Origin of the sequence: Pseudomonas sp. NFXW11 (genome assembly GCF_049887815.1) — a bacterium.
Taxonomy (GTDB): Bacteria; Pseudomonadota; Gammaproteobacteria; order Pseudomonadales; family Pseudomonadaceae; genus Aquipseudomonas.
Map to the genome: position 1 here is coordinate 229807 of NZ_JAGEKI010000005.1, position 102348 is coordinate 332154.

Annotated in this window: 87 protein-coding genes, 1 tRNA gene, 1 other RNA gene and 2 pseudogenes (1 of these 91 only partly in view); 37 read left to right on the plus strand and 54 right to left on the minus strand. The window is 62.6% G+C overall.

Translation table 11 applies throughout. The features are described from left to right. Positions 1–496 carry the 5' portion of a DMT family transporter gene (locus J4P02_RS10555; protein WP_426189818.1) on the minus strand. 434 nt of this gene lie to the left of the window's left edge, so the window shows 496 of its 930 coding nt (coding positions 1–496); its start codon is at positions 494–496; the stop codon falls past the left edge of the window. 101 nt (positions 497–597) lie between these two features. Here J4P02_RS10555 and J4P02_RS10560 point away from each other — a divergent pair, with 101 nt between their 5' ends. Beyond that, positions 598–1464, plus strand: a complete 867-nt coding sequence (locus tag J4P02_RS10560; RefSeq protein ID WP_426189820.1) for a LysR family transcriptional regulator — start codon at positions 598–600, stop codon at positions 1462–1464. 14 nt (positions 1465–1478) lie between these two features. On the opposite strand, the gene J4P02_RS10565 is transcribed toward J4P02_RS10560, so the two are convergent. Together J4P02_RS10565 and J4P02_RS10570 are read right to left on the minus strand one after the other, a co-directional pair. Next, entirely contained in the window at positions 1479–1982 is a 504-nt protein-coding gene (locus J4P02_RS10565) for a GrpB family protein (RefSeq protein WP_426189822.1), read from the minus strand. Positions 1983–2465: 483 nt separating this feature from the next. Beyond that, positions 2466–2669 (minus strand): annotated as a pseudogene (locus J4P02_RS10570) (ATP-binding protein); the annotation flags it as partial. A 9-nt stretch (positions 2670–2678) separates the two neighbouring features. Here J4P02_RS10570 and J4P02_RS10575 point away from each other — a divergent pair. From J4P02_RS10575 to J4P02_RS10590, 4 genes and pseudogenes are all read left to right on the plus strand, one after another. Beyond that, the gene (locus J4P02_RS10575; protein WP_426190000.1) at positions 2679–3053 is read left to right on the plus strand and encodes a hypothetical protein; all 375 of its coding nucleotides are present in this window, start codon (positions 2679–2681) and stop codon (positions 3051–3053) included. Continuing rightward, positions 3050–3511, plus strand: a complete 462-nt coding sequence (locus J4P02_RS10580) for a hypothetical protein (RefSeq protein ID WP_426189824.1) — start codon at positions 3050–3052, stop codon at positions 3509–3511. The genes J4P02_RS10575 and J4P02_RS10580 overlap by 4 nt, the downstream gene beginning before the upstream one ends. 43 nt (positions 3512–3554) lie before the next feature. Continuing rightward, positions 3555–4172, plus strand: a pseudogene (locus tag J4P02_RS10585) (IS3 family transposase); the annotation flags it as partial. An 836-nt stretch (positions 4173–5008) separates the two neighbouring features. Continuing rightward, positions 5009–5722 (plus strand): hypothetical protein, encoded by a 714-nt coding sequence (locus tag J4P02_RS10590; RefSeq protein ID WP_426189826.1) that lies wholly within the window; start codon positions 5009–5011, stop codon positions 5720–5722. Positions 5723–6015: 293 nt separating this feature from the next. On the opposite strand, the gene ffs is transcribed toward J4P02_RS10590, so the two are convergent. The 7 genes from ffs to J4P02_RS10625 form a co-directional block, all read right to left on the minus strand. Continuing rightward, an RNA gene (ffs, locus tag J4P02_RS10595) (signal recognition particle sRNA small type) lies at positions 6016–6112 on the minus strand. A gap of 239 nt (positions 6113–6351) precedes the next feature. After that, the gene (locus J4P02_RS10600; RefSeq protein WP_426189828.1) at positions 6352–7518 is read right to left on the minus strand and encodes a zinc-binding metallopeptidase family protein; all 1167 of its coding nucleotides are present in this window, start codon (positions 7516–7518) and stop codon (positions 6352–6354) included. Positions 7519–7623: 105 nt separating this feature from the next. Then, positions 7624–9996 (minus strand): NAD-dependent DNA ligase LigA, encoded by a 2373-nt coding sequence (gene ligA / locus J4P02_RS10605; RefSeq protein WP_426189830.1) that lies wholly within the window; start codon positions 9994–9996, stop codon positions 7624–7626. 125 nt (positions 9997–10121) lie between these two features. Next, positions 10122–10976, minus strand: a complete 855-nt coding sequence (gene zipA / locus J4P02_RS10610) for a cell division protein ZipA (protein ID WP_426189832.1) — start codon at positions 10974–10976, stop codon at positions 10122–10124. A gap of 256 nt (positions 10977–11232) precedes the next feature. Beyond that, the gene (gene smc / locus J4P02_RS10615; protein WP_426189834.1) at positions 11233–14721 is read right to left on the minus strand and encodes a chromosome segregation protein SMC; all 3489 of its coding nucleotides are present in this window, start codon (positions 14719–14721) and stop codon (positions 11233–11235) included. A 2-nt stretch (positions 14722–14723) separates the two neighbouring features. Continuing rightward, complete coding sequence (locus tag J4P02_RS10620; protein ID WP_426189836.1) at positions 14724–15383, minus strand: GntR family transcriptional regulator; 660 nt, start codon at positions 15381–15383, stop codon at positions 14724–14726. Next, complete coding sequence (locus J4P02_RS10625) at positions 15380–15595, minus strand: hypothetical protein (RefSeq protein ID WP_426189838.1); 216 nt, start codon at positions 15593–15595, stop codon at positions 15380–15382. The genes J4P02_RS10620 and J4P02_RS10625 overlap by 4 nt, the downstream gene beginning before the upstream one ends. A gap of 54 nt (positions 15596–15649) precedes the next feature. Between J4P02_RS10625 and xdhA the strand changes: the two genes are divergently transcribed. From xdhA to J4P02_RS10650, 5 genes are all read left to right on the plus strand, one after another. Further along, positions 15650–17104 carry a xanthine dehydrogenase small subunit gene (xdhA, locus tag J4P02_RS10630; protein WP_426189840.1) on the plus strand — a complete coding sequence of 485 codons (1455 nt, stop codon included), beginning with the start codon at positions 15650–15652 and terminating at the stop codon, positions 17102–17104. Beyond that, the gene (gene xdhB, locus J4P02_RS10635; RefSeq protein WP_426189842.1) at positions 17097–19496 is read left to right on the plus strand and encodes a xanthine dehydrogenase molybdopterin binding subunit; all 2400 of its coding nucleotides are present in this window, start codon (positions 17097–17099) and stop codon (positions 19494–19496) included. Before xdhA ends, xdhB begins: the two co-directional genes overlap by 8 nt. A 47-nt stretch (positions 19497–19543) precedes the next feature. Next, positions 19544–20386 (plus strand): xanthine dehydrogenase accessory protein XdhC, encoded by an 843-nt coding sequence (xdhC, locus tag J4P02_RS10640; protein ID WP_426189844.1) that lies wholly within the window; start codon positions 19544–19546, stop codon positions 20384–20386. A gap of 24 nt (positions 20387–20410) precedes the next feature. Then, on the plus strand, positions 20411–21715 hold the full coding sequence (gene guaD / locus J4P02_RS10645; protein WP_426189846.1) for a guanine deaminase: 1305 nt from the start codon (positions 20411–20413) through the stop codon (positions 21713–21715). Positions 21716–21922: 207 nt separating this feature from the next. Beyond that, the gene (locus tag J4P02_RS10650; RefSeq protein WP_426189848.1) at positions 21923–22390 is read left to right on the plus strand and encodes an SMI1/KNR4 family protein; all 468 of its coding nucleotides are present in this window, start codon (positions 21923–21925) and stop codon (positions 22388–22390) included. Between the two features lie 62 nt (positions 22391–22452). Here J4P02_RS10650 and J4P02_RS10655 read toward each other — a convergent pair whose 3' ends face one another. The 3 genes from J4P02_RS10655 to J4P02_RS10665 form a co-directional block, all read right to left on the minus strand. After that, positions 22453–23286 (minus strand): nucleoside-binding protein, encoded by an 834-nt coding sequence (locus J4P02_RS10655; protein WP_426189850.1) that lies wholly within the window; start codon positions 23284–23286, stop codon positions 22453–22455. A 148-nt stretch (positions 23287–23434) separates the two neighbouring features. Beyond that, positions 23435–24385 (minus strand): LysR family transcriptional regulator, encoded by a 951-nt coding sequence (locus tag J4P02_RS10660; RefSeq protein WP_426189852.1) that lies wholly within the window; start codon positions 24383–24385, stop codon positions 23435–23437. A 193-nt stretch (positions 24386–24578) separates the two neighbouring features. After that, positions 24579–25349 carry a GntR family transcriptional regulator gene (locus J4P02_RS10665; protein WP_426189854.1) on the minus strand — a complete coding sequence of 257 codons (771 nt, stop codon included), beginning with the start codon at positions 25347–25349 and terminating at the stop codon, positions 24579–24581. Between the two features lie 318 nt (positions 25350–25667). On the opposite strand from J4P02_RS10665, the gene J4P02_RS10670 reads away from it, so the two are divergent. Continuing rightward, on the plus strand, positions 25668–26858 hold the full coding sequence (locus J4P02_RS10670; RefSeq protein ID WP_426189856.1) for a benzoate/H(+) symporter BenE family transporter: 1191 nt from the start codon (positions 25668–25670) through the stop codon (positions 26856–26858). Between the two features lie 175 nt (positions 26859–27033). Here J4P02_RS10670 and J4P02_RS10675 read toward each other — a convergent pair whose 3' ends face one another. Continuing rightward, positions 27034–27378, minus strand: coding sequence for a YggL family protein (locus J4P02_RS10675; RefSeq protein WP_426189858.1), 345 nt, complete (start codon positions 27376–27378; stop codon positions 27034–27036). Between the two features lie 235 nt (positions 27379–27613). Here J4P02_RS10675 and dacB point away from each other — a divergent pair, with 235 nt between their 5' ends. Further along, positions 27614–29074 carry a D-alanyl-D-alanine carboxypeptidase/D-alanyl-D-alanine endopeptidase gene (gene dacB, locus J4P02_RS10680; protein ID WP_426189860.1) on the plus strand — a complete coding sequence of 487 codons (1461 nt, stop codon included), beginning with the start codon at positions 27614–27616 and terminating at the stop codon, positions 29072–29074. 39 nt (positions 29075–29113) lie between these two features. Here dacB and J4P02_RS10685 read toward each other — a convergent pair whose 3' ends face one another. Together J4P02_RS10685 and rlmKL are read right to left on the minus strand one after the other, a co-directional pair. Further along, a complete protein-coding gene (locus tag J4P02_RS10685) occupies positions 29114–31513 on the minus strand; it encodes a sensor domain-containing diguanylate cyclase (protein ID WP_426189862.1) in 2400 nt (799 codons plus the stop codon). Positions 31514–31649: 136 nt separating this feature from the next. Beyond that, entirely contained in the window at positions 31650–33929 is a 2280-nt protein-coding gene (gene rlmKL, locus J4P02_RS10690) for a bifunctional 23S rRNA (guanine(2069)-N(7))-methyltransferase RlmK/23S rRNA (guanine(2445)-N(2))-methyltransferase RlmL (protein WP_426189864.1), read from the minus strand. Between the two features lie 546 nt (positions 33930–34475). On the opposite strand from rlmKL, the gene rmf reads away from it, so the two are divergent. Beyond that, positions 34476–34691, plus strand: coding sequence for a ribosome modulation factor (rmf, locus tag J4P02_RS10695; protein WP_016965693.1), 216 nt, complete (start codon positions 34476–34478; stop codon positions 34689–34691). Between the two features lie 134 nt (positions 34692–34825). Here rmf and J4P02_RS10700 read toward each other — a convergent pair whose 3' ends face one another. Beyond that, complete coding sequence (locus J4P02_RS10700) at positions 34826–35845, minus strand: quinone-dependent dihydroorotate dehydrogenase (RefSeq protein WP_426189866.1); 1020 nt, start codon at positions 35843–35845, stop codon at positions 34826–34828. A gap of 228 nt (positions 35846–36073) precedes the next feature. Between J4P02_RS10700 and J4P02_RS10705 the strand changes: the two genes are divergently transcribed. The 8 genes from J4P02_RS10705 to cobA all read left to right on the plus strand — a co-directional run bounded on the left by J4P02_RS10705 (position 36074) and on the right by cobA (position 47518). Further along, complete coding sequence (locus J4P02_RS10705) at positions 36074–37285, plus strand: CmpA/NrtA family ABC transporter substrate-binding protein (RefSeq protein WP_426189868.1); 1212 nt, start codon at positions 36074–36076, stop codon at positions 37283–37285. Between the two features lie 15 nt (positions 37286–37300). After that, on the plus strand, positions 37301–37876 hold the full coding sequence (locus tag J4P02_RS10710) for an ANTAR domain-containing response regulator (RefSeq protein ID WP_426189870.1): 576 nt from the start codon (positions 37301–37303) through the stop codon (positions 37874–37876). Between the two features lie 227 nt (positions 37877–38103). Then, positions 38104–39315, plus strand: coding sequence for a nitrate/nitrite transporter (locus J4P02_RS10715; protein ID WP_426189872.1), 1212 nt, complete (start codon positions 38104–38106; stop codon positions 39313–39315). Between the two features lie 7 nt (positions 39316–39322). Further along, positions 39323–40990, plus strand: coding sequence for a protein kinase domain-containing protein (locus tag J4P02_RS10720; protein WP_426189874.1), 1668 nt, complete (start codon positions 39323–39325; stop codon positions 40988–40990). Positions 40991–41283: 293 nt separating this feature from the next. Further along, positions 41284–43737 carry a nitrite reductase large subunit NirB gene (gene nirB / locus J4P02_RS10725; RefSeq protein ID WP_426189876.1) on the plus strand — a complete coding sequence of 818 codons (2454 nt, stop codon included), beginning with the start codon at positions 41284–41286 and terminating at the stop codon, positions 43735–43737. Continuing rightward, positions 43734–44051 (plus strand): nitrite reductase small subunit NirD, encoded by a 318-nt coding sequence (gene nirD, locus J4P02_RS10730; protein ID WP_426189878.1) that lies wholly within the window; start codon positions 43734–43736, stop codon positions 44049–44051. Before nirB ends, nirD begins: the two co-directional genes overlap by 4 nt. Continuing rightward, positions 44051–46768, plus strand: coding sequence for a molybdopterin-dependent oxidoreductase (locus J4P02_RS10735; protein WP_426189994.1), 2718 nt, complete (start codon positions 44051–44053; stop codon positions 46766–46768). Before nirD ends, J4P02_RS10735 begins: the two co-directional genes overlap by 1 nt. Positions 46769–46777: 9 nt before the next feature. Next, entirely contained in the window at positions 46778–47518 is a 741-nt protein-coding gene (gene cobA / locus J4P02_RS10740) for a uroporphyrinogen-III C-methyltransferase (protein ID WP_426189880.1), read from the plus strand. Positions 47519–47596: 78 nt separating this feature from the next. Here cobA and J4P02_RS10745 read toward each other — a convergent pair whose 3' ends face one another. The 8 genes from J4P02_RS10745 to ppsA all read right to left on the minus strand — a co-directional run bounded on the left by J4P02_RS10745 (position 47597) and on the right by ppsA (position 55730). Further along, the gene (locus tag J4P02_RS10745; RefSeq protein ID WP_426189882.1) at positions 47597–48574 is read right to left on the minus strand and encodes an OmpA family protein; all 978 of its coding nucleotides are present in this window, start codon (positions 48572–48574) and stop codon (positions 47597–47599) included. Positions 48575–48681: 107 nt separating this feature from the next. Then, on the minus strand, positions 48682–49272 hold the full coding sequence (sigX, locus tag J4P02_RS10750; RefSeq protein WP_426189884.1) for an RNA polymerase sigma factor SigX: 591 nt from the start codon (positions 49270–49272) through the stop codon (positions 48682–48684). Positions 49273–49359: 87 nt separating this feature from the next. Then, positions 49360–50184, minus strand: a complete 825-nt coding sequence (locus tag J4P02_RS10755) for a mechanosensitive ion channel family protein (RefSeq protein WP_016964357.1) — start codon at positions 50182–50184, stop codon at positions 49360–49362. Positions 50185–50186: 2 nt separating this feature from the next. After that, positions 50187–50432 (minus strand): CrfX protein, encoded by a 246-nt coding sequence (locus tag J4P02_RS10760; protein WP_161753291.1) that lies wholly within the window; start codon positions 50430–50432, stop codon positions 50187–50189. A gap of 63 nt (positions 50433–50495) precedes the next feature. Beyond that, the gene (locus J4P02_RS10765; RefSeq protein WP_426189886.1) at positions 50496–51491 is read right to left on the minus strand and encodes a zinc transporter ZntB; all 996 of its coding nucleotides are present in this window, start codon (positions 51489–51491) and stop codon (positions 50496–50498) included. A 25-nt stretch (positions 51492–51516) separates the two neighbouring features. Then, positions 51517–52008 (minus strand): ribonuclease E activity regulator RraA, encoded by a 492-nt coding sequence (rraA, locus tag J4P02_RS10770; RefSeq protein WP_011060191.1) that lies wholly within the window; start codon positions 52006–52008, stop codon positions 51517–51519. A gap of 254 nt (positions 52009–52262) precedes the next feature. Further along, positions 52263–53252: an alpha/beta fold hydrolase gene (locus J4P02_RS10775; protein WP_426189889.1), complete on the minus strand. Its 990-nt coding sequence runs from the start codon at positions 53250–53252 to the stop codon at positions 52263–52265. Positions 53253–53354: 102 nt separating this feature from the next. Further along, positions 53355–55730 (minus strand): phosphoenolpyruvate synthase, encoded by a 2376-nt coding sequence (ppsA, locus tag J4P02_RS10780; RefSeq protein ID WP_426189891.1) that lies wholly within the window; start codon positions 55728–55730, stop codon positions 53355–53357. 174 nt (positions 55731–55904) lie between these two features. Here ppsA and ppsR point away from each other — a divergent pair, with 174 nt between their 5' ends. Next, a complete protein-coding gene (gene ppsR, locus J4P02_RS10785; protein ID WP_426189893.1) occupies positions 55905–56723 on the plus strand; it encodes a posphoenolpyruvate synthetase regulatory kinase/phosphorylase PpsR in 819 nt (272 codons plus the stop codon). Between the two features lie 48 nt (positions 56724–56771). On the opposite strand, the gene J4P02_RS10790 is transcribed toward ppsR, so the two are convergent. Then, a complete protein-coding gene (locus tag J4P02_RS10790) occupies positions 56772–58196 on the minus strand; it encodes a PLP-dependent aminotransferase family protein (RefSeq protein WP_426189895.1) in 1425 nt (474 codons plus the stop codon). Between the two features lie 129 nt (positions 58197–58325). Here J4P02_RS10790 and J4P02_RS10795 point away from each other — a divergent pair, with 129 nt between their 5' ends. Continuing rightward, complete coding sequence (locus tag J4P02_RS10795) at positions 58326–59240, plus strand: DMT family transporter (protein ID WP_426189996.1); 915 nt, start codon at positions 58326–58328, stop codon at positions 59238–59240. Positions 59241–59354: 114 nt separating this feature from the next. Here J4P02_RS10795 and prpD read toward each other — a convergent pair whose 3' ends face one another. The 6 genes from prpD to J4P02_RS10825 all read right to left on the minus strand — a co-directional run bounded on the left by prpD (position 59355) and on the right by J4P02_RS10825 (position 68008). Next, the gene (prpD, locus tag J4P02_RS10800) at positions 59355–60839 is read right to left on the minus strand and encodes a 2-methylcitrate dehydratase (protein ID WP_426189897.1); all 1485 of its coding nucleotides are present in this window, start codon (positions 60837–60839) and stop codon (positions 59355–59357) included. Positions 60840–61105: 266 nt separating this feature from the next. After that, positions 61106–62296 carry a 2-methylaconitate cis-trans isomerase PrpF gene (gene prpF / locus J4P02_RS10805; protein WP_426189899.1) on the minus strand — a complete coding sequence of 397 codons (1191 nt, stop codon included), beginning with the start codon at positions 62294–62296 and terminating at the stop codon, positions 61106–61108. A gap of 61 nt (positions 62297–62357) precedes the next feature. After that, a complete protein-coding gene (gene acnD, locus J4P02_RS10810; protein ID WP_426189901.1) occupies positions 62358–64952 on the minus strand; it encodes a Fe/S-dependent 2-methylisocitrate dehydratase AcnD in 2595 nt (864 codons plus the stop codon). A 200-nt stretch (positions 64953–65152) separates the two neighbouring features. Further along, positions 65153–66280, minus strand: a complete 1128-nt coding sequence (gene prpC, locus J4P02_RS10815; protein WP_426189903.1) for a bifunctional 2-methylcitrate synthase/citrate synthase — start codon at positions 66278–66280, stop codon at positions 65153–65155. A 115-nt stretch (positions 66281–66395) separates the two neighbouring features. Continuing rightward, positions 66396–67289, minus strand: coding sequence for a methylisocitrate lyase (prpB, locus tag J4P02_RS10820; RefSeq protein WP_011060181.1), 894 nt, complete (start codon positions 67287–67289; stop codon positions 66396–66398). Continuing rightward, positions 67286–68008, minus strand: coding sequence for a GntR family transcriptional regulator (locus tag J4P02_RS10825; RefSeq protein WP_426189906.1), 723 nt, complete (start codon positions 68006–68008; stop codon positions 67286–67288). The genes prpB and J4P02_RS10825 overlap by 4 nt, the downstream gene beginning before the upstream one ends. Before the next feature lie 271 nt (positions 68009–68279). On the opposite strand from J4P02_RS10825, the gene J4P02_RS10830 reads away from it, so the two are divergent. The 4 genes from J4P02_RS10830 to pabB all read left to right on the plus strand — a co-directional run bounded on the left by J4P02_RS10830 (position 68280) and on the right by pabB (position 72829). After that, entirely contained in the window at positions 68280–68816 is a 537-nt protein-coding gene (locus J4P02_RS10830) for an ATP-dependent zinc protease (protein WP_426189908.1), read from the plus strand. Positions 68817–68821: 5 nt separating this feature from the next. Then, positions 68822–70354 (plus strand): inactive transglutaminase family protein, encoded by a 1533-nt coding sequence (locus tag J4P02_RS10835; protein ID WP_426189910.1) that lies wholly within the window; start codon positions 68822–68824, stop codon positions 70352–70354. Next, positions 70354–71340, plus strand: a complete 987-nt coding sequence (locus J4P02_RS10840) for an alpha-L-glutamate ligase-like protein (RefSeq protein ID WP_426189912.1) — start codon at positions 70354–70356, stop codon at positions 71338–71340. The genes J4P02_RS10835 and J4P02_RS10840 overlap by 1 nt, the downstream gene beginning before the upstream one ends. Before the next feature lie 145 nt (positions 71341–71485). Continuing rightward, a complete protein-coding gene (gene pabB, locus J4P02_RS10845) occupies positions 71486–72829 on the plus strand; it encodes an aminodeoxychorismate synthase component I (RefSeq protein ID WP_426189914.1) in 1344 nt (447 codons plus the stop codon). Positions 72830–72971: 142 nt separating this feature from the next. On the opposite strand, the gene thrH is transcribed toward pabB, so the two are convergent. Continuing rightward, entirely contained in the window at positions 72972–73589 is a 618-nt protein-coding gene (thrH, locus tag J4P02_RS10850) for a bifunctional phosphoserine phosphatase/homoserine phosphotransferase ThrH (protein ID WP_426189916.1), read from the minus strand. Positions 73590–73761: 172 nt separating this feature from the next. Here thrH and J4P02_RS10855 point away from each other — a divergent pair, with 172 nt between their 5' ends. From J4P02_RS10855 to J4P02_RS10865, 3 genes are all read left to right on the plus strand, one after another. After that, entirely contained in the window at positions 73762–74499 is a 738-nt protein-coding gene (locus J4P02_RS10855) for a phosphoadenylyl-sulfate reductase (protein ID WP_426189998.1), read from the plus strand. A 535-nt stretch (positions 74500–75034) separates the two neighbouring features. Next, positions 75035–76582, plus strand: a complete 1548-nt coding sequence (locus J4P02_RS10860) for an NCS1 family nucleobase:cation symporter-1 (RefSeq protein WP_426189918.1) — start codon at positions 75035–75037, stop codon at positions 76580–76582. Between the two features lie 55 nt (positions 76583–76637). Next, on the plus strand, positions 76638–77366 hold the full coding sequence (locus tag J4P02_RS10865; RefSeq protein ID WP_426189920.1) for an aspartate/glutamate racemase family protein: 729 nt from the start codon (positions 76638–76640) through the stop codon (positions 77364–77366). 22 nt (positions 77367–77388) lie between these two features. Here the strand turns inward: J4P02_RS10865 and J4P02_RS10870 are convergent, their stop codons facing one another. After that, positions 77389–78312, minus strand: coding sequence for a LysR substrate-binding domain-containing protein (locus J4P02_RS10870; protein WP_426189922.1), 924 nt, complete (start codon positions 78310–78312; stop codon positions 77389–77391). 126 nt (positions 78313–78438) lie between these two features. Here J4P02_RS10870 and J4P02_RS10875 point away from each other — a divergent pair, with 126 nt between their 5' ends. Then, positions 78439–79185, plus strand: a complete 747-nt coding sequence (locus J4P02_RS10875; protein ID WP_426189924.1) for a 3-oxoacyl-ACP reductase family protein — start codon at positions 78439–78441, stop codon at positions 79183–79185. Between the two features lie 86 nt (positions 79186–79271). On the opposite strand, the gene J4P02_RS10880 is transcribed toward J4P02_RS10875, so the two are convergent. The 5 genes from J4P02_RS10880 to J4P02_RS10900 all read right to left on the minus strand — a co-directional run bounded on the left by J4P02_RS10880 (position 79272) and on the right by J4P02_RS10900 (position 81675). Beyond that, positions 79272–79967, minus strand: a complete 696-nt coding sequence (locus J4P02_RS10880; RefSeq protein WP_426189926.1) for an HAD-IA family hydrolase — start codon at positions 79965–79967, stop codon at positions 79272–79274. Between the two features lie 154 nt (positions 79968–80121). Next, positions 80122–80283 carry a hypothetical protein gene (locus tag J4P02_RS10885; protein ID WP_426189928.1) on the minus strand — a complete coding sequence of 54 codons (162 nt, stop codon included), beginning with the start codon at positions 80281–80283 and terminating at the stop codon, positions 80122–80124. 98 nt (positions 80284–80381) lie between these two features. Then, complete coding sequence (locus J4P02_RS10890) at positions 80382–80747, minus strand: glycine zipper domain-containing protein (RefSeq protein ID WP_426189930.1); 366 nt, start codon at positions 80745–80747, stop codon at positions 80382–80384. Between the two features lie 356 nt (positions 80748–81103). Next, on the minus strand, positions 81104–81301 hold the full coding sequence (locus tag J4P02_RS10895; protein ID WP_426189932.1) for a hypothetical protein: 198 nt from the start codon (positions 81299–81301) through the stop codon (positions 81104–81106). A gap of 284 nt (positions 81302–81585) precedes the next feature. Further along, a tRNA-Ser gene (locus tag J4P02_RS10900) sits at positions 81586–81675 on the minus strand. A gap of 318 nt (positions 81676–81993) precedes the next feature. Between J4P02_RS10900 and J4P02_RS10905 the strand changes: the two genes are divergently transcribed. The 3 genes from J4P02_RS10905 to J4P02_RS10915 all read left to right on the plus strand — a co-directional run bounded on the left by J4P02_RS10905 (position 81994) and on the right by J4P02_RS10915 (position 84743). After that, on the plus strand, positions 81994–82683 hold the full coding sequence (locus J4P02_RS10905) for a crotonase/enoyl-CoA hydratase family protein (protein WP_426189934.1): 690 nt from the start codon (positions 81994–81996) through the stop codon (positions 82681–82683). A gap of 215 nt (positions 82684–82898) precedes the next feature. After that, complete coding sequence (locus tag J4P02_RS10910) at positions 82899–83621, plus strand: lysophospholipid acyltransferase family protein (protein ID WP_426189936.1); 723 nt, start codon at positions 82899–82901, stop codon at positions 83619–83621. A gap of 150 nt (positions 83622–83771) precedes the next feature. After that, positions 83772–84743 carry a magnesium and cobalt transport protein CorA gene (locus J4P02_RS10915; protein ID WP_426189938.1) on the plus strand — a complete coding sequence of 324 codons (972 nt, stop codon included), beginning with the start codon at positions 83772–83774 and terminating at the stop codon, positions 84741–84743. Positions 84744–84785: 42 nt separating this feature from the next. Here the strand turns inward: J4P02_RS10915 and J4P02_RS10920 are convergent, their stop codons facing one another. The 3 genes from J4P02_RS10920 to J4P02_RS10930 all read right to left on the minus strand — a co-directional run bounded on the left by J4P02_RS10920 (position 84786) and on the right by J4P02_RS10930 (position 88989). Next, positions 84786–85508, minus strand: coding sequence for an amidotransferase (locus J4P02_RS10920; protein WP_426189940.1), 723 nt, complete (start codon positions 85506–85508; stop codon positions 84786–84788). Between the two features lie 105 nt (positions 85509–85613). Beyond that, a complete protein-coding gene (locus tag J4P02_RS10925) occupies positions 85614–87758 on the minus strand; it encodes a 3-hydroxyacyl-CoA dehydrogenase NAD-binding domain-containing protein (RefSeq protein WP_426189942.1) in 2145 nt (714 codons plus the stop codon). Between the two features lie 25 nt (positions 87759–87783). After that, positions 87784–88989: an acetyl-CoA C-acetyltransferase gene (locus tag J4P02_RS10930; protein ID WP_426189944.1), complete on the minus strand. Its 1206-nt coding sequence runs from the start codon at positions 88987–88989 to the stop codon at positions 87784–87786. 600 nt (positions 88990–89589) lie between these two features. Here J4P02_RS10930 and J4P02_RS10935 point away from each other — a divergent pair. Together J4P02_RS10935 and J4P02_RS10940 are read left to right on the plus strand one after the other, a co-directional pair. Next, positions 89590–90039: a rhodanese-like domain-containing protein gene (locus J4P02_RS10935; RefSeq protein ID WP_426189946.1), complete on the plus strand. Its 450-nt coding sequence runs from the start codon at positions 89590–89592 to the stop codon at positions 90037–90039. After that, on the plus strand, positions 90036–90842 hold the full coding sequence (locus tag J4P02_RS10940) for a c-type cytochrome (protein WP_426189948.1): 807 nt from the start codon (positions 90036–90038) through the stop codon (positions 90840–90842). Before J4P02_RS10935 ends, J4P02_RS10940 begins: the two co-directional genes overlap by 4 nt. A gap of 48 nt (positions 90843–90890) precedes the next feature. On the opposite strand, the gene J4P02_RS10945 is transcribed toward J4P02_RS10940, so the two are convergent. From J4P02_RS10945 to J4P02_RS11000, 12 genes are all read right to left on the minus strand, one after another. Further along, positions 90891–91841, minus strand: a complete 951-nt coding sequence (locus J4P02_RS10945) for an alpha-E domain-containing protein (RefSeq protein ID WP_426189950.1) — start codon at positions 91839–91841, stop codon at positions 90891–90893. 141 nt (positions 91842–91982) lie between these two features. Next, complete coding sequence (locus tag J4P02_RS10950) at positions 91983–92324, minus strand: ribonuclease E inhibitor RraB (protein WP_426189952.1); 342 nt, start codon at positions 92322–92324, stop codon at positions 91983–91985. Between the two features lie 202 nt (positions 92325–92526). Beyond that, complete coding sequence (locus tag J4P02_RS10955) at positions 92527–92760, minus strand: hypothetical protein (RefSeq protein ID WP_426189954.1); 234 nt, start codon at positions 92758–92760, stop codon at positions 92527–92529. Positions 92761–92903: 143 nt separating this feature from the next. Continuing rightward, complete coding sequence (locus tag J4P02_RS10960; RefSeq protein WP_426189956.1) at positions 92904–93509, minus strand: START domain-containing protein; 606 nt, start codon at positions 93507–93509, stop codon at positions 92904–92906. Positions 93510–93552: 43 nt separating this feature from the next. Next, a complete protein-coding gene (locus J4P02_RS10965; protein ID WP_426189958.1) occupies positions 93553–93807 on the minus strand; it encodes a YkgJ family cysteine cluster protein in 255 nt (84 codons plus the stop codon). Positions 93808–93976: 169 nt separating this feature from the next. Further along, positions 93977–94492 (minus strand): translation initiation factor 2, encoded by a 516-nt coding sequence (locus tag J4P02_RS10970; RefSeq protein ID WP_426189960.1) that lies wholly within the window; start codon positions 94490–94492, stop codon positions 93977–93979. A 77-nt stretch (positions 94493–94569) separates the two neighbouring features. Further along, on the minus strand, positions 94570–96009 hold the full coding sequence (locus J4P02_RS10975; protein WP_426189962.1) for a PLP-dependent aminotransferase family protein: 1440 nt from the start codon (positions 96007–96009) through the stop codon (positions 94570–94572). A 203-nt stretch (positions 96010–96212) separates the two neighbouring features. Beyond that, positions 96213–97025, minus strand: coding sequence for an OmpA family protein (locus J4P02_RS10980; protein ID WP_426189964.1), 813 nt, complete (start codon positions 97023–97025; stop codon positions 96213–96215). Beyond that, a complete protein-coding gene (locus tag J4P02_RS10985; protein WP_426189966.1) occupies positions 97022–97378 on the minus strand; it encodes a DUF4398 domain-containing protein in 357 nt (118 codons plus the stop codon). The genes J4P02_RS10980 and J4P02_RS10985 overlap by 4 nt, the downstream gene beginning before the upstream one ends. 9 nt (positions 97379–97387) lie before the next feature. Next, entirely contained in the window at positions 97388–98212 is an 825-nt protein-coding gene (locus J4P02_RS10990) for a substrate-binding periplasmic protein (RefSeq protein WP_426189967.1), read from the minus strand. Positions 98213–98292: 80 nt separating this feature from the next. After that, a complete protein-coding gene (locus J4P02_RS10995; RefSeq protein ID WP_426189969.1) occupies positions 98293–99222 on the minus strand; it encodes an electron transfer flavoprotein subunit alpha/FixB family protein in 930 nt (309 codons plus the stop codon). Positions 99223–99224: 2 nt separating this feature from the next. Continuing rightward, positions 99225–99974: an electron transfer flavoprotein subunit beta/FixA family protein gene (locus J4P02_RS11000; protein ID WP_015634720.1), complete on the minus strand. Its 750-nt coding sequence runs from the start codon at positions 99972–99974 to the stop codon at positions 99225–99227. A gap of 547 nt (positions 99975–100521) precedes the next feature. On the opposite strand from J4P02_RS11000, the gene J4P02_RS11005 reads away from it, so the two are divergent. After that, positions 100522–102186 (plus strand): electron transfer flavoprotein-ubiquinone oxidoreductase, encoded by a 1665-nt coding sequence (locus tag J4P02_RS11005; RefSeq protein ID WP_426189972.1) that lies wholly within the window; start codon positions 100522–100524, stop codon positions 102184–102186. Positions 102187–102348 lie beyond the last annotated feature (162 nt).

Here is a 102348-nt window from a genome sequence, read left to right on the forward strand (position 1 = left end):
ACAAACCCCAGGAAAATGCCGCCAGCAACACCAGCCCCCCCCGCGGCTCGACCGCGCCCAGCCCCTGGTCGCCCGCCACCACCAGCACCGCCCCCAGCAGCCCCAGCACCACGCAACCCCAGCGCCAGCCACTGACCGGTTCCTTGAGCCAGAAAAAGGCGATCAGCGTGCTGAAGATCGGCGCCGATTGCGCCAGCACGCTGGAGGCCCCGGCACTCAAGCCCTGCTGGCCATGATTGAGGCAGACGTGATGCAAGGCGATGGCAAAGAGCCCCAGCACCAGCAGCCAGGGCAGATCCCGCCAACGCGGCAAGTCGATGCCCAGGAACAACGCCATCAGCGCCATCACCAGTGAAGCAAGCAGAAAGCGCAGCAGCGCCAGGTGCCCGGGGCTGTAACCCTCAAGACCGATATGAATGCCCACCGGGGAATAGGCCCAGCACAGGATCACCGCAGCGGTGGCCAACAGCAGCTTGAACAGGGGCGAAATAGTCACGACCTGGTATCCACGAAAAAGGAGAGAAGTCGCAGTGTCCCGCCCTCCACACCTCACCACAATTAACCGATACTGAGGCTATTCATCACTGGAAATGAGCAATGGAACTGAGCCAACTGAAGATGGTGAAAGCCGTGGCCCGCAGCGGCAGCATCGCCCGGGCGGCCGAGCAACTGCATTGCGTGCCCTCCAATATCAGCAACCGCCTCAAGCAACTGGAAAGCGAACTCGGCACCTCGCTGTTCACCCGTATCGGACGCGGCCTGCAACTGAGCCCCAGCGGAGAAATCTTTCTCGGCTACAGCGAACGCATCCTGGCCCTGGTGGACGAAGCCAAGCGCGCCCTGGACAGCCAGGCCGAACCCAGCGGCGTGCTGCGCCTGGGCTCGATCGAGTCCTGTGCCGGCGGCCGCCTGCCACCCTTGCTGGCGGAGTACCACCGGCGCTACCCGCAGGTGCGCGTGGAACTGCAGACCGGCACCTGGTCGCAGCTCTTCGAGGAATTGCAGCAGCAGCGCATCGACGGCGCCCTGGTGGCCATCGACAGCCTGCCGGCCAAGTTGCAGCAGACCGTGCTCTACCACGAGCCTCTGGTACTGATCTCCAGTAGCGCCTGCGCGCCCATCCGCAGCGCCAGCGACCTGCAGGGGCACCACCTGTTCATGTGGCCACCAGGCTGCCCCTATCGCCGCGCCCTGGAAAACTGGCTGGGCAAGCATGGCCTGAACCTGCCCATCACCGGCTATGCCAGCTGGGGCACCATCATCGGCTGCGTCAGCGTCGGGGCCGGCGTCTCGCTGATCCCCGAAGGCGTGCTGGCGCGCTACGCGCAATCAGCGACCCTGAACGTGCAGCGCTTCAGTGACCTGTTGCCAGTAGGCAACCGTTTTGTCTGGCACCAGGATGTACAGCGGCACCGCGCCCGGGACGCCTTTGCCAGGTTGCTGCAGGAGCAGCTCGGAGCCTGAGGCAGCCAGGCGCCTCAGCGCGGCTGAGCGCCCATAACGGCATCGATAAAGGGCGCCTTCTGCGCCAGGTATTCGCCGATGCCGTGGCGATTGTCGGCTTCGAGCCGCAGCTTGAGCGCCTGGTACTGCTGGCGCAGTTCGGCATCGCCGCGCAGCAGGTCGCGAAAGCGCAGCATGCGCCCGATCTGCTCATGCCCCTCGATGCACACATGCACCTTATGGGTACGCACCGCATGGATATCGCGCCGATAGAAGTGATGCCCCGGCGACAGATCGCTGCCACGGACATAACCCAGAGTGGCCATGAACGCCTGACGCGCCACTGCCTCCCGATGCTGCGAAACCACCACCAGCACATCGATTTCCGGCTTGGCCGCAAGCCCGGGAACGGCGGTGCTGCCCACATGCTGGATATCCACCAGCTCGGCAGCGAAACCCTCGGCGATACGGGCTTTCTCCCAGGCGAATGCTTCGGGCCACTGCGGGTTGTAGAGAGAAATCTTGCTGGTTAGCGCCATGACCATTCCTTAAAAAACATACCCAACTCCAACTCTCGCCTGCCCCTTCAGAAAACGCCCCGCAAGCGCCCACGCCTTAAAGAGTCAACCACTCGTCAGCAACATGGCAAAGCGCCATATAACATCGAAAGTGCAAACTAGACTCCTGCCCAGAAACACTCAAAGCCTGCTGACAGGAAGGGAATCCAATGAAACTGGCCTTTTCCGTAACCCTCTGCCTGACCTTACTGTTGATGGGCTGCACCACGGCTCGTCTTTCCACTCGAACCCTACAGGCCGAGTGTAGGCCTTCAAAAAATATGAGTCTTCATGGTTTATAAAATCAATAAGTTGCGCACTTATTTTGACAGGACTGCTTCATGAGGTTTTCAGTTTTGTTGACAAAAACCTTTGAAATTTTCGAAAAAAATGAACCAGCTTCGGCTGGTTTTTTTCCGTCTGTGCGGACCTTGCAGGTGCCGTAGCATCTTCAGTTCGTGTTTCCGAGGGCGGAAGGCACCTAGCCAGGTGTGTTTTGCCTGTTCCAGGCCCGCCAATGAATACGACGTTCTGCGCGGCATCAGTGAACTCAAGGCTATGCAGTTCCTTAACCAAACGGGCGTCTGCGCTCGACGCACTAAAGTTGAAGCCTGCTAAATAGGGCTGAATTTTTATGCCTACGCGCCAAATCCTATCCAATGGGTGGATCCACTTGGGTTGGCTCGTGTTAAGGGGATAACGCCGAATAATAAGGGAACCCGCACAACCATAGAAAGTGACAACCTTCCACAAACTGAGATAGGTTTCAGCAAGCGTGCTCTAGGCAATGGTATCCATGATCCAGTAGTGGCTGAACTTTATGAGGATGTTCATATTGACGATCGTTCTGTCTTTCATGGTGATTGCGGCGAGGCGGATGCCCTTAGCAATATTGCGAAAAAATACAACGTTAAGACAGTCGATGAGTTGAAGGCTCTAACTAAAGGTGGCAGATCAACGACGCACAGGAATGATGGCGTTTTGAAGCCATTCTGTAAGTCATATAAACAAGTTATGGGTAGGCTAGAAATGGAAGATGGAGCCGCACAATGATTGATAGTATAGAAGTTAAAGAGTTTGATGATCTGGAGGAGCAGTTGCTTGATGCGAATATTTCTTATGGCGAGATGACGCGTGAGTACGCTAGTTATCTAATGGGTCTTATCCAAAGAGGTGAATTAAAAACTATTGCTGCCAGCAAGTTGGAAAAGTTGGTACCGTTCTTGAAAGAGGCCATCTTGCGCGAGCGTATCGAACGTGATGAGGTACTTCGAAAGAAGCTCACTGTCGATCTCTGGAAAATGGAGCAGCAAAGTCGCAAGGAAGATGAAGATTTTGCAAATTTCATCCGAGGTGTGCTCTATTGCTATGGTACAGAGGAGGTTTGGGAAGAGGAGGGCGATGGTCCAACCCCTATCTATCTTTACTTTTTGATCCTGAAAAAAATATTGCCGGGTCTGAGGAAAGATTTTATTAGTAGCTTTAATCGATTCCTTGGAGGGCGCAGCTAAGCCATTCTCTGTTTTTTGTCGGGCTCAGATAATAATGGCTGGAGTGCGTCTTGAAGGTCTGCGTTCTCAGACAGGGTATCGGCGCCGCCCTGGAAAGTACGGCGGTAAGCCAGCGATCGCCTCACCCAATTTGCTGAAGCGCCAGTTCGATGTCGTGGAACCTAACAAGGTCTGGGTCACCGACATCACCTACATTCGTACTTATGAAGGCTGGTTGTATTTGGCGGTGGTGCTGGATCTGTTTTCTCGTCAGGTCGTTGGCTGGTCAATGAAGTCGCAGATGACCAGTGATTTGGCCATTGATGCGTTATTGATGGCGGTTTGGCGGCGCAAACCGAAACAGGAAGTAATGGTTCACTCTGACCAAGGTAGCCAATACAGCAGCACTGATTGGCGTAGCTTTTTGAAGGCGAACAATTTAGTTGCCAGCATGAGCCGCCGAGGTAACTGTCATGACAACGCCGTGGTCGAGAGCTTTTTCCAGCTTCTGAAGCGGGAACGGATCAAGCGAAAAATCTATACCACGCGGCAGGAAGCACGTAGCGATGTGTTCGATTACATCGAGATGTTCTATAACGCAAAACGCCGCCATGGTTTCAATAATCAGCTGTCACCGATAGAGTTTGAAAAGCGTTACGCAATAAGCTTGAAAGGTGTCTAGAGAACCCGGGGCGATTCAAACACGTAAGTATAACTAGAGGCGCCTGTCCTTCAGCTGATAACACGCAAGTGTATTTCGGCGAGTATCTCATCACCTGTTAACACATAAGTGTATTTTAGCGCCTGCCTCTAACGCCGATAACGCGTAACTATAAGCTTCTACGTACTGCAGTAGGTCGGCGCGCCGATGATGTCGAATCTTAAGTCAATGAAATTAGCGATTACAATAATTATTCTGAGGATGGTTAGTTTTATTTTTTACAGGATGAGTTTTATCAGTAACTGCCAGGAAGATTTTGATTAAGTATCTATCGATAAGTGGATGCGCAGTGCGCAGTGTGCATTGCACATACACCTCTCTACTTATTCAGGAATGGTCTTTTAGCGTAGGCGCGGAGTTTTTGTGTGCCTTCGGTAGAGTTGGCACCCGTTTCAAGCAAGGTGCGAGAGTGTGCCTTCGCATTTTTTTGGCAGCCACAGAGATTTTTCAAAGAAAACAATTTTTTAGTGAGCCTGTCTGGATCATCTATTTGACATTGTTGGCACTTATTTTGAATAACCTACACCGAGGATCGAGTCGTTACGGGGATTGAACGACAAGAACTGGTAAATAACGTCATCCAGAATGTCAGGATCATCTGCCCAGAGCCCAGCCCCGATGCGCTAAAGACATTTGCCGCATCAGGCACCGCCTCAAAGGAAGACATCGCCACACTCTCCGCTGCATACCAGCAATCTGGTGCCAACATCGGCCTGCGCACCCAGTCCATCCAACTCTTGCGGGACCAGCTATATGCCGTATGCCAGGCCTACGCCAACGGTGCGATCAGCGCTGACATGTATCAGATGTACATGACCCGCAATCAACGCAACACCGTCGCCATTCTTGCGATTGAGCAACTGACGGGAGTAGCCAGGGGGCCAAGTGTCGTATTGAACAGCAGCAGCTCAACCGCCAACAGCCAATACCTGCTCGATCAAAGCAAATTGATCAAGGAAGCTCAGGACAAGCTGGCCAAAATGACTGCGGGCAGTGACGAAGCGAAAACCATGCAAGGCAATATTGACGCCATGCAGACACAACTCAAGCAAGCTCAACAGGCAATGGTACAGACCTCCAGCACAGGAACCTCGGTTACGACCACGTCCCCGCCACTACCCGCAGCCGGTGTCCAGGCCATCGCCACTGCCGTAGAGAACATCACCGAAATGACCACCTGGACCAATGACTTGTTCTACATCTGCCTCAATGCCTACGAGAACATTCCTAGTGCTCGACGCCCGCCATCGCTGGACAGCGCCTGCGCGAAAATCTATGACAACCTCGCACAAGCCAATCTTCTGCAACTCAAGCGCATGGCTGAACTCGATAGAGCCTCGACCAAGGGCAATGGCTCCACCACCACTGGAACGACTTCACCAGAAGAATCCGCCATAAAGGGTGCGACCCAAGAAAAACCAAGCAAACCTGACCTGACCAAGCTTGATGGATGGCCGCTAATGCATAGAAAACCACTGGACTCCAAGATGTCACTCGACCCTGGAATATGAATCAGCCCCGCAAACCGACAAGCGTCGTGAGACGCATCTGAACCAGCGTCACAAGATACCCATGAATGAAGGTTTACCTGCTAGCAACGAGCAGGCAAGGAACGATGAATTTCTCTTTGGGGAGAACAGCGAGCGAATGACATCCGGCACCACGATTCGGAAACAGTAGACCGAGTGGCGGGACAGTAAAAGGTAGGACGGGATGGTCGACACGGATGTATCACTCCTTGTACCACCGCGTGGCAAAGGGTGAAAAACCGTTAGGAATCAATCGATTGAAAGATTGGAGGCAACCCCACCAGCCACACCCCGGCACACAATGTTCCCGCTGTGGCTGCTGCCTTCCGGCTCTGACCAGGTTCACGGGTAATCGTTGCGGGGGGACCGATGGGGTCACCATAACGATGCTCGCCTGGCAGCGAGCCGCGCCATTGTACCTATCTGAGTTGAACTTACAACCGCTCGTTGCAGATTAAAAAATCCGATGGGCTTCAAGCACTTGGCGCGGCCTTGGAGAAAACCAGCAGCGGCCTCCGCGCTGGCTGGCTCGCGAAGCTGCGCTGCGGCGCTTCAGGGGAAATCGCGTTGGTGCCATCGCGAGCGAGCTCGCTCCTACAGGAACGTGGCGGTCAGTCGAGGGACAGGACTTCAGCGGCGCGACCACCTTCCTGCTGGATCACCAAGTGGATGAAGTGCAACTTGGCAATCACCAGGGGCGGCAGGACGAAGGGATAGAAGTCCGGCTGGCCCATGCTCCGCGACAGTTCGTTGAGCATGCCCGCCAGTTCGATCCAGGCGTTGACGAAAGCCAGGAACGCCGGAGCGCCGGGGTGCTGCGGGTCGTACAAGCTACTCAAGGGGAACGGCTGGTAGTCCAGATCGACGTCGCGGGCACTCATGCCAAAGCCCAGGGCGGTGTCCACCGCGTCCATCATGTGCAGGTAATGGGCCCAGGTTTCCGCCCAGTCCTCCCAGGGATGCATGGTGGCGTAGGCACTGATATGGCTCTGCTGCCAGCCGTTCGGGGCGCCTTTCTGATAGTGCCGGTCCAGGGCCTCGGCATAGCTGTAGCGCTCGTCGCCAAACAGGCTACGAAAGCGCTCGAGCCACGGGCTGTCGGCGATCAACCGATCCCAGTAGTAATGCCCCACTTCGTGGCGAAAGTGCCCGAGCAAGGTGCGGTAAGGCTCGTGCATCTGCGCGCGCACCTGTTCGCGGTGGGCGTCGTCGGCTTCCTTGATGTCCAGGGTGATCAGGCCACTGGCATGCCCGGTAATAGGCGCCCTGCCCTCCAGGTCGACACCGATGAAATCGAACGCCAGGCCGCGCTGCTCATCCTCGCCCTTGGGTATCACCGGCAAGCCGAGGGCCAGCAGTTGCGCCACCAGGCGCCGCTTGGCGATTTCCACCTTGCGCCAGCGCTCCGGGTTCTCGGCAACCGACAAGTCGGGAATGGTGCGATTGAGGCTGCAGGCCACGCACAGACCGCCGGCCAGGTGCGCCGGCAGCAGCCAGTTGCAGGCGGCCGGGGTATCCAGGTTGGCGCAACGCTTGAAGGCACCGGCTTCGGGCTCGGCATCCAGCACCCAGGTTTGCGCCACCGGCCCTGCCCGCAATGAAGACAGGCAGCCCAATTGCGGCGCATAGCCCAGCAACGCCGAACAGGCCAGGCACTGGCTATTGCGAAAGAACAGCGACTGCCCGCAACGGCACGACCAGAGCTTGCCATTGCGCGAGCGCTCGCCTACGAAAGGCGCGGCGATCCGGGAACTGAGTTGTTCGAAGAAACGGTACATGGCGATTTCCCCCTGAGGCTTGCCAAGACTAGATCATCCTGGCTGCCTCAGCGTTCCGTCGCACTCGCAGGGGAACGGCTGCGCCGGCAAGCCGGCGCCCATGACTCAAGCTGAGGCAGAAATGCCGTGTTCGGCAAGGAAGGCGACAAAGGCTTCCTCGTCGAGCACCTTGAGGCCCAGCTCGTTGGCCTTGGCCAACTTCGAGCCGGCACCGGGACCGGCCACCACGCAGTGGGTCTTGGCCGACACGGAACCGGCAACCTTGGCCCCCAGGCTTTCCAGCTTTTCCTTGGCCACATCGCGGCTCATCAGCTCCAGGGAACCGGTCAGCACCCAGGTCTGCCCCGCCAGCGGCAGGCCGGCGACCACTTTCTTCTCGCTCTGCCAGTGCATGCCAAAGGCCTGCAACTGCTGCTCGATGGTCTGGGCCAATTGGGCATTGGCCGGGCTGTCGAAGAATTCACGCACCGCCTTGGCCTGCTTCTCCGGCAGCGCCTGGCGCATATCCAGCCAGTCGGCCTCGATCACGCCCTGCAGGGAGCCGAACTTGTCCGCCAGTTTCTGCGCCGCACCCGGCCCCACCGAAGGGATATTCAGCTTGTCGAGCATGCCGCCCAGGGTGGTACTGGCGGCGAACTCGGCGCCCAAGTCGCCTTGATCCTGCAACACCAGGCCGCACTGGTCCTCGGCCAGCAAGGCGCCGATCACTTCCTGGTTATGGCTGTCCTCGAAGAAGCTGTGGATCTCGTGGGCCACTTCCAGGCCAACGTCCGGCAGGTAGGTCAGCACCTGGGGCAACGCCTGCTGGACCCGGGCCAGGCTGCCCAGGGAACGGGCCAGGACCTTGGCGGTTTCCTCACCCACATCCGGAATGCCCAGGGCGTAGATAAAGCGCGCCAAGGGCGGACGCTTGCTGTCCTCGATGGCCTTGAGCAACTTGTTGCTGGACACCTCGGCAAAGCCTTCCAGGTCGATAATCTGCTCGTACTTGAGGCGGTAGAGGTCCGCCGGCGAGGCGATGAGTTTCTCGTCCACCAATTGCTCGATGGTCTTGTCCCCCAGGCCTTCGATATCCATCGCGCGGCGGGAAACGAAGTGGATGATCGCCTGCTTGAGCTGGGCGCCACAGGCCAGCCGGCCGACGCAGCGATACACCGCGCCTTCACTGACGGTCTCGCGGCCCTTGCTGCGCTTGACCAGCTGCGTGCGCTCGACATGGGAACCACACACCGGGCAGCTCTGGGGAATCTGCACCGGCCGGGCATCCTCGGGGCGACGCTCGGCCACCACCTGCACCACCTGCGGGATCACGTCGCCGGCACGGCGGATGATCACCGTGTCGCCAATCATCAGGCCCAGGCGCGCCACCTCGTCCATGTTGTGCAAGGTGGCATTGGATACCGTGACACCCGCCACCTTGACCGGTTTCAACCGCGCCACCGGCGTCACCGCGCCAGTGCGACCAACCTGGAACTCCACGTCCAACAGCTCGGTGAGTTCTTCCATGGCCGGGAACTTGTGGGCGATGGCCCAGCGCGGCTCCCGCGCACGAAAGCCCAGCTCACGCTGCGCGGCGATGCTGTTGACCTTGAACACCACGCCGTCGATTTCATAAGGCAGCGCATTGCGCCGCTCGCCGATCTCCCGGTAGTAGTCCAGGCACTCGTCGATGCCCTTGGCCAGGCGCAGCTCGCGACTGATGGGCATGCCCCATTGCTTGAGCCGCTCCAGGTTGCCGATATGGGTCTCGGCGATATCCGCAGTGACCTGACCCAGGCCGTAGCAGCAGAACTCCAGCGGACGGCTGGCGGTGATCTTCGAGTCCAGCTGGCGCAAGCTGCCGGCCGCGGCATTGCGCGGATTGGCGAAGGTCTTGCCGCCCGCCTCCAGCTGTGCGGCATTCAGGCGCTCGAATCCGGCCTTGGACATAAAGACTTCACCGCGCACTTCCAGGGTCGCCGGCCAGCCACTGCCTTGCAGCTTCAGCGGGATATTGCGCACGGTGCGCACATTGACGCTGATGTCTTCGCCGGTGGTGCCATCGCCACGGGTGGCGCCCCGCACCAGCACACCGTCCTGGTACAGCAGGCTGACCGCCAGGCCATCGAGCTTGGGCTCGCAGCTGTACTCCACTGCAGCGCCACCGCCGAACAGGTCGCCCACCGGCAGGTCCAGGCCCTCGTTGACCCGGCGATCGAACTCGCGCATGTCGACTTCTTCGAAGGCGTTGCCCAGGCTGAGCATGGGGATCTCATGACGGACCTGGGTAAAGGCCGACAATGCCGCGCTGCCCACCCGCTGGGTCGGCGAGTCGCTGGTCACCAGCTCCGGGTGCTCAGCTTCCAGGGCCTTGAGCTCGTGATACAGGCGGTCGTACTCGACGTCCGGAATGCTCGGCTCATCCAGCACGTGGTAGCGATAGTTATGTTGGTCCAGCTCTGCGCGCAGCTCGAGAATGCGGGTTTCAGCGGCGGTCATGGGGGTTCTCTCGTAAAGCAAAAGAGCAGCCTAGGCTGCTCGATCTGAAGATGGGGGCAAGGGCTTCGCTGGCAAGCCAGCGCCTACACCAACCGGCTCCTGCAGGAAGAGCCGGCCGTGGAAGCTTAGCGCTTCTGGGTCAGGGCGCGACGCTCGAATTCGACGATACGCTGGCGATAGTGCTCGATGGTCTGGGCGGTGAGGACGCTGCGCTGGTCGTCCTTGAGCTCGCCGTTGAGTTCCTGGGACAGCTTGCGGGCTGCCGCCACCATCACATCGAAAGCCTGCTTGGGATGACGCGGGCCAGGCAAGCCGAGGAAGAAGCTCACCGCCGGGGTGCTGAAGTGGTCGATATCGTCCAGGTCGAACACCCCGGGCTTGACCGCGTTGGCCATGGAGAACAGCACTTCGCCGTTGCCGGCCATGCTTTCGTGGCGATGGAAAATATCCATCTCGCCAAACCGCAGGCCGCTTTCGAGGATGTTCTGCAACAGCGCCGGCCCCTTGAAGCCGGCAGCGTCGCGGCAGATCACACTGATCACCAGCACTTCCTCGGCTTGCGGCTGTTCCTTGTCACTGTGGCTGGCGGCCTTGCTGTCATCGGCCGGGAAGTCATCGTCGCGGCTGCTGAAGCTCGGGCCACCATCCAGATCCAGGTTCAGGTTGAGGTCGCCTTGATGCGGCTCGCCACCACGCTTGCCACGCTTGGACGAAGAACTTTCCCGAGGCTCGCGGGCCGGCATGCTCACCGACGGCAGATCGTGCTCGTCCAGTTGCGGCTCTTTATGGTTATCCAGTACCCGCGATGGGCCGAGCAATTCGGCACTGCCGTCATCATCCGGAAGATTGGAGAGATTTCGATCGAGACGGAATTTCAACTTCCCCTTGCCGCCACGCATACGCCGCCAGCCATCAAAAAGAATACCGGCGATAACAATAATGCCGATGACGATCAGCCACTCGCGCAGACCGATTTCCATGTAATCCCGTGCCTCTATAAAAAATGCTGAAAAATAAGGGGTTTACAAACTGCAAACCGCTTTAAAACGTGGCGCCAACTCTATGTTCTGAATGGCCTTTTGCCCACGCGTAGGAAAAATTGACATTAAACTAGCACGACCAAAGGCAACTTTACACCGTCTGTCGCAACGGTTAGGGCCAATCTATCGATTGGCCTGCCAACTCACGGGAAAATTCTTCCAACTTGCCCCAGACCGTCACCTCGGTCGCCTGGACTCAAGCGTCCACCATCGCCATCGCCTCCTCGACATCCACGGCCACCAGGCGCGAACAACCGGGTTCGTGCATCGTTACCCCCATCAATTGATCGGCCATTTCCATGGCGATCTTGTTGTGGGTGATATAGATGAACTGCACAGTCTGCGACATCTCTTTAACCAGTTTTGCGTAGCGTCCAACGTTAGCGTCATCCAGCGGCGCGTCAACTTCGTCAAGCATGCAGAATGGCGCCGGATTCAACTTGAAGATGGCAAATACCAGGGCCAATGCGGTCAATGCCTTTTCGCCACCGGAGAGCAAATGAATGGTGCTGTTCTTCTTCCCCGGCGGACGCGCCATGATCGTTACCCCTGTATCGAGTAGATCTTCGCCCGTCAGTTCCAAATAAGCGCTGCCGCCACCGAAAACTTTTGGAAAGAGTGCCTGTAATCCGCCATTGATCTGATCAAAGGTATCCTTGAAGCGATTACGGGTTTCCTTGTCGATCTTGCGGATCACGTTCTCCAGGGTTTCCAGGGCTTCCACCAGGTCGGCGTCCTGGGCATCCAGGTAGCGCTTGCGCTCGGACTGCTGCTGGTATTCGTCGATGGCCGCGAGGTTGATCGCGCCCAAACGCTGAATCCGCGCGGCAATCCGCTCCAGCTCCTCTTCGGCGGCCTGCTCGCTGGCATCCCCGGTCAGGGTTGCCAGCACACCGTCCAAATCGTAGCCATCGGCCAGCAACTGCTCCTGCAAGGTCTTGCGCCGCACGCTCAGGGCCTGCCATTCCATGCGCTGCTGTTCCAACTGGCCACGGATCAACTGCGATTGCTGCTCGGCCTGGTTGCGGCGCTTCTCGGCGTCGCGCAGTTCGCGATCGGCATCTTCCAGGGCGATCTGTGCGGTCTTGAGCTCGACATCCACGCTCAAGCGTTTTTCCAGCAACTCTTCGAGCTTCAGACGCAGCTCTTCCAGCGGCGCCTCGCCCTCCTCCAGGTTGAGGCTGAGCTGCTCGCGCTTCTCGGTCAGGCGCTCGGATTGCAGCTCCAGGCGCTCCAGGGCCTGACGGGTGGAATCGTGCTGGGCCTTGAGCGAACCCATGCGCACCGCCAGTTGATGGGCATGATCCTTGTGCTGACGCGCCTCCTGGCGCACCCGATCGAGGCGTTCGCGCAGGCTGTCGCGCTGGGCCAGCAGCAGCTCGCGCTGCTCGGTGTCCAGGGCCATGCTGTCGAGGGCTTCCTGCAACTGCAGGCGCGCCTCGCCGATCTGTTCGTGCTCCAGCTCACGCTGCTCGCCCAGTTCGATCAGCTCTTCATCCAGGCGCGTGCGGCGTAGGCTCAACTGCTCAGCCTTGGCCTGGCCAGCCGATAACCTGGCCTTCAATTCGCCTTGCTGGCGAGCTTCGTCCTGCAGCAGGCGACGCAAATGCTCGCGACCGTTCTCCTGCTGGCGCTGCTGGGCCCGCAGATTGAGCAGCTGGCTTTCCAGGTCCTCGACGCTGGCTTCACGCTCATCGCGTTCCAGGGTCAACTGCTGGATCTCCTGACCCCGAGCCAGCACACCACTTTCCGCCTCACTGGCGCGGCGCACCCGCAGGAAATGCCGGCCAACCCAGTAACCGTCACGGCTGATCAGGCTGTGCCCCGGCGCCAGTTGCCCGCGCAAGGCCAAGGCCTGTTCGAGACTCTCCACCGGTTTGACCTGGCCCAGCCAGGGCGCCAGATCGACCTCCGATTGCACCTTGTCCAGCAGGCTGCCGGGAATGCGCAAGGCATCGCCTTGCACACTCAGCAGACGCAGGTCGCCTTGCTGGAACCCCGCCAGGTCAATGCCGGCAAAGTCCTCCACCAGCACTGCTTGCAGATCGGCGCCAAGCACGGTTTCCACCGCCAGCTCCCAGCCCGCCTCCACCTGCATGCCATCGGCCAGGCGCGGACGCTCGGCCAATTGCTGCTCGCGCAGCCACTCGGCGGTGCCGGTGCCCGGGTCCAGTGCGGCTTGCTGCAAGGCTTCCAGGGACGCCAGGCGGCCATTCAGGCGCTGCAACTCGCCCTGGGCCTGCTGCTGAGCCTGAGTGGCCTGCTGCAATTGCTGGCGCAGTTGCTCCAGGCGTTCAACCTGGGACTCTTCGCTGGCTTGCAGGTCTTCCAGGGTCGCCTCGCTGGCGGCCAGTTGTTCGTTGAGTTCGAGAATCGCCGCGTCTTCCGGATCGGCCGACAACAGCTCGCGCTCCTCGCCCAGGCGCCGCTGGCGCTCGGACAGCCGCTCCATGCTGGCTTCGAGCTGCTGGATGCGCGACTGCTGCACTTCCGCCTGGCGCCGCGGCTCGGCGGAACTCAGGTTGAAGGTGTCCCACTGCTCCTGCCAGCCGTGCATGGTGGTTTCGGCTTGTTCCAGGGTCGCCGCGGCTTCCTCGGCGGCGGCGCTGGTGACTTCCTGCTCGGGCTCGAGCATCGCCAGTTCTTCGCCCAGGGTCGCCAGCAAGGTACGGTCGTGGCCCAGGTGCGACTCGGTTTCCAGGCGCGCGCGCTCGGCTTCCTTGAGATCGTCCTGCAACTGCCGCAAGCGCTGCTGGCCATGCTGGATGCTCTGCTCGACCCGGGCGATATCGCCGCCCACCGAGTAGAAACGCCCCTGCACCAGATTGAAGCGCTCGGACAACTCATGATGCCCGTCGCGAAAGCGCTCGATGGCGGCGTCGGCATTGCGCTGCTCGGCCACCAGGGCCTCGAAGCTGACCTCCTGGCTGCCGATCACCGCCTCACGCTGAGCCACTTGCTCATCCAGCGCCTGCCAGCGCAGGGCCGACAGCTGCGCCTTGAGCTGCCGCTCCTCGGCCTTGTATTCCTGGTATTTCTCGGCGGCCTGGGCCTGGCGATGCAGGCGTTCGAGCTGACGCTCCAGCTCTTCTCGCAGGTCGGTCAGGCGCGCCAGGTTCTCGTGGGTGCGACGGATGCGGTTTTCCGTCTCGCGCCGGCGCTCCTTGTACTTGGAGATGCCCGCGGCTTCCTCGATAAAGTTGCGCAAATCCTCGGGCTTGGCCTCGATCAGCTTGGAGATCATGCCCTGCTCGATGATCGAGTAGCTGCGCGGCCCCAGGCCCGTGCCAAGGAAAATATCGGTGATGTCGCGACGGCGACACTTGGCGCCATTGAGGAAATAACTGTTCTGGCTGTCGCGGGTCACCTTGCGCCGGATGGAAATCTCCGCGTAGGCGGCGTACTCCCCCAGCAGGGTGCCGTCGGAGTTGTCGAACACCAGTTCGATGCTGGCCTGGCTCACCGGCTTGCGGCTGGTGGAGCCATTGAAGATGACGTCGGTCATCGACTCGCCGCGCAGGTTCTTCGCCGAGCTTTCGCCCATCACCCAGCGCACCGCGTCGATGATGTTGGATTTGCCGCAGCCATTGGGCCCGACCACCGCCGCCATGTTACTGGGGAAGTTCACCGTGGTCGGATCGACGAAGGACTTGAACCCCGCCAGCCGGATGCACTTGAGTCGCACGTTTACGCATCCGCCAGGGCAGACACCACCAGATCGCTGCTGCGCTGGGCGTAGGCGGTCAGCACCTGGCGGATCAGCACCAGATCACGCTCCAGCACCGCGGCCAGCAGCTGTTCGAACAGCGCCAGGAATTCGCTCATCGACGCCTTGCGCTGATCCAGCGCCAGGTAATAGGCACGGCTCATGGCCGGCTGCAGGTTCTCGACGGTTTCCTGCAGGTAGGGGTTGTTGGCGAAGGGATAGGCGGCGCGCATCACGCTGAAGCTGTCTTCGACGAAGGCACGGATGTCCTGGCGCTGGTAGGCGCTCTCCAGGCGTTGCTGGATCTGCAGGAACGGCGCCATGTCGCTTTGCTGCTCCCAGCCACTGGCCACCGAGTTGCCCAGCAGGATGTACAACTCGCTCATCAGGGTGCACAGGCTGCGCACCTTGTGCTCGGTGAGCTCGGTCACGTGGGCGCCACGGCGCGGCAGGATGGCAATCAGATGGCGGCGCTCGAGAATCAGCAGGGCCTCGCGAACCGAACCGCGGCTGACATTGAGGGCCAAGGTGACCTTCTGTTCCTGAATGCGCTCCCCAGGCTTGAGATCCCCGCGAATGATGCGTTCGGCGAGGTGGTGAGCAATCTGCTCGGCGAGGCTGTCCGGCGCCTTGAACGTCATGGTTTTCCTTCAAAATCTTTAATCGGCACAAGCGGCGCAGTGTAGCGCAATTGACACCTAATGGCGGAGTGCCCCGACAGGGGAATTTGCCATGAAACCGGCAGATAGTCGGCGATCCGGGCGGTTGTCGGGAAGCGGCCATACTTGAAATGCTGGGCGCTGAATTTTCCTGACTTAAAAGTCAGAAAATCATTGACCGAAAAGTCAGACATGACTAAATTCGGCTCACGTCGCCCAACAACAATAAAGACTCTGCGAGGCCTTCCGTGATCCAGTTTTTACTCAACCAGGAACTCCGTAGCGAGCACGCCCTGGACCCGAACCTGACGGTGCTCAACTACCTGCGCGAGCACCTGGGCAAACCCGGCACCAAGGAAGGCTGCGCCAGCGGTGACTGCGGCGCCTGCACCGTGGTGGTGGGCGAGTTGCAGGTGGATGAGGAGGGCCGCGAAGCGATTCGCTACCGCAGCCTCAACTCCTGCCTGACCTTCGTCTCCTCGCTGCATGGCAAGCAACTGATCAGCGTCGAGGGCCTCAAGCACCAGGGGCAGTTGCACAGCGTGCAGCAGGCTATGGTCGACTGCCACGGCTCGCAGTGCGGCTTCTGCACCCCGGGCTTCGTCATGTCGCTGTTCGCCCTGCAGAAGAACAGCAGCGCGCCCGACAGCCACAAGGCCCACGAGGCGCTGGCCGGCAACCTCTGCCGCTGCACCGGCTACCGGCCGATCCTGGCTGCTGCCGAGCAAGCTTGCTGCGCTGGCCAGAGCGATCAGTTCGACGCCCGCCAGGCCGAGACCATCAGCCGTCTCAAGGCCATCGCGCCCAAGGACACCGGCGAACTCAACAGCGGCGACAAGCGCTGCCTGGTGCCGCTGACCGTGGCCGACCTGGCCGATCTCTACGATGCCTATCCACAAGCCCGGCTGCTGGCCGGCGGCACCGACCTGGCGCTGGAAGTGACCCAGTTCCACCGTACCCTGCCGGTGATGATCTACGTCGGCAACATTGCCGAGATGAAGCGCGTCGAACGCTTCGCCGACCGCCTGGAGATCGGCGCCGCCACCCCGCTCACCGACTGCTACGAGGCCCTGCGCGCCGAGTACCCGGACTTCGGCGAACTGCTGCAGCGTTTCGCCTCGTTGCAGATCCGCAACCAGGGCACCCTGGGCGGCAATATCGGCAACGCCTCGCCAATTGGCGACTCGCCACCGCTGCTGATCGCCCTGGGCGCACAGATCGTGCTGTGCAAGGGCGAGGTGCGTCGCACCCTGGCCCTGGAAGACTATTTCATCGACTACCGGATCACCGCCCGCCAGGACAGCGAGTTCATCGAGAAGATCATCGTGCCCCGGGCCAGCGCCGAGCGACTGTTCCGTGCCTACAAGGTGTCTAAGCGCCTGGACGACGATATCTCCGCGGTCTGCGCGGCCTTCAACCTGCGCCTCGACAACGGCGTGGTCAGCGATGCGCGCATCGCCTTCGGCGGCATGGCGGCAATTCCCAAACGGGCCAAGAGCTGCGAGGCCGCGCTGATTGGCGCGCCCTGGAACCAGGCCAGCGTCGAGCGCGCCTGCGCCGCCCTGGCGCAGGACTTCACCCCGCTCTCGGATTTTCGCGCGAGCAAGGAATACCGCCTGCTGAGCGCGCAGAACCTGCTGCGCAAATACTTCATCGAACTGCACACGCCGCACATCGAGACCCGGGTGACCGCTTATGTCTAACCATCACAAGGTCGAGAAGACCCAGGCCGAACTGACGGCCCTGTTCCACCAGGAACTGACCACCGGCGTCGGCCGCAGCGTCAAGCACGACAGCGCCGACAAGCACGTGTCCGGCGAGGCGCAGTACATCGACGACCGCCTGGAATTCCCCAACCAGCTGCACGTCTATGCACGCCTCTCGGACCGCGCCCACGCCCGGGTCATCAGCATCGACACCTCGCCCTGCTATGCCTTCGACGGGGTGCGCATCGCCATCACCCACGCAGATATTCCCGGGCTCAAGGACATCGGCCCGCTGCTGCCCGGCGACCCGCTGCTGGCCATCGACACTGTGCAGTTCGTTGGCCAGCCGGTGCTGGCGGTGGCGGCCCGGGACCTGGAAACCGCACGCAAGGCGGCCATGGCCGCGATCATCGAATACGAGGACCTAGAGCCGGTGCTGGACGTGGTCGAGGCCCTGCGCAAGCGTCACTTTGTGCTGGACAGCCACACCCACCAGCGCGGCGACTCGGCCAGCGCCCTGGCCAACGCCGAACACCGGATCCAGGGCACCCTGCATATCGGTGGCCAGGAACACTTCTACCTGGAAACCCAGATCTCCTCGGTGATGCCCACCGAGGACGGCGGCATGATCGTCTATTGCTCGACCCAGAACCCCACCGAAGTGCAGAAGCTGGTGGCGGAAGTGCTGGATGTGTCGATGAACAAGATAGTGGTGGATATGCGGCGCATGGGCGGCGGTTTCGGCGGCAAGGAAACCCAGGCCGCCAGCCCGGCCTGCCTGTGCGCGGTGATCGCTCGCCTCACCGGCCAGCCGACCAAGATGCGCCTGCCGCGGGTCGAGGACATGCTGATGACCGGCAAGCGCCACCCCTTCTATGTCGAATACGACGTGGGCTTCGACAGCAGCGGCCGCTTGCACGGCATCCAGTTGGAGCTGGCGGGCAACTGCGGCTGCTCGCCGGACCTGTCGGCGTCCATCGTCGACCGGGCGATGTTCCACGCCGACAATTCCTACTACCTGGGCGATGCCACCATCAACGGCCATCGCTGCAAGACCAACACCGCCTCCAATACCGCCTACCGTGGCTTCGGCGGACCACAGGGCATGGTCGCCATCGAGGAAGTGATGGACGCCATTGCCCGTCACCTGCACCTCGACCCCCTGGCGGTGCGCAAAGCCAACTACTACGGCAAGACCGAGCGCAACGTCACCCACTACTACCAGACCGTCGAGCACAACATGCTCGAAGAGATGACCGCCGAACTGGAGGCCAGCAGCCAGTACGCCGAGCGCCGTGAAGCCATCCGCCGCTACAACGCCAACAGCCCTATCCTGAAGAAGGGCCTGGCGCTGACCCCGGTGAAGTTCGGCATTTCCTTCACCGCCAGCTTCCTCAACCAGGCTGGCGCGCTGATCCACGTCTACACCGACGGCAGCATCCACCTCAACCATGGCGGCACCGAGATGGGCCAGGGCCTGAACACCAAGGTGGCGCAGGTGGTGGCCGAGGTGTTCCAGGTGGATATAAACCGGGTGCAGATCACCGCCACCAACACCGACAAGGTGCCCAACACCTCGCCGACTGCAGCCTCCAGTGGCGCCGACCTGAATGGCAAGGCGGCGCAGAATGCCGCGCAAACCATCAAGAGCCGCCTGGTGGAGTTCGCCGCGCGCAAGTACCAGGTCAGCGAAGAGGACGTGCAATTCCACAACGGCCATGTGCGCATCCGCGACCAGGTCCTGACCTTCGAGGAGCTGATCCAGCAGGCGTATTTCGCCCAGGTGTCGCTGTCCAGCACCGGCTTCTACAAGACCCCGAAGATCTACTACGACCGCGCCCAGGCCCGTGGCCGGCCCTTCTACTACTTCGCCTTCGGCGCCGCCTGCGCCGAGGTGCTGGTGGATACCCTGACCGGCGAGTACAAGATGCTGCGCACCGACATCCTGCATGACGTGGGCGCCTCGCTGAACCCGGCCATCGACATCGGCCAGGTGGAAGGCGGCTACATCCAGGGCATGGGCTGGCTGACCACCGAGGAACTGGTGTGGAACGCCAAGGGCAAGCTGATGACCAATGGTCCGGCCAGCTACAAGATCCCGGCGGTAGCCGATATGCCGGCGGACCTGCGGGTCAAGCTGGTGGAGAACCGCAAGAACCCGGAAGACACGGTGTTCCATTCCAAGGCCGTGGGCGAGCCGCCGTTCATGCTCGGTATCGCCGCCTGGTGCGCGATCAAGGACGCGGTGGCCAGCCTGGGCGACTACCGCCAGCAACCACGGATCGATGCCCCGGCCACCCCGGAGCGGGTGCTCTGGGGCTGCGAGCAGATGCGCCAGTTGCAGGCCGCCAGGCCGGTCGAGGACAAGACCGAGTTGACTCCACTCTGATGGCCGGGGAACCCGCCCAAACCGACAAGCAAAAGGTCGAGGTGAACATGAACAACTGGATCAGCGCCCTCGCCGACCTGCAGAGCCAGGGGGAACCCTGCGTGCTGGTGACCATCATCGAGGAACTGGGTTCGACGCCGCGCAATGCCGGCTCGAAAATGGTGGTCAGCGCCACCCGGGCCTTCGACACCATTGGCGGCGGGCACCTGGAATACAAGGCCATGCAAATCGCCCGGGAAATGCTCGCCAGCGGCCGGCAGGCCACCCATCTGGAGCGCTTCAGCCTCGGCGCCAGCCTCGGCCAATGCTGCGGCGGCGCCACGGTGCTGCTGTTCGAACCCATGGGCCAGGTGCAGGCGCAGATCGCCGTGTTCGGCGCCGGGCATGTCGGCCGCGCCCTGGTGCCGCTGTTGGCCAGCCTGCCCTGCCGGGTGCGTTGGATCGATTCCCGCGAGCAGGAATTCCCGGAACAGATTCCCCCGGGCGTGCGCAAGATCGTCAGTGAAGAACCGGTGGAGGAAATCGATGACCTGCCTCCTGGCAGCTATTGCATCGTCATGACCCATAATCACCAGCTGGACTTGGAGTTGACCGCCGCCCTGCTCAAGCGCAACGATTTCACCTATTTCGGCCTGATCGGCTCGAAGACCAAAAGGGTCAAGTTCGAACACCGCCTGCGTGATCGCGGTTTCGCTGCCGAGACCCTGCAGCGCATGCGTTGCCCCATGGGGCTCGGCGAAGTCAAAGGCAAGCTGCCTGTGGAAATCGCCATCTCCATTGCCGGCGAGATCATCGCCACCTATAACGCCCATTTCGGCCAACCCAGCGTCAGCGCCGAACCCATTGCCAAACTGCTGCCGGCTTCACGCCGCAGCCAGGTTGCGAACTAACACGCCACACACCGAGATACCTTCATGCCCCAGACTCGCAAAGCCTACCGTGCCGCCATCCTGCACAGCATCGCCGACCCGGCCGAAGTCGGAATCGAAGCCTCCTATGAGTACTTCGAAGACGGCCTGCTGGTGGTCGAGAACAGCCGGATCAGCGCCCTCGGCCACGCCAGCGAACTGCTCGCCAGCCTGCCCGGCGACGTAGCGATCGAGCACTATCCGGACGCCCTGATCACTCCGGGCTTTATCGACACCCATATCCACCTGCCGCAGACCGGCATGGTCGGCGCCTATGGCGAGCAACTGCTGGACTGGCTGAACACCTACACCTTCCCTTGCGAAAGCCAGTTCGCCGACCAGGATCACGCCAATGAAGTGGCGGACATCTTTATCAAGGAACTGCTGCGCAACGGCACCACCACCGCCTTGGTGTTCGGCAGCGTGCACCCGCAATCGGTGAATGCCTTCTTCGCCGCCGCCGAGAAGCTCGACCTGCGGATGATCGCCGGCAAGGTGATGATGGACCGCAACGCCCCGGATTACCTGACCGACACCGCCGAATCCGGCTATCAGGAGAGCAAGGCGCTGATCGAGCGCTGGCACGGCAAGGGCCGCCTGCACTACGCGGTGACCCCGCGCTTCGCGCCTACCAGCACCCCGGAACAACTGACCCTGGCCGGTAAGCTGCTGGGCGAATACCCCGACCTCTACATGCAGACCCACATCAGTGAAAACCTGCAGGAAGTGGAATGGGTCAAGGAGCTGTTCCCGGAGCGCAAGGGTTACCTGGACGTGTACGACCACTACCAGTTGCTTGGCGAGCGCTCGGTGTTCGCCCACGGCGTGCACCTGTGCGACGAGGAATGCGCACGCCTGGCGGAAACCGGTTCGGCCGTGGCCTTCTGCCCGACCTCGAACTTCTTCCTCGGCAGCGGCCTGTTCAACCTGCCGATGGCCGAGAAGCACAAGCTCAATGTCGGCCTGGGCACCGATGTCGGTGGCGGCACCAGCTTCTCGCTGCTGCAGACCCTCAACGAGGCCTACAAGGTCATGCAACTGCAAGGCGCGCGCCTGAGCCCGTTCAAATCACTGTACCTGGCCACCCTCGGCGGTGCCCGGGCCCTGCGCCTGGAAGAGCGCATCGGCACCCTGCACCCGGGCACCGATGCCGACTTCCTGGTGCTGGACTACAACGCCACGCCATTGCTCAGCTACCGCCTGAAACAGGCCAAGAGCATCGCCGAAACCCTGTTCGTGCTGATGACCCTGGGGGACGATCGCACCGTACTCCAGACCTACGCCGCCGGCCGGCCAGTGCATCAGCGCTAAGTTGCGCAAGCAAAAAATCCCCCGCCCGGCACCTGCCGGACGGGGGATTTTTCTTTTCAGCATAACGCTGCCCCAGGCTGCGCGAGGGGAATTTACCGAGAGGGACAAGCGCGCAGCAAGCAGGCGACGTAACATGTGCCGCGCCTTCGACAAGGCCCTGCGCTGCATCCGTGCCGCGCCCTGTGCATACCAGACTCAAGAGGGACCATGAGAGACATAGCCGAGCTGTCCATCTACTACCAGAACTTCGTCGTCGAACGGGAGATTCCCAGCCTGGAGCAACTGGCCGAATTCCAGGCCCGGCATGGCATCAAGCTGCCCGATGACTATGTGGCATTTATTCGCTCGATCAATGGCGGCATCCCGACGCTGAACTTCTTCACCAATGAAGAGTGCGAGTTCGTCGTCGAGACCTTCCACCATCTGTCCCTGATCGACGACCAGGACGACTGCTACAACATCAGCATTGCATCCGCCTGGCCATCGGAAGACCTCGGCAGAACGCTGATCGCCATTGCCGGGGATGGCAGCGGCGACCAGTTGGTGTTCGATCTGTCCCTGGGCCCGCAAGTGCGGCTGTGGCGCCATGATGACGGCCAGCAGCCAGTGATCATCGCCGCCAGCTTTGCCGACTTTATCGACCGCCTTGAGCCGGAACCGGAAGACGATCAGTAAGTACTGCCTAGGGCCACGACCTCCAGTACCGGCAGCCTGGCCCATCGGCTGGCGTGCAGGTGCTAGAAGGTCATTTCCAGGTTCAGGGTCGGCGCCGTGGTGCGAGTGCCACGCCCACCGTCCACGCCGAACTTGTTGTGCCAGTACTCATAGCCGACCCCCAGGTAGAGGTTGGGCTTGACGTTCTTGCCCGGCAGCACGGCGACCATCAGGGAGGTGCGCAGCAGGGTTTCCGGCGCGGTGTCACGGTAGTTGTAGTCGTGACCCTTTTCCCCGGTGTAGTTGATGAAGCCCTGGAACTTGGCCGCGTGGCTGCCCACCTCGAACGGCCGCATCCAGGCCAGGTTGAGCAGGTAGGTGTCGTCGAAGGTGTGGTCCGGGTCCTTGGCCCCGGGTATCCCCGAGTGGTTGTTTTCCTTGTAGTACAGCAAGCTCAGGTCGAGCACCCCGACGGTGTTGAACTTCAGGGTCGGGCCGAACACCAGGGCGCGTTTCTTCGCCGAGCCCAGGTTGTTGTTGCGGCTGGCGTCGAAGCCCAGGGTCAGCGCGTAGTCCTTGATCAGGCCGGTGCCCAGGGGCGTATCCAGTACCCGGGACGCGAACAGCTGATTGCGGTAGACCCCATAGACCTCGCTGCTGCCCTTGTGGGTGCCCTTGCGCGGGTCGTCGCTGTCGGAAAGCAGCACATCCAGGTGCAGGTAGTTGCTGCCGTACTGGTAGCCGCTGGCGTGGGTAAAGCTGTAGATGCGCTTGCTGATGTAGTGCGGGTTGTTCGGGTTGGTGAACTCCTTGCCGTAGCGGAAGCCGACGCTGTTGTTCATCCACTCCAGGGCGGCCGCTTCCCCCGCTCCGATCAACGTCATCATCAGGGTTGCGCCTTGTAATGCCTTTTTCATTTTTATTATGTCCTGTGGCGGTGTGGCTTGAGGCAGCTTCGCTGGCTGCCGACCGCGGGCAGTATCGGCACAAGCGCCACAGGGCCCAAAGAACAGAATATCGAGCGCGGCGCTGCCAAAATGGCATCAGCCGCCGCAGAGGCTGGTGTCAGAGCACTGGCGTGGCGAATCTGCGCTCGGCGCGCTCCCGTAAAGCGATCTCTTCGCCGAGCAGATGGGCCAGTGCTTCCACCGCGCTGGGCAGGTCGCGGCCGCTGCGGGCGTAGAGCCCCAGGTCGCTGTAGATGCCGCCCTGGTCGCTGAGCGGAATATGCACCAGCTCTCCCCGGGCCAGGTCCGCTTCGATCCCGACCCGGGTCTGGAAGGCCACCCCCATGTTGTGCCGGGCCATCTGCCGCGCCAGCTCCATGGAGTTGCTGCGCAACGGCGGTTTGTCCAACAGCCCCAGGTGCTTGTGCAACGGCGCCAGCAAGTGATGGATCGACAGCTCGCTCTTGGCCAGGATCAGCCCGTGCTCGGCGCAGGTGGCGAAGTTCACGCTGCCGCGCTCGGCCAGGGGATGGTCAGGGCTGACCAGGGCGCCCAGGCGAAAGTGGGCGACGCTCAACGGGCGGATTTCCGCTGCCCTGGGCAGGGCGAAGGCCAGCCCGAGGTCGGCCCGATTGTTGATCAACGCCTGGGGAATCGCCTGGGAGCCCTGCACCGCGACGCCAATGGTCACCTGCGGATAGAGCTCGCGCATGCGCTTGAGCACCGAGGGCAAGAGATCCACCGTGGCGCCTTCCACGGCGGCGATTTCCACATGCCCGCTCTTCAGGCCATGCAGGGCATCGAACTCCAGACGCACCCGCTCCAGGTCCTGCAACACCAGGTTGACGTGACGGCTGAGGACCTCCCCGGCCAGGGTCAGGCGCAGGCCGCCGGGCAAGCGCTCGAACAACGGCGCGCCGATCTCATCCTCGATCTTGAGGATCTGCCGGTTCACCGCCGAAGAGGCCACATTCAGATGCCGGGCTGCCTCGCGAATCGAATGACAGCGCCGGACCATGTCGAAGTAATGGATAGCGGAGGAATGAATGCGTAGCGTTCTGCCGCTCATGCCGCAGGCTCCTTTGCGCAGGACGAGAGGCTTGTCCCTGGCGGGGGCTACCCGGTCATACGCCTCGAAGCGGACACTGTATACAATCCAACTAAAAATCCGCAACAAAAAACCAGGCGCAGCGGCAAGCTGCAAGCCTCAAGTGGCAAGCTCGTCATGCATCGCGTGCGGCTTTGTACTTGCAGCTTGCAGCTTAGAGCTTGTGGCTGCCGCTAGAGCGGCCTGGCTTCTTGGTCTGCAACAGGTGCGAGAACACCGCATGCAGATCGTCCGAGGCACTTTCCTCGTCGAGGTTGAGCTTGCTGTCGATATGGTCCATGTGATGCATCATCAGGTTCACCGCCAATGCACCATCCCGGGCTTCGATGGCATCGATCAGCTGGCTGTGCTCATCGTAGGAACAATGGGAGCGGTTGCCGCTTTCATACTGGGCGATGATCAGCGATGTCTGGGACACCAGGCTGCGCTGGAAGCTGATCAGCGGTGCATTCTTCGCCGCTTCCGCCAGCTTCAGGTGGAACTCCCCCGACAGGCGAATACCGGCGCCACGATCGCCACGGGAAAAGCTGTCGCGCTCCTCGTTGACCATCTGCCGCAGCTCCAGCAACTGCTCGGCGGTGGCGTGCTGCACCGCCAGTTCGGTGATGGCCCGCTCCACCAGGCGCCGGGCGAGAAATACCTGGCGGGCTTCCTCGACGCTTGGGCTGGCCACCACCGCACCCCGATTGGGACGCAGCAGCACCACGCCTTCATGGGCCAGGCGCGACAAGGCACGACGGATAATGGTGCGGCTGACCCCGAAGATTTCCCCCAGTGCCTCTTCGCTCAACTTGGTACCGGGCGCCAGGCGCTGTTCGAGGATGGCCTCGAAGATATGCGCGTAGACAATATCGTCCTGGGTTCCGCTGCGACCGGCCTTGCCTGCTCGCGGTTGTTTCTTCAGAGGTTGCAACTGTTCGTTCATGGGCACTCGGGTCGGGAGGACTGCAGCGATTTCGAGGTGACTTTAATACGCTACCGTGGGTCGCTGGCAAGTATCGCGTTAAAACAAGGGCATATTGTACACAAGCCTTGGCAATCACTAGTAAAAAGTCTGATGGCCGCTGCAACTCATTCAACGACTGTACGGCTATTTGTAGTCGCGGCTGTATGGCAATGCAAAGTTGCTTTTACGTTTAGGCTTTGTCCCTGAACCCCATTCCCGGCCCATTGCTCGCGCCTGTAGCGAGCGATGTTCTCTGGATGCGGGTTTTATGTCTTTCAAGAACAAGGAATAGCAGTAATGTCCGACGCCACTCCTGCGCAGTTGCGCCCACTGGCCGACACTTCGCCCTCGGCCATAGTGGCCGGCTTCATTGCCATGATGACCGGCTACACCAGCTCCCTGGTGCTGATGTTCCAGGCCGGACAAGCCGCCGGCCTGAGCAGCGGGCAGATTTCCTCGTGGATCTGGGCCCTGTCCATCGGCATGGCGGTCTGCAGCATCGGCCTGTCACTGCGCTATCGCACCCCCATCACCATCGCCTGGTCGACCCCCGGCGCTGCGCTGCTGATCACCAGCTTGTCGGGGGTCAGCTATGGCGAAGCCATTGGCGCCTTTATCACCTGTGCGCTGCTGGTCACCCTGTGCGGGCTCACTGGCAGCTTCGAGCGCCTGGTGAAGAAGATCCCGGCGTCCCTGGCGGCGGCCTTGCTGGCGGGGATCCTGTTCAAGATCGGCAGCGAGATCTTCGTCGCCGCCCAGCATCGCACGGCCCTGGTGCTAGGCATGTTCTTCAGCTACCTGATGGTCAAGCGCCTGTCGCCCCGGTATGCGGTGCTGGCGGCGCTGCTGATCGGCACCGCCCTGTCGGGGTTCATGGGCCTGCTGGACTTCAGCGGCTTCCACCTGGAAATGGCCACCCCGGTCTGGACCACCCCGCACTTCTCCCTGGCAGCCACCATCAGCATCGGCATTCCGCTGTTCGTGGTCGCCATGACCTCGCAGAACATGCCCGGGGTCGCGGTACTGCGAGCCGATGGTTATAAGGTGCCGGCCTCGCCGCTGATCACTGTCACTGGCCTGGCCTCGCTGCTGCTGGCGCCGTTCGGTTCCCATGGCATCAACCTGGCGGCCATCAGCGCGGCGATCTGCACCGGGCCCCACGCCCATGAAGATCATGCCAAGCGCTACACCGCGGCGGTGTGGTGCGGGATTTTCTACGGCATCGCCGGGGTCTTCGGCGCCACCCTGGCCGCGCTGTTCGCCGCGCTGCCCAAGGAACTGGTGCTGTCCATCGCCGCCCTGGCGCTGTTCGGCTCGATCATCAACGGCTTGAGCATCGCCATGAGCGAAGTGAAGGAACGCGAGGCCGCACTGATCACCTTTATGGTGACCGCATCGGGGCTGACGCTGTTTTCCATCGGCTCGGCCTTCTGGGGCATCGTTGCCGGGGTGCTGACCCTGGTGATTCTGAATTGGCGTAGCGCCTGAAGGGCTTCGCTGGCGAGCCAGCGCCTACAGCGGAGGAGCCGGCTGGCCGGCAAATGGCGCCCACGGCATAACCCGGGCAAGCCCGCGGCAGAAGAATAAACAAGGGAAATTCAATAAGCCGCCCAGGGTAGGCAGCAACGCATGAGCGACCCGGACGGGTCGCTCATGCATGACATCACGCGGTCGGGTTGATCGCGTTGTCCGGGTACCAGACGTCCAGCAGCGGGCTGACTTCAACGGTGGTCAGCTCGGTGCGTGCCTTGAGCCAGGCTTCAACGGTGGCACGTTGCTCAGCGCTGACGGAACCGCGCTTGCTCAGGCAAACCAGACCGAAGTCATCGCCGCCGACATAGCCCAGACCATTGGCTTCCATCGCTTCTTTGAGGAATGCGTCGAGGAAAGCGTCGATGGCTTCTTCGGACAGATCTTCTTTGAAATCCAGGTTCAGCTCAAAACCCAGCTCCTGAAATTCATCTACGCAGAGTTTTTTGCGCAGACGGCGGGAACGGTTAGTGGCCATGGAACAATCCTCATAAGTAATAACGGGCGGCACTTTACCAGTTTAGCCAGGCGATTGCCTGACTCTATGAGGACCTGGCCCTGCCATTGGTAAAAAAAATACCGCCCCGGCGCAGCGCCGCACGGCACAAGCCGCTGTGCCTTGGGGCATAATGCCGACACTTTTCAATGTCACTGAGGGATTTTACCTACATGCCCTCACCTTTTTTCCCCTCGACTGCAGGGTTCAATTTCATATGATCAAATCGTTGCGTCCTCTATTGCTTGCCAGTGTTCTCCTGCCCCTGGCATTCCCGACCTCCGCCGCCCCGGTCAACACCACCCTGACGCCCAAGGTGCAACAAGCCCTCAAGGCCAGCAAACTCCCGGACAACGCCCTGTCGCTGGTGATGATTCCCCTGAACGGCCCGGGCACTCCAACCATTTTCAATGCCGATGTCTCGGTCAACCCAGCCTCCACCATGAAGCTGGTGACCACCTACGCCGCCCTGGAAATGCTCGGCCCGACCCATCAGTGGAAAACCGAGTTCTACACCGACGGCACCCTCAGCGGCGGCATTCTCAACGGCAACCTGTACCTCAAGGGCGGCGGCGACCCCAAGCTGAACATGGAGAAGCTCTGGCTGCTGATGCGCGACCTACGGGCCAATGGCGTGCAGCAGGTCACCGGCGACCTGGTGCTGGACCGCAACTTCTTCGTGCAACCGCAACTGCCGGAGTTCAATGACGACGGCAACGACGAGAACAAGCCCTTCCTGGTCAAGCCCGACGCGCTGATGGTCAACCTCAAGGCCTTGCGTTTCGTCGCCCGCAACGACTCGGGCCGAGTGCTGGTGTCGGTGGAGCCGCCGATTGCCAAGATCCGCATCGACAACCAGGTCAAGGCCATCAGCGGCAAGCAGTGCACCGGCGATGTGCGCTACAACCCGGTAACCCAGGCCGACGGCAGCGTGATCGTCACGGTAGGCGGCCAGTTGGGCGATGGTTGCAGCTCCCAGACCTACCTCTCGCTGCTCGATCACGCCACCTACACCGCCGGCGCGGTGCGGGCGATCTGGAGCGAGCTGGGCGGCAGCATCCAGGGCCAGGACCGTCTGGCCGTGGTGCCCAAGGACGCCAAGGTACTGGCCCGGGCCTTCTCCCCGGACCTTGCGGAAATCATCCGCGACATCAACAAATACAGTAACAACACCATGGCCCAGCAGCTGTTCCTGAGCCTGGGCGCCAAGTACCGCAACGAAGCCGATGGCGACGACGCCAAGGCCGCCCAGCGCGTGGTGCGTCAGTGGCTGGCGAAGAAAGGCATCACCGCGCCGCACCTGGTGATGGAGAACGGCTCCGGGCTGTCGCGGGCCGAGCGGGTCAGCGCCCGGGAAATGGCCGGCCTGCTGCAAGCGGCCTGGAAGAGCCCCTATGCCGCCGAGTTCATCAGCTCGATGCCGATCGCCGGCATGGACGGCACCATGCGCAAGCGCCTCAAGCGCACCGCCATGTACGGCGAGGCCCACGTCAAGACCGGCACCCTGAACACCGTGCGCGCCATCGCCGGCTACAGCCGCGACGACAACGGCAACACCTGGGCGGTGGTGGCGATCCTCAACGACCCACGGCCATTCGGCGCCTCCTCGGTGCTGGACCAGGTGCTGCTGGACCTGTATCGCCAGCCCAAGCTGGCCAGCAGCGCAGCCGCTCAATAAGGCTCAGCGCTGGCGGCCGGGGATAACGGCCGCCAGCACTCAGGGCAGTTCCGCCTGCACCCGGTCGCGCCCGGCCTGCTTGGCCGCATAGACCCCTGAGTCGGCCCGCAGCAGCAAGCCATCCGCGCCCTCGCCTTCGCGCCAGCTGGCAATGCCGAAACTGGCGGTGACAGTGCCCACCGGCTCGATCGGTGAACTGCGCAGCCCCTGCCACAGCTCCTGGGCCAGGATCAGCGCCTGCCGGCCGCTGGTGTCCGGGCACAGCACCATGAACTCCTCGCCGCCCAGACGACAGAACACATCGGTACGCCGCAGGCGCCGGCCAATGCGTTCGCACAAGCCGCGCAGCACCTGATCGCCCACCCCGTGCCCATATTGATCGTTGATCCGCTTGAAGTGGTCGATGTCCAGCATGATCACCGCCATCTGCCCGCCACCACGCTCCAGGCGCTGCATTTCCCCCTGCAACTGGTCCTGGAAATAGCGCCGGTTGTGGATACCGGTCAAGGAGTCGGTGACCGACAAGGCCCGCAGTTCCTCCTCCACCCGCTTGAGATCGGAGATATCCGAGATATAGCCGTGCCACAGCACCCCGCCGCCGCTCAGGCTTTCCGGCGTCGCCGCGCCACGCATCCAGCGCAGCCCACGCTGCGGCAGACACACTCGGTATTCCTCGCGCCAGGGGCTGAGCTGTTCAGCGGAAATCCGGATCGACTCGCGCACCCGCTGCACATCCTCGGGATGGATACGCTTGAACACCGCTTCGGCATTGTCTTGCAGCAGCTGCGGCTCGATCTCGTAGATCTCGCGAATGCCGTCGCTGGCGTAGGTGAAACTGGTGTGCCCGTCGGCATCCAGCTTGAACTGGTAGATGCCCCCGGGCACATGGGCGCTGAGTCGCTTCAACAAGCGGTCCCGGGCCGCCAGCGCCTCATGCACGCGCTTGCGTTCGGTGATATCGATGCAGATGGCCAGATGGCCGATCCACAAGCCCTGGTCGTCGAGCACCGGCGTGGCCAGCATATTCACCGGCAGGTGGCTGCCGTCCTGCCGAACCAGCGTCCACTCCCGAGCCTCATGCCCACCGGCCAGGCCTTCTTCCACCAGCATCGCCTGGGCCACTGGAATACTCCGGCCATAGCGCTGGCTGAGGCTCTGCGCCCAGCTTTCCAGCTCTCGGGGCAGGTGCAGGCTTTCCAAGGTCAGGTGCCCCACCACCTCGCTGCTGCGGTAGCCGAGCATCTGTTCGGCGCCGGCATTGAAGGTGCTGATGACCCCACGCAAGTCGGTGGCGATGATCGCCACCTGGGTCGCGGCGTTCAGCACGCTGCGCAGCTGGCTGTGGGTGCCGCGCAGCTCCTGCTCGCGGCTGCGCAGCTCGGCGGTGCGTTGCTCCACCAGCGCCAAGGCCCGTTGCCGCTGGCTCACCAGCACGTAGAGCAAGGCGCTGAGCAACAGGCTGAGCAGGCTGCCGAGCACCACCAGGCTGCCCAGGGAGGAATGGTTGGCATGCAGGAAGGCGGCGCTGGGACGGATCTCCACCTGATAGTCGCGGTCCGCCAGGCGCAGCAGGCGACTCGCCGCCAGATGGCTGCTGATCGGCGGGTTGTTCGACTCATAGAGCACTTCATGCTGGCCCTCGCTGGACAGATCGAGGATGCGCACCGCCAGGTTGTCGCTGGCCGAGACCGGCAAGCCATCGGTCACCAACTGCCGCAGGCTGATCACCGCCAGTACATAACCGTAAGGTTGGGACTGGGGCGACGGATCGTCCTGAGGGCGACGCACCGGTGCCGCCAGCAGCACCCCGCGGGCATAGGCCGGGTCCACCGCCACCAGGTGCACCGGCGGCGACACTGCCAGGCCATTGAGCTGCCGGGCGCGCTCCAGGGTGGCGCGACGCAGCGGCTGGGCCAGCAGGTCATAACCCAGGGGCGAGCCCAGCGGGCTCTGGGTCTGGCTGTAGAGCACCGGCGCGTAGAGGTCATGCTCGCCGGCCACTTCCATCTGGCCAATGGCGTTGAGTTGCATGATGGAAAACCCCGGCTGCCCGGTGGCGCGCACCGCCTGCTCGAAGGCCGGGCGCAGGGCACGGCTCACCAGCGGCGCCCAGGCATAGGCCTGGGTGCGACGCAGCAGGGGCTTGGCATAACCGTCGAAGTCCTGGCGGGACACCTGGTCGGAGTTGACGAAGAAGCGCCGCAGGCCGTCCAGGCGTTGCTCCTGGTCCTGGAAGCGTTCTTCGATGCGGCTATAGCGTTCGCTGGCCAGCAACTGGAAGCGCTGGCGCAGTTGCTGTTTGTTCAGGGTATAGGCCGACCAGGCCAGCAATCCGGTGAGAATGCTACCGGCGAGCAATACCAGCAGGGCCACCAGCCAGGCAGAGACTTCTTCGCTAATGAAACCCAGGATTTTCGGGCGTACCACATGCAACGGCATAAGTAGAGCTCATCACGCCAGCGAGATTGGGTGTCATCCGGACATGAGGAGATTTATAGCCATTAGCCATTAATTTGACCAGCGCTAAACCAGCGCCCAGGCCTGAAATAATCAGGCCTGGGGACTTATCCGGCCATCAGCGTGCGGTGATTTTCCAGGCGCGGTGGATTTTGCCATTACGGGCGAAATCCGGATCGATGGTCTTGGCGGTGATTTCCTCGATCAGGTAGCGCGCGGCGAGGTTTTCATCCAACTGGAACTTGCGGAAGTTGTTGGAGAAATACAGCACGCCGCCCGGGGCCAGGCGCGCCATGGCCAGGTCGAGCAACTGCACCTGGTCGCGCTGCACGTCGAACACCCCTTCCATGCGCTTGGAGTTGGAGAAGGTCGGCGGGTCGATGAAGATCAGGTCGAACTCGTCGCGGCAGGTTTCCAGCCAGGCCATCACATCGCCCTGCTCCAGGCGGTTCTTGTCGGAGAAACCGTTGAGCGAGAGGTTGCGCCGCGCCCAGTCCAGGTAGGTCTTGGACAGGTCGACGCTGGTGGTGCTGCGCGCCCCGCCCTTGGCCGCATGCACACTGGCGGTGGCGGTGTAGCAGAACAGGTTGAGGAAACGCTTGCCTGCCGCCTCTTTCTGGATGCGCATGCGCATTGGCCGGTGATCGAGGAACAGCCCGGTGTCCAGGTAGTCGGTGAGGTTCACCAGCAGCTTGACGCCACCTTCGCGAACTTCGGTGAACTGGCCCTGGGCGCTCTGGCGCTCGTACTGCTTGGTGCCGCTCTGGCGTTCGCGGCGCTTGATCAGCACCCGGCTCTTGTCGACGTTCAGCGCCTGGGGAATGGCCGCCAGGGCATCGAACAGGCGGGCCTGGGCCTTCTCCGGGTCCACCGACTTGGGCGCGGCGTATTCCTGCACATGCACCCAGTCCTGGTACAGGTCGATGGCCAGGGAGTACTCCGGCATGTCGGCGTCATACACCCGGTAGCACTCGACGCCCTCGCGCTTGGCCCATTTGCCCAGCTGCTTGAGGTTCTTCTGCAGGCGGTTGGCGAACATCTGCCCGCCTTCGCTGAGGCGTGCCTGTTCAACCACAGGAGCAGGTGCCGGGGCCGGCTTGATCGGGTTACCATTCTTGTTGTACTGGCGCTCTTGCGGTGCGGCATCGGCCTGGCTTTCAGCCTGGGCCTGAGCCTGCTCGCGCTCGAGCTGGCGCTGTTCCGGGGTGCGCCGTTCGCCGGTGACGAACTGATCCGGCAACACCTTGATCAACAGCAGCTTGCACGGCAGCGCGCCGTTCCAGAAGGCGTACTGCTTATGGCTGCGAATGCCCATGCGCTTGCCCAGGTCCGGGGCGCCGGTGAACACCGCGGCCTCCCAGTTCAGGCAGGCCTGGCGCAGGCGTTCACCGAGGTTCTGGTAGAGGTACAGCAGGCTGGCTTCGTCACCCAGACGCTCGCCGTAGGGCGGGTTGCAGATCACCAGGCCTTTCTGGTTCTGGTCCGGGCGCGGCTCGAACGTGCCCACCTCGCCCTGGTAGATCTTGATCCAGTCGCTCAGGCCTGCGCGCTCGACGTTATTGCGCCCCGGCTGGATCAGCCGCGGATCGGCTTCATAACCGCGAATCCACAACGGCGGCTTGGCCAGGCCGGCCTGGGCCCGGGCCTGGGCTTCGTCATGCAGCTTGCGCCACAGCGCCGGCACGTGGCCGAGCCAGGCGCTGAAGCCCCATTGCTCGCGCTTGAGGTTGGGGGCGATATCGGCGGCGATCATCGCCGCTTCCACCAGGAAGGTGCCCACGCCGCACATCGGGTCGGCCAACGCCCCGCCCTGGGCGGCGATCCGCGGCCAACCGGCACGGATCAATACCGCTGCGGCGAGGTTTTCCTTGAGTGGCGCAGCGCCCTGCTGCAGGCGATAGCCGCGCTGGTGCAGGCTGTGGCCGGACAGGTCCAGGGACAGGATGGCTTCGCCGCGGTCCAGGCGCAGGTGGATGCGCAGGTCCGGGTTGAGCTTGTCTACCGACGGCCGCTCGCCGCTGGGGGTGCGCAGCTTGTCGACAATGGCGTCCTTGACCTTCAAGGCGCCGAAGTGGGTGTTGTCGATACCCGAACCATGGCCGCTGAATTCCACCGCCAGGGTGCCGTCGGCCAGCATATGGTCCTGCCAGTCGACATCCAGCACGCCGTTGTAGAGGTCTTCGGCGTTTTTCATCGGGAAGCGCTTGAGCACCAGCAGCACCCGGTTGGCCAGGCGCGACCACAGGCACAGGCGATAGGCCGTCTCCATGTCGGCCAGGCCGCGTACGGCAGAAGTGTGTTCACGCGCCTCATCAAGGCCAAGCCCGACGGCTTCCTCGATCAGCAGGCCCTCGAGGCCTTTGGGACAGGTGAGGAAGAGTTCGTAACGATCCGACATGGGAATACCAGGGCCTTTGGCAATAAGTGAACGGGCAACGCATTGCCCGCTCGGTTTTCAATCAAGCGCTTTTCTTCAAGAACGCTCGTGTGGCACGAAACTGTGCCGTCCCACCCCGACCAATGCGCTTTTTTGCAGGGCAAAAGAGCTTAGAGGTCGGGACAGATAAAAAAGTCAGGGCAACAAAATGACATAAGTCGACCCTTCGTCGAATAGTAGTTGAGTGCAACCGTTCGACATTCTCACTAAAGCATTAACCTCATCATCTAGTCAGAGGCTTGGCACTGCGGGCCTTGCATGACAAAGCCGATACAGAACCGCTCCCGGCTTATGGCCTGGACAGCATTATCGTTACGTCCTTATGACAAAACGATCATTCACTTGCTGTGACCTATTGGTTAGAACTCAACACAGGTTGGCGCCGCAACGGTGTCAACATCAAGGCTCGCCACGCCGGCAGCGAGCACCAACGGCAGAGACAATCTGCCCGACCTCAGAAGAAGGTCGACGGGACATATGACAGTCAACAAGTGAGGGAAACACCCTATGAGAAGACTAAAGCGTGATCCGTTGGAAAGAGCGTTTCTACGCGGTTATCAGTATGGCGTTAATGGCAAGTCCCGTGAGCTTTGCCCATTTACTCTACCGTCGGTACGCCAAGCCTGGATCAATGGCTGGCGCGAAGGACGCGGCGACAACTGGGACGGTATGACAGGCACTGCGGGCATCCACAGACTCAACGAACTTCGCGCTGTCGGCTGATCAGGGCACATTCCGACACCTAAAACTTGAATAGATGACAACTTAACCACGCACGCCCCATCCGGGCGGCGGGCTTCGGCCCAGGGGCTCCTTCGAGGAGCCCTTTTTTATGCCCGCGTACTGTTCTGCCCCTCTCAGCCCATCGCCGCGATGGCATCCACCGACTCGCGAATCAGCGCCGGGCCCTTGTAGATAAAGCCCGAGTACAGCTGCACCAGGCTGGCACCGGCGGCGATTTTCTCAGCCGCATGCTGACCTTCGGTGATGCCGCCCACGGCAATGATCGGCAAGCGCCCGGCCAGCTCGGCCGCCAGCACCTTGACCGTGTGAGTGCTCTTGTCGCGCACCGGGGCACCGGACAGGCCGCCCGCCTCCTCGCCATGCTCCAGGCCTTCGACGCCTTCGCGGCTGAGGGTAGTGTTAGTAGCGATCACCGCGTCCATGCCGGTTTCCAGCAGGGCCCGGGCCACTTCCTGGGTTTCCTCGTCGCTCATGTCCGGGGCGATCTTGATCGCCAGGGGCACGCGCTTGCCGTGGATCGCGGTAAGTTCCTGCTGGCGCTGGCTCAAGGCCGACAGCAACTGCTTGAGCGAATCGCCGAACTGCAGGCTGCGCAGGCCCGGGGTATTGGGCGAGCTGACGTTGACCGTGACATAGCTGGCATGGGCATAGACCTTGTCCAGGCCGATCAGGTAGTCGTCCACCGCCCGCTCCACCGGGGTATCGAAGTTCTTGCCGATATTGATCCCCAGCACGCCCTTGTATTGCGCGGCCGCAACCCGCGCCAGCAGGTTGTCGACCCCCAGGTTGTTGAAGCCCATGCGGTTGATGATGGCTTGTGCCTCGGGCAGGCGGAAGATTCGCGGCTTGGGATTGCCCGGCTGCGGACGCGGGGTGACGGTGCCGATCTCGACGAAACCGAAGCCCAGCTGGGCGAAGCCGTCGATGGCCGCGCCATTCTTGTCCAGGCCGGCCGCCAGGCCCACCGGGTTGGCAAACTCCAGGCCCATGACCTTGACCGGCAACGGCGCCGGGGCCTTGCACAGCAGACCGTTGAGCCCCAGACGCCCGCCCGCGCCGATCAGGTCCAGGGACAGATCGTGGGAGGTTTCCGGGGAGAGTTTGAACAACAGCTGGCGGGCCAGGGTATACATGGGCGGGGTGAACTCGGTTGGCGGCGAAATTAGGCGCCGATTATAGCCGCGCCCGGGGCTTGCAGGCGAGGCGCAGAATGAAATCCCGGGCTCGCTGGCATATGCCTTGCACCGCTCGCCGCATCAGACCCGGGCCAATGGCGGCCCGGGCCTCAGGACAACGGCGTCGGCATCCGCCCGGGCTCTGCTCGGCAGCGGGTACGACGCTTTTTCATCCAAGGTGCCCCCATGAGCGAACGCCCCCACAACCCCCTGGCCTGGGTCCACGGCAGCGATGCCCCGGAAAAGTCCACGCTCGACCTGGGTTTCATGGCCCTGACCGATTGCGCCTCGCTGGTGGTGGCCGCCACCCAGGGCTTCGCCCAGCCCTACGGCCTGACCCTGAACCTCAAGCGTCAGAGCTCCTGGGCCAGCCTGCGGGACAAGCTGGCCAGCGGTGAACTGGATGCCGCCCACAGCCTCTACGGCCTGATCTACGCCGTGCACCTGGGCATCGGCGGCACCAGCCCCTGCGATATGGCGGTGCTCATGGGCCTGAACCAGAATGGCCAGAGCATCAACCTGTCCCGGGAACTGCAAGCGCTCAAGGTGACCACTCCTGAAGCACTGGACCGTCACGTGCACCAGAGCCGGGCACGGCTGACCTTCGCCCAGACCTTTCCCACCGGCACCCACGCCCTGTGGCTGTACTACTGGCTGGCCAGCCAGGGCATCCACCCGCTGCGGGATGTGGACAGCGTAGTGGTGCCGCCGCCGCAGATGGTCGAGCACCTGCAGGCCGGGCGCATCGACGGTTTCTGTGTCGGCGAACCCTGGAGCGCCAGCGCGGTGCGGCAAGGCCTGGGCTTCACCCTGGCCACCAGCCAGGCGATCTGGCCCGACCACCCGGAGAAGGTCCTGGGCTGCACCCGGGCCTTCGTCGAGCAATACCCCAATAGCGCCCGCGCCCTGGTGATGGCGATCCTCGAAGCCAGCCGCTTTATCGAACAGAGTACGGAAAACCGCCGCAGCACCGCCCGCCTGCTGAGCGCCGCCGACTACCTGGACGCGCCATTGGACTGCATCGAGCCACGGCTGCTGGGGGACTACGACGATGGCCTGGGCAACCGCTGGCAGGACCCCCACGCCCTGCGCTTTCACCAGCAAGGCGCGGTCAACCTGCCCTACCTGTCCGACGGCATGTGGTTCATGACCCAGTTCCGCCGCTGGGGCCTGCTGCGCCAAGACCCGGACTACCTGGGCGTGGCCCGCCAGGTGCAGCAGCTTGAGCTGTATCGCGAAGCGGCCTCGGCCCTGGGTATCGCCGCCTGGGGCCAGGACATGCGCAGCAGCCAGCTGATCGACGGCAAGGTCTGGGATGGCTCGCAACCGGCTGCCTATGCCCGCAGCTTCCACCTGCATGCCCTCAACGACACGCCTTCCCTTGTCGCCCAGCGCTGACCGGAGCCCGCGAACATGCTGCGTATCCTGCTGATCAACGACACGGCGAAGAAAGTCGGCCGGCTCAAGGCTGCCCTCAGCCAGGCCGGTTTCGAGGTGATCGACGAATCCGGCCTGACCATCGACCTGCCAGGCCGCGTCGAAACGGTGCGTCCGGACGTGATCCTGATCGATACCGAGTCACCCGGCCGCGATGTCATGGAACAAGTGGTGCTGGTCAGCCGCGACCAACCCCGGCCCATCGTGATGTTCACCGACGAGCACGACCCCCAGGTAATGCGCCAGGCGATCAAGTCCGGGGTCAGTGCCTACATAGTCGAGGGCATCCAGGTACAGCGCCTGCAAGCGATCCTCGACGTGGCCATGGCGCGCTTTGAAAGCGACCAGGCGCTGCGCGCGCAACTGCAGGCCCGGGACCAGCAACTGGCGGAGCGCAAGCGCATCGAACTGGCCAAGGGCTTGCTGATGAAGATGAAGGACTGTGACGAAGAACAGGCCTACACCCTGATGCGACGCCAGGCCATGAGCAAACAGCAGAAGCTGATCCAGGTGGCGGAACAGATCATCGCCATGCAGGAACTGCTGGGCTGAGCGCGCCGCGGATTGGCGCGGCTCTTGCTATCCCATCCACACCGGTAACCAACGGCGGTTGCCCACCTACGACAAAGACGTCGCGCCCCCTGCTCGCCCACCGCGAGCCGGGTGCCGACGTTTTTTGCGTTTTGGCCCCATTGAACGGGGTCGGTGGCGCGGCCGTGGCGGCGCTCCACCTGCAGGCTCAAGACGATTCCAACGACTCTTATCAGCTGAGGTGCGCGATGAATTCAAGCTTCTGGAAATCCGGCCACACCCCGACCCTGTTCGCGGCCTTCCTGTATTTCGACCTGAGTTTCATGGTCTGGTACCTGTTGGGCCCCCTGGCGGTGCAGATCGCCGCCGACCTGCACCTGAGCACCCAGCAACGCGGGCTGATGGTGGCCACGCCGATCCTCGCCGGGGCAGTGCTGCGCTTCATCATGGGCCTGCTGGCCGATCGACTGACGCCGAAGAGCGCCGGCCTGATCGGCCAGGTGATCGTCATCGGCGCGCTGTTCGGCGCCTGGAAACTGGGCATCCACAGCTATGAACAGGCCCTGCTGCTGGGGCTGTTCTTGGGCATGGCCGGGGCCTCCTTCGCCGTGGCCCTGCCCCTGGCCTCGCAGTGGTACCCGCCACAGCACCAGGGCAAGGCCATGGGCATCGCCGGGGCCGGCAACTCCGGCACCGTGTTCGCGGCCCTGATTGCCCCGCTGCTGGCGGCGGCCTATGGCTGGAGCAATGTGTTCGGCTTCGCCCTGATCCCCTTGCTGCTGACCCTGGCGCTGTTCGCCTGGCTGGCGCGCAACGCGCCCGAACGCCCGCGCGCCAAATCCATGGGCGACTACTTCAAGGCCCTGGGGGACCGGGACAGCTGGTGGTTCATGTTCTTCTACAGCGTGACCTTCGGCGGCTTCATCGGCCTGGCCAGCGCCCTGCCCGGCTACTTCAACGACCAGTACGGCCTGAGCCCGGTGACTGCCGGCTACTACACCGCCGCCTGCGTCTTCGGTGGCAGCCTGATGCGCCCCCTGGGCGGCGCCCTGGCGGACCGTTTCGGCGGTATCCGCACCCTGCTGGCGATGTACAGCGTGGCGGTGCTGTGCATCGCCATCGTGGGTTTCAACCTGCCCAGTTCCTACGCCGCCCTGGCCCTGTTCGTGTGCACCATGCTGGGCCTGGGTGCCGGCAATGGTGCGGTATTCCAGCTGGTGCCCCAGCGCTTTCGCCGGGAAATCGGGGTGATGACCGGGCTGATCGGCATGGCCGGCGGCATCGGCGGCTTTGCCCTGGCCGCGGGCATGGGCGCAATCAAGCAGAGCACCGGCAGCTATCAACTGGCGCTGTGGTTGTTCGCCAGCCTCGGGGTGCTCGCCTGGTTCGGCCTGCATGGGGTCAAGCGTCGCTGGAGAACCACCTGGGGCTCGGCGGCCGTGACTGCGGCACGGGTCTGAGCGCGTTATGGGTCTGCAACTGAGCCACGCCCAGGCCAGCGCCATCGGGCCACGGAGCGAGAACCAGGACGCCCTGCGCCGGGTCACCCCGGTGCCGGAGCTGGCGGCGAGCAAGGGCCTGCTGTTCGCCATCGCCGACGGCGTCAGCCAATGCGCCGATGGCGGCCTGGCTGCACGCTCGAGCTTGCAGGCGCTGGCCCTGGACTACTACGCCACCCCGGAAACCTGGGCCGTGGCCGAAGCCCTGGAACGCCTGTTGGTGGCACAGAACCGCTGGCTGCAGGCCAACGGCGGCGGCCAGCCCCTGCTCACCACCCTCAGTGCCCTGGTGCTGCGCGGGCGGCGCTTCACCCTGGCCCATGTCGGCGACTGCCGGGTCTATCGCTGGCACCTGGGGCAGTTGCAACGCATCAGCGAGGACCACGTCTGGGAGCAACCGGGCATGCAGCACGTACTCAAGCGCGCCCTGGGCCTGGACCAGCACCTGATCGTGGACTTCCTCGACGGCGAACTGCGCCAGGGCGAAAGCTTCCTGCTGCTCAGCGACGGGGTCTGGGCCACCCTGGGCGACAGCGCCATCGCCGCCATCCTGCGGGACCAGCCTGAGCCGGACAGCGCGGTCAACACCCTGGTCAGCGCGGCGCACCTGGCCGGCAGCCAGGACAACGCCAGCGCGTTGCTGGTACGGGTCGAGCAACTGGGCGAAGAAAGCATCGGCGATGCCCTGCTGCACCTGCAGCAGTGGCCCTTGCCGCCGCCCCTCAAGCCCGGGCAACGCTTCGAGGGCTGGCAGGTGGAGGCGCTGGTCAGCCACAGCCAGCAATCCCTGCTGTACCGGGTACGCGATGAACAGCAACAGGCCTGGCTGCTGAAAACCCTGCCCGAAAACCTGCGTGACGACTTGCCCGCCTGCCAGGCGCTGCTCTCCGAGGAATGGCTGCTGCGGCGCATCGCCGGCCGGCACTTTCCCCAGGTCCATGGCGGCAGCGGGCGCCAGTACCTGTATTACCTGATGCGCGAATACCCCGGCCGGACCCTGGCGCAACTCTTCCAGGCCCAGGGCCCGCTGCCCCTGGACCAGTGGCAGAGCCTCGCCGAGCGCCTGCTGCGGGCCATCGGCCTGCTGCATCGGCGGCAAATCCTGCACCGCGACCTCAAGCCGGAAAACCTGCTGCTGGGGGACGACGGCGAACTGCGGGTGCTGGATTTCGGCCTGGCCTACTGCCCCGGGTTGTCGGCGGACCCTTCGCACCTGCTGCCCGGCACCCCGAGCTTTATCGCGCCGGAAGCCTACAACGGCGAGCCCCCGAGCCCTCAACAGGATCTCTATGCGGTGGGCGTGAGCCTGTATTTCCTGCTTACCGGGCACTACCCCCACGGCGAGATCGAAGCCTTCCAGCGCCCGCGCTTCGGCGTGCCGGCCAGCCCCGGACACTATCGCCCGGACCTGCCGGAATGGCTGGAACAGAGCCTGGAATGCGCACTCGACAGCAACCCGGCACAACGCTATGAAACCGCCGAGCAATGGCTGCTGGTGCTGGAACAGGGCGAGCGCCGCAGCCTCAGCACCCGGCCACGGCCCTTGCTGGAGCGCGAACCGCTGAAGACTTGGCGCGGCCTGGCCCTGGCGGCGCTGTTGCTCAACCTGGTGCTGCTGGTACTGCTGCTGCGTTGAATACGGCGCCGAAAAAGTGCGGCCTGCCTTGAATCGGTGCAACACGCAGTGCCTGGGCCGCGAAATCACCCGGCAAAGCCCACTGAAACCAGGGTTCGGGCAACTTGGCACAAGCGCTGCATTGTTTCCTGCAACAGACATCAAGCCTGGCCTTCAACGACGAAGACAGGCTTCCCGAGAGAACGGGATCGGACAAAGGCGTCCTCGTCAGGCCACTGACGGGACGCCTTTTTTGTTTGCATGAATTTTGTCGAGCCAGGCCTCACTGCCGCGCCTGGACTCCGGAGAAGCCCATGAAGAAACTCAAGCTGGTGATGATCGGCAACGGTATGGCCGGGGTCCGCACCCTGGAAGAGCTGCTCAAGCTCAGCAGCGACCTGTACGACATCACGGTCTTCGGCGCCGAGCCCCACACCAACTACAACCGCATCCTGCTGTCGCCAGTGCTGGCCGGCGAGCAGACCTTCGAGGACATCGTCCTCAACGACCTGGACTGGTACCTGGACCACGACATCAAGCTGCTGCTCAACCGCAAGGTGGTGGAGATCGACCGCATCCGCCGCCGGGTGATCGCCGAGGATGGCAGCGAAGCCGAGTACGACCGCCTGCTGATCGCCACCGGCTCCACACCCTTTATCCTGCCGATTCCCGGCAAGGACCTGCAGGGCGTGATCGGCTACCGCGATATCGCCGACACCCAGGTGATGATCGACACCGCCAAGACCCACACGCACGCGGTGGTGATCGGCGGCGGCCTGCTGGGCCTGGAAGCCGCCAACGGCCTCAAGCTGCGAGGCATGGACGTGACCGTGGTGCACCTGGGGGAATGGCTGCTGGAGCGGCAGCTGGACCAGACCAGCGGCCAGTTGTTGCAAAGCGCCCTGGAAAGCCGCGGGCTGAAGTTTCGCCTCAGCGAACAGACCCAGGCCCTGATCGATGCCGGCAATGGCCGGGTCGGCTCGGTGCAGTTCAAGAATGGCGAGATCATTCCTGCCGACCTGGTGGTGATGGCCGCCGGCATCCGCCCCAACACCGAACTGGCGGAACGCGCCGGCCTGCCCTGCAACCGCGGCATCCTGGTCAACGACACCCTGCAGACCTATGACCCGCGCATCTACGCCATCGGCGAATGCGCCAGCCACCGGGGCATCGCCTACGGCCTGGTGGCGCCGCTGTTCGAGCAGGCCAAGGTCTGCGCCAACCACCTGGCCCAGCTGGGCTTCGCCCGCTACCAGGGCTCGGTGACTTCGACCAAATTGAAGGTCACCGGCATCGATCTGTTTTCCGCCGGCGATTTCATGGGCGGCGACGGCACCGAGACCATCACCCTCGCCGACCCGATCGGCGGGGTGTACAAGAAGCTGGTGATCAAGGACGACGTGCTGGTGGGGGCCTGCCTGTACGGCGACACCGCAGACGGCGGCTGGTACTTCCGGCAGATCCGCGAACAGCACGGCATTGGTGAAATCCGCGATCACCTGATGTTCGGCGAACAGGCCCTGGGGGATGTCGGCCACCAGGGCCAGGACAAGGCCATGAGCATGGCCGACAGCGCCGAAGTCTGCGGCTGCAACGGCGTGTGCAAGGGCACCATCGTCAAGGCCATCCAGGAACAGGGGCTGTTCAGCGTCGACGAGGTCAAGAAACACACCAAGGCCGCCAGCTCCTGCGGTTCCTGCGCCGGCCTGGTGGAGCAGATCCTGATCAACACCGTGGGCGGCGCGGCGGACGTCAAGCCGAAAAGCGAAAAGGCCATCTGCGCCTGCAGCGACCTGAACCACGGACAGATCCGCCAGGCAATCCGCGAGCAGCACCTGCTGACCATCTCCGGCGCCATGAGCTACCTCAACTGGCGCACCCCCAACGGCTGCGCCACCTGCCGCCCGGCGCTGAACTACTACCTGATTTCCACCTGGCCCGGAGAGGCCAAGGACGACCCGCAGTCGCGGCTGATCAACGAACGGGCCCACGCCAATATCCAGAAGGACGGCACTTATTCGGTGGTGCCGCGGATGTGGGGCGGGGTGACCAACCCCTCGGAGCTGCGGCGCATCGCCGATGTCGCCGACAAGTACCAGGTGCCCATGGTCAAGGTCACCGGCGGCCAGCGCATCGACCTGCTGGGCATTCGCAAGGAAGACCTGCCCGGGGTCTGGAAGGACCTGGACATGCCCTCCGGCCACGCCTACGGCAAGTCCATCCGCACCGTGAAGACCTGCGTCGGCAGCGAGTTCTGCCGCTTCGGCACACAGAACTCCACCCAGCTGGGCATCGACCTGGAACATGACCTGTTCAATATGTGGTCGCCGCACAAGGTCAAGCTGGCGGTCTCCGGCTGCCCGCGCAACTGCTCGGAAGCCGGGATCAAGGACGTCGGCATCATCGGCGTGGATTCCGGCTGGGAGATGTACATCGGCGGCAACGGCGGGATCAAGACCGAGGTCGCCGAGTTCTTCGTCAAGCTCAAGACCGCCGAAGAGGTGCGCGAATACAACGGTGCCTTCCTGCAGCTGTACCGCGAGGAAGCCTTCTACCTCGAACGTACCGTGCACTACCTGCAACGGGTGGGCATGGAGCATGTGAAAAAGGCCGTGCTGGAAGACCCGGAACGCCGTCGCGCACTGAACCAGCGCCTGCAGTTCTCCCTGTCCTTCGAGCAGGACCCGTGGCAGGAACGCCTGGCCCAACCGCAACTGAAAAAGGAATTCGAGCCCATTGCCGTGAAGCAACTGGAGGTGTCGGCATGAACTGGCTGGATATCTGCGCCCTGGAGGAAATCAACACCCTGGGCTCGCGCATCATCAAGGGCCCCAAGGGCGATATCGCGATCTTCCGCACCAGCGATGACCAGGTCTTCGCCCTCGACGACCGCTGCCCGCACAAGGGCGGGCCGCTGTCCCAGGGGCTGATCTACGGCAAACGAGTGGCCTGCCCGCTGCACAACTGGCAGATCGATTTGCAGTCCGGCGAAGCCCAAGCCCCGGACAGCGGCTGCGCCCACCATCACCCGGCGCGGGTGGAAAGTGGCCGGGTGCAGCTGGCCCTGCGGGATGCCGGATGATGGAGCGCCAGAGCACGGCCTCCACCTGTTGCTACTGCGGGGTCGGCTGCGGCGTGCTGATCGAGCATGACGGCCGGCAGATCCTCGGGGTCAGTGGCGACCCGACGCACCCGGCCAACTTCGGCCGGCTGTGCAGCAAGGGCGCCAGCCTGCACCTCACCGGCGACCCCGAGGCCCGCGCCCTGTACCCGGAACTGCGCTTGGGCAAACAGCTGGCCCGCAGCCGCTGTGACTGGGACAGCGCCCTGGAGCATGCCGCGGGGGTGTTTGCCCGGACCATCGCCGAACACGGCCCGGACAGCGTGGCGTTCTATATTTCCGGGCAGTTGCTGACCGAGGACTACTACGCCTTCAACAAGCTGGCCCGGGCCCTGGTGGGCAGCAACAACATCGACAGCAATTCGCGGCTGTGCATGTCCTCGGCGGTGGTGGGCTACAAGCGCAGCCTGGGGGCCGATGCTCCGCCCTGCAACTATGAGGACCTGGAGCAGAGCGACTGCGTGATGATCGTCGGCAGTAACATGGCCTACGCCCATCCGGTGCTGTTTCGTCGCCTGGAACAGGCCAAGAGCCTGCGTCCGCAGATGAAGGTCATAGTGATAGACCCCCGTCGCACCGACAGCTGCGACCTGGCCGACCTGCACCTGGCAATCCTCCCCGGCACCGATGTCGCGCTGTTCCATGGAATCCTCCATGTGCTGCTGTGGGAAGACTGGATCGACCGGGACTTCATCCGCGAACACACCCAAGGCCTGGCGCAATTGAAGGCGCTGGTGCGTGACTACAGCCCGCCGCTGGTGGCGCAGATGTGCGGTATCAGCGTCGAGCAGTTGCAGCAGTGTGCAGAGTGGATCGGCACTACACCGAGCTTTCTGTCGCTGTGGTGCATGGGCCTGAACCAGTCCACTGCCGGCAGCGCGAAAAACAGCGCGCTGATCAACCTGCACCTGGCCACCGGGCAGATCGGCCGCCCTGGTGCCGGGCCTTTCTCCCTGACCGGTCAGCCCAATGCCATGGGCGGTCGCGAAACCGGCAGCCTGAGCAACCTGCTGCCCGGGCATCGAGAGGTGGCCAACCCTCAGCATCGCGCCGAAGTCGCCGCCTACTGGGGCGTCGAGCAACTGCCGGCCAACCAGGGCTTGAGCGCCATCGAGCTGTTCGAGCAGGTGCACAGCGGCCGAATCAAGGCCCTGTGGATCGCCTGCACCAATCCGGCGCAATCCCTGCCGGACCAGAATCGTGTGCAAGCCGCGCTGCAGAACTGCCCGTTCGTGGTGCTGCAGGAGGCCTTCGCCAACACCGAAACCGCGGCCTTCGCCGATCTGCTGCTGCCGGCCGCCAGTTGGGGCGAGAAGGAAGGCTCGGTGACCAACTCCGAACGACGGATTTCCCACGTACGCCAGGCGGTTAGCGCTCCCGGGGAGGCCAGGCCGGACTGGGCGATTACCGTGGACTTCGCCCAGCGCCTGGAACGCCATCTGCGCCCGGGCCAGCCCAGCCTGTTTGACTTCAGCAGCGCCGCCCAGCTGTTCGATGAATACAAAGAGCTGACCCAAGGTCGCGACCTGGACCTGTCGGGCCTCAGCCATGCCCTGATCGATCGCCTGGGCCCGCAGCAATGGCCCTTCCCCAAAGGCGCCACCCAAGGCACGCCACGCCTGTATGGCGACGGCCTGTTCCCCACCGACAACGGCCGGGCGCGCTTTATCAGCGACCCCTATGTGGCCGCCAAGGAACAGCGTGATGCACGTTTTCCCCTGACCCTGATCACCGGCCGGCTGCGGGACCAGTGGCATGGCATGAGCCGAACAGGAACGGCGGCGCAGTTGTTTGGCCATGTGGGTGAGGCGCTGCTGAGCCTGCATCCGGACGAACTGCGGCGCCAGCGACTGCGGGACGGCGATCTGGTGAGCCTGAAAAGCCGCCGGGGCAGCCTGATAGTCGCCGTGGCCGGCGATGACAGCGTGCGCCCCGGCCAGGCCTTCCTGCCCATGCACTGGGGCGATCGCTTTCTCAAGGGCGGGGTCAATGCGCTGACCCAGCCTGCCTTCGACCCGTTGTCCAAGCAGCCCGAACTCAAGCACAGCGGGGTGCGCCTGGAGCCGGTGCAACTGCCCTGGCATCTGTTCGCGCTGATCGAGGGCGATGTGCAGGCGCACTTTCGTGTGCTGCGCCCCCTGTGTGAAGCCTTTGCCTATGTCAGCTTCGGCCTGACCGGCCGCGAACGCCCGGCCCTGGTGATTCGCGCCGCCCACCAGCAAGCACCGGCGGCGACATTGCTCAAGGCCATCGACCAGCAACTGGGCCTCGACGGCGGACCGGTGCTGGCCTACGACGACCCACGGCGTGCCATCGGCAAGCGTGTACGCATCGAACAGGGACGCATCACCAGCATCCGCCTGGCTGGAGAAACCCTGGCCCAGCACTGGTTGCAGGAACTCTGGCGCGAAGGCCGCGCCGACCAGCAACTGCGGCGCTGGCTGCTGGCGCCGCTAAGTACCCCGCCAGGGGCCGCCAGCCAGGACGGCACCCAGGATCGCACTCTGTGCAACTGCAAGAACCTCAGCTACCGCGCGGTTTGCGCCGGTATCGCCGAGGGCTTGGACCTCGATCAACTGAAACAGCAACTGGGTTGCGGCAGCCAATGTGGCTCTTGCGTGCCGGAGATCAAGCGCCTGCTGGCGGCTCCACGGCACCCTGTCGCCGCTACCCCATGAGGAGAATCGATGAACGCAAAAGTCTGGCTGGTAGGTGCCGGCCCCGGAGATCCGGAACTCTTGACCCTCAAGGCCGTTCGCGCGCTTGGCGAGGCCGATGTGGTGCTGATCGATGACCTGGTGAACAGCGCTGTGCTTATGCACTGCCCCAAGGCCCGGGTGATAGCGGTGGGCAAGCGCGGCGGCTGCCGCTCCACGCCCCAGGCCTTTATCCATCGCCTGATGTTGCGCTACGCCCGCCAAGGACGCTGCGTGGTACGCCTCAAGGGCGGCGATCCGTGCATTTTCGGCCGCGGTGGCGAGGAAGCCGCCTGGCTGCGCGGACATGGCATCGAGGTGGAGCTGGTCAATGGCATCACCGCCGGCCTGGCCGGCGCCACCAACAGCGATATTCCCCTGACCCTGCGCGGCGTGGCCCGTGGCGTGACCCTGGTCACCGCCCACACCCAGGACGACAGCCCGTTGAACTGGCAGGCGCTGGCGCAAAGTGGCACGACCCTGGTGGTGTATATGGGAGTGGCGAAACTGACAGAAATCGGCGAGCAACTGCTGGCCGGTGGGTTGGCACCGGATACCCCGGTGGCGATGATCGAGAACGCCTCGCTACCCGAACAGCGAGAATGCCGCAGCCACCTGGCGGCCATGCAGCACGATGCCCTGGATTTCCACCTCAAGAGCCCGGCGATTCTGGTGATAGGGGCCGTAGCTGCCTCGGCCTCGACCATCCAGGCTTGTGTGCAGCAGGCCTGAGCCGCGCCCTGCGGAGTGGCAAATTCCAGGCAAAGAAAAACCCGGCCATGGCCGGGTTCTTCCAAGCTACAAGACTAATTACTTAGCTTGGGCTTCAACCGAGGCTTCTACGCGACGGTTAACTGCGCGACCAGCTTCAGTTGCGTTGTCGGCAACTGGGCGGGACTCGCCGTAACCAACGGATTGAACGCGGTTAGCGCCAACACCGTACTGGTTAACCAGAACTTGCTTAACGGCGTTTGCACGACGCTCGGACAGTTTCTGGTTGTAAGCGTCAGGACCTACGGAGTCAGTGTGACCTTCAACCACGGTGGTGGTCTGTGGGTACTGCTTCATGAAGTCAGCCAGGTTCTTGATGTCAGCGTAGCTGTTTGGCTTGACGACCGACTTGTCGAAGTCGAACTTCACGTCCAGCTCAACACGTACAACTTCAGCAACCGGAGCTTCTGGAGCTGGCTCTGGAGCAGGTGCTGGAGCTACTGGAGCTGGAGCAACCTTGCCACCGCTACCACCGAAGTTCACACCCAGACCGATGGTCGGAGCGTAGTCCCACTTGCCGTTGTCCAGCTTGTAGTCAGCTTCGACGCCAGCACGGGCGAACAGGTTGTCGGTGAAGTAGTACTTCACGCCAGCGCCTGCAGTCAGGAAGGTCGACTGGTCGCGGCCGCTGTGACCGTCAGCGATCACGTTGGTCATGCTCTTGTGAGCAACACCGCCGGAAACGTATGGACGCAGAGCGTCACCCACGGTACCAAAGTGGTACTGAGCGTTCAGGCCGAAGTTGTCGCCTTTGATCTTCTGGTTACCAGTACCGTCGTTGGAACGGGTGTGGTTAGTGGTGTCGTAAGTAGCGTTCAACGACAGGTCGTCGGTCAGGAAGTAACCGATCGATGCGCCAGGGTTGAAGCCGTCTTCAACGTGGTTGACGCTGTCGTTGTACTGCTTCTTGTAGAACAGTTCACCCTCGACCGCGCCTTGGCCTTGCGCCAGAACGCCGAACGAAGTCACGGCAACAATAGAACCAATGGCAATGCCCAAGGTGTTTTTCAGTTTCATCCGTTAAATCCCCATCTGGTGATTGTAAAGCAGTCCCACATACCGGGGGACAACTCGGCGGTAAGTCTATCAGAACTCACCTAGACGTAAGAGATATTTGCGCCGAACTAAGTTTCAGCAATGCCTGCAAATTTCTCACGCAATTTATCAAGAGCTCGTTTGTAGCGCATTTTCGTCGCGCTCAACCCCATGTGCATGATGTCCGCTATCTCTTGAAACTCCAGCTCTGCGACAAATCGTAGCACCAGAATTTCCCGGTCAATCGGGTTTACGTGCACCAGCCAACGGTCAAGCCCGCCCTTGTCCTCGGGTTTCGGGGCCTTCTCTTCAGAGGCCTCCTCGAGGGGATCAAGACTTAATGCATCCATCAACCGACGCTTACGCCGCTCCTTGCGATACTGCGTGATGCATTCGTTGTACGTGATGCTATATAGCCATGTCTTGAACTTCGATTTACCCTCAAAGTTCTTAAGGCCATACAACACCTTCAACATCACTTCCTGACAGACATCATCCGCATCCCGATCGTTCCCCAGATAACGTGCACAAACATTAAATAGCGTTCTCTGATAGCGCCGCATCAACTCTTCATAGGCGCGTGTTACGTGAAACAGCTCCGTATGTGAGCGCGCAACCAACTCCTCATCAGAGAGCTCGCGGGGGTCATAGCGCGTAGATAGCGATTGGGCTTTATTCAAAACGAGTCGTGCCGACAGTCAGGTCAATGTCCGCCGCAGCCCGGTGGGGGCATTTTGCGGCGGCATACATTAGCAGGGTTTGCCGGGTTAGCGGCTACTTACATGCTGCTCCAGCAGGATCCGATTGGAGAGTGAGACTAGCTCACCCTCCTCGGTCAGCAATGTAGTTTTAACCGTGCCGATCTCCTCGATCTGGCCTTCGACCTCTCCAACACGCACTTGTTGCCCAACCTGGTACAACTCACGCACATAGATTCCAGCAAGAATCTGCCCGGCAATTTCCCGGCTTCCCAAGCCCATGGCCAACGCAACGGCCAGACCAACGGTAATCAAGACGATGACGATCACATGGTTGAGCAGGTCGGTCTTGACCTCCAACTGGCTGATCGCCACGGAAATACTGATGATGATCACCAGCCCCTGGGCAATGCGCCCCAGGCCGCTGGCGTAATCCAGGCCTACGCCTTCCGCCGCGCCGCGCACCAGGCCATTGGCCAGTTGCGCCAGCAGAACTCCCACCAACAGCACCAGCGCAGCACCGAACACCTTCGGCAAATACAGCGCAAGCATGTCGAGCGTAGCCGAAACTCGCTCAAGGCCAAGGGATTCAGCAGCAGAAACCAGGAAGATCAGCAGCACGAACCAGTAGACGATCTTGCCGATCAGGGTCGAGATCGGTACCTGCAGGCCCGCGCGGGACAGCAATTTGGTCAAGCCAGTACCGCCCATCAGGCGATCCAGGCCCAGCTTGGCCAGCAGTTTTGACAGCAGGGTATCGAGCAGCTTGGCCACCACGAAGCCCAGCAACAGCACCACCAGTGCGCCGAACAGGTTGGGAATGAAGTTCGCTACCTTGGTCCACAAGGCGGTCATCGCCGTGACGAGGCTCTGCGTCCAGAGATCCAGTTCCATATTCAATCAGCCTTATCAGCAGTGCGTGCAGTGGATTTACGGCGGGAAACCGGCGCGATATGCGCCGATCCGTTATTCAGGGCGATCATCAGCGCCGGCAGCCAACGGCCCAGCAGGCTGAACAGATCCCCTGCCCCCACTTGGCGGTTGGCGGTTTTCAGTACGCGGCCCAGGCAGGCATCGTCATCGCGGCTCGATGGCGAGGCTTTGAGCATGTCACGCAAGGACTGTTCAAAAGGATCGTGCATACGCACCTCAGGTGATGTCTGGGAAAGACGCGATCAGATTTATTCGGGTCACATGCCGCATCATCACACCCAACGCAAACGGCGAAACAACCACCATTGCCCCAGGGCCACCGACACCAGCAGCAGGCAGGCGACGATAAAGCCATAGGGGCTGGCGGAAAACGGAATGCCGCCCACGTTGATCCCCAGAAGGCCGGTGATAAAGCTCATGGGCAGGAAGATCCCGGTGATGATACCGAAGCGGTACATGGTGCGGTTCATGCGCACGCTCAAGCGCCGGTCTTCGGCCTCCAGCACAAGCCCCACGCGCTCTCGGGTCAGTTCCAGCTCTTCCAGGTAACGGGTCAGGCTGTTGTGCAATTCGTTCCAGTAGTCACCGTCGTCGACGGCGAACCAGGGCAGTTTTATCCGACTTAACTGCGAGAAGATGTCCCGCTGCGGCGCCAGGAAACGCTTGAGCCCGGCCGCTCGGCGACGGATCTGCAAAACGCTGCCATGTTCCGGGGTATACCGTTCGTCGGAATCCAGCTGCTCTTCCTCACCATCCACCACTTCGGAGAGGTCGCTGACCAGATTCTGCACCTTGTGAGTCAGGTATTCGGCCATGTACAGCAGGAGTTCGGCGCAGGTTTTCGGCCCTTTGCCCTCGGCCAGTTGCACCAGCAGCTCATCGGTAGCCCGCAATGGCCGCAGACGCAGGGAGATCACCCGCTGGGCGGAGGCGAAAATGCGCACCGAGACCATGTCCTCGGGCTCGGCCCCCGGGTTGAGGTTGATACCCCGCAGAAACAGCAGCAGTTCCGAGTCCGGCAAGGCCAGCAGCCGCGGCCGGGTGTTTTCCTCCAGCAGCAGGTCGCAGCTGAACTCGCTCAGGCCGCTGGAACGGCGCAGCCAGGTCTGAGTCTGCGGATGACTGCGATCCCAATGCAGCCACAGGCTTTCATGGGCCTGCAGCTGCAGATCGTCGAGATCAGTCCGGGCAATCGAACGCGCACCGCCTTCACCATCCAGCACCAGGGCGTGCACCAGCCCCCATTGCGCGTTTTCTTCCTCGAACATCCTCATCCCTTGTCAGGTCGCCGGTTTATTCAGGCATTTTCAGTGGGCTTGGCGACACGATCACGCCATTGTTGTCGGCGTAGACATACTCGCCCGGACGGAAAGTCACACCGGCAAAGGTCACCGCCACATTCAGATCGCCGATACCGCGCTTGTCGGTCTTCATCGGATGGCTGGCCAGAGCCTGGACTCCGAGATCGGTCTGGGCGATGACGTCCACATCGCGGATGCAGCCGTAGATCACCAGGCCTTCCCAGCCATTTTTCGCCGCTTTCTCGGCCAGCATGTCGCCCAGCAGCGCACGGCGCAGGGAACCACCGCCATCGACCACCAGCACCTTGCCCTGCCCCTTGAGTTCCACCTGTTCCTTGACCAGCGAATTGTCTTCGAAGCACTTGATGGTGACGATTTCGCCACCAAAGGAATCGCGACCACCGAAGTTGCTGAACATGGGTTCAACCACCTGCACCAGGTCCGGGTAGGCATCGCACAGGTCGGGAGTGAGGTAATGATTCATCGAGAAACTCCTGTAGCAGAAAGAACACGATTGAAGGTGTCGGTGATTCCAGGGACAGCCCGTTGAAAAACGAGCCCGGGCGGCAGATGTTTAACCGGCCTGCCCGGGTAGTTGAGCGGTCTGTCAGGTTTTTCCCGGACAAGACCGCAGAACTGAAAAACGACTCAAAAACCGAATATGACCAGAACAACACAATTCGTCATATATTAGCCGCAAGTGCTATCCAGCGAAATGCCCTGGTCTGCACCCACCCCTCAAACCACGGCCAGCTGTTCGGCGGTTCCAGCCACCAGGGGACTGTGCTGATCCTTGAGCCAGCGCGCCACCAGCGGCCAGACCTCGGCCTGCGCCGGCTTGCTCACCAGCATCTCGACATGGCCGAAATTGCTGCTGAAGCCCTGCTCACGCCCCAGGCAGACAAACTGCTTCTGTTCACTGGCCAGTTGCTCGAACAACTTGCGACAGGCCCAGGTCGGGTCCTGGTGATCACCGGCCGCACTCACCGCCAATGCCGGTACCCGAACCTCGGCCAGGCCGGCCCACCAGTCCTTGTCGGCATCGCCGAAACGGCCGAACAGGCCGTGCCAGCGCATGCTTTCCAGGGCCAGGCCAATGGGCTCGTCCTCCGGCCCGCGCTTGAGCCGCGAACCGGACAGCTGGGCAAAACGCTTGATGATCAAGCGCCCGCCCCACTCCACCAGCGGCACCTTCAGGGGCCAGTAGATACGACTGACCTGGGTGCCGAAGAACGCCGCCGAAGCCACCGCCACCTCACCCAGGTACTGCCCGCCCAGAGCCGCAGCCAGGGTAGTGCCGCCCAGGGAATGGCCGATCCAGTGGGGAATCTGCCCGCTTTGCTCGCGCACGAAGGCGGCAATCGCCGGCAGATCGTAGCGGGCGTAGTCGGCCACCCGGTTCTTGCGGTAATCGGTATTGCGTCGCGACAGGCCGTGGCCGCGCATTTCGGGAATCCACACATCGAAACCGGCGCGCGCCAGGTAGGCCCCCAGGCCAATGCCCTTGGGCGAGAACCAGAAGCGCCGGTTGGAAAAGCTGCCATGCAACAGGACCACGGGCACGCCCCGGGCCTCGGGTTCGTCGGCCAGACCCAGACGGGTGACGGCCAGCTCCACCGAGGAGTCGGGACTGTTGCCGGGTTTCAAGCGATAGACATCTTCGCTGAGGTCGCCTCGACGCTCGGCGCTGATCAAGGCGACGGGAAATAGGTTGCTGCTGCTTTGCATATTCTTCTTGCACAAAAAAGGGCGGCATCCAGAAGAAGCGCGCCCTGCTTGAATCTTCAAGAGCCGGCCAGCCTTGCGAACGACCGGCTCCTGGTTCATCTCTTACGCCGCCCCCTGGCCTTCAGCCAGGAAGAACCAGGTTTCCAGTACCGAATCCGGGTTCAGCGACACGCTTTCGATTCCCTGCTCCATCAGCCACTTGGCCAGGTCCGGATGGTCCGAAGGCCCCTGGCCGCAAATGCCGATGTACTTGCCGGCCTTGTTGCAGGCGGCAATGGCATTGGCCAGCAGCTTCTTGACCGCCGGATTACGCTCGTCGAACAGGTGCGCGATGATCCCCGAGTCACGGTCCAGGCCCAGGGTCAGCTGGGTCAGGTCGTTGGAGCCGATGGAGAAGCCGTCGAAGTACTCGAGGAATTCCTCGGCCAGGATGGCGTTGGAAGGCAGTTCGCACATCATGATCACGCGCAGGCCGTTTTCGCCGCGCTTCAGGCCGTTTTCCGCCAGCAGGTCAACCACTTGGCTGGCCTCGCCGAGGGTACGCACGAACGGCACCATGATTTCCACGTTGGTCAGGCCCATCTCGTTGCGCACGCGCTTGAGGGCGCGGCACTCGAGCTCGAAGCAGTCGCGGAAGGATTCGCTGATGTAACGCGAAGCACCGCGGAAGCCCAGCATCGGGTTCTCTTCTTCCGGCTCGTAGAGCTTGCCGCCGATCAGGTTGGCGTATTCGTTGGACTTGAAGTCCGACAGGCGCACGATGACCTTTTTCGGGGTAAAGGCAGCCGCCAGGGTGCTGATGCCTTCAACCAGCTTGTCGACGTAGAAGTCCACCGGGTCGTGATAGCCGGCAATGCGCTTGTCGACGCTGTCCTTGATTTCCTGCGGCAGCCCGGCGTAGTTCAGCAGCGCCTTGGGGTGCACGCCGATCATGCGGTTGATGATGAATTCCAGGCGGGCCAGGCCCACGCCGGCATTCGGCAGCTGGGCGAAGTCGAAGGCACGATCCGGGTTGCCGACGTTCATCATGATCTTGAACGGCAGCTCCGGCATGGCGTCCACCGAGTTCTGCTTGATGTCGAAGCCCAGTTCGCCTTCGAAAATCAGGCCGGTATCGCCTTCGGCGCAGGAAACGGTGACGCCCTGGCCATCCTTCAGCAACTGGGTGGCGTTGCCGCAACCCACAACCGCAGGAATACCCAGCTCACGGGCAATGATCGCCGCGTGGCAGGTACGCCCGCCACGGTTGGTGACAATGGCGCTGGCGCGCTTCATCACTGGTTCCCAGTCCGGGTCGGTCATGTCGGAAACCAGCACGTCGCCAGCCTGGACCTTGTCCATCTCCGACACGTCCCTGATGATCCGCACCTTGCCGGCGCCGATGCGCTGGCCGATGGCCCGGCCTTCCACCAGCACCTTGCCGGTTTCCTTGAGCAGGTAGCGCTCCATGACATTGGCCTGGGTGCGGCTCTTCACGGTTTCCGGACGGGCCTGCACGATGTACAGCTTGCCGTCGTCACCGTCCTTGGCCCATTCGATGTCCATCGGGCACTGGTAGTGCTTCTCGATGATCATCGCCTGCTTGGCCAGCTCGCTGACTTCGGCGTCGCTCAGGCAGAAACGCGCGCGATCGGCGGCGTCCACGTCCACAGTCTTCACCGAGCGACCGGCCTTGGCCTCGTCGCCGTAGATCATCTTGATCGCCTTGCTGCCCAGGTTGCGGCGCAGGATCGCCGGGCGGCCAGCGGCCAGGGTGTTCTTGTGGACGTAGAATTCATCCGGGTTGACCGCACCCTGGACCACGGTTTCACCCAGGCCGTAGGCGCCGGTGATGAACACCACGTCACGGAAGCCCGATTCGGTATCCAGGGTGAACATCACGCCGGCGGTGCCGGTTTCAGAACGCACCATGCGCTGCACGCCGGCAGACAGGGCCACCAGCTTGTGGTCGAAACCCTGGTGAACGCGGTAGGAAATGGCGCGGTCGTTGAACAAGGAAGCGAACACTTCCTTGGCGGCGCGAATCACGTTGTCCACGCCACGGATATTGAGGAAGGTTTCCTGCTGGCCGGCGAAGGAGGCGTCCGGCAGGTCTTCAGCAGTGGCCGAGGAACGCACGGCCACGGCGATGTCCGGATTGCCCGCCGACAGTGCGGCGAAAGCGGTACGGATTTCGGTATTGAGGCGCTCGGGGAACTCGGCCTCCATGATCCACTGGCGGATCTGTGCGCCGGTCTTGGCCAGGGCGTTCACATCATCGACATCCAACGCGTCGAGCGCGGCATGGATCTGCTCGTTCAGGCCACTGAGCTCAAGAAAATCACGATAAGCCTGAGCTGTCGTGGCGAAGCCACCAGGGACCGATACGCCCGCACCTGCGAGGTTGCTGATCATCTCGCCCAGGGATGCGTTCTTGCCCCCCACATGCTCAACATCGTGTTTGCCGAGCTTATCGAGGGAAACTACGTACTCTACCAAGGTGATCTCTCCACTAACTGTGTTGGAAAAGCTCAGAAACGGGCTGCTCTATGGCAGGTTTGCCCGCTATATGGCCTGGACTTGGAAAATAAGTGAGAATGCGGGCCATTCCCGGCCGACAAATCGCGCCTATCATATCCAAGAATCGTCACTAGCTTAAGGCCCAAGCCGCAAATGAAACGATCTGCTTTCTTTATCTCCGATGGCACCGGTATCACCGCGGAAACCCTAGGCCAGAGCCTTTTGGCGCAGTTCGAAAACATTACCTTCAGCAAATTCACGCGGCCGTACATCGACAGCGTGGAAAAAGCGCGGGCCATGGTACAGCAAATCAATATAGCCGCCGAAAAAGACGGCTACCGGCCCATCATCTTCGACACCATCGTCAATCAGAACATTCGTGAGATCCTCGCCACCTCCAATGGTTTCATGATCGACATCTTCTCCACCTTCCTCGCGCCCCTGGAACAGGAGTTGAGCGAGCATTCCTCCTACTCCGTGGGCAAGTCCCATTCCATTGGCCACAACTCCAACTACATGGAGCGGATCGAGGCGGTGAACTTCGCCCTGGACAACGACGACGGCGCCCGCACCCACTACTACGACAAGGCCGACCTGATCCTGGTGGGCGTGTCGCGCTGCGGCAAGACCCCGACCTGCCTGTATATGGCCATGCAATTCGGCATCCGCGCGGCCAACTACCCGCTGACCGAAGAAGACATGGAGCGCCTGCAACTGCCCAACGCCCTGCGCGCCCACAAGCATAAGCTGTTCGGCCTGACCATCGACCCCGACCGCCTCACCGCGATCCGCAACGAGCGCAAGCCCAACAGCCGCTATTCCAGCTTTGCCCAGTGCGAATTCGAAGTGCGCGAAGTGGAAAACCTGTTCCGTCGCGAAAACATCCCCCACATCAATTCCACGCATTTCTCGGTGGAAGAGATCTCGGCCAAGATCCTCGTGGAAAAAGGCGTGGAACGGCGCTTCAAGTAATCCCTGCAGCGCCGGCGCGGGCCTTGATGCCCCCGCCGGCGCGCTGCCTTACCAATCCGCCACCCCACCCTCCTGCTTCAGGGCCGCAGCCAGCAGGGCAAAGCCTTCGAGCAGCCGCTGATCATCGACGCTGGTGTTGCACACACTGGCCCGAATGAACTGCGGCACCGCCGCCTGGCCCACGGCAAAGGCTTCGGCGGTGGCCACCCAATAGTGCTGGCGCCGCAGTTGCTCTTCGATTTCCGAAGCTCGCCAAGGCTCGGCCACCTTGATCCAGAAATGCGGACAACCGTCCGGACTGCGCCAATCCAACCCCTCCAGCAAGCCCGCCACCCGCCCTTTGCGCCGGGCGATCTCGGCCATCTGCTGCTGGCGCAGACGCTCGGCCAGCCCGCTGGCGATCCACCCGGCGGCCAATTCCAGCGGCAAGGGCGTGGCCATCCAGCAGGTAGCCCGTAGCGCTGCGGCCAAACGTCCCACCAAGGGCTGCGGTGCATGCACAAAACCGACCCGCAGTCCGGCCGCCAGCGCCTTGCTCAGGCCACTGATCAGCAGCGTGCGTTCCGGGGCGAAGTGCGCCAGCGGCGCCGGACGCCGGTCCATCAGCACGGCATGGGTCTCGTCTTCAAGAATCAACAGATTGTGCCGCCGACAGACCTCCACCAGCGCCTCCCGACGCGCCACCGGCTGCACCGTGGCCGTCGGGTTCTGCAAGGTCGGCGTGCAATACAGCGCGCTGATCCGGTGCTGCTGGCAGGCTTCGTCCAGCGCCTGGGGCAGCAAGCCCTGCTCATCCATGGGCAAGCCCACAAGCTTGATACCCAGCATCCGCGCAGTGCTGATCAGGCCCGGATACGTCAGCTGTTCGGTGGCCAAGGTATCCCCGGCCTTGAGCAGCGCCAGCAGGGCGACATGCAATCCGTGCTGGGCACCATTGACGCACAGCACCTGCGCGGGATCGGCCACCAGCCCCTCCTGGGTCAGCCAGTGCGCGCCCGCTTCACGGTAGCGCGCCAACCCGGCCTCGGGGCCATAGCGGCTGATCTGCTGCAGCGCATGGGCATCCTCCGCCAGGGCCCGCAGGCTCTGGGCGATAAATCGCGTTTCCTGCCCGGGGATATGGGTATTGCGGCTCATGTCGAACATCTGCGGCATTTCGTCGCCGACATTGCGAAACCCGGCATCGCGCTGGCGCTGCAGGCCGTCCTGACGCACATAGGTGCCATCCCCCACCCGCGCCACCACCTGCCCCAGGCGCTCCAGTTCGGCGTAGGCGCGGCTGATGGTGCCAATGGTCACGCCCAACTGATCCGCCAACAGGCGATGGGGCGGCAGCTTGCTGCCAGCCGCCAGCGCCCCCTCCTCGATGGCTTTGTCCAGGGCCGCGGCCAGCCGCTTGTACTTGGCGCCCAGGCCTTTTTGCAAGGCGGAACGCAATATTGACACCGTGTCAATACTTACTTTGACAGCCATCATTTCCCTCAATAACGTGCGCAAAAGGTTCAATTACCGGAAATGGCTCGCTCACTATAGGAGTCAATGACCCAACACGGAAGGAAGGCCAGCGTGAGCATCCGCACCGCCGCACCCGCTACCCAGGCAATGCCGCGCCACTGGCTCGGCAGCTTGCTGACCTGCACCCTGTTCCTGATTGTCTGCCTGAGCTGGGGCACCACCTGGCTGGGGATCAAGATCGCCGTGGAAAGCGTGCCACCGCTGACCGCCGCCGGGTTGCGCTTCCTGATTGCCTTCCCGCTGTTCGCCTGCTTTGCCTGGCTGCGTCGCGAGCCCCTGATGTTTCCCAAGAGCCATCGGGGCTTCCTGCTGTTCGTCACCCTGTGCTACTTCAGCCTGCCCTACACCCTGCTCAACTACGGCGAGGTGCATGTTTCTTCCGGCCTGACCGCACTGCTGTTCAGTTGCATGCCGGTATTTATCCTGATTTTTTCCGCCTTGCTGCTGCGGCAGAAGATTCACCTGGGGCAATTGCTCGGTATCGCCATCGGCTTCGCCAGCCTGTTGCAGATCATTCGCGGCCAAGGCTTGCTCAGCGACCACAACGAACTCTCGGGGGTATTGGCGATTCTCGGCGCAGCACTGCTGCATGCGCTGTGCTACGTGGTCACCAAGAAACACGGCGGCGCCATCAGCGTGATCACCTACAACGCCCTGCCGATCGGCATCGCCGGCCTGCTGCTGTGCCTGGCCGGGCTCTGGCTGGAAACCCCGGACTTTGCCGCCATCAGCCCGCGCTCCTGGGGCGCCCTGCTGTACCTGGGGCTGGCCGCCTCGGTAGGCGGATTCATCGTCTATTTTTTCCTGCTCAAGCGCCTGAACCCAGTGGTGCTGTCCTTTGTGTTCATCATCTTCCCGGTGTTCGCGGTAATCATCGGTGCCTGGTACGAAGGCCAGAGCCTGTCTCGCGACCTGCTGCTGTATTCCACCACCCTGCTCGGCGGCTTCGCCATCAGCAAATTGCCCCTGGACAAATGGCTGTCCAGAAACGATGGCCAATAGACTCTGTAGGAGCGAGCTTGCTCGCGATGCTTCTCGGAACGCCAGGTTCGCCCGGCAAGCCAGCGTCATCGTTGACGATCATCGCGAGCGAGCTCGCTCCTACAAGGGTGGGTTTCAGATCACCAGCAGGTCGACGAAGCGGTGTACCGGAGTGGCCTCCAGGCCTGCCTGGTCCTTGCACAGCTGGAAAATCTGCGCCGAGCGCTGGGCCGTGAAGCGCGTGGCCAGGTTGGCCTTGAACTTGTCTTCCAGCAACGGGATGCCCTCGGCACGGCGGCGCCGATGGCCAATGGGGTATTCCACCGCCACCTGCTCGGTGCTGGAGCCGTCCTTGAAGAACACCTGGATCGCGTTGGCAATCGAGCGCTTGTCGGCCTCCAGGTATTCACGGGTGTAACGCGGCTCCTCGACGATCTGCATCTTCTCGCGCAACTGATCGATGATCGGGTGCGCTGCATGGAAGTCGTCCTCATAGTGCTCGGCCACCAGGGTGCCGAACACCAGGGGCACGGCGGTCATGTACTGCAGGCAATGATCGCGGTCAGCGGCATTGGCCAGGGGGCCGACCTTGGAAATAATGCGGATCGCCGACTCATGGGTGGTGATGAGGATACGGTCGATGTCATCCAGGCGATCGCGCACCAACGGGTGCAGGGTCACGGCCGCCTCGCAGGCGGTTTGCGCATGGAACTCCGCCGGGAAACTGATCTTGAACAGCACGTTTTCCATCACGTAGCTGGCGTATTTCTGCGGCAGGCTAAATTGCCGCTGGCCCTCTGGCTTGAGCGCCAGATCCTTGTTGGTATGGCTGAACAGCACGTCATAGAACCCCCACTGCGGCGCACTCAGCACCCCGGGAATACCCATCTCGCCACGCAAGGCGATATCCGCCAGGCGCACCCCACGACTGGAGGCATCCCCCGCCGCCCAGGACTTGCGCGAACCGGCATTCGGCGCGTGCCGATAGGTGCGCAGCGCCTGGCCGTCGACAAAGGCCTGGGACAGCGCCGCCAGCAACTGCTCGCGATTGGCCCCCATCAGCTTGGCGCAGACCGCCGTAGACGCCACTTTCACCAGCAGCACATGGTCGAGCCCGACCCGGTTGAAGGAGTTTTCCAGGGCCAGCACACCCTGGATCTCGTGGGCCATGACCATGGCCTTGAGCACATCGCCCATGGTCAGCGCTACCTCGCCATTGGCCACGCGCTTTTGCGACAGGTGATCGGCCACCGCCAGAATGCCGCCGAGGTTGTCCGAAGGGTGCCCCCATTCGGCCGCGAGCCAGGTGTCGTTGTAGTCCAGCCAGCGCACGATGCAGCCGATGTCCCAGGCCGCCTTGACCGGGTCCAGCCGATAGCTGGTGCCAGGCACCCGCGCACCATGGGGCACCACTGTGCCTTCGACGATCGGCCCCAGATGCTTGGTGCATTCGGGGAAACGCAGGGCCAGCAGGCCACAGCCCAGGGTGTCCATCAGGCAATTGCGCGCAGTGTCGAGGGCTTCCCGGGAATCGATGGAATAACCCAGGACGTAGTCGGCGATGTCCTGCAGTACCTGGTCGTAATCGGGGCGGTTGTTCAGGTCAACGTTGCTGCTCATAAGCGATGCACTCCAGTAACGGCTTGTAGGTGGGTGGTTTCCTCAGTCACAGGTTCAGGTCAATAACGGCATCGCAGGTCTGCGCCTGCTCAGCAATTCACTATGTATGAGTGGCGAGGGAGCTTGCTCCCGCTGGGCGGCACAGCCGCCCCAAAGGCGAGCCGCGCGTTGCAGCAGGTAAGGCGTTACGCACGCTACTCACCGGAGCGCCGGCCGGCCGAGCGGGAGCAAGCTCCCTCGCCACGGCCAGCCCCCAGCTTTTCTTTCTAGAAACTATCGCCAGGCACCCGCACCCAGCCCTCCATCAGCACCCGTGCGCTGCGGCTCATGATGGCCTTGACCACTGTCCACTCGGCGCCGTTCTGGGTGGCTTCGGCGCCCACCCGCAAGGTGCCCGAAGGATGGCCGAAACGCACCGCGCTACGTGCCCCGCCACCAGCGGCGAGGTTGACCAGGGTGCCCGGAATCGCCGCCGCGGTGCCAATCGCCACTGCGGCGGTGCCCATCATCGCGTGGTGCAGCTTGCCCATGGACAGGGCGCGCACCAGCAGGTCGACGTCTCCGGCCTTGATCGCCTTGCCGCTGGACGCCTGGTAGTCCGCAGGCGCGGCGACAAAGGCCACCTTTGGCGTGTGCTGGCGCTGGGCAGCTTGATCCAGGTGCTGGATCAGGCCCATGCGCAGGGCGCCGTGGGCACGGATGCTCTCGAACATCGCCAGGGCCTTGGGGTCGCCATTGATATCGCCCTGCAGCTCGGTGCCGCGATAACCGATGTCCGCCGCATTGATAAAGATGGTGGGAATCCCGGCGTTGATCAGGGTCGCCTTGAAGGTGCCGACACCCGGCACTTCCAGGTCGTCCACCAGGTTGCCGGTGGGGAACATCGAACCGCCGGCGCCCTCCTCCTCGGCCGCGGGGTCAAGGAATTCCAGCTGCACTTCGGCGGCCGGGAAGGTCACCCCATCCAGCTCGAAATCGCCGGTCTCCTGCACCGCGCCCTCGGTGATCGGCACGTGGGCGATGATGCTCTTGCCGATATTGGCCTGCCAGATACGCACCACCGCCACGCCGTTGCGGGGAATCCGGCTGGGGTCCACCAAGCCACTGCTGATGGCGAAGGAGCCCACCGCTGCCGAGAGGTTGCCGCAGTTGCCGCTCCAGTCGACGAAGGCCTTGTCGATGGCCACCTGGCCAAACAGGTAGTCGACGTCGTGGTCGGCCTTGATGCTCTTGGACAGGATCACCGTCTTGCTGGTGCTGGAGGTGGCGCCGCCCATGCCGTCGATCTGCTTGTCATAGGGATCGGGGCTGCCGATCACCCGCAACAGCAGGGCATCGCGAGCCGCGCCCGGCAGTTGCGCCGCCTCGGGCAGGTCCTGCAGGTTGAAGAACACACCCTTGCTGGTGCCGCCCCGCATGTAGGTGGCGGGAATCTTGATTTGCGCTACGAATGCCATGAATTTCAGGTCCCGATAATGACCGCGGGCGGCGCCTTGAGGCCCGCCCGCGGTACGTCACTTAACTGGCTACTGCCGATTCCAGGAAGTCCTGGGCGAAACGTTGCAACACCCCGCCGGCCTCGTAGATCGACACCTCTTCGGCGGTGTCGAGGCGGCAGGTCACCGGCACTTCAAGGCGCTCGCCATTGCGGCGGTTGATCACCAGGGTCAACTGCGCCCGTGGCGTACGCGCGCCGACTACGTCGTAGGTCTCGGTGCCGTCGATGCCCAGGGTCTTGCGGTCGGTGCCGGGCAGGAACTCCAGGGGCAACACGCCCATGCCCACCAGGTTGGTGCGGTGGATGCGCTCGAAGCCTTCGGCAGCGATGGCTTCCACCCCCGCCAGACGCACGCCCTTGGCCGCCCAGTCGCGGGACGATCCCTGGCCGTAGTCGCCGCCGGCGATGATGATCAGCGGCTGCTTGCGCTGCATGTAGGTTTCGATGGCTTCCCACATCCGCGTGACCTGGCCTTCCGGCTCGATCCGCGCCAGGGAACCCTGCTTGACCTTGCCGTTTTCCTGGACCATTTCGTTGAACAGTTTCGGGTTGGCAAAGGTGGCGCGCTGGGCGGTCAGGTGGTCGCCACGGTGGGTGGCGTAGGAGTTGAAGTCCTCCTCCGGCAGGCCCATTTTCGCCAGGTACTCACCGGCCGCGCTGTCCAGCATGATGGCGTTGGACGGCGACAGGTGGTCGGTGGTGATGTTGTCCGGCAGCACTGCCAGCGGGCGCATCCCGGTCAGGCTGCGCTCACCGGCCAGAGCCCCTTCCCAGTACGGCGGACGGCGGATATAGGTGCTTTGCGGGCGCCAGTCGTACAGCGGTTCGACTTTCGGGCCGGTGTCTTCATGCACGGCGAACATCGGAATGTACACCTGGCGGAACTGCTCCGGCTTGACCGCGGCCTTGACCACCGCATCGATTTCCTCGTCGCTCGGCCAGATGTCCTTGAGGCGGATTTCCCGACCGCTGGCGTCCAGGCCCAGCACGTCCTTCTCGATATCGAAACGGATGGTGCCGGCGATGGCGTAAGCCACCACCAGGGGCGGCGAAGCCAGGAACGCCTGCTTGGCGTAAGGGTGGATACGCCCGTCGAAGTTGCGGTTGCCCGAGAGCACTGCGGTGGCGTACAGGTCGCGGTCGATGATCTCTTTCTGGATCACCGGGTCCAGGGCACCGGACATGCCGTTGCAGGTGGTGCAGGCGAAGGCCACCACACCAAAGCCCAGCTGCTCCAGCTCATGCCCCAGGCCGGCCTCTTCCAGGTACATGGCCACGGTTTTCGAACCCGGGGCCAGGGACGACTTGACCCAGGGCTTGCGGGTCAGGCCCAGCCGGTTGGCATTGCGTGCCAGCAGGCCAGCGGCGATCACATTGCGCGGGTTGCTGGTGTTGGTGCAGCTGGTGATGGCGGCGATGATCGTCGCGCCGTCGGGCATCTGCCCCGGAGTTTGTGACCACTGCCCGGCAATGCCCTTGGCCGCCAGGTCGCTGGTGGCGACCCGGGCGTGGGGGTTGCTCGGCCCGGCCATATTGCGCACCACCGACGACAAGTCGAACTGCAGGCCACGCGGGTAACGGGCGTGCTTCAGGCTGTCGGCCCAGAGGCCGGTGTGCTTGGCGTAGCTTTCCACCAGGCGCACTTGCTGGTCTTCACGGCCGGTGAGCTTGAGGTAATCGATGGTCTGCTGGTCGATGTAGAACATCGCCGCGGTGGCGCCGTATTCCGGGGCCATGTTGGAGATGGTGGCACGGTCGCCCAGGGTCAGCGCCGCCGCGCCTGCACCGAAGAACTCCAGCCAGGCCCCCACCACCTTCTGCTTGCGCAGGAACTCGGTCAGCGCCAGCACCATGTCGGTGGCGGTGATCCCCGGTTGCAGCTTGCCGGTGAGCTCGACGCCGACGATTTCCGGCAGGCGCATCCAGGAGGCGCGGCCAAGCATGACGTTCTCGGCTTCCAGGCCGCCCACGCCGATGGCGATCACCCCCAGGGCGTCCACATGCGGGGTATGGCTGTCGGTGCCGACGCAGGTATCAGGGAAGGCCACGCCATCGCGCACCTGGATCACCGGCGACATTTTCTCCAGGTTGATCTGGTGCATGATGCCGTTGCCCGGCGGAATCACGTCGACGTTCTTGAAGGCCTTCTTGGTCCAGTTGATGAAGTGGAAACGGTCTTCGTTGCGCCGGTCTTCGATGGCGCGGTTCTTGTCGAAGGCATCCGGGTCGAAGCCACCGCACTCCACGGCCAGGGAGTGGTCGACGATCAACTGGGTCGGCACCACCGGGTTGACCAGCGCCGGGTCACCGCCCTGGTCGGCAATGGCGTCGCGCAGGCCGGCCAGGTCCACCAGCGCGGTCTGGCCGAGAATGTCGTGGCACACCACGCGGGCCGGGAACCAGGGGAAATCCAGGTCATCGCGGCGTTCGATCAGTTGCATCAGCGAGGCATCGAGGGTCGCCGGGTCGCAGCGCCGCACCAGGTTTTCCGCCAGTACCCGGGCGGTATAGGGCAGGCCGTCGTAAGCACCGGGCTGCAGGGCCTCGACCGCCGCACGGGCGTCGAAATAGTCCAGCTGGCTGCCGGGCAGCGTCTTGCGAAATTCAGTGTTCATGGTCAGGACTCGGTCACGGTAGTTTCGAAGGGAGCGCCCGGCACTGTGTTGAATGGACACCTGTTCCTGGTAGGAGCGAGCTTGCTCGCGATGACTGAATCGGCTCCAACATCGACTTCAGCTGATCCAGCGCGATCGCGAGCAAGCTCGCTCCTACAGGTTCGTGGTGCATTCAAGCCACGGTGCTGGCGCCCTCCTGGTCAGCGACGTTCGATTGGCACGAACTTGCGCTGTTCGACGCCGGTGTACTCGGCGCTGGGTCGGATGATGCGGTTGTTGGCACGCTGCTCGAACACGTGGGCGGCCCAGCCGGTCAGGCGCGAGCAGACGAAGATCGGCGTGAACAGCTTGGTCGGAATGCCCATGAAGTGGTAAGCCGAGGCATGGTAGAAGTCGGCGTTGGGGAACAGCTTCTTCTGTTCCCACATGGTCTTGTCGATGGCTTCGGAAACCGGGAACAGCACCTGGTCGCCGACCTCGTCGGAGAGCTTTTTCGACCAGCCCTTGATCACCTCGTTGCGCGGGTCGGACTCTTTGTAGATGGCATGGCCGAAGCCCATGATCTTGTCCTTGCGCTCGAGCATCCGCAGCAGTTCGGCGGTAGCCTCCTCTGGGTTGCTGAAGCGCTCGATCAGTTCCATTGCCGCTTCGTTGGCACCGCCATGCAGCGGGCCGCGCAGCGAGCCGATGGCCGCGGTGACGCAGGAGTACAGGTCAGACAGGGTCGAGGCACAGACCCGGGCGGTGAAGGTGGAAGCGTTGAACTCGTGTTCGGCGTAGAGGATCAGCGACACGTTCATCACCTTCACGTGCAGCTCGCTGGGCTTCTTGCCATGCAGCAGGTGCAGGAAGTGGCCGCCGATGGACGGCTCGTCGCTGACGCACTTGATGCGCACGCCGTCATGGCTGAAGCGGTACCAGTAGCACATGATCGCCGGGAAGGCCGCCAGCAGGCGGTCGGTCACGTCGTGCTGCTGGGAGAAGTCTTTCTCCGGCTCGATATTGCCGAGGAACGAGCAGCCGGTGCGCATCACATCCATCGGATGGGCCTGGGCCGGAATGCGCTCCAGCACTTCCTTCAGTGCCTGGGGCAGATCCCGCAGCTTGCTCAGCTTGGCGCTGTAGGCGTCCAGTTGTTCCTGGGTCGGCAGCTCGCCGTAGAGCAGCAGGTAGGCGATTTCCTCGAACTGCGCATCGGCCGCCAGTTCGCGCACGTCATAGCCGCGATAGGTCAGCCCGGCACCGGCCTGGCCCACGGTGGACAGCGCGGTCTGGCCGGCCACCTGGCCGCGCAGACCTGCGCCACTCAATACTTTTGCTTCGGCCATTGCTCTCTCCAATCTTGAATTTGTTAGGGACTTGGCAACTTCACGGGTCGGGGCTCCCCCGACACTGTAGGAGCGAGCTTGCTCGCGATCTGGACTCACTCCCACAAGAACTGATTCAGCCTTTCTTCTGCGCGAACAAGGCGTCGAGCTTCTGCTCGAAGCTGTGGTAGTCGATGCGCTCGTACAACTCCATGCGGGTTTGCATGGTGTCGATCACGTTTTGCTGGGTGCCGTCACGACGGATCGCGGTGTAGACGTTTTCCGCCGCCTTGTTCATGGCGCGGAACGCCGACAGCGGGTACAGCACCAGGGAAACATCCACGGATTTCAACTGTTCGGTGGTGTACAGCGGGGTGGCGCCAAACTCGGTGATATTGGCCAGGATCGGCGCTTTCACCCGGTCGGCGAAGATCTTGTACATCTCAAGCTCGGTGATGGCTTCCGGGAACACCATGTCGGCGCCCGCCTCGATGCACGCCGCAGCGCGCTCCAGGGCCGACTCCAGGCCCTCCACCGCCAGGGCGTCGGTGCGCGCCATGATCACGAAGCTGTCGTCGGTGCGGGCATCCACCGCGGCCTTGATGCGGTCGACCATTTCCTGCTGGGAAACGATTTCCTTGTTGGGCCGGTGGCCGCAACGCTTGGCGCCCACCTGGTCTTCGATATGGATCGCCGCGGCGCCGAACTTGATCATCGACTTGACCGTACGCGCCACGTTGAAGGCCGAGGAACCGAAGCCGGTGTCCACGTCCACCAGCAGCGGCAGGTCGCAGACATCGGTGATGCGCCGCACATCGGTCAGCACATCGTCGAGGCCGGTGATGCCCAGGTCCGGCACGCCGAGGGAACCGGCGGCGACCCCGCCACCGGACAGGTAGATGGCCTTGAAACCGGCGCGCTTGGCCAGCAGGGCGTGGTTGGCGTTGATCGCACCGACCACTTGCAACGGCTGTTCACTGGCGACCGCATCGCGGAAACGCTGGCCTGGAGTGCTCTTGTTGGAACTCATGACTCACCTCGTGGAGTGGCTGTCGGATGGGCGCTGTCCTGGTAGTGACGCGCAATATTGCGTTTCGAGGCGCCGATGTGGCGGCGCATCAACAACTCGGCCAGTTCGCCGTCGCGATCGGCAATGGCGTCGAGAATCCGGTGGTGTTCGGCAAAGGCCTGGTGCGGGCGGTTGGGGGTCGCGGAAAACTGGATGCGGTACATGCGCACCAGTTGATACAGCTCGCCGCAGAGCATTTGCGTAAGGGTGCGGTTGCCCGCGCCCTGGATGATCCGGTAGTGGAAGTCGAAATCCCCTTCCTGCTGGTAATAGCCCACCCCGGCCTGGAACGCCGCGTCGCGCTCGTGGGTGTCCAGCACCCGGCGAAGCTCGTCGATTTCCTCGGTGGTCATGCGCTCCGCCGCCAGGCGACAGGCCATGCCCTCCAGGGATTCACGGATTTCGTAGAGCTCGATCAGCTCGGCATGGCTCAGGGACACCACCCGGGCCCCGACATGGGGCACCCGCACCAGCAGGCGCTGGCCTTCCAGGCGGTGGATGGCCTCGCGCAGCGGGCCGCGGCTAATGCCGTAGGTACGCGCCAGCTCCGGCTCGGAGATCTTGCTGCCCGGGGCAATCTCGCCCTTGACGATGGCGGCCTGGATGCGTCGGAAGACGTTTTCGGACAAGGTCTCGGAATCGTCCTGGGCCGGCAGCGGATGTTCCAGTTGATCCAGCATATTGTCGACACCTTGAAAATCAATATGGCGAAAACTAGCCAATCGCCCTTTAACAGTCAAAGGAAAAATGGAGATTGTCGACAATCGTCTAATAACTCTCTCGCCGCCAAACGAGACGAAAGGCCCGCCCCCGGCGCTGGCGCCATAAAACCAGCATGCTAGAATGCCGCCCGCATTGGCCTGTCATCTATTTATGGCAAGCACACGAGGGAGCTTGCGCAGCAATGCCGGTCGCCTTGAACTGAAGAACCCATGTCACCCGTCAGGATCTATGAGACTCAAGGCCCTTCTCCCACTGCTCTGCCTGCTGATGCTTCCCGCCATCGGCAACGCCGCCGGCAAGACCGTCTACGGCTTGAATGAATACGCGAACCTGGCAGGCATCGACCTGGAGGTCGCCGCCAAGCTCGACACCGGGGCCAAGACCGCTTCCCTGAGTGCCCGCGACATCAAGCGCTTCAAGCGCGACGGCGAATCCTGGGTGCGTTTCTACCTGGCCATCGACACCGCCCACTCCCACCCCATCGAGCGGCCCCTGGCCCGGGTCAGCAAGATCAAGCGCCGCGCCGGCGACTATGACCCCGATGAGGACAAGAACTACACCGCACGGCCGGTCATCGCCCTGGATGTATGCATGGGCAGCGCCCTGCGCAGCATCGAAGTGAACTTGACCGACCGCAGCACCTTCCAATACCCGCTGCTGATCGGCTCCGAAGCCCTGAAACGCTTCGACGCGCTGGTCGACCCCAGTCTCAAATACGCTGCCGGCAAACCCGCCTGCGCCACTGACGCTTATTCCGCAGAGTAATTCCAATGCGCTCTCTTACCCTCCATCTGAAAGTCCTGATCGCCGTGCTGGTGGTGCTGGGCATTTCGATCACGGCCTATCAGATCTTCGTGCTCGGCATTCCGGTAACCGAAGACGCCACCGACGACCTGTGGAATATCGATGCCAAGGTCGAGTTCGTGGCCAACGGCAAGGACCCGATCAAGATCCAGATGTTCGTGCCGCCCCTGAGCCGGGATTACGTGAGCCTCAACGAGAGCTTCATTTCCAACAACTACGGGGTGGCGGTGAACCGCGTCGACGGCAACCGCAAGGTCACCTGGTCGGCACGCCGGGCCAAGGGCAACCAGACCCTGTACTACCGCCTGGTGCTGACCAAGCGCTACAGCGCCGAGAAAGCCAAGGTCAAGGGCCCGACCTTCCGCGACAGCATGGCCGTGGAAGGCCCGGAGAAGATCGCCGCCGAAGCCCTGCTGGCACCGATCCGCCAGCACTCGGCCGACGTCGAGACCTTTATCAGCGAGGCCATCAAGCGGGTCAACAACGCCAACGACGACAACGCCAAGCTGCTGCTGGCGGGGGATCCGTCCAGCGCCAACAAGGCCAAGATCGTCGAACTGCTGCTATCCATCGCCCACGTGCCGGCGGAGAAGGTCCACACCATTCGCCTGGTGGCCGACCAGCCGCAAACCCCGGAGCTCTGGCTGCGCAGCTTCAACGGCACCGACTGGCTGTACTTCAACCCGGAAACCGGCGAACAGGGCATGCCCAGCGACCGCCTGTTGTGGTGGACCGGTGACGACAACCTGATCAGCGTCGATGGCGGCAAGAAGGCCAATGTCACCTTCAGCATGAACAACAGCGAGATGAACGCCATCCGCCTGGCCAAGCTGACCGACGAGAACACCGACGCCAACTTCCTCGAATACTCGCTGTACGGCCTGCCACTGCAAACCCAGCAGACCTTCATGATCATGGTGATGATCCCCATCGGCGTGCTGGTGATCCTGGTGCTGCGCAACCTGATCGGCCTGCAGACCCTGGGCACCTTCACCCCGGTGCTGATCGCCCTGGCATTCCGCGAGACCCAGCTGGGCTTCGGTATCGTGCTGTTCACGGTGATCACCGCGCTGGGGCTGTCGCTGCGCTCCTACCTGGAGCACCTGAAACTGCAGATGCTGCCACGCCTGTCGGTGGTGCTGACCTTCGTCGTGGTGCTGATCGCCGCCATCAGCCTGTTCAGCCACAAACTGGGCCTGGAGCGCGGGCTGTCGGTGGCGCTGTTCCCGATGGTGATCCTGACCATGACCATCGAACGCCTGTCCATCACCTGGGAAGAGCGCGGCGGCGGCCATGCGATGAAAGTCGCGGTGGGCACCCTGTTCGCCGCCTCCCTGGCGCACCTGATCATGAGCGTGCCGGAGCTGGTCTACTTCGTCTTCACCTTCCCGGCGATGCTGCTGATCCTGGTGGGCTTCATGCTGGCGATGGGTCGCTACCGCGGCTACCGCCTGACGGAGCTGGTGCGCTTCAAGGCCTTCGTCAAGGCGGACTCCTGATGTTCGGCCTGTGGAAAACCTGGAAAGCCCTGGAAGCGCGGGGAATCATGGGCATCAACCGGCGTAACGCCGACTACGTGCTCAAGTACAACAAGCGCAGCCTGTACCCGATCGTGGATGACAAGATCATCACCAAGGAACGGGCGATCAAGGCCGGCATCCATGTGCCGGAGCTGTACGGGGTGATTTCCACCGAGAAGGAAATCGACAAGCTCGACCAGATCATCGGTAACCGCAACGACTTCGTGATCAAGCCGGCCCAGGGCGCCGGCGGCGACGGCATCATCGTGATCGCCGACCGCTTCGAGGGCCGCTACCGCACCGTGTCCGGGAAGATCATCAGCCACGAGGAGATCGAGCACCATATCTCCAGCATCCTCACCGGCCTGTATTCCCTGGGCGGCCACCGCGACCGCGCGCTGATCGAGTACCGGGTGACCCCGGACCAGATCTTCAAGAGCATCAGCTACGAAGGCGTGCCGGACATCCGCATCATCGTGCTCATGGGCTACCCAGTGATGGCCATGCTGCGCCTGCCGACCCGCCAGTCCGGGGGCAAGGCCAACCTGCACCAGGGCGCCATCGGCGTCGGCGTCGACCTGGCCACCGGCCTGACCCTGCGCGGCACCTGGCTGAACAACATCATCGCCAAGCACCCGGACACCACCAACGCGGTGGACGGCGTGCAACTGCCCTACTGGGACGGTTTCATGAAACTGGCGGCCGGCTGCTACGAGCTCTGCGGCCTGGGCTACATCGGCGTGGACATGGTCCTGGACCAGGACAAAGGCCCGCTGATTCTCGAACTCAATGCGCGGCCGGGGCTGAATATCCAGATCGCCAACGACTGCGGCCTGACCCAACGCACCCACGCCATCGAAGCCCACCTTGAGCAACTCAAGGCCCAGGGCATCGAGGAAAGCGTCGAGGAACGGGTGCGCTTTGCCCAGGAGCTGTTCGGCCATATTCCCGCCGTCGAAGGCTGAGGCAGATTCTCTGGCCGCAGCTCAGGGCGGCGGCCAGAAGTCGGTAAATACGCCGCCTGACCGGCAATCGCCGACATCCCCCTAGGAGCAAATCCTGCAGAGGCATACAATCGCCAACCGCGCTCCGATGGCTGATTTGCCCCGCATGTTGACCTGTTCCGTACACCCGCTTCCCTATCGCGCCAACCCTGCCGAGTATTTCGCGGCAATCGAACACGCTCCCGGTGCCGTGCTGCTGGACAGCGGCCGGCCCAGTGCCGAGCGCGGGCGCTACGACCTGCTCAGCGCCTGGCCGGTGGACGAGTTCGCCGTGGCTGCCGACGAGAGCGGCGCCGAATTCCTCCAACGCCTGCGTGACAGCCTCGCGCGGCTAGGCCCGGCCCAGGTGCCCACGCCCTATGAACTGCCCTTCGCCGGCGGGCTGATCGGCTACCTGAGCTACGACTTCGGCCGGCATCTGGAGCGCCTGCCGAGCCAGGCCCGAGACGACCTGCACCTGCCCGATGCGCGCCTGGGGCTGTATGCCTGGGCACTGATCAACGACCATCAGGCCGGCAGCAGCCAGCTGCTGTTCCACCCCAGCCTGCCGGCTAGCGAACGCCAGCGGCTGATCCAGCTGTTCGAGCAGGGGCCCGTGGCTGCAACCGGCGCGTTCCAGCTCAGCGGCCCGATGCAGGCCGACCTGACGGCCGAGGATTACCGCCAGGCGTTCCAGCGCATCCAGCAGTACATCCAGGCCGGCGACTGCTATCAGGTGAACTTCGCCCAACGTTTTCGCGGCCAGTACCAGGGCGACCCCTGGGTGGCCTATTGCGCCTTGCGCGCCTCCTGCCCCACGCCGTTTTCCGGCTTCCAGCGCCTGGCCGATGGCGGCGCGCTGCTGAGCCTGTCGCCGGAGCGTTTTGTCCATGTCAGCCAGGGCCAGGTGGAAACCCGGCCGATCAAGGGCACCCGCCCCCGCGGCCGAGATGCCGTGGAGGATGCCGCCAACGCCGCCGAGCTGCTGGCCAGCCCCAAGGACCGGGCGGAAAACCTGATGATCGTCGACCTGTTGCGCAACGACCTGGGGCGCAGTTGCCGCACCGGAACGGTACGGGTGCCCGAGCTGTTCAGCCTGGAGAGCTACCCCAACGTGCACCACCTGGTGAGCAGCGTTACCGGCGAACTGGCGCCCGGCAAGGACGCCCTGGACCTGATTGCCGGCAGCTTCCCCGGCGGCTCGATCACCGGCGCGCCGAAGATCCGCTCGATGCAGATCATCGACGAACTGGAACCGACGCGCCGCGCCCTGTACTGCGGCTCGCTGCTGTACCTGGATGTGCGCGGGGCAATGGACAGTTCGATCGCCATCCGCAGCCTGCTGGCCAAGGACGGGCAGATCTGTTGCTGGGGCGGCGGCGGGATAGTCGCGGATTCGGACTGGCAGGCGGAGTACCAGGAATCCATCACCAAGGTGCGGGTGTTGCTGGAGACCTTGCAGGGGCTTTAGGGACTCGCCTACAAGAGCACGCCGTTCACCTGCCCGTAGGAGCTGGCCGGGCGGCGTTCCGCTTGCCAGCGAAGGCGTTGGCAGGATTTGCGCAAAATCCAAGGGCCCCTTCGCCGGCAAGCCGGCTCCTACGAGAGCGGTTTTACAGGCTCAAGGTGCGGTTGGAGGCCTTGATGAATTCCTGCTTCAGCTCCGCGAAGCTGTGCACCGCCGGGAACTGCGGGAACTCGCGAATCACGTTGTCCGGGGCGTGGAACAGGATGCCGGCATCGGCCTCGCCCAGCATCGTCGTGTCGTTGTAGGAATCCCCCGCCGCGATCACCCGGTAGTACAGGCCCTTGAAGGCCAGCACCGACTGGCGCTTGGGGTCTTTCTGGCGCAGCTGATAACCCGTGACCCGGCCACTGTCGTCGGTGATCAGCCGATGGCAGAGCAGGGTCGGGAAGCCCAGCTGGCGCATCAGCGGCTGGGAGAATTCATAGAAGGTGTCGGACAGGATCACCACCTGGAAACGCTCGCGCAGCCAGTCGACGAACTCCACCGCGCCGTCCAGGGGCTTGAGGGTGGCGATCACTTCCTGGATATCGGCCAGCTTCAGGCCGTGCTCGTCGAGAATCCGCAGGCGCTGCTGCATCAGTACGTCGTAGTCGGGAATATCCCGGGTGGTGGCCTTGAGGGAGGCAATCCCGGTTTTTTCGGCAAAGGCGATCCAGATTTCCGGGACCAGTACACCTTCCAGATCGAGACAGGCGATTTCCACGAGACACTCCCATTGGTTCTGATTATTGATATTGAGCGAGCAAAAGGACTGCCGAACTCTAGCGATTCGCCCCACACGGCGCAACGCAGAGGAGCACGCCAGGGCCCTGTGGATTTTGTTAAGATCGCCCTCCTATAGAGCGCACAGCGCCACCGACCTGCAGGAACCCGCCCTGATGAGCCAAACGTTCGACGTCGCTGAACTTGCCGCGACCTATGCCAACAAATCCGCCCAGGACATTCTCAAGCTGGCTTTCGCCCAGTTTGGCGACGACCTGTGGATCTCCTTCAGCGGTGCCGAGGACGTGGTGCTGGTGGACATGGCCTGGAAGCTGAACAAGAACGTCAAGGTGTTCAGCCTCGACACCGGGCGCCTGCACCCCGAGACCTATCGTTTTATCGATCAGGTGCGCGAGCACTACCAGATCGCTATCGAGCTGATCTCGCCGGACCACAGCAAGCTCGAACCCTTCGTCAAGGAAAAGGGCCTGTTCAGCTTCTACAAGGACGGCCATGGCGAATGCTGCGGCATCCGCAAGATCGAACCGCTGCGGCGCAAGCTGTCCACGGTCAGCGCCTGGGCCACCGGCCAGCGCCGCGACCAGAGCCCGGGCACCCGCAGCCAGGTGGCGGTGCTGGAGATCGACAGCGCCTTCTCCACCCCGGAACGCCCCCTGTACAAGTTCAACCCGCTGGCGCAGATGAGCAGCGAGGAGATCTGGGGTTATATCCGCATGCTCGAACTGCCCTACAACAGCCTGCACGAGCGCGGTTTCATCAGCATCGGCTGCGAACCCTGCACCCGCCCGGTGCTGCCGAACCAGCACGAGCGCGAAGGTCGCTGGTGGTGGGAGGAAGCCACCCAGAAGGAATGCGGCCTGCACGCCGGCAATATCATCAGCAAAGCCTGATTACGTGACTCCCGCATAAACCGGCTTGCTGACCAAAGGGCTCCTTATATCTGTAGGAGCCAGCTTGCCGGCGAAGAGGCCCCAAAGCCTGGCCCCCTCAGCCGCCTTGTTTCGCGCAAAAACTGTACACAGAAATGTCACCTTATGTGCCATTTTTGTGTGCACTTGCAAAACTCCCGCCCCAAAAGGTGACAGGCCTCGCGCCTGGCTGCCCCACGCCGCTTGCAGCGGAAAAATAAATAGCTGTTCGAACGGTCAATTTTTAACCTATTGATTTCATCGGCTTATGCCAAGTCAATAACCAAACGAAATCAACGAAGAGATTTATAGCGGCAAAACTGGCATGGAAGTGGCTTTAGTGACCCTGTGTTTTGTATACAAAATTAGCAAAACATACACACACTAATGTCTGCATGCCCGTTGCCTCGACCCAGGCTGCAGATGCCCCGAACCCAGTGATTCCCACCTGTGACGAAGATTGTCGGGCCTTGGGCTCAAGCACAGTCATCCAGGGCCGGAATCAGGAGCCGCCGGAATGCACACCAGCCCTTCCAATGACATCGCACTGGATCTGCCCTCCTCGCCGCACTCGTACAACCTGCAACAACCCCTGGCCGGAAACCCTACGGGCCATACCTCCCTCAGCCCGCGCCTGCACAACCACGACCTGGCTCCCACCAAGGCCGAAGGACGGCGCTGGGGTGGCTACAGCATCTTCGCCCTGTGGACCAACGATGTGCACAACATCGCCAACTACTCCTTCGCCATCGGCCTCTACGCCCTGGGCCTGGGGGGCTGGCAGATCCTGTTGTCGCTGGGTATCGGCGCGGCGTTGGTGTACTTCTTCATGAACCTGTCGGGCTACATGGGGCAGAAGACCGGAGTGCCCTTCCCGGTGATCAGCCGCATCGCCTTCGGCATCCACGGCGCGCAGATTCCGGCCTTGATTCGTGCGGTGATCGCCATTGCCTGGTTCGGCATCCAGACCTACCTGGCCTCGGTGGTGTTCCGCGTGCTGCTCACGGCCATCCACCCGGGTTTCGCCGACTACGACCACAACTCGATCCTCGGCCTGTCGAGCCTGGGCTGGGCCTGTTTCGTGATCATCTGGCTGGTGCAGTTGGTGATCCTCGCCTACGGCATGGAGATGATCCGTCGTTATGAAGCCTTTGCCGGGCCGATCATTCTTCTGACCGTGGCCTGCCTGGCCGGGTGGATGTACAGCCAGGCCGACGGGCAGATCGCCTGGTCGATTCGCGAGCCCCTGAGCGGTGGCGAGATGTGGCGGCAGATCTTCGCCGGTGGCGCCCTGTGGCTGGCGATCTACGGCACCCTGGTGCTCAACTTCTGCGACTTCGCCCGCTCCTCGCCGTGCCGCAAGACCATCCGCGTCGGCAACTTCTGGGGCCTGCCGGTGAATATCCTGGTGTTCGCCAGCATCACCGTGCTGCTGTGCGGCGCGCAGTTCCAGATCAACGGCCAGGTCATCGAAAGCCCGACCCAGATCATCGCCTCGATCCCCAATACCCTGTTCCTGGTGCTGGGTTGCCTGGCGTTCCTGATCGTCACCGTGGCGGTGAATATCATGGCCAACTTCGTCGCCCCGGCCTTCGTCCTCAGCAACCTGGCGCCCAAGTACCTGAACTTTCGCCGCGCCGGGCTGATCAGCGCCGCCATCGCCGTGCTGATCCTGCCGTGGAACCTCTACAACAGCCCGCTGGTGATCGTGTATTTCCTCTCCGGGCTCGGCGCCCTGCTGGGCCCGCTGTACGGGGTGATCATGGTGGACTACTGGATCCTGCGCAAAGCCCGGATCAACGTGCCGCAGCTCTATAGCGAAGACCCCCAGGGCGCCTATTTCTACAGCCGCGGGGTCAACCTGCGGGCCGTGGCGGCCTTCGTTCCGGCGGCGCTGATCGCCATTGTCCTGGCCCTGGTGCCGGGCTTTGCCAGCGTCTCGCCGTTTTCCTGGCTGATCGGCGCCAGCATCGCCGCCCTGCTGTACCTGATCATCGCCAAGCGCCAGCCCGAGTACGTCGATGTCAGCGGCGAAGCCATCGCCGTGGACAGCGTCAACCATTGAACCTGCCGGGCCCGCTGCGGCGGGCCACGCAGCCAACCACCAGCAAGGAATTCCCATGCGTATTCTCGTCGTCAACGTCAACACCAGCGACAGCATCACCCAGGCCATCGCCCGCCAGGCCCAGAGCGTGGCCGCCCCAGGTACCGAGATTGTCGGCCTGACGCCCTTCTTCGGCGCCGAATCGGTGGAAGGCAACTTCGAAAGCTACCTGGCGGCGATTGCCGTGATGGACCGGGTACTGGCCTACGACCAGCCCTATGACGCGGTAATCCAGGCCGGCTACGGCGAGCACGGCCGCGAAGGCCTGCAGGAGCTGCTGCAGGTACCGGTGGTGGACATCACCGATGCCGCCGCCAGCACCGCGATGTTCCTGGGCCATGCCTATTCGGTGGTCACCACCCTGGACCGCACCGTGCCGCTGATCGAAGACCGCCTGAAGCTCTCCGGCCTGTATGCACGCTGCGCCTCGGTACGGGCCAGCGGCCTGGCGGTGCTGGAACTGGAAGAAGACCCGCAGCGGGCGGTGGCGGCCATAGTGCAGCAGGCCGAGCGAGCGGTGAGCGAGGACAAGGCCGAAGTCATTTGCCTGGGCTGCGGCGGCATGGCCGGCCTGGATGAACAGATCCGCCAGCGCACCGGGGTGCCGGTGGTGGACGGGGTGACGGCAGCAGTGACCATCGCCGAATCCCTGGTGCGCCTTGGGCTTTCCACCTCCAAGGTGCGGACCTATGCCACGCCCCGGTCGAAGAAGGTGATCGGCTGGCCGATGCGCTTCGGCCATTGAACGAGCACCGGCCAGTGCCGTATCAGACGGCGCTGAAGCGTTGCCCCAGGCCTTGCTCGGCGAACTGCTGGATAAGGAAATCGACAAAGGCCCGGGTCTTGCCCGGCAACAGACGGTGCTCGGCGTAGTAGATCGAAATGCTGCCGTCATCCACATACCAGTCCGCCAGCACCCGCTGCAGGGTGCCGGCCTCGAGGAAACTCAAGGCGAACGGCAGGCTTACCAGGGCAATCCCCAGCCCCTGTGCCGCAGCGCCGCACGCCGCCTGGGAGTCGCTCATGGTCATGCTGGCCCTGAGTTCCAGGGGCTTGAGCGCCTGCCCGGGCCCGGTCAGTTGCCAGGAACGCACGCGGCCGGTCTGTGGCGAGCGAATCAGGATGCCCCGGCAATGCCGCAAGTCCTCTGGCTGTCGCACCGGCTCGCGCCCTGCCAGGTACTCCGGCGCCGCCACCAGCACCCGGTGAGCCGGGGCCAGGCGCCGCGCCACCACCCCCAACGGCAGCTCGAAGCCGCCGCCGATGGCCGCGTCGAAGCCCTGGCCAATCAGGTCCACTTGTCGATTATCGAAATGCCAGTCCGGGCTGATGGCCGGGTAGCGCCGCAGGAATTCCCCCAGCAACGGCACTATGTAGAGCGCGCCGAATGCCGTGCCCATGCTCACCTTCAGTGTGCCGGCCGGGCGTCCCTGGGAGCTGGCGAGGTTGGCCACCGCATTGTGGATGGTGTGCAGGCTGTCACCGACCTGATCGAGAAACAGTTGCCCGGCTTCGGTCAGGGTCAGGCTGCGGGTACTGCGCTGGAACAGCCGCACGCCCAGGCGCGACTCCAGCTTGGCAACACTCTTGCCCACTGCCGCCGGGGTCAGCCCCAGGCGTCGCGCGGCCTCGGCAAAGCTGCCGACTTCGGCGCTGCGAACGAAACACTCGATACTGCTGAAGGCTTCCATGGGCACTGATTCTCAACTTTTGGTTTACATAGAGTAGAGGAATTACCTGCTACACAGGGACTAATCAACGGTCGATACTCGCCTCCAAGCACAAGGCATCCCGGCCTTGAAACTCTGGAGAAGCACATGAGCATCTATGACCTCAACGGCAAAGTGGCCCTGATCCAAGGCGGTTCCCGCGGCATTGGCGCAGCCATTGTCGAACGCCTGGCGGCAGAAGGCGCCAGCGTCGCCTTTACCTACGTCAGTTCGGCGAGCAAGGCCCAGGCCCTGCAGGAACGCATCACCGCCCGGGGCGGCAAGGCCCTGGCGATCCAGGCCGACAGCGCCGATGCCGAGGCCATTCGCCGCGCGGTGAAGGACACCGCCGAGACCTTCGGCCGCCTCGATATCCTGGTCAACAACGCAGGCGTGCTGGCCGTCGCGCCCCTGGACGAATTCAAGCTGGAAGACTTCGACCAGACCCTGGCGATCAACGTGCGCAGCGTATTTATCGCCACCCAGGAAGCCGCTCGGCATATGGGCGAAGGCGGTCGCATCATCAACATCGGCAGCACCAACGCCGACCGCATGCCCTTCGCCGGTGGCGGCCCCTATGCCATGAGCAAGGCCGCCCTGGTGGGCCTGACCAAGGGCCTGGCCCGTGATCTGGGCCCGCGGGGCATCACCATCAATAATGTCCAGCCGGGGCCGGTGGACACCGACATGAACCCCGCCGACAGTGATTTCGCCGCGAGCCTGATGGATTTGATGGCTATCCGCCGTTATGGCCACGCTGAGGAAGTCGCCGGTTTCGTCGCCTACCTGGCCAGCCCTGAAGCGGGTTATATCACCGGCGCCAGCCTGACCATCGACGGTGGTTTCGGCGCCTGACCCAGCACCATGAAAAACGGCTCGCCGGTCATCGGCGAGCCGTTTTTCGTGGCCATAGCAGCAGCGCTTTGCTGCCCGTCAGCCCCTCAGGACCAGTGCAGGTGCGGCAGACCGCAAGCGGCCGGCTGAAAACCCTTGAGCGAACGGATGATGCCGCTGGCATGGGCGAACTTGCTGTCGGCCATGGCCGGATCGGGCACCGCGATCACGCTCATGCCGGCGGCCCTGGCGGCGGTCACGCCAAAGGGCGAGTCCTCGAACACCAGGCATTCGGCAGGCGCCACACCCAGGCGGCGGGCAGCGGTAAGGAAGATATCCGGCGCCGGCTTGGCGGCCGTCACTTCCGGGTCGTCGGCGGTGACGATGGTGTCGAACAGGGCGAACCAGTCGCCATGGCGGGTGGTTTTCTCGCCGAATGACAGCTGCGACGAACTGGTGCCGACAGCGATGGGAATCTGGTGCTGCTTCAAATGCTCCACCAGTTGCCGAGCCCCGGGCATGGCCTCGGCACGGGGAAAGCGCTCGCGCATCAGCGGCTCGCGCATCACCAGGAACTCTTCGGCGCTGATCGGCAGGTCCAGGGCTTCCACCACATAGCGCGCCAGATCAGTTGCGCCACGCCCGATGATGTTCTGCTTGATGCTCCAGTCGTAGGTGCGGCCATAGCGCTCGGCGATCAACTGGGTGATCTCGGTGTAGATGCCCTCGGTGTCCAGGAGCAGCCCGTCCATATCGAAAATCACGGCCTTGATCGGCCCCAAAGCATTCAACTGTGCATTCATCGCATCTGATCCGTTAGCAAAGGTGGATTCCAGGGAGCGGCTCAGGTACGGCCCGGCCTGTTTGGCAACACGCAGATTAAAGGGTTCAGCAGCATAGCGGCGGGGCTGGGTCGGGAGCAACCAGGGGCAGGTATGGCGATGGGGGGGGGCGCTTTCAGTCTTCGCTCTCGGGCTCGTCGTCATGCTGTTCGGGCTCTTGCAGCAGCGGCACCAGCGCATCGTCGAGCAAGGAGCCGGGGTCTTCATTGCCCGGGTCATTGATCAGCAGTGGGTCGCTCGAGGCGGGGTCGCTATCAGCGTGTGGCTTGCGCGGCATGATCGTCTCCCGGGGCATTGGCACAGGTTACTTGCAAGTATGGCAGCGCCCAGAAAAAACCCGGCGCAAGGCCGGGTTTTGTTCAACGGGTTCGAGCATCAATGACGCTTCTTGTGACCCATGCTGCTGCCCAGTGCGCCGCCTGCCGCGCCACCGATACCGGCGCCGACGGTTGCGCCAGTGCTGCCACCCAGGCGATTGCCGATCAGCGAACCACCGGCCGAACCCAGGCCGCCACCAATGGCCGCCTTGGCCCGGCTGCCCTTGCGCGCACCCGCGGCACTGCCCGCCGCACCAGCAACGCCGGCACCGATGGCTGCGCCAGTGCTGCCGCCCAACTGTTGCCCGACCACATTGCCCAGCGCGCCGCCGAGGCCGCCGCCGATGGCTGCAGTGCCATCACCGGCCATTGCGCCTTGAGCCAGCAGAAGACCCACAACCAGGGCAGGAAGAGTTGCACGCATGAATTGAAACCTCAAAAAAGACTGTCGGACTGACATGAAAAAACCACCGGCACGCCCCTCGAAACGAGGGCCCGCAACGCTTTGCGGTAGCTCTGCGGTGGTTTTGACCGCTGATTCTAAAAGAGTTTTATCACCGCGCAAAAAAAAGCCCGCTGGGGAACGGGCTAGGGGTTTTGCTTTTTAACGGATGAGCTGAGCCTACTCAGGCAGATGTGAACAAATCGTGAAAAAAACACCGCCTAGCCTGCCTCCGGTCCCTTCGACCAACAATCGTGCGTTTCGGCAATCGGCAGTGCTGCCTGCGGGGCGCACTGCAGTCCATGAAAAAGCCCCGCCAGGGGCGGGGCTCTCATCACTCAAATGCGCTTGCGCTTGGGCAGCGCCTTGGGAAAGAACATCGTGTTACTGGCGACCGGCGAAGTCGCGGTTCGATTTTTACCCACGGCACTCGGCGCGGGCTGTGCTTGCGCTTCGAATGCGGCCTGGCCACAACGCAGCAGATTGTTGATTGGGAACTCATCCCCGTTGTCTTCGATATAGGCAAGACTCCTCATCTCCCAGCTCCCTCCAACAACCGACCCGTACCGGCAAACTCCCGTTGCCTGGAAAATACGCGTCGTCACGGCGTTTCAGACTAGACAGTCATTCGCCGACCTGCTGAGCAAATCCGTCCTGGAACGACGAGCGGCTCGATGGCAGAGGGAAGCTTGACCCAGGGCAAGTTTCAGTGGGTGATAGGCAATGACTGATTGCTCTGCTGTCTTGCCTTGAGCTTTATACAGGCAACAAAAAACCCCTGAAAATTCAGCATTTTCAGGGGTTTTGTTTGTAGCGAATTTGGCGGTGAAGGAGAGATTCGAACTCTCGATACAGTTTCCTGTATACACACTTTCCAGGCGTGCTCCTTAAGCCACTCGGACACTTCACCGTATCTCTTCAAACCGATTCAGTCTGTCGAGGCGCGCTAATGTAGTCGATAGCTTTTCAGATGGCAAACTTTTTTTTCAGAATTTTCATGCGCTTAAGGCCGATCCGTCTCTGGCGGGGGTTCCTTGCCGTTCGTAGCAAGGCAAACCGGCCATTCTTCGGCCTCGCCCGCTTCTATATAGAAGAACCCATGCCCTGGCTGCAGGGGCATGCAGGGCGATGGGCCGCGCCCAACCTGACTCATCAGTCAGTCACGGCGCTTTACCGCAGCTATCGCGCTGGGTAACTTCTGCTGCACTTCAATACAAGGAATTGCGTCATGAGTGAGTTGATTACCTACCACCTCGAAGACGGTATCGCGACCCTGACCTTGAGCAACGGCAAGGTCAATGCCATCTCCCCGGACGTGATTGCCGCCTTCAATGCCGCCCTGGACCAGGCCACCGCCGACCGTGCGGTGGTGATCATCACCGGCCAGCCGGGGATTCTTTCCGGTGGCTATGACCTCAAGGTGATGACCGCCGGCCCCAAGGAAGCCGTAGCCCTGGTCACCCAGGGTTCGACCCTGGCCCGCCGCCTGCTGTCGCACCCTTATCCGGTGATCGTCGCCTGCCCGGGCCATGCCGTGGCCAAAGGGGCTTTCCTGCTGCTCTCGGCGGACTACCGGATCGGTGTCGACGGCCCATTCAGCATCGGCCTCAACGAAGTGCAGATCGGCATGACCATGCACCACGCCGGCATCGAGCTGGCCCGTGATCGCCTGCGTCGTTCGGCGTTCCATCGCTCGGTGATCAATGGCGAGATGTTCGACCCGCAAGGCGCAGTGGATGCTGGTTTCCTCGACAAACTGGTCAGCGCCGAAGAATTGCCGGCTGCCGCCCTGGCCGCCGCGCGGCAGTTGAAGAAGATCAATATGCTGGCCCACAAGAACACCAAGCTGAAGGTGCGCAAGGAACTGCTGGAAACCCTGGACAACGCCATCCTCCAGGATCAGCAGCACCTGGGCTAAGGCTTCTGCCGCTCGCTCCCGAGCCCGGCCCCTGTGCCGGGCTTTTTATTGCCTGCCCCCCCTGCCCCGTCGCCAACCGCTCTGGAACGCTGCTGCCAGACATAGGCGGAAACATGCTGGCAAACATCGTCCATCTCCCGACAGAGCACGGCAATTGCCGAAAACAGTGCACATCCGTACACTTCGCCACCTTTTGTCCCCGGTGAGCCGTTTAGATGCTGTATCTGCTTCGCATGTCATTGATGGGCCTGCATTTTATCGTCGCTGGCAGCCTGGGCCTGCTACTCGGCCTGTGCCGCCCGTTCAACCCGGACAACAGCCGCCTGTGCGCCCGCCTCTATGCCTGGCCGGCCATGCGCATTCTCGGCCTGCGGGTCCAGGCCGAGGTCGGGCCCTTGATGGACAAACCCGACGGTTGCGTGATCATCGCCAACCACCAGTCCAACTACGACCTGTTCGCCTTCGGCAACGTGGTGCCCAAGCGCACCGTGTGCATCGGCAAGAAAAGCCTGAAATGGGTGCCGCTGTTCGGCCAGTTGTTCTGGCTGGCGGGCAACGTGCTGATCGACCGTGGCAACCCGCAGAAGGCCCGGCGCTCGATGCTCACCACCACCCACACCCTGCAGCACAAGAACACCTCGATCTGGGTCTTTCCCGAGGGCACGCGCAACCTGGGCCAGGAGCTGCTGCCGTTCAAGAAAGGCGCGTTCCAGATGGCCATTGCCGCCGGCGTGCCGATCGTCCCGGTGTGCGTCAGCAGCTATATCAAGCAGATGCGCCTGAACCGCTGGAACAGCGGCAAGATCCTCATCCGCTCGCTGCCGGCGATCCCCACCGCCGGGCTGACCATGGACGATATGCCCCAGCTGATCGCCCAGTGCCGCGAGCAGATGCGCGAGTGCATCGCCACTATGGATCGCCAGTTGCAATCGGCCTGAACCTGCCGGCAAGCTACACCCAGCCCGCCTTGCGCGGGCTTTTTTATTGGCTGGCGAACTCCAGCATTGGCACTGACTCTGATGCAGCATTGCAGGCTAAGCTGCTGCTGATACGTCCGCCCCACCGATAACAAGAAGCGAACTTGAACCATGGGTAGAGTTGTTGCTGCCGCCGTCTACAGCCGCGGCAAGAAAGTCACTGATATCAGCCTCGACGAAGGGGCTGCCTGGGCCGCGAAACCTGGCCACTTCGTGTGGATCGGCCTGGAAGAACCCAACGCCCACGAGCTGGCCAACCTGCAACGCCAGTTCAACCTGCACGAACTGGCCATCGAGGATGCCCTGGAGAAGCACAGCCGGCCCAAGCTGGAAACCTTCGGCGATGCCCTATTTATCGTCACCTATTCGCCGGTGCGCACTGAGGGCAAGCTGGAGTTCATCGAGACTCACATCTTCGCCGGCAACGGCTACATCATCACCGCCCGCAATGGCCACTCGGCCTCCTACGGCTATGTGCGGCAACGCTGCGAGGCGCGGCCGCTGCTGCTGGAGCACGGCGAAGACTTCGTGCTCTACGCCCTGCTGGATTTCGTCACCGAGAACTATCAGCCGGTGAGCGAGGCCATCCACAGCGAGATCGACGAGCTGGAACGCAACGTGCTGGGCAAGGCGCTGAATGAAAAGGACATTCACAACCTGCACAGCCTGCGTCGTGACGTACTGCGCCTGCGTCGCCATGTGGCGCCCATGGTGGAGATCAGCGAGGAGCTGCAGAAGCTCAGCTTCCCGTTTATCGACAAGAACATGCGGCCGTATTTCCGTGACGTGCAGATTCACGTTACGCGGCAGATGGAAGACCTTTCCACCCTGCGCGATATCGCCAGCCAGACCATCGAGATCGGCGTGTTGCTGGAGGCTTCGCGGCAGAGCATCGTGCAGCGCAAGTTCGCCGCCTGGGCCGCGATCCTGGCGTTTCCCACCGCGGTGGCAGGGATCTACGGGATGAACTTCCAGAACATGCCGGAACTGAGCTGGCACTACGGCTACTTTGGCGTACTGGGTTTTATCAGCCTGGGCTGCGTCGGCCTCTGGGCCAGCTTCAAGCGTTCCGGCTGGCTCTGAGGGGCAAGGCCCTGCGCACAGGTGACAGGGCCATCAGCGGGGTCAGGCGGCCTTGGGCTTGTGGGCGACAAAACGCATCATCCACTCGGCCACGGTGGCGCCATGGTGCTCGTGCGCCAGGCTGGCCACGCCCTTCTGGTAGACCTGCTCGCCGAGAAACTCCTGGCGCAGTTCCAGCAGTGCGCGGGAATAGTCGTGGATGAACTCCGGGTGGCCCTGGAAGCACAGCACCTGGTCGTTGATGTGGTAGGCCGCATAAGGGCAGAAATCGCTGGAGGCGATCACCGTGGCGTTGTCCGGCAAGGCGGTGACCTGGTCCTGATGGCTGATCAGCAGGGTCAGCTCTTCCACCACCGGGCTCATCCATGGCGCCTTGGCGGCCAGCTTGTAGCTGTGGGTACCCACGCCCCAGCCCTGGCTGGCGCGCTCGCTCTTGCCCCCCAGCAGCAGGGCCAGCAACTGATGGCCGAAGCAGATGCCCAGCAGTTTGTCGCCACGCTCGTAGCGGTCCAGCAGGTAGGTCTTGAGGGTCTGGATCCAGGGGTCGCTGCCAAAGGAATCGGCCTTGCTGCCGGTTACCAGGTAGGCGTCGAATTCCAGCTCGTCAGCGGGGTAGTCGCCCTGCACCACGTTGTACACGCTGAACTGGGCGGCGATCGGCTGCTGGGAAAACAGGCGCTGGAACATCTGCCCGTAACCCTGATATTGATCGACCAGTTCGGGACGCAGGATATCGGTTTCAAGAATGCAGATGCGTAGCGACATAAAAAATTCCTGACAAGGCGATGGCAATAACGAACAGCCCAGAGCCTGCCTTGAAATACCACGGCAAGGCAAGCCCCGGAGTGTGTCATTGCGGTGCTGTCAGGCTTAGAACAGCTGCCCCTGGCGGGCCTTTTCCAGCAGCAGCGCCGGCGGCCGGAAACGCTCGCCATATTGCTCGGCCAGGTACTGCGCGCGGGCGACGAAATCCTGCACGCCGTACTGGTTGATGAACTGCAGGGCACCACCGCTCCAGGCGGCGAAACCTATGCCGAACACCGAGCCGATATTGGCGTCCGCGGTGGAATGCAGCACCCCCTCCTCCACGCAGCGCACGGTCTCGATGGCCTGGACGAACAGCAGGCGGTCGCGCACGTCCTGGGGCGAGATCTGCCCCTCAGCCCGATAGAAGCGCGTGCGCAACCCTGGCCACAGGTGTTTCTGCCCTGCGGCCGGGTAGTCGTAGAAACCGCCACCGGCCGCCTTGCCTGCGCGCTTGTACTCATTGAGCAACAGGTCGATCACGGTAAAGGCCGGGTGTTCGATGGCGGGCTTGCCTTCGGCCTGTAGGTCCTTGAGGGTCTGCTGGCGGATATGGTTCATCAGGCTCAGGGACACTTCATCGGAGATCGCCAGCGGGCCGATCGGCATCCCGGCCTTGCGCGCCTCGGTTTCGATCATGGGTGCGGCGATGCCCTCGCCCAGCATGGCGATACCTTCATTGGTGAAGGTGCCGAACACCCGGGAGGTGAAGAAGCCGCGACTGTCGTTGACCACGATCGGGGTTTTGTTGATCTGCAGTACGAAGTCGAACCCCCGGGCCAGGGTTTCATCGCTGGTCTTCTCGCCCTTGATGATTTCCACCAGGGGCATCTTTTCCACCGGGCTGAAGAAATGCAGGCCGATGAACTTGTCCGGGTTGGGCACCGCGTCGGCCAGGCCGGTTATCGGCAGGGTCGAGGTGTTGGAGGCAATCACCGCATCCTTGCCCACCACCTGCTGCGCCGCCCGGGAGACCTTGGCCTTGAGTTCACGATCCTCGTACACCGCTTCGATAATCAGGTCGCAACCGGCCAGGTCGGCGTCCTCGGCGGTGGTCTGGATGCGCGCCAGGATCGCCTCGCGCTGCGCTTCGCTGAGGCCGCCACGGGCCACCTTCTTCGCCAGCAGCGCGGCGCAGTGGGCCTTGCCCTTCTCCGCCGCTTCCCGCGTGACGTCCTTGAGCACCACCTCGATGCCCGCCACGGCGCTGACCTGGGCAATGCCGGCACCCATCATGCCGGCCCCCAGCACGCCGAGCTTTTTCGTCGCTTGCACGGCAATGCCCTGCGGGCGCGAGCCGCCGGCATTGATCTGGTTGAGCTGGAACCAGAAGGTGCCAATCATGTTCTTCGCTACCTGGCCGGTGGTCAGCTCGGTGAAGTAGCGGGTCTCGATCAATTGCGCGGTGTCGAAATCCACCTGGGCGCCCTCGACGGCAGCACAGAGGATCTTCTCCGGCGCCGGGAAGCAGCCCTGGGTCTTGGTGCGCAAGATCGACGGCGCGATGGCCAACATCTGCGCCACCTTGGGGTTGGCCGGCGTGCCACCGGGAATCTGGTAGCCGCGCACATCCCAGGGTTGCTGGGCGGCCGGGTTGGCCAGGATCCAGGCCCGGGCCTTGGCCAGGAGGTCGTCGCTGTCGCTGGCCAACTGATGGATCAGGCCGACCTGCAATGCCTGCTGCGGCCGCACCTTCTTGCCTTCCAGTAGATACGGCAAGGCCTTTTCCAGGCCCAGCAGGCGCACCATGCGCACCACCCCGCCGCCACCGGGCAACAGGCCCAGGGTGACTTCCGGCAGGCCGATCCGCAGTGTTTCATCGTCCAGGGCAACCCGGTGCTGGCAGGCCAGGCAGATCTCCCAGCCGCCACCCAGGGCCGTGCCATTGATCGCGGCCACCACCGGCTTGCCGAGGGTTTCCAAGGCCCGCAACTGGCCCTTGAGCACCAGCACCATGTCGTAGAAGGCCTGGGCCTCGGGCTTGCCGACCTTGATCAGTTCATTGAGATCGCCGCCGGCGAAGAAGGTCTTTTTCGCCGAGGTGATGATCACTCCGGCAATCGACTCCTGTTCGGCCTGCAGGCGGGCCACGGCGCCAGCCATGGCGTCGCGGTACACAGCATTCATGGTGTTGGCGCTCTGGCCCGGCATATCGATGGTCAGGACCACGATCTGGTCCTGGCCCTTTTGGTAGCGGATGGCATCGGTCATAAAGGCAATTCCTTGAAGTCGGGGCTCAGAGGCGTTCGATGATGGTGGCGATACCCATTCCGCCGCCGACACACAGGGTCGCCAGGCCGTAGCGCTGGCGCCGGGCTTCCAGTTCGTCGAGCAAGGTGCCGAGGATCGCGCAGCCGGTAGCGCCCAGGGGGTGGCCCATGGCGATGGAACCGCCGTTGACATTGACCTTGGCCGGGTCGATGGCCATGTCCTTGATGAACTTGAGCACCACCGAGGCGAAGGCTTCGTTGACTTCGAACAGATCGATGTCCTCGACCCGCAGCCCGGCCCTGGCCAAGGCCTTGCGGGTGGCCGGCGCCGGGCCGGTGAGCATGATGGTGGGGTCGGTGCTGGTGACCGCGGTAGCGATGATCCGCGCCCGGGGCTTGAGCCCCAGTTCGCGCCCCTTGGCTTCGGAACCGATAAGCATCAGCGCCGAACCGTCGACTATCCCCGAGCTGTTGCCCGGGGTATGCACATGGTCGATGCGCTCCACATGGCTGTAGACCCGCAGTGCGGTGGCATCGAAGCCCATCTGCCCCATCATCTCGAAGCTCGGCTTGAGCTTGCCCAGGCCTTCCAGGGTGGAGTCACCACGAATGAATTCGTCTTGCCCCAGCAGCAGGATGCCGTTCTGGTCGCGCACCGGTACCAGGGACTTGTCGAAGGCGCCACTGGCGCGGGCGCGGGCGGCCTTCTGCTGGGATTGCAGGGCGAACTGGTCGACGTCCTGGCGGCTGAAGCCCTCCAGGGTGGCGATCAGGTCCGCGCCGATGCCCTGGGGGGTGAAATGGCTGTGCAGGTTGGTTTCGGGGTCCAGCACCCAGGCGCCGCCATCGCTGCCCATGGGCACCCGCGACATGGATTCGACACCGCCCACCACCACCAGGTCCTCGAAGCCCGAGCGCACCTTCATCGCCCCCAGGTTGACCGCTTCCAGGCCCGAGGCGCAGAAGCGATTGATCTGCACCCCGGCCACGCTGACATCCCAGTCCGCGGCCTGGACCGCGGTCTTGGCGATGTCGGCCCCCTGATCACCAATGGGCGTCACACAGCCCAGCACCACGTCGTCCACTTGGCTGGTGTCCAGCTCGCAGCGTTGTTGCAGGGCCCGTAGCAGGCCAGCCACCAGGTTCACCGGTTTCACACTGTGCAGGGCGCCATCAGCCTTGCCTTTGCCACGGGGCGTGCGTAATGCATCGAATATCAACGCTTGGGTCATGACGTCCTCGAACCGCTGTGCAGGGGAAAATGTCGAGGTTCCACCTTAGGCGCGACAGCCATGGATTCAATGACCGATACGCTCAGCCGCCTTGACGCCGATGCTCAGACGAACGGTAGCCTGCTAAGAGATCCATCGACAAAGGGTCGCGAGCTGTCTAACCAGAGGGCGGCCAAGCCCCGGCGCGGCGGGCTTATAGCGGTTAAATAAATTGCTTTGGTCAACTCATACGAATTGGATCTAAGCCAGGGGATTCAAGGCCTCTAAGGTAGGAAATGTAGGAAGTCCCGGACGGTTCTTGCGCTGGGACCGGTAAGAAAAAAGTCACATAACCGGCTCATAGTGAAAACAAAGGACCGGCGTGCATTGATGCTCAGGAATAACAACAAAAGGCATTCAGCCATGTTCAAACATTCGAAAGTCCGTCAAGCGGGGCTCATCCTCTTTGCAACCACGCTGCTGCTGATCTTGCCGAACCTCACCAAAGTGATCGGCTGATCCGTGACTGCTCGCTCAACGAGTCGCGAAATTGTCCCCCGGTTGCTACCGGGGGGCCGACTTGTGTGCCAGTCTTCCTGAGGAACATCACGGGGAAGACTCATGCGCCAATGGATTGCACTGGCCACGCTGCTGAGCATGCACACAGCAAGCGCCGGAATCATCGACGTCAACCGTGCGGTGGACGAAATCAATGACGGCGCGCTGATCCTCGACCTGCGCAACGACAGCGACTTTGCCGCCGGCAATGTGCACAACTCGCTGCAGGTCGATCTCGAACTGGAGGACGGCACCGGCATCAGCGCCGAGGGCCTGGCCTACCAGTTGCGCAAGGTGGTGCTGGACCCCAACGCCACGGTGGTGATCTACAGCGACACCAACCAGCATGCCCTGGAAGCCGAAGACACCCTGCTCAAGCGCGGCTATTTCGGTATCGTGAACGGCGGCAACTACGAAGAACTCCGGGATGCACTGTTCGACCATGTGTCGCGCCCCGACGACGTGCTCCCCGGCGACGAACCCACTGACGACGATCTTACGGCCATCAATTGAAAGCTCTCTTCCTTTGCGCCGCTCTGTTATTGAGCGGCCCCCTGCAGGCTGCACAACTGCTGATCGACCTGGGCTCCGGCAGCCGTACCTGGCAAACCGCCGAGCTGCTCGGACACCCCGAAGCCCGGGATATCAGCATCCCCAACGATGTGTCCTACAAGCGCGACATGCATTACCGGGCGGTGCCCCTGGCGGCTCTGTTGCAGGGGCTCAAGCCCGAGGATCATCTGCAGATCGTGGCCCTGGATGGTTTTGCCGCGGAACTCGGTGCCGCGCCCCTGCTGCAACGCCAAGGCGCCCGGGCCTGGCTGGCCATCGAAGACCCGGCCAACCCTTGGCCCCCCCTGGCAGCAGGCAAACCCGGTGCCGGCCCCTTCTACCTGGTGTGGAGCGACCCGGCCACCGGGCATATCAGCCCTGAGCAATGGCCGTTCCAGGTGGCCCGCATCCAGCGTATGGCGCCGGTGGCGGAGCGTTTTCCGGCCATGGCACCGGACCCGAAGCTAGCGGCCAACTCACCGATCAACCAGGGGTTCGCCCTGTTCCAGAAGAACTGCCTGGCCTGCCACCGGCTCAATGGCGCCGGCGACTCCCAGTTCGGCCCGGACCTGAATATTCCCTACAACCCCACCGAGTATTTCAGCGGCGATTTCCTCAAGCGCTATATCCGCGACCCGCAAAGCCTGCGGCGCTGGCCCCAGGCGAAGATGCCCGGCTTTGCCAGCACGGTGCTGCCGGATGCCGAGCTGGAGCTGTTGTTGGGTTATCTGCGGCATATGGCCGGGCGCAAGCAGCAGCCCTAGGGGCTCGCCCCTTTATCGGCAAGCCCGCTTTCCAGGCAGTCGCGGGCCTTAAGCAGGCGCCAGATAGGCTCGGTGAATGGCATCGCCCAACTGGCGCACCCGGGGGATGAACTCGGTCAGCCAGGTGTGCAGGCCCTGACCAAGGATTTCATCGATACCGATGCAGCACAGGCGTGCGTCCATCTCCGCCGCCAGCTGCTGGGCCGGACGTCCATTGATCCCGGGCAGGCCATCGAGGATCTGTTCGATCTCCTCGGTGCAGGCCCGCAGCGAACGCGGCACGTCGGCCCGCAACAGCAGCAGCTCGGCCACATGCCGGGCCTCGGGGGCTTCGCGATAGATCTCGGTATAGGCCTCGAAGGACGACAAGGCCCGCAGCAAGGCACTCCACTGGTAGTAGGCATGGGCTGTGCCATCGCTAAGCGCAGCGGCCCGCTCACCCGCCATCTCGTAGCGGGCACCGAGCAGGCGCAAGGTATTGTCGGCACGCTCGATAAAGGTGCCCAGGCGAATGAAGCGAAAGGCGTCGTTGCGCATCAGGGTGCCGTAGGATGCCCCACGAAACAGGTGCGAACGCTGCTTGATCCACTCGCAGAAGCGCTGCATGCCATAGGCACTGAGGCCCTGGCGGGCGATCTGCTGAATGTCCAGCCAGGTGGCGTTGATGTTCTCCCACATATCGGTGGTGATCCGCCCACGCACCCCATGGGCACAGCCCCGGGCCGCCCCCAGACAGTTGTAGATACTGGCGGGGTTGCTCCCATCCAGAGCAAAAAACTGCAACAGGCCTTCGGCATGCAGGTTGATATGGCGGTTCAGGTAATCGTCCAGGGTGCCGGTGATGCGCAATGGCATGGCCAGCTCGTGCAAACCATCCCCGCGTCCGTCCTGGGGCATCAGCGACAGCGAATGGCTGGCATCGAGCATCCGCGCCAGGTTCTCCGCACGCTCCAGATAGCGGGACATCCAGTACAGATCCGATGCGCTTCGACTCAACATGACAGGCTTCCTTAATCCTCGACCGCTCTTCCCTTTTGGCCACCTGTACAGTGGCCTGGCTTGGCCCTTTTGCGCCCCCTGAAAGCACAATTGGCCGACCTTGAGGTCAGCCAATTGCCGGTTGCGATACCCGCATTCAGGCTATATCAGCCGCCTGCGGACCTCATGCTTGACTCCCCAGCCTTCAATAATGCCACCCAAGGGCTCGACCACTGCCTCGAAGTCCTGCTCAAAATCCCCGATGCCGCCATGGGTGGCGTACATCACCTTGCTCAGCTCCAGGTACCAGGCGCCGTCATCACGCACGCTGATCTGGGCATTCAAGGACTCACCGCGAAACTGTTCTGCCGCCCTGCGCGCCCGCTCCTCGTCCGGGAAAATGGCGTAGAACTCGATGGGATGGAATCGTGAAAAGTCGAAACCGCCTTCTTTCATGCGGCGCAACACACTGCTGCTGAGGTCTTCTTGAAAGGCTGTGCTCATGAAACGTCCTCCTCAAACCGATGGATAGACTTTCCGTGTTTCCCGACTCATCAGATACAACGACCGACATCACGACCCGGGGAGGGTCGTCAGGAAACAAGCATGGAGCTGGCAAGATCAGGGCTTTGCGAAGAATTCTCTGATCCTGCTTGCAGATTAGCGCCAAGACTTGGACGCCGCCACAAATTGCTGCCTGCCCTGATCAGATCGGCGCGATGCCGAGAATCTGAATACTGTTCTGCTCTTTCAGGCTCTTGAGGGTGGGCTCATCGGTACGCCCTTCCAGATCATTCAGATCCAGCTCGGCGCTCACCGGCAGCAGCCTGGCGCGCACCAGTTGCGCGGCCTGCTCCAGCGTCGGTTGCTGCTCACAGTCGAAATGTTCGACGGACTGGACACCATGGTCATCGACGAAAGTGACTTGCCACTTTTGCATCAGTGCCTCCTCGATAGCCCGATCAGTGGGCTTACAGCATCTCGACCCCGAGCCCGAGGCAAACGTTCCAGCGCACAGCTATTGCCGCCATGAAAAAGGCCGCCCGCAGGCGACCTTGGTACTACGGCGATTGCAGCCGCAGGTTACGGCTTCTCGGCCCGCGCCTTGAGGGCCTTCAAGGTGTTGAACGGCGCATCCACCACAAACTTGTTGGCCAGCCAGGACGGCACGCTGCCACCTGGCTCGGTGTGCACCTGATAGGTCACTTCCACCTGATCGCCCTTGGGCACGAACTTCCAGTAGCCCTCGACCTGGGCTACTCGCACAAAGCCTTTCTCTTCGGGGATATAGGTCGGCAGGCCTTCCAGCTTGCGGGTCACGCTGCCATCGGCGGCCTCGCTGGTGGTGATATGCAGTACCGAGTCACGGGCGGTGACCGGCCATGGGGCGTTGAACTGGGTGTAGGTCCAGCTTTGATCGCCTTCATGCTTGAGCAGCTTCTGGGTCTTGCATTCGTGGATCCAGGAGCAAGCGCCGGCCGCGTCTTCCTGCAAGGCGCGGAGCTTGGCGATAGAGGTCTTCATGGTGGTGACACCACGGTAGGCCTTGTATTTGGAACCGGCGACTTCACTCAGGGAAACCTTGATGCCGTCTTCGTCCTTGGCCGTTTGCCAGTCTTCGGCCTGGGCCGTTGCTGCCAACAGCACGGTTAAACCACAGAGCACAGCAATTCGATGCAGCGAACCCATTGTCTTATTCCTTATTGTTGAAGTTCCGTTCATTGAGAACACCCTATGCCGCCGTCACTTGTTCCCACCAACCGATCAGGCGGATGGCGTCTTCACGGTTTTCGCCACACACCTCGGGCTCTGCCTGGAATGCCCCACACACTGGCGGCCGCTCCGGCCTGCCGAAAAGACCACAGAGATTTTCGACAGAAAGGTGCAGGCAACGTTCGCCAGCCGGCTTGCCATTGGGCATGCCGGGAATCGGGGTACTGATGGAAGGGGCAATGCAGCAGGCGCCACAACCTTCACGGCAGTTCATGACGAAAAACTCCTCGCGACGAGCAGAGTGTTGAATGACGCCGGACAAGAGTAACCGCTAAAACAGCCGTTTAAAATTACTCGAAGAACGGAATTTGCGTGCAAGCACAGGTGACTGATCAGTCTCCGACAAAGTGTCGACCCGAGCGGTCACAGGTACCGGGAAGAATTTACTGCTTGAACTCGAAATCCAGGGCCGCGCCTTCGATATCCCGACGCTCCTCGTTGCGCAACTGCAGCTGCATTTCATTGCTGAGCAAGCGGCCGTTGATCTGGAACGGGCTGCTTTCCTTGGGCTTCTCGCCAAACATCGGCGGCAGCAAAGGGGCACGCTTGGCCGGCGTCACACTGCCCACCGGCTGCAGGTGCCTGACCATCTCCACCGGCAGGCTCAGGTCCACCTTGGCACTGGGCAATGGCGCCTTGATGTCCTGATAGGCCCATTTGGACTTGGTCGACGCCGGAGTCTTTTTCGCGTTGGCCTTGCTCTTTGCGCCAGCCTTGGAGGGGCTGGCAGCAGGCTTGCCCTTGCTCTTGGGCGAGTCTTTCTTGGCGCTGGCCGGCTTGCTCGGATGGGTGGCACTGGCCGCTGGCTGGGCTGGGGCCCCGGCCGCCTGAACCGGGCTCAGCATTGCACTGCCCAGCAGGCAGGCCGATAACCAGATGGCAGGGAAAAAAGCTTTCATAAAGGCAGGTAAATCGACAAAAGGTATGCCTATGCTCGCTTGTTGCAGGCCCTGTGACAAGCACAGGGCCACACTCTTTAAAATCCGCCGGCCGCCTCTTGGCACAACTGGTTGGCGAGCATCCCCAGGGTCATCAAGGCCCGTTCGGCCTCACGGTTCCAGGGTGTGCCGCAATTGAGGCGGACACAGTGGTTGAACTGTTCGGTGTTACTGAAGATCAGCCCCGGGGCGATGCTGATGCCCTGTTGCAGCGCCCGCACGTGCAACTCCTGGGTATTGACCCGCCCCGGCAGGCTGACCCAGAGAATGAAACCGCCATTGGGCCGGGTGATCTGCGTGCCCTCGGGGAAATACTGCTGCACCGCCAGCTGGAAGGCGCTGAGGTTCTTGCGGTACTCCTGGCGGATATAGCGCAGGTGCCGGTCGTAGCCGCCGTTCTCCAGGTAGGCGGCGACGCCCATCTGGGTCACGCTGCACGCCGAGTGGGTGCTGAAGGTCTGCAGGCGCTGGATTTCCTGCTGGTACTTGCCGGCGATCATCCAGCCCACCCGCACGCCCGGTGACAGGGTCTTGGAAAAGCTCGAGCAGTAGATCACCCGATCCAGGCGGTCGTAGGCTTTCAGGGCCTTGGTGCGCCCCACCTCGAACATCAGTTCGCCGTAGATATCGTCCTCGACTATCTGGATATCGAAGTCCGAGGCCAGGCGCAGCAACTGTTTCTGCCGCTCTTCCGGCATGGTGCCGCCCAGGGGATTGCTCAACCGCGTGGTCAGCACCAGGGCCTTGATCGACCATTGGTTGGCAGCCAGTTGCAGGGCTTCCAGGCTCATGCCGGTGGTGGGGTCGCTGGGAATCTCGATGACCTTGAGCCCCAGCAGGTCGGCCAGTTGCAACAGCCCGTAGTAGGTCGGCGACTCGGCGGCGATCAGGTCGCCAGGCCGGGTCAGCACCCGCAGCGACATCTGCAGGGCATCCACGCAACCATGGGTGATCACCACTTCCGAGGGGTCGACCACCACCCCGGCATCGCGCATGCGAATCGCCACCTGGCGCCGCAGCGGCTCGAAACCGGGGCTGAACATGTAGCTGAACGCCCGGGGGCTGTGAAACCGCGTGACCTTGGCCAATTGCTGGTGCAGCGCCCGCACCGGCAGGTAGTCGACACTGGGCACCGCGGCACCCAGGGGAAACACCCCCTCACGCCGGGATTCCACCAGCACCTGCTGGATGATGCTGGCCCGGGTGACCAGCCCCGGACGCTCGACCCGGGCGATATCCGGGGTCGGCGCGGTCAGGGCCGGTGTCTGGTGCACGTAGTAGCCCGATTGCGGCCGAGCGCGGATCAGCCCCTGGTCTTCCAGATTGGCGTAGGCCTGGAGCACCGTGGCGTGGCTGACATTGAGCTGCGAGCTCATCTTGCGCACCGACGGCACGCGCTCCCCCGGCTGGTAGACACCACGGCGAATATCCTCAGCCAACTGCTGAGCGATACGTTGATAGAGCAAGAGGTTGGTCATGGCGCAGCACTCGCTTTCACGGCGTTTTATTCTTGTGTGAAACACTACCGGCACAGTTTAGAAGTGTACTGGGACAGTTTCTACAATAGTCGAGGACACCGGGCAGTGAAAAGCGCAACGCTAGGGTTTTGTGAGCTTATTTGCAGACATAAAAAAACCCGACGCGTGCCAGGCGTCGGGTTTTTCCGGGACAACGGGGTCTGTCAGCGCGCCGCGCCGAGCTGGCCCTTCTCGTCGGAGAAGACGATTTCCACTCGACGGTTCTGGGCCCGGCCACGCTCCGAGGCATTGGCCTCCACTGGATAGTCGTCGCCGTAACCCTCGACCTGGACCCGCTTCTCGTCGATCCCCAGGTCTACCAGCACGTCTGCCACAGCCTGGGCCCGATCCCGGGACAGCTGCAGGTTGTTCTGGCGCTCGCCAGTGTTGTCGGTGTAGCCCTCGATACGCACCACGCGCTTGGGGTTGAGCTGGAGGAACTGCACCACCTTGAGCACGGTGCGATTGGCCGAGTTCTTCAGCTCCGCCTCGCCGGTATCGAACAGCACGTCACCCAGGGTCATCACCAGGCCGCGATCGGTCTGGGTGGTGGCCAGGCTGATGATCTGCTCCTCCAGCCACTTGCCCTGCTGCTGCACGCTCAGCAACTTGGCCTCGCGCAGGGCCAGTTGCAGGCGCTGACGCTCCAGCTCGAGCTTGGCCGCGCGTTCCTGGTTCAGGGCCTGCTCGGTGTGCTGACGGGCAATCTCGCTATAGCGTCGGCTCAGGTAGGCGTAATGCTCGACATCGCTGCCGCTGCCCCAGTAGGTCGACAGGCGGTCGGCACGGGCCAGGGATTCACCGGCACGGATCACGTCCTTGGGCGCGATGCGCAACACGTTGGAGTCTTCCTTGACCTTCTGGAAATCGCTGCCGGCCTGCTGCAAGGCTTCTTCACTGTGCTGGCCGGCGCAGCCCTGTAGGCCGAGGCAGGCCACCAGCATGGCGCCACCGAGAATACCCATGGAGCGGCTCATTGGGCGTCCCCCACTTGCTTGCGCAGACGGGTGATGCGCGAATTCAATGCGTCCACCTGTGCCTGGCTCTTGCCGGTCAGCACCTTGGCTTCGGCCAGGCGTGCGTCCAGTTCGGCCTGCTCGGCGCGAACCCGGGCTTTCTTGTAGGACTGATCCTGCATATTGCCCTGGGCCCGGGAGAACTTGTCCTCGGCCAGCTTCATCTCGGGCATGTCCTCGGCGGAGGCGCCCACGGCCTTGGCTTGCTCCAGTGCCTGGGCAGTGAGGCGCATCTGCTCGTTGGGTGCCGGATCGGTTGCACAACCGGCCATGGCCAACAGAGCCAGGGCCGCGATAAGGGGTCGAATAGTCACACAGTATTCCTAGGGTTTTGGGCTGCTGACGGGTTGCTGCAACTGGGCCTTCCAGCGCTCCAGATTGCGCTGCAGCAAGGCCTCCGTCAGACCGGACGCGGGCAATTCTGTCATCTTTTTTGCCAGCTGTCCGCGCAACCATGGGTCATTGCAGGCGGAGTTATGGGACAACGCCAGGAACAGCCCCGGTTTGTCGATGGGCTGGGGAAATGCCGCCAGATCGGCCGCCAGCCCCAGGGACTGAGCCATGGCCATGCCTGCATATCGCGGGGCCAGGACATAGTCCACCTCGCCCAGCACCAGGCTCTGCAGCACCTGGGTCAGGTTCGGCAGGCGCTTGAGCTGCAGGTGCTCCCTGGCCATGGCCTGGAACGGCTGGGTCAAGCGGGCCTTTTCCGAGAGCGCGCCACGATGGCCCGTCAGGTCCTCGAGCTGGTTGTAGACCAGGGTCGAATCCTTGCGGGTCCAGACCAGGTAGTCGTTCTGCACCAGGGCCGGATGGATGTAGTCCAGGGATTCCAGCGCGTCGAGGGTCAGCGGCGCATCGGCCAGCATGTCCATGCGTCCGCTACGCACCTCGTCCAGGGCCTCGGAGCGCTTGCCGGCGTACAGCAGCTCGACCTTCAGCCCCAGCTCCCCGGCCACCTGCTGCAGCAGATCGGCGCTGGCCCCCACCAGGTGCCTGGGGTTCTGCGGATCGCGCCACAGGTACGGCGGTGCATCCGGGCTGCCAGTGACCACCAGCCGCTCGCATTTGCCCGCAGCCATCACCAGCGATGGCAACAGGCCCAGGCCGAGCAAGGTCGACCAGCCACTCAGGCGGCGCAGAATCATCAGGACAGTCTCCAGGGCAGCAAGCGGACAAAAAAAAGCCCGGCCAAAGGGCCGGGCTCTTTATAAGTGAAGCCGCCGGATTAGACCAGCTTCTCCAGCTCGGGTACGGCTTCGAACAGGTCCGCCACCAGGCCGTAATCGGCCACCTGGAAGATCGGTGCCTCTTCGTCCTTGTTGATCGCAACGATCACCTTGGAGTCTTTCATGCCGGCCAGGTGCTGGATCGCGCCGGAAATACCGACGGCGATGTACAGCTGTGGCGCAACGATCTTGCCGGTCTGGCCGACCTGCATGTCGTTGGGCACGAAGCCTGCGTCCACGGCCGCGCGGGAGGCGCCGACCGCAGCGCCGAGCTTGTCGGCCAGGGCGTACAGGTGCTTGAAGTTGTCGCCGTTCTGCATGCCGCGGCCGCCGGAAACGACGATCTTGGCAGCGGTCAGCTCTGGACGGTCGGACTTGGCCAGCTCTTCGCCAACGAAGCTCGATTTGCCAGCGTCGTGAGCGGCGCCCACGGTTTCAACGGCAGCCGAGCCACCTTCGGTGGCAACCGGGTCGAAACCGGTGGCACGTACGGTGATGACTTTCACCGCAGCCGAGGACTGCACGGTAGCGATGGCGTTACCGGCATAGATCGGACGCTTGAAGGTGTCGGCGCTTTCGACCGAGATGATCTCGGAGATCTGGTCCACATCCAGCTGAGCGGCAACCCGCGGCAGGATGTTTTTGCCGTTGGAAGTGGCGGCAGCCAGGATGTGGCTGTAGCCCTTGCCCAGTTCAACCACCAGCGGTGCAACGTTTTCCGGCAGTTGATGCGCGTAGGCGGCGTTGTCGGCCACCAGCACTTTGCTCACGCCAGCGACTTTCGCAGCAGCTTCGGCCACGGCGCCAACACCGGCACCGGCAACCAGTACGTGGATGTCACCACCGATTTTGGCGGCGGCAGCAACGGTGTTCAGGGTGGCCTGCGCCAGCGCCTTGTTATCGTGTTCGGCGATTACCAAGATAGTCATGATCAGATTACCTTCGCTTCGTTTTTCAGTTTCTCGACCAGTTCAGCCACCGACTTGACCTTGATACCCGCGCTGCGTGCAGCCGGCGCTTCGACTTTCAGGGTCTTGTTGGTGGAGGCGGTGGAAACGCCCAAAGCATCAGGAGTCAGCGTTTCAAGCGGCTTCTTCTTGGCTTTCATGATGTTTGGCAGAGACGCGTAGCGCGGCTCGTTCAGACGCAGGTCGGTGGTGACGATGGCTGGCAGGTTCAGCGCAACGGTCTGCAGGCCGCCGTCGATTTCACGGGTGACGTTGACCTTGTCGCCAGACACTTCGACCTTGGAGGCGAAGGTGCCTTGAGCGTAACCGCTCAGGGCCGCCAGCATCTGGCCGGTCTGGTTGTTGTCGCTGTCGATGGCCTGTTTGCCCAGGATCACCAGCTGCGGCTGTTCCTTGTCGACCACGGCCTTGAGCAGCTTGGCCACGGCCAGGGAGTTCAACTCTTCAGCGGACTCGACGAGGATTGCGCGATCGGCACCCAGTGCCAGGGCGGTACGCAGTTGCTCTTGAGCAGTAGCAGGACCGATGGAGACGACGACGATTTCAGTCGCCACGCCTTTCTCTTTCAGGCGTACGGCTTCTTCCACTGCGATTTCGCAGAAAGGGTTCATCGACATCTTGACGTTGGCGAGGTCGACGCCGGAGTTGTCCGCCTTGACGCGAACCTTGACGTTATAGTCGACCACTCGTTTGACAGCTACAAGAACCTTCATGGATTCCTCGTTACTCTCCGGTGAAAAGAAAGTCGCCTAGGCGAGAACCTGGCGGTTGATGCTCATCGGCACAAGGGCACCTCCAAAAACGCTGGCGCATACAGGTCGACCTTGCTCACGGGGTGATGACCGTTGGTCAGTGGTGACCGACGAGTCATTCATTATCGCGGCGTGTAAACTGCGCACTTTCAAGCTGCGCGGCGCGTCACCTTTACTGCCTTCGCCCTGTCTTTAGAGGTGCTCTTGAAACCAACAGTCAGCCTACGGCGAGCGCAAAACCGACCGTATCTTGACCGGAACGCCTTTTCCGGTCAATACGGCAAAATAGCCGTTCATAAGCCGCGCGTCTTTGATTTATCTGGGCTGCGACAATTTCAAACAAACGTTTGTATTGGACGCTGAGAGTGGTGTAGATATAATGCGCCGCCCAGAGAGAAAGGTCGGCCGTCCTGCTTCCATCCCCCCTTTTGGTGACGGAAAAAACGCGGATGCAACGCCAGACCTCCAATTAGAAAAAACCGTTGAGCCTTGAGTAGGAGATAGCCTAGTGGAACGCGAATACATGGAATTCGACGTGGTCATCGTCGGTGCCGGCCCCGCAGGCTTGTCCGCCGCTTGCCGCCTTAAGCAGAAGGCCGCTGAAGCCGGTAAGGAAATCAGCGTCTGCGTGGTAGAAAAAGGCTCCGAAGTCGGTGCTCACATCCTTTCCGGTGCGGTGTTCGAACCACGGGCCCTGAACGAATTGTTCCCGGACTGGAAAGAACTGGGCGCACCACTCAATACCCCGGTCACCCGCGACGACATCTATGTACTGCGCAGCGGTGAAACCTCCACCAAGGTTCCAGACTTCTTTGTGCCCAAGACCATGCACAACGAAGGCAACTACATCATCTCCCTGGGCAACCTATGCCGCTGGCTGGCCCAGCAGGCCGAGAACCTGGGCGTGGAAATCTACCCGGGCTTCGCCGCCCAGGAAGCCCTAATCGACGAGAACGGCGTGGTTCGCGGGATTCTCACCGGCGACATGGGCGTCGACCGCGAAGGTCATCCGAAAGACGGCATGTACACCCCCGGCATGGAACTGCGCGGCAAGTACACCCTGTTCGCCGAAGGCTGCCGTGGCCATATCGGCAAGCAGCTGATCAAGCGCTTCAACCTGGACAGCGATTCCGACGCCCAGCACTACGGCATCGGCCTCAAGGAAATCTGGGAAATCGACCCGGCCAAGCACCAGCCAGGCCTGGTGGTGCACACCGCCGGCTGGCCGCTGGAAATCATGGGCAACGAGAACACTGGCGGCTCCTTCCTCTATCACCTGGAAAACAACCAGGTGGTAGTCGGCCTGATCGTCGACCTGTCCTACGCCAACACCTACCTGTCGCCATTCGACGAGTTCCAGCGCCTCAAGCATCACCCGGTGCTCAGCCAGTACCTGGAAGGCGGCAAGCGCATCAGCTACGGCGCCCGCGCCATCTGCAAGGGCGGCCTGAACTCGCTGCCGAAAATGGTCTTCAAGGGCGGCGCCCTGATCGGTTGCGACCTGGGCACCCTGAACTTCGCCAAGATCAAGGGCAGCCACACCGCGATGAAGTCCGGCATGCTGGCCGCCGACGCCGTGGCCGATGCCCTGCTGGCCGGCTCCGAAGGGGCTGATGAGCTGAACAGCTATGTCAACGCGTTCAAGTCCAGCTGGCTGTACGAAGAACTGTTCGCCAGCCGCAACTTCGGCCCGGCGATCCACAAGTTCGGCGCCATCGTCGGCGGCGGCTTCAACTGGGTGGACCAGAATCTGTTCGGCGGCAAGCTGCCCTTCACCCTGCACGACACCAAGCCGGACTACGCCTGCCTCAAGCTGGCCAAGGACTGCGCGAAGATCGACTACCCGAAACCCGACGGCAAACTCAGCTTCGATAAGCTGAGCTCGGTGTTCATCTCCGGCACCAACCACGAAGAAGAACAGCCGTGCCACCTGAAACTCACCGACCCGAGCATTCCCCTGGGCCGCAACCTGCCGCTGTATGACGAACCGGCGCAGCGCTACTGCCCGGCCGGCGTGTATGAGGTGGTCACTCAGGAAGACGGCGAGAAGCGCTTCCAGATCAACGCGCAGAACTGCGTGCACTGCAAGACCTGCGACATCAAGGACCCGGCCCAGAACATCACCTGGGTCACTCCGGAAGGCTCCGGCGGCCCGACTTACCCGAACATGTAAATCGCCGCGGTAGCCAAGAGGCCCCCTATATGGGGGCCTTTTTTATGGTTCTTCACGGAATCCCGGGAAACTCAGAAACAAAAACGCCGATTTGATAGATGATGTTCGTGCGAGCAAACAGATCTAAAAAACCGGCGTTCTTATGCGTGATATTAATACTTT

What these genes read in the sequence shown, in the direction of transcription:
- ppsR (WP_426189893.1), top strand. Translation starts at nt 55,905, where the DNA reads ATGAAACGATCTGCTTTCTTTATCTCCGATGGCACCGGTATCACCGCG.
- xdhC (WP_426189844.1), top strand. Translation starts at nt 19,544, where the DNA reads ATGAACAACTGGATCAGCGCCCTCGCCGACCTGCAGAGCCAGGGGGAA.
- J4P02_RS10830 (WP_426189908.1), top strand. Translation starts at nt 68,280, where the DNA reads ATGAGACTCAAGGCCCTTCTCCCACTGCTCTGCCTGCTGATGCTTCCC.
- zipA (WP_426189832.1), bottom strand. Translation starts at nt 10,976, where the DNA reads ATGGAAATCGGTCTGCGCGAGTGGCTGATCGTCATCGGCATTATTGTT.
- J4P02_RS10720 (WP_426189874.1), top strand. Translation starts at nt 39,323, where the DNA reads ATGGGTCTGCAACTGAGCCACGCCCAGGCCAGCGCCATCGGGCCACGG.
- J4P02_RS10890 (WP_426189930.1), bottom strand. Translation starts at nt 80,747, where the DNA reads ATGCGTGCAACTCTTCCTGCCCTGGTTGTGGGTCTTCTGCTGGCTCAA.
- J4P02_RS10660 (WP_426189852.1), bottom strand. Translation starts at nt 24,385, where the DNA reads ATGAGCGGCAGAACGCTACGCATTCATTCCTCCGCTATCCATTACTTC.
- J4P02_RS10715 (WP_426189872.1), top strand. Translation starts at nt 38,104, where the DNA reads ATGAATTCAAGCTTCTGGAAATCCGGCCACACCCCGACCCTGTTCGCG.
- J4P02_RS10880 (WP_426189926.1), bottom strand. Translation starts at nt 79,967, where the DNA reads ATGAATGCACAGTTGAATGCTTTGGGGCCGATCAAGGCCGTGATTTTC.
- J4P02_RS10910 (WP_426189936.1), top strand. Translation starts at nt 82,899, where the DNA reads ATGCTGTATCTGCTTCGCATGTCATTGATGGGCCTGCATTTTATCGTC.
- J4P02_RS10925 (WP_426189942.1), bottom strand. Translation starts at nt 87,758, where the DNA reads ATGACCGATGCCATCCGCTACCAAAAGGGCCAGGACCAGATCGTGGTC.
- acnD (WP_426189901.1), bottom strand. Translation starts at nt 64,952, where the DNA reads ATGAACACTGAATTTCGCAAGACGCTGCCCGGCAGCCAGCTGGACTAT.
- J4P02_RS10875 (WP_426189924.1), top strand. Translation starts at nt 78,439, where the DNA reads ATGAGCATCTATGACCTCAACGGCAAAGTGGCCCTGATCCAAGGCGGT.
- J4P02_RS10760 (WP_161753291.1), bottom strand. Translation starts at nt 50,432, where the DNA reads ATGCACGATCCTTTTGAACAGTCCTTGCGTGACATGCTCAAAGCCTCG.
- rlmKL (WP_426189864.1), bottom strand. Translation starts at nt 33,929, where the DNA reads ATGTCGGATCGTTACGAACTCTTCCTCACCTGTCCCAAAGGCCTCGAG.
- J4P02_RS10930 (WP_426189944.1), bottom strand. Translation starts at nt 88,989, where the DNA reads ATGACCCAAGCGTTGATATTCGATGCATTACGCACGCCCCGTGGCAAA.
- prpD (WP_426189897.1), bottom strand. Translation starts at nt 60,839, where the DNA reads ATGAGCAGCAACGTTGACCTGAACAACCGCCCCGATTACGACCAGGTA.
- J4P02_RS10670 (WP_426189856.1), top strand. Translation starts at nt 25,668, where the DNA reads ATGTCCGACGCCACTCCTGCGCAGTTGCGCCCACTGGCCGACACTTCG.
- J4P02_RS10950 (WP_426189952.1), bottom strand. Translation starts at nt 92,324, where the DNA reads ATGAGCACAGCCTTTCAAGAAGACCTCAGCAGCAGTGTGTTGCGCCGC.
- J4P02_RS10580 (WP_426189824.1), top strand. Translation starts at nt 3,050, where the DNA reads ATGATTGATAGTATAGAAGTTAAAGAGTTTGATGATCTGGAGGAGCAG.
- xdhB (WP_426189842.1), top strand. Translation starts at nt 17,097, where the DNA reads ATGTCTAACCATCACAAGGTCGAGAAGACCCAGGCCGAACTGACGGCC.
- J4P02_RS10650 (WP_426189848.1), top strand. Translation starts at nt 21,923, where the DNA reads ATGAGAGACATAGCCGAGCTGTCCATCTACTACCAGAACTTCGTCGTC.
- ligA (WP_426189830.1), bottom strand. Translation starts at nt 9,996, where the DNA reads ATGACCGCCGCTGAAACCCGCATTCTCGAGCTGCGCGCAGAGCTGGAC.
- J4P02_RS10565 (WP_426189822.1), bottom strand. Translation starts at nt 1,982, where the DNA reads ATGGCGCTAACCAGCAAGATTTCTCTCTACAACCCGCAGTGGCCCGAA.
- J4P02_RS10960 (WP_426189956.1), bottom strand. Translation starts at nt 93,509, where the DNA reads ATGGGTTCGCTGCATCGAATTGCTGTGCTCTGTGGTTTAACCGTGCTG.
- J4P02_RS10755 (WP_016964357.1), bottom strand. Translation starts at nt 50,184, where the DNA reads ATGGAACTGGATCTCTGGACGCAGAGCCTCGTCACGGCGATGACCGCC.
- J4P02_RS11000 (WP_015634720.1), bottom strand. Translation starts at nt 99,974, where the DNA reads ATGAAGGTTCTTGTAGCTGTCAAACGAGTGGTCGACTATAACGTCAAG.
- J4P02_RS10945 (WP_426189950.1), bottom strand. Translation starts at nt 91,841, where the DNA reads ATGTTGAGTCGAAGCGCATCGGATCTGTACTGGATGTCCCGCTATCTG.
- J4P02_RS10655 (WP_426189850.1), bottom strand. Translation starts at nt 23,286, where the DNA reads ATGAAAAAGGCATTACAAGGCGCAACCCTGATGATGACGTTGATCGGA.
- J4P02_RS10860 (WP_426189918.1), top strand. Translation starts at nt 75,035, where the DNA reads ATGCACACCAGCCCTTCCAATGACATCGCACTGGATCTGCCCTCCTCG.
- J4P02_RS10675 (WP_426189858.1), bottom strand. Translation starts at nt 27,378, where the DNA reads ATGGCCACTAACCGTTCCCGCCGTCTGCGCAAAAAACTCTGCGTAGAT.
- J4P02_RS10560 (WP_426189820.1), top strand. Translation starts at nt 598, where the DNA reads ATGGAACTGAGCCAACTGAAGATGGTGAAAGCCGTGGCCCGCAGCGGC.
- J4P02_RS10935 (WP_426189946.1), top strand. Translation starts at nt 89,590, where the DNA reads ATGCGCCAATGGATTGCACTGGCCACGCTGCTGAGCATGCACACAGCA.
- J4P02_RS10590 (WP_426189826.1), top strand. Translation starts at nt 5,009, where the DNA reads ATGTATCAGATGTACATGACCCGCAATCAACGCAACACCGTCGCCATT.
- dacB (WP_426189860.1), top strand. Translation starts at nt 27,614, where the DNA reads ATGATCAAATCGTTGCGTCCTCTATTGCTTGCCAGTGTTCTCCTGCCC.
- J4P02_RS10795 (WP_426189996.1), top strand. Translation starts at nt 58,326, where the DNA reads ATGCCGCGCCACTGGCTCGGCAGCTTGCTGACCTGCACCCTGTTCCTG.
- J4P02_RS10600 (WP_426189828.1), bottom strand. Translation starts at nt 7,518, where the DNA reads ATGTACCGTTTCTTCGAACAACTCAGTTCCCGGATCGCCGCGCCTTTC.
- J4P02_RS10765 (WP_426189886.1), bottom strand. Translation starts at nt 51,491, where the DNA reads ATGTTCGAGGAAGAAAACGCGCAATGGGGGCTGGTGCACGCCCTGGTG.
- guaD (WP_426189846.1), top strand. Translation starts at nt 20,411, where the DNA reads ATGCCCCAGACTCGCAAAGCCTACCGTGCCGCCATCCTGCACAGCATC.
- cobA (WP_426189880.1), top strand. Translation starts at nt 46,778, where the DNA reads ATGAACGCAAAAGTCTGGCTGGTAGGTGCCGGCCCCGGAGATCCGGAA.
- J4P02_RS10790 (WP_426189895.1), bottom strand. Translation starts at nt 58,196, where the DNA reads ATGGCTGTCAAAGTAAGTATTGACACGGTGTCAATATTGCGTTCCGCC.
- prpB (WP_011060181.1), bottom strand. Translation starts at nt 67,289, where the DNA reads ATGAGTTCCAACAAGAGCACTCCAGGCCAGCGTTTCCGCGATGCGGTC.
- J4P02_RS10840 (WP_426189912.1), top strand. Translation starts at nt 70,354, where the DNA reads ATGTTCGGCCTGTGGAAAACCTGGAAAGCCCTGGAAGCGCGGGGAATC.
- J4P02_RS10625 (WP_426189838.1), bottom strand. Translation starts at nt 15,595, where the DNA reads ATGTCTGACTTTTCGGTCAATGATTTTCTGACTTTTAAGTCAGGAAAA.
- rmf (WP_016965693.1), top strand. Translation starts at nt 34,476, where the DNA reads ATGAGAAGACTAAAGCGTGATCCGTTGGAAAGAGCGTTTCTACGCGGT.
- J4P02_RS10825 (WP_426189906.1), bottom strand. Translation starts at nt 68,008, where the DNA reads ATGCTGGATCAACTGGAACATCCGCTGCCGGCCCAGGACGATTCCGAG.
- J4P02_RS10835 (WP_426189910.1), top strand. Translation starts at nt 68,822, where the DNA reads ATGCGCTCTCTTACCCTCCATCTGAAAGTCCTGATCGCCGTGCTGGTG.
- J4P02_RS10745 (WP_426189882.1), bottom strand. Translation starts at nt 48,574, where the DNA reads ATGAAACTGAAAAACACCTTGGGCATTGCCATTGGTTCTATTGTTGCC.
- J4P02_RS10975 (WP_426189962.1), bottom strand. Translation starts at nt 96,009, where the DNA reads ATGACCAACCTCTTGCTCTATCAACGTATCGCTCAGCAGTTGGCTGAG.
- prpF (WP_426189899.1), bottom strand. Translation starts at nt 62,296, where the DNA reads ATGGCATTCGTAGCGCAAATCAAGATTCCCGCCACCTACATGCGGGGC.
- J4P02_RS10885 (WP_426189928.1), bottom strand. Translation starts at nt 80,283, where the DNA reads ATGCCGCGCAAGCCACACGCTGATAGCGACCCCGCCTCGAGCGACCCA.
- J4P02_RS10870 (WP_426189922.1), bottom strand. Translation starts at nt 78,312, where the DNA reads ATGGAAGCCTTCAGCAGTATCGAGTGTTTCGTTCGCAGCGCCGAAGTC.
- J4P02_RS10665 (WP_426189854.1), bottom strand. Translation starts at nt 25,349, where the DNA reads ATGAACGAACAGTTGCAACCTCTGAAGAAACAACCGCGAGCAGGCAAG.
- rraA (WP_011060191.1), bottom strand. Translation starts at nt 52,008, where the DNA reads ATGAATCATTACCTCACTCCCGACCTGTGCGATGCCTACCCGGACCTG.
- J4P02_RS10915 (WP_426189938.1), top strand. Translation starts at nt 83,772, where the DNA reads ATGGGTAGAGTTGTTGCTGCCGCCGTCTACAGCCGCGGCAAGAAAGTC.
- J4P02_RS10895 (WP_426189932.1), bottom strand. Translation starts at nt 81,301, where the DNA reads ATGAGGAGTCTTGCCTATATCGAAGACAACGGGGATGAGTTCCCAATC.
- nirB (WP_426189876.1), top strand. Translation starts at nt 41,284, where the DNA reads ATGAAGAAACTCAAGCTGGTGATGATCGGCAACGGTATGGCCGGGGTC.
- J4P02_RS10700 (WP_426189866.1), bottom strand. Translation starts at nt 35,845, where the DNA reads ATGTATACCCTGGCCCGCCAGCTGTTGTTCAAACTCTCCCCGGAAACC.
- J4P02_RS10920 (WP_426189940.1), bottom strand. Translation starts at nt 85,508, where the DNA reads ATGTCGCTACGCATCTGCATTCTTGAAACCGATATCCTGCGTCCCGAA.
- J4P02_RS10735 (WP_426189994.1), top strand. Translation starts at nt 44,051, where the DNA reads ATGGAGCGCCAGAGCACGGCCTCCACCTGTTGCTACTGCGGGGTCGGC.
- J4P02_RS10710 (WP_426189870.1), top strand. Translation starts at nt 37,301, where the DNA reads ATGCTGCGTATCCTGCTGATCAACGACACGGCGAAGAAAGTCGGCCGG.
- J4P02_RS10995 (WP_426189969.1), bottom strand. Translation starts at nt 99,222, where the DNA reads ATGACTATCTTGGTAATCGCCGAACACGATAACAAGGCGCTGGCGCAG.
- J4P02_RS10905 (WP_426189934.1), top strand. Translation starts at nt 81,994, where the DNA reads ATGAGTGAGTTGATTACCTACCACCTCGAAGACGGTATCGCGACCCTG.
- J4P02_RS10865 (WP_426189920.1), top strand. Translation starts at nt 76,638, where the DNA reads ATGCGTATTCTCGTCGTCAACGTCAACACCAGCGACAGCATCACCCAG.
- J4P02_RS10620 (WP_426189836.1), bottom strand. Translation starts at nt 15,383, where the DNA reads ATGACGTTCAAGGCGCCGGACAGCCTCGCCGAGCAGATTGCTCACCAC.
- pabB (WP_426189914.1), top strand. Translation starts at nt 71,486, where the DNA reads ATGTTGACCTGTTCCGTACACCCGCTTCCCTATCGCGCCAACCCTGCC.
- J4P02_RS10970 (WP_426189960.1), bottom strand. Translation starts at nt 94,492, where the DNA reads ATGAAAGCTTTTTTCCCTGCCATCTGGTTATCGGCCTGCCTGCTGGGC.
- J4P02_RS10705 (WP_426189868.1), top strand. Translation starts at nt 36,074, where the DNA reads ATGAGCGAACGCCCCCACAACCCCCTGGCCTGGGTCCACGGCAGCGAT.
- J4P02_RS10775 (WP_426189889.1), bottom strand. Translation starts at nt 53,252, where the DNA reads ATGCAAAGCAGCAGCAACCTATTTCCCGTCGCCTTGATCAGCGCCGAG.
- prpC (WP_426189903.1), bottom strand. Translation starts at nt 66,280, where the DNA reads ATGGCCGAAGCAAAAGTATTGAGTGGCGCAGGTCTGCGCGGCCAGGTG.
- J4P02_RS10955 (WP_426189954.1), bottom strand. Translation starts at nt 92,760, where the DNA reads ATGCAAAAGTGGCAAGTCACTTTCGTCGATGACCATGGTGTCCAGTCC.
- J4P02_RS10980 (WP_426189964.1), bottom strand. Translation starts at nt 97,025, where the DNA reads ATGAGCCGCTCCATGGGTATTCTCGGTGGCGCCATGCTGGTGGCCTGC.
- J4P02_RS10965 (WP_426189958.1), bottom strand. Translation starts at nt 93,807, where the DNA reads ATGAACTGCCGTGAAGGTTGTGGCGCCTGCTGCATTGCCCCTTCCATC.
- J4P02_RS10685 (WP_426189862.1), bottom strand. Translation starts at nt 31,513, where the DNA reads ATGCCGTTGCATGTGGTACGCCCGAAAATCCTGGGTTTCATTAGCGAA.
- J4P02_RS10990 (WP_426189967.1), bottom strand. Translation starts at nt 98,212, where the DNA reads ATGATTCTGCGCCGCCTGAGTGGCTGGTCGACCTTGCTCGGCCTGGGC.
- nirD (WP_426189878.1), top strand. Translation starts at nt 43,734, where the DNA reads ATGAACTGGCTGGATATCTGCGCCCTGGAGGAAATCAACACCCTGGGC.